At 63.5% G+C, this 115,343-nt stretch carries 84 protein-coding genes and 4 pseudogenes (2 of these 88 only partly in view); 49 read left to right on the top strand and 39 right to left on the bottom strand.

What is annotated here, in order from left to right; genetic code table 11:
• The 3 genes from CCOS864_RS12105 to CCOS864_RS12095 form a co-directional block, all read right to left on the bottom strand.
• Positions 1-972, bottom strand: partial view of a dermonecrotic toxin domain-containing protein gene (locus tag CCOS864_RS12105; protein WP_115086527.1) — the 5' portion only. It extends 4,128 nt beyond the left edge of the window; the window shows 972 of its 5,100 coding nt (coding positions 1-972); its start codon is at positions 970-972; the stop codon falls past the left edge of the window.
• 75 nt (positions 973-1,047) lie between these two features.
• The gene (locus CCOS864_RS12100; RefSeq protein WP_115086526.1) at positions 1,048-6,234 is read right to left on the bottom strand and encodes a dermonecrotic toxin domain-containing protein; all 5,187 of its coding nucleotides are present in this window, start codon (positions 6,232-6,234) and stop codon (positions 1,048-1,050) included.
• 340 nt (positions 6,235-6,574) lie between these two features.
• The gene (locus CCOS864_RS12095; RefSeq protein ID WP_115086525.1) at positions 6,575-8,284 is read right to left on the bottom strand and encodes a sulfatase-like hydrolase/transferase; all 1,710 of its coding nucleotides are present in this window, start codon (positions 8,282-8,284) and stop codon (positions 6,575-6,577) included.
• Positions 8,285-8,687: 403 nt separating this feature from the next.
• On the opposite strand from CCOS864_RS12095, the gene CCOS864_RS12090 reads away from it, so the two are divergent.
• From CCOS864_RS12090 to CCOS864_RS12015, 16 genes are read left to right on the top strand one after another with little or no spacing between them, the layout of a single operon-like run.
• Positions 8,688-10,040: a UDP-glucose dehydrogenase family protein gene (locus CCOS864_RS12090; protein WP_115086524.1), complete on the top strand. Its 1,353-nt coding sequence runs from the start codon at positions 8,688-8,690 to the stop codon at positions 10,038-10,040.
• Positions 10,037-11,107, top strand: coding sequence for an NAD-dependent epimerase (locus tag CCOS864_RS12085; RefSeq protein WP_115086523.1), 1,071 nt, complete (start codon positions 10,037-10,039; stop codon positions 11,105-11,107). The genes CCOS864_RS12090 and CCOS864_RS12085 overlap by 4 nt, the downstream gene beginning before the upstream one ends.
• On the top strand, positions 11,104-11,850 hold the full coding sequence (locus CCOS864_RS12080) for a sugar transferase (protein WP_115086522.1): 747 nt from the start codon (positions 11,104-11,106) through the stop codon (positions 11,848-11,850). The genes CCOS864_RS12085 and CCOS864_RS12080 overlap by 4 nt, the downstream gene beginning before the upstream one ends.
• Positions 11,851-12,498 carry a CpsD/CapB family tyrosine-protein kinase gene (locus CCOS864_RS12075; protein WP_115086521.1) on the top strand — a complete coding sequence of 216 codons (648 nt, stop codon included), beginning with the start codon at positions 11,851-11,853 and terminating at the stop codon, positions 12,496-12,498. It begins immediately after the preceding gene.
• Between the two features lie 22 nt (positions 12,499-12,520).
• Positions 12,521-13,543 (top strand): polysaccharide biosynthesis/export family protein, encoded by a 1,023-nt coding sequence (locus tag CCOS864_RS12070; protein WP_115086520.1) that lies wholly within the window; start codon positions 12,521-12,523, stop codon positions 13,541-13,543.
• Positions 13,544-13,563: 20 nt separating this feature from the next.
• The gene (locus CCOS864_RS12065) at positions 13,564-15,153 is read left to right on the top strand and encodes a GumC family protein (RefSeq protein WP_115086519.1); all 1,590 of its coding nucleotides are present in this window, start codon (positions 13,564-13,566) and stop codon (positions 15,151-15,153) included.
• On the top strand, positions 15,150-16,238 hold the full coding sequence (locus tag CCOS864_RS12060) for a glycosyltransferase family 4 protein (RefSeq protein WP_115086518.1): 1,089 nt from the start codon (positions 15,150-15,152) through the stop codon (positions 16,236-16,238). Before CCOS864_RS12065 ends, CCOS864_RS12060 begins: the two co-directional genes overlap by 4 nt.
• Complete coding sequence (locus tag CCOS864_RS12055; protein WP_115086517.1) at positions 16,235-17,605, top strand: O-antigen ligase family protein; 1,371 nt, start codon at positions 16,235-16,237, stop codon at positions 17,603-17,605. Before CCOS864_RS12060 ends, CCOS864_RS12055 begins: the two co-directional genes overlap by 4 nt.
• On the top strand, positions 17,602-18,567 hold the full coding sequence (locus tag CCOS864_RS12050) for a glycosyltransferase family 2 protein (protein WP_115086516.1): 966 nt from the start codon (positions 17,602-17,604) through the stop codon (positions 18,565-18,567). The genes CCOS864_RS12055 and CCOS864_RS12050 overlap by 4 nt, the downstream gene beginning before the upstream one ends.
• On the top strand, positions 18,560-19,696 hold the full coding sequence (locus CCOS864_RS12045; protein WP_115086515.1) for a glycosyltransferase family 2 protein: 1,137 nt from the start codon (positions 18,560-18,562) through the stop codon (positions 19,694-19,696). Before CCOS864_RS12050 ends, CCOS864_RS12045 begins: the two co-directional genes overlap by 8 nt.
• A gap of 9 nt (positions 19,697-19,705) precedes the next feature.
• On the top strand, positions 19,706-20,716 hold the full coding sequence (locus CCOS864_RS12040) for a polysaccharide deacetylase family protein (RefSeq protein ID WP_115086514.1): 1,011 nt from the start codon (positions 19,706-19,708) through the stop codon (positions 20,714-20,716).
• Entirely contained in the window at positions 20,713-22,017 is a 1,305-nt protein-coding gene (locus CCOS864_RS12035; protein WP_115086513.1) for a lipopolysaccharide biosynthesis protein, read from the top strand. The genes CCOS864_RS12040 and CCOS864_RS12035 overlap by 4 nt, the downstream gene beginning before the upstream one ends.
• Positions 22,014-23,933, top strand: a complete 1,920-nt coding sequence (locus CCOS864_RS12030; protein WP_115086512.1) for a hypothetical protein — start codon at positions 22,014-22,016, stop codon at positions 23,931-23,933. Before CCOS864_RS12035 ends, CCOS864_RS12030 begins: the two co-directional genes overlap by 4 nt.
• A 34-nt stretch (positions 23,934-23,967) precedes the next feature.
• Complete coding sequence (locus tag CCOS864_RS12025; RefSeq protein ID WP_115086511.1) at positions 23,968-24,657, top strand: GNAT family N-acetyltransferase; 690 nt, start codon at positions 23,968-23,970, stop codon at positions 24,655-24,657.
• Positions 24,658-24,661: 4 nt separating this feature from the next.
• The gene (locus CCOS864_RS12020; protein ID WP_115086510.1) at positions 24,662-25,834 is read left to right on the top strand and encodes a GNAT family N-acetyltransferase; all 1,173 of its coding nucleotides are present in this window, start codon (positions 24,662-24,664) and stop codon (positions 25,832-25,834) included.
• Positions 25,806-26,594, top strand: a complete 789-nt coding sequence (locus tag CCOS864_RS12015; protein WP_115086509.1) for a carbohydrate deacetylase — start codon at positions 25,806-25,808, stop codon at positions 26,592-26,594. Before CCOS864_RS12020 ends, CCOS864_RS12015 begins: the two co-directional genes overlap by 29 nt.
• A gap of 141 nt (positions 26,595-26,735) precedes the next feature.
• Here CCOS864_RS12015 and CCOS864_RS12010 read toward each other — a convergent pair whose 3' ends face one another.
• Positions 26,736-27,038, bottom strand: coding sequence for a DUF6124 family protein (locus tag CCOS864_RS12010; RefSeq protein WP_115086508.1), 303 nt, complete (start codon positions 27,036-27,038; stop codon positions 26,736-26,738).
• A 770-nt stretch (positions 27,039-27,808) separates the two neighbouring features.
• On the bottom strand, positions 27,809-30,049 hold the full coding sequence (locus tag CCOS864_RS12005; RefSeq protein ID WP_115086507.1) for a putative bifunctional diguanylate cyclase/phosphodiesterase: 2,241 nt from the start codon (positions 30,047-30,049) through the stop codon (positions 27,809-27,811).
• 139 nt (positions 30,050-30,188) lie between these two features.
• Between CCOS864_RS12005 and CCOS864_RS12000 the strand changes: the two genes are divergently transcribed.
• The 3 genes from CCOS864_RS12000 to CCOS864_RS11990 all read left to right on the top strand — a co-directional run bounded on the left by CCOS864_RS12000 (position 30,189) and on the right by CCOS864_RS11990 (position 33,665).
• Entirely contained in the window at positions 30,189-31,808 is a 1,620-nt protein-coding gene (locus CCOS864_RS12000) for an NADP-dependent glyceraldehyde-3-phosphate dehydrogenase (RefSeq protein ID WP_115086506.1), read from the top strand.
• Between the two features lie 108 nt (positions 31,809-31,916).
• Positions 31,917-32,384, top strand: a complete 468-nt coding sequence (locus CCOS864_RS11995; protein ID WP_115086505.1) for a VOC family protein — start codon at positions 31,917-31,919, stop codon at positions 32,382-32,384.
• A gap of 87 nt (positions 32,385-32,471) precedes the next feature.
• On the top strand, positions 32,472-33,665 hold the full coding sequence (locus tag CCOS864_RS11990) for a hypothetical protein (protein WP_115086504.1): 1,194 nt from the start codon (positions 32,472-32,474) through the stop codon (positions 33,663-33,665).
• 140 nt (positions 33,666-33,805) lie between these two features.
• Here CCOS864_RS11990 and CCOS864_RS11985 read toward each other — a convergent pair whose 3' ends face one another.
• The 4 genes from CCOS864_RS11985 to CCOS864_RS11970 all read right to left on the bottom strand — a co-directional run bounded on the left by CCOS864_RS11985 (position 33,806) and on the right by CCOS864_RS11970 (position 38,896).
• Positions 33,806-34,261: an REP-associated tyrosine transposase gene (locus CCOS864_RS11985; RefSeq protein WP_115086503.1), complete on the bottom strand. Its 456-nt coding sequence runs from the start codon at positions 34,259-34,261 to the stop codon at positions 33,806-33,808.
• 143 nt (positions 34,262-34,404) lie between these two features.
• Positions 34,405-35,832 (bottom strand): sigma-54-dependent transcriptional regulator, encoded by a 1,428-nt coding sequence (locus CCOS864_RS11980; protein ID WP_115086502.1) that lies wholly within the window; start codon positions 35,830-35,832, stop codon positions 34,405-34,407.
• A complete protein-coding gene (locus tag CCOS864_RS11975) occupies positions 35,801-37,297 on the bottom strand; it encodes a sensor histidine kinase (RefSeq protein WP_115086501.1) in 1,497 nt (498 codons plus the stop codon). The genes CCOS864_RS11980 and CCOS864_RS11975 overlap by 32 nt, the downstream gene beginning before the upstream one ends.
• A gap of 126 nt (positions 37,298-37,423) precedes the next feature.
• A complete protein-coding gene (locus tag CCOS864_RS11970) occupies positions 37,424-38,896 on the bottom strand; it encodes a sensor histidine kinase (protein WP_115086500.1) in 1,473 nt (490 codons plus the stop codon).
• 249 nt (positions 38,897-39,145) lie between these two features.
• On the opposite strand from CCOS864_RS11970, the gene CCOS864_RS11965 reads away from it, so the two are divergent.
• From CCOS864_RS11965 to CCOS864_RS11920, 10 genes are all read left to right on the top strand, one after another.
• On the top strand, positions 39,146-40,492 hold the full coding sequence (locus tag CCOS864_RS11965) for a hypothetical protein (RefSeq protein WP_115086499.1): 1,347 nt from the start codon (positions 39,146-39,148) through the stop codon (positions 40,490-40,492).
• Positions 40,493-40,527: 35 nt separating this feature from the next.
• Entirely contained in the window at positions 40,528-42,759 is a 2,232-nt protein-coding gene (locus CCOS864_RS11960) for an Ig-like domain-containing protein (RefSeq protein ID WP_115086498.1), read from the top strand.
• Positions 42,760-42,775: 16 nt separating this feature from the next.
• Positions 42,776-43,246, top strand: a complete 471-nt coding sequence (locus CCOS864_RS11955) for a curlin (protein WP_115086497.1) — start codon at positions 42,776-42,778, stop codon at positions 43,244-43,246.
• A 16-nt stretch (positions 43,247-43,262) separates the two neighbouring features.
• Positions 43,263-44,642 carry a curlin gene (locus CCOS864_RS11950; protein WP_115086496.1) on the top strand — a complete coding sequence of 460 codons (1,380 nt, stop codon included), beginning with the start codon at positions 43,263-43,265 and terminating at the stop codon, positions 44,640-44,642.
• A 216-nt stretch (positions 44,643-44,858) separates the two neighbouring features.
• Positions 44,859-45,371 (top strand): sigma-70 family RNA polymerase sigma factor, encoded by a 513-nt coding sequence (locus CCOS864_RS11945; RefSeq protein WP_233673436.1) that lies wholly within the window; start codon positions 44,859-44,861, stop codon positions 45,369-45,371.
• Positions 45,368-46,312 carry a FecR domain-containing protein gene (locus tag CCOS864_RS11940; RefSeq protein ID WP_115086494.1) on the top strand — a complete coding sequence of 315 codons (945 nt, stop codon included), beginning with the start codon at positions 45,368-45,370 and terminating at the stop codon, positions 46,310-46,312. The genes CCOS864_RS11945 and CCOS864_RS11940 overlap by 4 nt, the downstream gene beginning before the upstream one ends.
• Before the next feature lie 115 nt (positions 46,313-46,427).
• Positions 46,428-49,352, top strand: a complete 2,925-nt coding sequence (locus CCOS864_RS11935; protein WP_115086493.1) for a TonB-dependent receptor — start codon at positions 46,428-46,430, stop codon at positions 49,350-49,352.
• Positions 49,353-49,535: 183 nt separating this feature from the next.
• The gene (locus tag CCOS864_RS11930; RefSeq protein ID WP_115086492.1) at positions 49,536-51,782 is read left to right on the top strand and encodes a TonB-dependent siderophore receptor; all 2,247 of its coding nucleotides are present in this window, start codon (positions 49,536-49,538) and stop codon (positions 51,780-51,782) included.
• 240 nt (positions 51,783-52,022) lie between these two features.
• Entirely contained in the window at positions 52,023-52,637 is a 615-nt protein-coding gene (locus tag CCOS864_RS11925; protein WP_115086491.1) for a response regulator, read from the top strand.
• Between the two features lie 7 nt (positions 52,638-52,644).
• Positions 52,645-55,956: a transporter substrate-binding domain-containing protein gene (locus CCOS864_RS11920; protein ID WP_115086490.1), complete on the top strand. Its 3,312-nt coding sequence runs from the start codon at positions 52,645-52,647 to the stop codon at positions 55,954-55,956.
• Here CCOS864_RS11920 and CCOS864_RS28750 read toward each other — a convergent pair.
• The 3 genes and pseudogenes from CCOS864_RS28750 to gntR form a co-directional block, all read right to left on the bottom strand.
• Positions 55,931-56,362: pseudogene (locus tag CCOS864_RS28750) on the bottom strand (methyl-accepting chemotaxis protein); the annotation flags it as partial. The gene CCOS864_RS11920 and the pseudogene CCOS864_RS28750 sit on opposite strands and share 26 nt — an antisense overlap.
• A 105-nt stretch (positions 56,363-56,467) precedes the next feature.
• Positions 56,468-57,151, bottom strand: a pseudogene (locus tag CCOS864_RS28745) (PAS domain-containing protein); the annotation flags it as partial.
• Between the two features lie 198 nt (positions 57,152-57,349).
• Positions 57,350-58,369 (bottom strand): HTH-type transcriptional regulator GntR, encoded by a 1,020-nt coding sequence (gene gntR, locus CCOS864_RS11910; RefSeq protein WP_115086488.1) that lies wholly within the window; start codon positions 58,367-58,369, stop codon positions 57,350-57,352.
• A 206-nt stretch (positions 58,370-58,575) separates the two neighbouring features.
• On the opposite strand from gntR, the gene CCOS864_RS11905 reads away from it, so the two are divergent.
• Both CCOS864_RS11905 and CCOS864_RS11900 read left to right on the top strand, forming a co-directional pair.
• A complete protein-coding gene (locus CCOS864_RS11905) occupies positions 58,576-59,115 on the top strand; it encodes a gluconokinase (protein WP_115086487.1) in 540 nt (179 codons plus the stop codon).
• A gap of 99 nt (positions 59,116-59,214) precedes the next feature.
• The gene (locus CCOS864_RS11900; protein ID WP_038995015.1) at positions 59,215-60,567 is read left to right on the top strand and encodes a GntP family permease; all 1,353 of its coding nucleotides are present in this window, start codon (positions 59,215-59,217) and stop codon (positions 60,565-60,567) included.
• Positions 60,568-60,676: 109 nt separating this feature from the next.
• Here the strand turns inward: CCOS864_RS11900 and yiaY are convergent, their stop codons facing one another.
• From yiaY to CCOS864_RS11885, 3 genes are all read right to left on the bottom strand, one after another.
• Positions 60,677-61,825: an L-threonine dehydrogenase gene (yiaY, locus tag CCOS864_RS11895; RefSeq protein WP_115086486.1), complete on the bottom strand. Its 1,149-nt coding sequence runs from the start codon at positions 61,823-61,825 to the stop codon at positions 60,677-60,679.
• 71 nt (positions 61,826-61,896) lie between these two features.
• Positions 61,897-63,459 (bottom strand): threonine ammonia-lyase, biosynthetic, encoded by a 1,563-nt coding sequence (gene ilvA, locus CCOS864_RS11890; protein WP_115086485.1) that lies wholly within the window; start codon positions 63,457-63,459, stop codon positions 61,897-61,899.
• 178 nt (positions 63,460-63,637) lie between these two features.
• Entirely contained in the window at positions 63,638-64,066 is a 429-nt protein-coding gene (locus tag CCOS864_RS11885; RefSeq protein ID WP_115086484.1) for a PACE efflux transporter, read from the bottom strand.
• Positions 64,067-64,164: 98 nt separating this feature from the next.
• Between CCOS864_RS11885 and CCOS864_RS11880 the strand changes: the two genes are divergently transcribed.
• The 3 genes and pseudogenes from CCOS864_RS11880 (at position 64,165) to CCOS864_RS11870 (ending at position 67,687) form a co-directional block, all read left to right on the top strand.
• Positions 64,165-65,058 (top strand): LysR substrate-binding domain-containing protein, encoded by an 894-nt coding sequence (locus CCOS864_RS11880; RefSeq protein ID WP_167458884.1) that lies wholly within the window; start codon positions 64,165-64,167, stop codon positions 65,056-65,058.
• Positions 65,059-65,291: 233 nt separating this feature from the next.
• Positions 65,292-66,965 (top strand): annotated as a pseudogene (locus CCOS864_RS11875) (NfrA family protein); the annotation flags it as partial.
• Positions 66,965-67,687, top strand: coding sequence for a DUF4434 domain-containing protein (locus CCOS864_RS11870; protein WP_115086481.1), 723 nt, complete (start codon positions 66,965-66,967; stop codon positions 67,685-67,687). The pseudogene CCOS864_RS11875 and the gene CCOS864_RS11870, both read left to right, overlap by 1 nt.
• A gap of 15 nt (positions 67,688-67,702) precedes the next feature.
• Here the strand turns inward: CCOS864_RS11870 and CCOS864_RS11865 are convergent, their stop codons facing one another.
• Entirely contained in the window at positions 67,703-69,001 is a 1,299-nt protein-coding gene (locus CCOS864_RS11865) for an ATP-binding protein (protein WP_115086480.1), read from the bottom strand.
• Positions 69,002-69,007: 6 nt separating this feature from the next.
• Positions 69,008-69,709, bottom strand: coding sequence for a response regulator (locus CCOS864_RS11860; RefSeq protein WP_115086479.1), 702 nt, complete (start codon positions 69,707-69,709; stop codon positions 69,008-69,010).
• A 156-nt stretch (positions 69,710-69,865) separates the two neighbouring features.
• Here CCOS864_RS11860 and CCOS864_RS11855 point away from each other — a divergent pair, with 156 nt between their 5' ends.
• From CCOS864_RS11855 to mobA, 3 genes are all read left to right on the top strand, one after another.
• Positions 69,866-71,044, top strand: a complete 1,179-nt coding sequence (locus CCOS864_RS11855) for an efflux RND transporter periplasmic adaptor subunit (RefSeq protein ID WP_115086478.1) — start codon at positions 69,866-69,868, stop codon at positions 71,042-71,044.
• 11 nt (positions 71,045-71,055) lie between these two features.
• On the top strand, positions 71,056-74,184 hold the full coding sequence (locus tag CCOS864_RS11850; protein ID WP_115086477.1) for an efflux RND transporter permease subunit: 3,129 nt from the start codon (positions 71,056-71,058) through the stop codon (positions 74,182-74,184).
• Positions 74,185-74,245: 61 nt separating this feature from the next.
• Positions 74,246-74,821, top strand: coding sequence for a molybdenum cofactor guanylyltransferase MobA (gene mobA, locus CCOS864_RS11845; RefSeq protein WP_115086476.1), 576 nt, complete (start codon positions 74,246-74,248; stop codon positions 74,819-74,821).
• A gap of 77 nt (positions 74,822-74,898) precedes the next feature.
• Here mobA and CCOS864_RS11840 read toward each other — a convergent pair whose 3' ends face one another.
• Genes CCOS864_RS11840 through CCOS864_RS11815 form a run of 6 tightly spaced genes read right to left on the bottom strand, consistent with a single transcriptional unit; the run spans position 74,899 to position 81,270 of the window.
• A complete protein-coding gene (locus CCOS864_RS11840; RefSeq protein WP_115086475.1) occupies positions 74,899-75,327 on the bottom strand; it encodes a MarR family winged helix-turn-helix transcriptional regulator in 429 nt (142 codons plus the stop codon).
• Positions 75,320-76,396: a uroporphyrinogen decarboxylase gene (hemE, locus tag CCOS864_RS11835; protein WP_115087102.1), complete on the bottom strand. Its 1,077-nt coding sequence runs from the start codon at positions 76,394-76,396 to the stop codon at positions 75,320-75,322. Before hemE ends, CCOS864_RS11840 begins: the two co-directional genes overlap by 8 nt.
• 44 nt (positions 76,397-76,440) lie before the next feature.
• The gene (rpe, locus tag CCOS864_RS11830; RefSeq protein WP_115086474.1) at positions 76,441-77,124 is read right to left on the bottom strand and encodes a ribulose-phosphate 3-epimerase; all 684 of its coding nucleotides are present in this window, start codon (positions 77,122-77,124) and stop codon (positions 76,441-76,443) included.
• 12 nt (positions 77,125-77,136) lie between these two features.
• Positions 77,137-78,063, bottom strand: coding sequence for an alpha/beta fold hydrolase (locus CCOS864_RS11825; protein WP_115086473.1), 927 nt, complete (start codon positions 78,061-78,063; stop codon positions 77,137-77,139).
• Between the two features lie 44 nt (positions 78,064-78,107).
• Positions 78,108-79,685, bottom strand: a complete 1,578-nt coding sequence (locus tag CCOS864_RS11820) for a class I adenylate-forming enzyme family protein (protein ID WP_115086472.1) — start codon at positions 79,683-79,685, stop codon at positions 78,108-78,110.
• Positions 79,672-81,270 (bottom strand): phosphopantetheine-binding protein, encoded by a 1,599-nt coding sequence (locus tag CCOS864_RS11815; RefSeq protein ID WP_115086471.1) that lies wholly within the window; start codon positions 81,268-81,270, stop codon positions 79,672-79,674. Before CCOS864_RS11815 ends, CCOS864_RS11820 begins: the two co-directional genes overlap by 14 nt.
• 452 nt (positions 81,271-81,722) lie before the next feature.
• On the opposite strand from CCOS864_RS11815, the gene ccoN reads away from it, so the two are divergent.
• Both ccoN and CCOS864_RS11805 read left to right on the top strand, forming a co-directional pair.
• On the top strand, positions 81,723-83,150 hold the full coding sequence (ccoN, locus tag CCOS864_RS11810) for a cytochrome-c oxidase, cbb3-type subunit I (RefSeq protein ID WP_115086470.1): 1,428 nt from the start codon (positions 81,723-81,725) through the stop codon (positions 83,148-83,150).
• A gap of 11 nt (positions 83,151-83,161) precedes the next feature.
• Positions 83,162-83,374, top strand: coding sequence for a cbb3-type cytochrome c oxidase subunit 3 (locus tag CCOS864_RS11805; protein ID WP_233673448.1), 213 nt, complete (start codon positions 83,162-83,164; stop codon positions 83,372-83,374).
• A 118-nt stretch (positions 83,375-83,492) separates the two neighbouring features.
• Here CCOS864_RS11805 and CCOS864_RS11800 read toward each other — a convergent pair whose 3' ends face one another.
• Positions 83,493-86,003, bottom strand: coding sequence for a UvrD-helicase domain-containing protein (locus CCOS864_RS11800; RefSeq protein WP_115086469.1), 2,511 nt, complete (start codon positions 86,001-86,003; stop codon positions 83,493-83,495).
• A 189-nt stretch (positions 86,004-86,192) separates the two neighbouring features.
• Here CCOS864_RS11800 and CCOS864_RS11795 point away from each other — a divergent pair, with 189 nt between their 5' ends.
• Complete coding sequence (locus CCOS864_RS11795; protein WP_115086468.1) at positions 86,193-86,891, top strand: pirin family protein; 699 nt, start codon at positions 86,193-86,195, stop codon at positions 86,889-86,891.
• Between the two features lie 110 nt (positions 86,892-87,001).
• On the opposite strand, the gene pgm is transcribed toward CCOS864_RS11795, so the two are convergent.
• From pgm to CCOS864_RS11760, 7 genes are all read right to left on the bottom strand, one after another.
• Complete coding sequence (gene pgm / locus CCOS864_RS11790; RefSeq protein ID WP_115086467.1) at positions 87,002-88,639, bottom strand: phosphoglucomutase (alpha-D-glucose-1,6-bisphosphate-dependent); 1,638 nt, start codon at positions 88,637-88,639, stop codon at positions 87,002-87,004.
• A gap of 95 nt (positions 88,640-88,734) precedes the next feature.
• Positions 88,735-90,996 (bottom strand): ATP-dependent DNA helicase, encoded by a 2,262-nt coding sequence (locus tag CCOS864_RS11785; protein WP_115087100.1) that lies wholly within the window; start codon positions 90,994-90,996, stop codon positions 88,735-88,737.
• Positions 90,993-92,636 carry a VRR-NUC domain-containing protein gene (locus CCOS864_RS11780; protein ID WP_115086466.1) on the bottom strand — a complete coding sequence of 548 codons (1,644 nt, stop codon included), beginning with the start codon at positions 92,634-92,636 and terminating at the stop codon, positions 90,993-90,995. Before CCOS864_RS11780 ends, CCOS864_RS11785 begins: the two co-directional genes overlap by 4 nt.
• Before the next feature lie 84 nt (positions 92,637-92,720).
• Positions 92,721-94,124 (bottom strand): aminotransferase-like domain-containing protein, encoded by a 1,404-nt coding sequence (locus CCOS864_RS11775; RefSeq protein ID WP_115086465.1) that lies wholly within the window; start codon positions 94,122-94,124, stop codon positions 92,721-92,723.
• Complete coding sequence (locus CCOS864_RS11770) at positions 94,124-95,281, bottom strand: hypothetical protein (RefSeq protein ID WP_148708534.1); 1,158 nt, start codon at positions 95,279-95,281, stop codon at positions 94,124-94,126. The genes CCOS864_RS11775 and CCOS864_RS11770 overlap by 1 nt, the downstream gene beginning before the upstream one ends.
• Complete coding sequence (locus tag CCOS864_RS11765; protein WP_148708533.1) at positions 95,245-95,592, bottom strand: hypothetical protein; 348 nt, start codon at positions 95,590-95,592, stop codon at positions 95,245-95,247. Before CCOS864_RS11765 ends, CCOS864_RS11770 begins: the two co-directional genes overlap by 37 nt.
• Before the next feature lie 518 nt (positions 95,593-96,110).
• The gene (locus CCOS864_RS11760) at positions 96,111-97,136 is read right to left on the bottom strand and encodes a zinc-dependent alcohol dehydrogenase family protein (protein WP_115086462.1); all 1,026 of its coding nucleotides are present in this window, start codon (positions 97,134-97,136) and stop codon (positions 96,111-96,113) included.
• A gap of 199 nt (positions 97,137-97,335) precedes the next feature.
• On the opposite strand from CCOS864_RS11760, the gene CCOS864_RS11755 reads away from it, so the two are divergent.
• Positions 97,336-98,250 (top strand): LysR family transcriptional regulator, encoded by a 915-nt coding sequence (locus CCOS864_RS11755; RefSeq protein WP_115086461.1) that lies wholly within the window; start codon positions 97,336-97,338, stop codon positions 98,248-98,250.
• Between the two features lie 573 nt (positions 98,251-98,823).
• Here CCOS864_RS11755 and CCOS864_RS11750 read toward each other — a convergent pair.
• Entirely contained in the window at positions 98,824-99,600 is a 777-nt protein-coding gene (locus CCOS864_RS11750; RefSeq protein ID WP_115086460.1) for a WYL domain-containing protein, read from the bottom strand.
• On the opposite strand from CCOS864_RS11750, the gene CCOS864_RS11745 reads away from it, so the two are divergent.
• Positions 99,484-100,029 carry a cytosine permease gene (locus tag CCOS864_RS11745; protein WP_244211922.1) on the top strand — a complete coding sequence of 182 codons (546 nt, stop codon included), beginning with the start codon at positions 99,484-99,486 and terminating at the stop codon, positions 100,027-100,029. The genes CCOS864_RS11750 and CCOS864_RS11745 overlap by 117 nt on opposite strands.
• Before the next feature lie 184 nt (positions 100,030-100,213).
• On the opposite strand, the gene CCOS864_RS11740 is transcribed toward CCOS864_RS11745, so the two are convergent.
• Positions 100,214-100,894, bottom strand: coding sequence for a phytanoyl-CoA dioxygenase family protein (locus CCOS864_RS11740; protein WP_115086459.1), 681 nt, complete (start codon positions 100,892-100,894; stop codon positions 100,214-100,216).
• 208 nt (positions 100,895-101,102) lie between these two features.
• Between CCOS864_RS11740 and CCOS864_RS11735 the strand changes: the two genes are divergently transcribed.
• Positions 101,103-101,393: a hypothetical protein gene (locus CCOS864_RS11735; protein WP_148708532.1), complete on the top strand. Its 291-nt coding sequence runs from the start codon at positions 101,103-101,105 to the stop codon at positions 101,391-101,393.
• 70 nt (positions 101,394-101,463) lie between these two features.
• On the opposite strand, the gene CCOS864_RS11730 is transcribed toward CCOS864_RS11735, so the two are convergent.
• The 3 genes from CCOS864_RS11730 to CCOS864_RS11720 are packed head-to-tail and all read right to left on the bottom strand — an operon-like array spanning position 101,464 to position 105,570.
• A complete protein-coding gene (locus CCOS864_RS11730; RefSeq protein WP_115086457.1) occupies positions 101,464-102,804 on the bottom strand; it encodes an MFS transporter in 1,341 nt (446 codons plus the stop codon).
• 43 nt (positions 102,805-102,847) lie between these two features.
• A complete protein-coding gene (locus CCOS864_RS11725; protein ID WP_115086456.1) occupies positions 102,848-104,389 on the bottom strand; it encodes a class I adenylate-forming enzyme family protein in 1,542 nt (513 codons plus the stop codon).
• A 2-nt stretch (positions 104,390-104,391) separates the two neighbouring features.
• Positions 104,392-105,570 (bottom strand): acetyl-CoA acetyltransferase, encoded by a 1,179-nt coding sequence (locus CCOS864_RS11720; protein ID WP_115086455.1) that lies wholly within the window; start codon positions 105,568-105,570, stop codon positions 104,392-104,394.
• 137 nt (positions 105,571-105,707) lie between these two features.
• Between CCOS864_RS11720 and CCOS864_RS11715 the strand changes: the two genes are divergently transcribed.
• The 3 genes and pseudogenes from CCOS864_RS11715 to CCOS864_RS28740 form a co-directional block, all read left to right on the top strand.
• On the top strand, positions 105,708-106,280 hold the full coding sequence (locus CCOS864_RS11715) for a LuxR C-terminal-related transcriptional regulator (RefSeq protein WP_010223563.1): 573 nt from the start codon (positions 105,708-105,710) through the stop codon (positions 106,278-106,280).
• Between the two features lie 55 nt (positions 106,281-106,335).
• Positions 106,336-107,724, top strand: a complete 1,389-nt coding sequence (locus CCOS864_RS11710) for a hypothetical protein (protein ID WP_115086454.1) — start codon at positions 106,336-106,338, stop codon at positions 107,722-107,724.
• 90 nt (positions 107,725-107,814) lie between these two features.
• Positions 107,815-107,977, top strand: a pseudogene (locus CCOS864_RS28740) (ANT(3'') family aminoglycoside nucleotidyltransferase); the annotation flags it as partial.
• Positions 107,978-108,160: 183 nt separating this feature from the next.
• On the opposite strand, the gene CCOS864_RS11700 reads toward CCOS864_RS28740, so the two are convergent.
• A complete protein-coding gene (locus CCOS864_RS11700; protein ID WP_115086453.1) occupies positions 108,161-108,715 on the bottom strand; it encodes a YdeI/OmpD-associated family protein in 555 nt (184 codons plus the stop codon).
• Positions 108,716-108,857: 142 nt separating this feature from the next.
• Entirely contained in the window at positions 108,858-109,571 is a 714-nt protein-coding gene (locus tag CCOS864_RS11695) for a tellurite resistance TerB family protein (protein WP_115086452.1), read from the bottom strand.
• 171 nt (positions 109,572-109,742) lie between these two features.
• Between CCOS864_RS11695 and CCOS864_RS11690 the strand changes: the two genes are divergently transcribed.
• Together CCOS864_RS11690 and CCOS864_RS11685 are read left to right on the top strand one after the other, a co-directional pair.
• Positions 109,743-110,363 (top strand): DcrB/PsbP domain-containing protein, encoded by a 621-nt coding sequence (locus tag CCOS864_RS11690; protein ID WP_115086451.1) that lies wholly within the window; start codon positions 109,743-109,745, stop codon positions 110,361-110,363.
• A 236-nt stretch (positions 110,364-110,599) separates the two neighbouring features.
• Positions 110,600-111,064, top strand: a complete 465-nt coding sequence (locus CCOS864_RS11685; protein WP_115086450.1) for a hypothetical protein — start codon at positions 110,600-110,602, stop codon at positions 111,062-111,064.
• A 187-nt stretch (positions 111,065-111,251) separates the two neighbouring features.
• Here the strand turns inward: CCOS864_RS11685 and CCOS864_RS11680 are convergent, their stop codons facing one another.
• Complete coding sequence (locus CCOS864_RS11680; protein ID WP_115086449.1) at positions 111,252-113,963, bottom strand: AAA domain-containing protein; 2,712 nt, start codon at positions 113,961-113,963, stop codon at positions 111,252-111,254.
• 234 nt (positions 113,964-114,197) lie between these two features.
• Between CCOS864_RS11680 and CCOS864_RS11675 the strand changes: the two genes are divergently transcribed.
• On the top strand, positions 114,198-115,343 hold the 5' portion of the coding sequence (locus tag CCOS864_RS11675; protein ID WP_115086448.1) for an IS30 family transposase. It continues 15 nt past the right edge of the window; only the first 1,146 of its 1,161 coding nucleotides appear in the window; its start codon is at positions 114,198-114,200; its stop codon lies off the right edge, out of view.

Genomic DNA, 115,343 nt, shown 5'->3' with positions numbered 1-115,343 from the left:
AGCGTCCAGGGCGCGTGTGAATACCGGGCGCTCAGCCTGGGGGACGCAGTTGAGGATCGCCTGGCGATAACCGTCGCTTTGCAGGCTGGTGGCCAGGTCGTGGGCAAAGGTGCGGGTCGATGAGTACTCCTTGATCGGGTACAACGGCGCACCGGCAATCCAGGCCACGCAGCGCTCGGTCACGTTGCTCGCCGCCGGATCCGGCCCGATCAACAGCACGCCCTGCAGTACACTGCCCAGCACACTGACCTGGCGACACACCACAGGTTTGCCGTCGAAGGTGGGCACGGCACCCGGCGTACCGTTGGCCAGCGCCAGCAACAGGGCGTGAACCTGCCCGGTGATTTCGCCGTTGCCGCGTGCGCGGTGCACCTGCTCGACAAAATCGGCCCGGGCCGCCTCCATCATGCCGGCGTCCGTACCAGGGCTCTCCAGCACCTGCAGCAGATGGTCCTGGTAGTGCCGGCCAAGGTCGAGCTCGCGGCACAGCGCGACGAATTGGCCGCAGGTCAGGTTCAGAGGTTGATTCTGCCCGTCAGTCAGGTAGCTGAAGGGGCCCAGGTCTTCGTTGTCGCTGAAATTCTGCAGGGCCGCCTCAAGCAGGCTGCTGCTGCGGGTACGGCCCTTGGGAAAGGTGCGCCCGCCACTGGTTTCAAAACCGACGTAGTGCAGTTGCGCCGTCAGCACATCAAGGTCGAGCCTGTAGGTCTCGCGCAACGTGCGGGCCAGCAACGGTGCACAGAACGCGCTGATGCCCTTGAGCCCGGCAAGCTGCCCGGCAAGCGCCTGACGCGCTGACTGCGAGGCCATGATCGCGGCCCGCAGTTGCGGCTCGGTCGAGGACGGCAATTGCTGGCTATGCAGCAGGGCCTGAAAATCCTTGGCCGCCAGATGGCCGACCCAGGCGGGAATGGCCGCGCCGATCAAGGCGCGATGATAGATCAGTGGCGAGGTTTGCGTTACAGGTGTCATCGGGAAAGCTCCTGACAGTGGGGGCTGTCAGGAGACCAGCACCGTCAGTCGCGACGGTGCTAGATAAGTAGTGCATCAACCAGACTGGCGCGTGAGCTGCAACAACAGTGCGCGTTCGGCGGCTGCCTGCCCCCTGGCCAGCACGTTGAGGAACACCGTGTACTGGTGGTCATTGAACGCCTGCCGGTGCAAAGCACCCGCCTCATCAGGGCTGAGGGCCGTGATCTGGGCCCCGATGAAGTCCGCTTCAGCGGCCTGCGTATTCAGAAAGCTGGTCAGGCTGACATCGAGCATCGGTACGGAGGGGTTGCTCGGGTCAAGGCAATGCTCGGCGTACTCCGCACCCTGATACCAACGATCGGTCAACGCATCGAACTGCGGCTTGAAGCGTTGCTTGAGAAACCTTGCCCAGCCCGGCTGCTCGAGCATCCATTGCTGACGGTTGGCGGCACTGTCGAGGCTGCGCACTTCTTGCGCGACCCGGTTGGCCAGGCTATCGCTGACATAGGCCAGGTGGCGGTAGAGCATTCCGGCCGAAGGCTCGGGAAAGTCCAGGCGGGTCGCCAGGGTTCGGCGCAATGCCAGGCGAACTTCAATGTCGTCGACCGTGAACCCCAGGTCGGCGTCGCTGATGTCGTCCAGCGGATCCAGCGCCGGCAATGCCTCGCCGCTGTCCAGCGCATTTTTGCGCAGTTGGCGCAAACTGGAGATGCGGTCGGCAATTCGCTCCACCTCATGGCGGCGATACAGCCGCTGGTAAAGCCCCAGCAACTCACCGCTACGCCCCTGGTCATCCAGCACCTGCCCGGCAAGACGGTTGGCCATGACCTCGACCTCCAGCGCGGCAAACACATCCGCCCCGGCATCGCCGCAGGTGTCGGGAAAACTGCCCGCAATGTCATTGAGGTCGTTGCGCAGCACTTCATCCTGCGCTGCCAGTTCGAGCAAGTTCCACACCCGTCGGGTCAGGTGCGCGGCATCGATCTGCGCCGCTTGCGAGCGCTCCAGGGTGCTCAGGGCGATGAACAGTGGGCGGTTACGCTCACTGTCGAACAGGTCCTGCCATAAACCCTGTTGCGCCTCGCTGCTACCTTCGAGCCACAGCCGGTTGCCGATAGCGTCACCATAGAACACATGGCTAAGGCCCAGCGCCTGCAGGCGCAAGATACCCTGGACATTGAGCGGGTTGTTGGTCAGGCGCAGCGCCAGATCACCACGAGGCCCTATGCGACGCAGGGTCTGGCCGAAGCGGGTTTGCGCCAGGTGCGGTAGCTGTTCAATCTGGTTGTCGGCCAGGTTGATCGAACTCAGTTGGAACTGGTGTTGATTCATCAGCCCGGTGAGCCCGCTTGGCCATTCGCGCAGCTGGCAGGAGCTCAGATCGACGGCTTGCAGCCAGGGCATGATAATCAGGTCGGGGGCACGCATCAGCGGGTTTACGCTCAGGTCCAGATTGCACAGGTAAATAAGGCGCTGAAACGCCGCCGCCCCGGCTTCATCAAGGGTAATCCGGTTGTGCGCCAGGTTCAGATTGCTCAGTCTAAGGTTGGCCAACTGCTCCAGGTGGCGGGTTTCAAGCACCAGGCTGTTGCTGCTCATGTCCAGGTACGTCAACGCAGTCAGCCCCGACAGCGCGTCGATTGCGGCATCGGGCAATTGCCCGAGTTGATTGTTGGCCAGGGTCAGGATTCGTAGCCTGGGCAGGGCCTGGAGCGGCTGGAACATGGTGTCTGTGACCTGCAGCCTGTTGAGGCCCAGGGCCAGTTCTTCCAGTTCTCCACAGTGCCTGATCGACAGCGGAATCTCCGGTAAGTGGTTACCCACCAGGCCCAGGGCCAGCAACTTCGGAAAGCTGCTGAACAGATGTGCCGGAATTTCACCGCCACGCACGCCAGTAGGCCCGACCACGCCGCGCAGGTTAAGTTCGGTGATGTGTTTGAACTGCACCTCCAGCGTCGGCAGGCCGGTGATATCCAGTTCCTGGAGTTCAAGCCTGTGGCTTTCCGAGCCCCCTCCCCGCTGCCAGGCCCGTTTCAGCCGGGAAGCCGCCAGGCGCCGGGTCGGGCTGCCGGGCACCGACCGCTGCCAGTAGTCGAGCTTGAGCTGCAACTGGCGGTACTCTGTCTCCAGCCCCTCGACGATCTCGGCCAGGTCGCGGCCACTCTGGCGCAACTCAGCGACCAGGCGGGTGATCTGGTCCCGGTTCAACTCCGGGTACAGTACGCCAAGGCGTCGGTGGGTTTCCGGCCGCAAGGTACTGGAGGCACCACCCAGGGTATAACCGCTGCGCCCATCTGCCAGGCGCAGCGGTGCGCGGTGCCAGGATTTACGCGGTTGCTGGCCGAGCAGACGCGAGGCCCGGGCGCGATCTTCGATCGCCAGCTGCCGCAGCCTCGCGCGCAACGGCTCAGCATCAAAAATATCCACCCTCAATGCCTGGCGCTCGGCGTCCGGTAAGGCCCTGAGGATGGCGGCAACGTAATCCTCACCACTGAACAACTCGTTACCCAGACCATCATAGGCACGATAGCGCTCGGCGCTGGCGACCAGGATCTTGAGCTCGCCATCGGCGCGGCCGATGCTAGCCAGCAGGCGACCGCTAGCGACCTCCTCACGCAGCTCGATACGCACCTCACCCGTCCAGCCCGGCACCGACTCCAGCAGCCCCAGGGCCAGGCGCTGGCTGTCCGGGTTGTGCGGGGCCGACCACTGCAGCCCTTCCAGGGCACGGCTCAGGCGCACTTGTTGCTGATACAGGCGCGCCTCTTCAGCCAGGCGCAATGGCAGGCGGGCCTCGGCCTGATTGAGCTGGGCATGTTCCGCCAGGCTGGCCTGGCTCTCGATCTCCCGGGCGATGCTTTCGGGCAGCTCGGGGAAGTCCCTGAGCAGCAGCGCAACACCCGGTGAAGGCTGCCCTGCTGTACTTTGCCGCAAGCTGTCGAAGATGGCGGCGCGGCGTTTGTGTACTTGCTTGGCCAGGGCCTCGCGCAAGGCCTGCAGGCGATCACCGGTTGCCACGCTGCTGCCCAGCAGCGAGTTGATTTCGTCCTCGCCGAGCGCCGCCAGGACCTTCTCCGGCAATCGGCCTTGACGGAGCTCGTGGGCCAGCAGCTTGATCGGGCGCCCTTGCGGCCAGCGCTCCAGGCCGTAGGTGGATGAAGCGCCCCAGAGCTCAGCCCCCTTGAACACCTCCAGCACCCGGTTGGCGGGCCAGTTCGGCAAATCGACCAGCAAGGCTACCGGGTAGGTCATGCCTGACTGCGGCGCCAGGCCGGCGCGCACATCGCTGATCAACCGGGTGATGCGCTGTTCGAACTGCATGCGCTGCAGGGTATCGGCCAGCAGCGCAGGTATTGGCGACTGGTGAACGTGGGCACTGCGCAGCGCCTGTTCCTCGACGCCACTGATGTGCAGCGCCTGCTCGAGCTGTGCGTCATCCAGGCCGTCGGCCAGTGCACCGATGCGCCTGAGCAACTGGCCGCGTGGCCAGTGCAGCGGTTGCTCGCCCTGATACTGCCAGGCGCCCTGGCCGTTGTGGCTGAGCACAGGCTCATAGGCCGCCGGGTCAGTCGGGTGCACCAGGCGCCACTGCCCGCTGTCGACGTGCAGGCGCTGCTCGTACCAGTGCTCCTGCAGACGCAGGTAGTAGCGCCCCTCGTGCAGGTACTGGCCGAGGTCGTTGACCTGGACGCTGTCGGGGATCTGCACCTTGCAGGCATAGCCGCCGAGGTCGGCTTTCCACAGACGTGTCTGGCCGTCGGCCAGTTCGACCCTGCGCAGGCTGTCGACGAAGGCCGATGGCTGCAAGGCGCCAGCCGCGGCGCCCAGGCCGGCGAACAGCCCCAGGTTGAGGGCCAGCGACTCCAGTTGCGCGAGCGCCTCGGCGGTTTCATGCACTTCCCAGGCGTGGACGCCATGGAACAGGTTGCCCATCAACTGCGCGCCAGTAACCGCCAGCATCACCTCATTCAGGCCGGGCACCACGAACGCGGCGGCGTTGAGTACATCCAGGGCAATTCCCAGCCAGCTGTCCAGGCGCCGCAGCCGTGCCTGGTAGTCTTCATCACTGGTCGGCACTGCCAGCACCCGGGCATTGGCCTGGAGCCTGCTTACCTGCAAGGTTTGCAGCTTCGCCCACAGCGGCCCTTGAAGAATGCGCTCGCTGACCTCCAGGCGCGGCTGGGCAATGGCCTGGCGAATCTGTTCGTTGCCGTGGAAACGCACCTCGAACAGGGTGCGCTCCAGGCGGCGGAGGAATTGCCCCTTGAGCGCCTGCGGCACCTTGGCCGCCAGGGCACGGCTGTACTCGGTGGATTGCAGACTGATCGCCAGGTCCTTGGCGAAGGCGCTGGCCGAGCTGTACTCCTTCAACGGTGCCAGGGGCGCACCGGCGATCCAGGCCACACAACGTTCTGTCGATTCGCTGCCGGCCGTTTGTGGCCCGATCAACAGCACGTCGGCCAGCTCGCAGCCGAGGATGGCCAGGCGACGGCAGACTACCGGCCTGCCGTCGAGCATGGCCGGGATCCCCTTGAGCAGCGCCTGCAGCATTGCATGGGCCGAGGCACTGATTTCGCGTTTCATCCTGGCCCGTTGCACCAGCAGCTGGAAATCGGCGCGGGTGGCTTCGCTCATCTGCTCACGCAGTTGCTGCGTATTGCCCGCCTCGTCAAAGACCTGTTGCAAGTGCTGCTGATAACGCTGGCCCAGATCGAGGTCACGGCACAGGGCGGCGAAATCCTCGCCGGCCAAGGCCAGCGTATCGGCCACCTGGCCCTCGCGGGTGAGATAGCTGAAGTGGAAGTCCTCATTGGCTGCGAAGTTCTGCAACGCGGCTTCCAGCAGGCTGGCGCGTCGCTCCGGCCCCTTGATCACTGGCCGTCCGTCCACCAATTCGCGGGCCCAACGGTGCAGCTGGGCACGGGTCACGTCCAATTGCAGGCCGTGCTGGTCAAGCAATGCCCGGGTCAGCAAGGGGGTGGCGAACTTGGTGATGCTCTGCAGCCCGGACAATGTCCCGGCCAGGCGCCAGCGCGCGTCTTGTTGCGCCTTCGCTGCATCGAGCAGGGCCTTGCGCTGCTGTGGCTCGCTGTCATTGAACCAGGCATGGGGCTGGCCCTGGCGGTCAGCATGAATCGCCTGCTGGCTGTGCAGCAGCGCTTGAAGGTTGTTGCGATTGAAATGCTCGAGCCTGGGGCGCAAGCCAGCGGCCAGGCGCTTGTGGTGAAAGAGGACGGCGGATGGTTCAGGGGTATCGGACATGGCCAGGTTACCTGCGGATGGAATGGATCCGCAGGTAACCCGATTCGATGGGTTCCCAGGCGTTACATAACTACTGCCCGCGTTTTAATCGGGTCTTCACGCAATCCCGGGGGCTATGAGCCTTGGGTTGGGTTGGGATGTTGAGGCTACGGCTGTGGGCTTATCCATTCGATGTGGCGCCGCTACCGGCCCCTTCCGCCCTTACGGCGGGTCCCTTTTGTCTTACGCCGTAAAGGCGGAAGGGGCCAGCAGCAGCCCCACACTGAATGGATAAGCCCGCAGCCTCAACATCCCAACCCAACCCAAGGCTCATAGTCCCCGGGATTCCGCGAAGAGCCTTTTAATCAGCCTTGCCCACCGGCATCTGGGACGGCGGCAAGCCCTGGCCCGGCGTGACCACCTCGCTCAGGTCGATATGCTTGAACACCGGCTTCGCCCCCAGCCGCGCATTGAAGCGGGTATTGAAGCTGAACGGGTCATCGGTCGGCACCGCCAGCGAGCGCCCGTACACCGCGGCGATCCCGGCCGGGTCGTAACCAAGCAGCTGCAACAGGGTCGGGAAGATGTTGTAGTGGCTGGAGCGGTCTTTGTTGGCCGCCAGTTGCGCCTGCCAATCGAGGGTCTGCAAACCCTGGCCCTGGATCACCACCAGCGGCACCAGGCCCTCCTCTTCCACCGGGTTGCTGTCGCAGTGCGTATTCAGGCCGGGGTTGCCGCGTTCGTGCAGGTCCTGGCCGTGGTCGGAGGTGTAGATGAGTACCGCCTGGCTAAGATCAGCTTGGGCGAACAGGCGATTGAAGAACTCGCCGACATTCCACAACAGGCTGTTCATGTACGAATTGCGGTACAGCACCCAGTCTTCGGGCTGACCGGAAAACCCATCGCGCCGGCCGGTATCGGTGATGTCGGTGTACTGCCCGCGCGGCAAGGCCGGGCGGTAGGTCATGAAGTCGTCCGGGTACTTGTCGTGCACGGGGAAATGCACGCCAACCTTGTTGATCACGATCAGCTGCGCCTTTTCATCGCCCAACAGTTCAGTGAGCTTGGCCGCTGCGGCCATGTCGCGGTCGCGCACCGGGGTGCTGTCGAACTGGATGAACTGGTCGATGTCGCGTTTTTCCGCCGCATTCATCAGGTTCTGCAGGTTGCCGCCCGTGCGCTGGGCATCGATGTACACGGTGCCAAGCCCTGCGACCTTGGCGTATTGCCAGATCGACGGCAGGGTCGAGTTGATGCGCAGGTAGTCGTCGCGGGTGCCGCCATAGCGCAGGGTGACGTTGGTGTCGGAGCTGCAATTGGCAATCGAGGCGGCGTAGCCATAGTTGAAGATACTGACCCCGGGGCGCGCCTGGTTGAGCTGGCTGCGTACGCCATGGGCGGTGTTCAGGTCCAGGTAATTGCCCGAGACGCTTTCGTCGATGATCAGCACGATGTCGCGGGCCAGGGCCGGGCCGCTGCGGGCCAGGGTCACCGGTTCGCGCGGGCCGACGCTGTCGTGCAGCGATTCGTAGAGCATCAGGTTGGCGTAGGCCAGTGGCGTGTACATGATCGGCAGGCCACGGGCCCCCTCGCCAGCGCGCACGAACAGGATCGCGGTGAGCAAGGCGATGCCCAGCAGCGGCGCGGCCCACGGCAGTGCCCTGGGCCCTGGCACCCTGTGCCGTGGTGCGAGCCCCAGGCCCAGCAGCAACAGCAACGACCTGCCCAGCACCTGCAGGATCACGCTGTGGTACTGCTCGATGGCTTCACCGACAAAACCACCGGAATACACCATCGAGATAAAGCCGCTGTAGGTCAGGTAGTCGGCGGTAATGCGCGTGTAGGCATCGAAAAACACCGCGCTGGCGCTGAACACCAGGGCCAGGCCCCAGCGCAGCCAGGCCTGGCGGATGTTGGCGCACAGCAGCAAGGCCAGCACCAGCAGCACCAGTACACCGACATACAACAGCAACGCCGGGCTCAGGCCGATGGCCTGAAAGCGCTCGATGTAGTACGGGTAGTTGCTCAGCAGGTACAGCGCGAGCAGCAGTTCCTTGAAATATCTGTGCATCTCTCCCTCGCCAGCAACGCTTGCAACTGCCCCGGACACTGACACGTTAGCAGTGCCTCGACAAAGCGCAAACCGGAACAACGTCAATTTTATGACTCAACTTGGCGGCGCCAATTCTGACAGTTCAAAAATGCGAAAACGTTGCATTCGTGAAACAGTGATATCCGTTAAGCCCTTGTTTACCGGGGGCTGCGACCGTTCATCGTTTTGCTATGCGGCAATTGGCCAGTGCTTACTCAAGCTAACTCACGGATTTAGAACGGCTTGATGGCAAAAAGCCTAAAACTTAGCCTGTGTAAATCAGACGAAACATGCCATTTCATTGACACGACTTCCTACGGGTGGGCTATACCGAAATCACACCACTGTTTCATCCTCATTACTCCATACGAGGCACGCCGACATGGACGTGAGCGTATTTGGCACCGGCTATGTCGGTCTTGTACAAGCTGCAGCCCTCGCAGACGTAGGACACCGGGTTCTGTGCATCGATATTGATGCGCACAAGATCAGTCAACTGCGTCAGGGCGTACCGCCAATCAGCGAACCCGGCCTTTCGAGCATGCTCGAAGAAAACATCAAGGAAGGCCGCCTGCTGTTCAGTACCCAGGCCAGTGACGCCGTCAACCACGCCGAACTGATCTTCATTGCCGTCGGCACGCCGCCGGACGAAGACGGCTCGGCCGACCTCTCCCATGTCCTCGGGGTAACCCGGCAGATCGCCGGGCTGATGGACGCCGACCGCACCCTGATCATCAAGTCCACCGTGCCGGTCGGCACCGCCGACAAGGTCGCCGCCTTGGCCCGCGACGAACTGGAGCGCCTGGGCAAAGGTGCGCTGAAGGTACGGGTGGTGTCCAACCCCGAGTTCCTTAAAGAAGGCAGCGCGTTGGCCGACTGCATGCGCCCGGACCGGATCATCGTCGGCACCGCCGACAGCCAGGCCCATGACCAGCTTGCCGAGCTCTACGCGCCCTTCTGCCGCAATCATGAAAAGCTCATGTTCATGGACAACCGCAGCGCCGAGCTGACCAAGTACGCGGCCAACGCCATGCTCGCCACGCGCATCAGCTTCATGAACGAGCTGGCCAACCTCACCGAGCACCTGGGCGCCGACATCGAAGCCGTGCGCAAGGGCATCGGCTCCGACCCGCGCATCGGCTATCACTTTATCTACCCGGGTTGCGGCTTTGGCGGTTCGTGCTTTCCCAAGGACCTGCGCGCCCTGCTGCACACTGCCGAGCATAGCGGCATGCCGCTGCGCTTGCTGCAAAGTGTCAGCGAGGTCAACGACGCGCAACGGCAGATCCTCTTCGCCAAGCTCAAGCAACGCTTCCCCGGCAGCCTGGCGGGCAAGTCGATTGCCGTCTGGGGCCTGGCCTTCAAGCCCAACACCGACGACATGCGCGAAGCGCCCAGCCGCTACCTGATGGAAGCGCTGTGGGCCGAAGGCGCCACCGTGTGCGCCTTCGATCCGGAGGCGATGTCCGAATGCCGGCGCCTCTACGGCTACCGCAAAGACCTGCAACTGTGCGCCACCCGCGACGACACCCTGGAAGACGCCGATGCCCTGGTGATCTGCACCGAGTGGAAGACCTTTCGTGTGGTCGACTTCGCCCTGCTGGCCAAGAAGCTGCGCAGCCGCCTGATCATCGACGGGCGCAACCTGTACAACCCCGATCAGGTCGCCACCTTCGGCCTGAGCTACATTGGCATCGGCCTGCGCCAGGTCCAGCCGGAGGTGCCGGCGCCATGAAGATCCTGGTCACCGGCGCTGCCGGTTTCATTGGCGCTCATTGCAGCCTGCGACTGTTGCGCGACGGCCATCAGGTGATCGGCCTGGACAACTTCAACGACTACTACGACCCGGCGCTCAAAGAAGCACGGGTGCGCTGGGTCGAAGCCGAAGCGGGTCCGTTGACCCTGTACCGCCTGGACCTCAACGATGCCGCCGGCATGGCCGAACTGTTCGCCAGCGAGCAACCCGACGTGGTGATTCACCTGGCCGCGCAAGCCGGGGTGCGCTACTCGCTGGAGAACCCGCGGGCCTATATCGACAGCAACCTCTGCGGCTTTCTCAACATTCTCGAAGGCTGCCGCCGCCATCCCGTGCAGCACCTGCTGTATGCCTCGTCGAGCTCGGTGTACGGCGCCAACCAGCACACCCCGTACCGGGTCGAGGATGCCGTCGACCATCCGTTGTCGCTGTACGCCGCGACCAAAAAGGCCAACGAGGCCATGGCCCACAGCTACAGCCACCTGTTCGGCATTCCCGCCAGCGGCTTGCGTTTCTTTACCGTGTACGGCCCCTGGGGCCGTCCGGACATGTCGCCGATCCAGTTTGCCCGGGCGATTGCCGAGGGCCGGCCGATCCCGCTGTTCAACTATGGCCAGCACCAGCGCGACTTCACCTACATCGACGACATCGTCGAAAGCCTGGTGCGCCTGATTCCCCTGGCGCCACAGGCCAACCCGGGCTGGGACCGCGATCAACCGGACGCGGCCAGCAGCCATGCACCGTGGCGCTTGTTCAACATCGGCGGCCAGCGCCCGGTGGAGCTCACCGACTACGTCGCGCTGCTGGAAAAACACCTGCAGCGCAAGGCAGCCATCGAACTGCTGCCGCTGCAACCGGGCGATGTGCTAGCCACCTGTGCCGATGGCAGCGCCCTGGAACGGATCACCGGCTTCACCCCCCAGGTTTCGCTGGATGAAGGGCTCGGGCGCTTTATTGCCTGGTTTCATCAGTACTACTCGCACACTGGCAAGGACGCCAAACGCGATAACGGGCAGGCGCCCGAGCATCAACGGAGGGCGGTATGACAGGACAACCTAAAAGTGCGCAACTGCAGGCACTGTACCAAGACAAGCGCATGGACCCTGCGCATCGCCAACGCATCGACGCGGCCATTCACATGCAAGGCCGTGGCTGGCTGACCGGCCGCGCTGGCGGGCGTCCCTGGACCCTGTCGCGGACCAACCGGGTGCTGGCCTGTTTCGGCGCCCTGTGCATCCTGGTGCTGATTTCGCCGCTGCTGGTGCCACTGGCCGTACTGGTCAAGCTCAGCAGCCCCGGCCCGGTGTTCTTCGTGCAAAAGCGCACCGGCTACCGCGGCCGCACCTTTGGCATGTACAAGTTCCGCACCATGGTCGCCAACGCCGAAGCCTTGAAGGATTCGGTGCGCCACCTGAACAAGCACGGCGCCGATGCCATCGATTTCAAGATCGACAAGGACCCGCGCGTCACCCCGATCGGCCGCTGGCTGCGGCGCAGCAGCCTGGACGAGTTACCCAACCTGTTCAACGTGGTGCGCGGTGACATGCGCCTGGTCGGCCCCCGCCCCACCTCGTTCAACGCCTATCGCTACAAAGACAACCACCTCGCCCGCCTGAGCATCCACCCCGGCATGACCGGCCTGTGGCAGATCTCCGGACGCAGCGACATAGACTTCGACCAGCGAGTCGAACTGGACCTGAGCTACATCAACGAACAGAGCTTGATGCTGGATCTGAAAATCCTCTTCAAGACTCCTTTCAAAGTCTTCAGCGGCCACGGAGCAAGTTGAATGGACGGTTCTACTTCTAGAAGTCTGACGATCGCCACCCCGAGCGAAACCAACCTGACCTCCACGGTGCTCGATGAAGACCAGCGCATCCTGCTGCTAACCGCCGCCAACACCGGCAGCGGTACCAGCACCAGCGCCCTGGCCTTTGCCAGCCAGTTGGCGTTGATGAGCGGCGGCCCGGTATTGCTGGTCGACAGCAGCCCCAGCAACAACAACCTCAGCCAGCAGTTGAGCCTGCACAAACTGCGCGGTTTCAACGACCTGATGTTCAACCAGGACACCCCGCCGTTGATGCAGGACTGCATCGTGCGCCTGTCCGACCAGCCGTTCGACGTGCTGCCGGCCGGCACCTACAAGCGCGGCAAGGAGCGCCTGAACCCCGACCTGCTGCGCGTGCTGCTCAAGCACATGGGCGAGCACTACCGCTTTGTGGTGGTCGACGGCGAGGCGGTGTACGCCAGCGCCGACAGCCTGATCATCGGCACCCTGGTCGATGGCGTGGTGCTGGTGGTGTGCGCCGAGGAAACCCGGTGGGAAGTGGCCCAGGCAGCCGCCCAGCGCCTGACCCAGGCCGGCGCCAGGCTGATCGGCAGCGTGTTCAACCGGCGCAAGTACTACATGCCCAAGTGGCTGTACAACAACCTTTAGGCCAGCAGCCCAGGAGCCTCACATGAAATACACGACGTTCGCGCTGTGCCTGCTGACCCTGGCCGGCTGCGCCAATCAGGACACCCGGCAGATGCCGGTACAGATCATGACCGCCGCCCCGGCCAACGCCCAGGATGCCGAGTTGCCGCGCAGCGAGCAGGTGCTGCGCCCGCAGGACGTGCTCGATGTGATCTTCCACATCAGCACCAGCGGATCGGCGTCGTACCGCATCCAGTCCGGCGACACCGTCGGCCTGGCCTTCCCCGCCGCCAGTTCGCTCAATGGTAACCAGCTGGTGCTGCCCGACGGCACCATCGAGCTGCCACGGGCCAACACCTCGGTGAACATCGCCGGGCAAACCCCGGATGAAGCCCGGCGCACCATCCAGCAGGCGTACCGCAACAAACGCCTGTTCCAGCCGGGGCGTGACAACGTCACCGTGCAGGTGATCAGCCCGCTGACCAACGAGCAGAACCTCAAGAGCGCCCTCAACCACCCGGCCACCGGCATGAGCCGCGAGATCACCGTGGGCAGCGATGGCCAGGCCAGCTTTCCGGAAATCGGCTCGGTACCGCTGCAGGGCATGACCGTCACGCAACTGCAGACCTACCTGAACAAACGCTACGCCGACCTGCCCGGGCGGATGACCGTGGACGTGATGCTCAAGTCCACTGCGGTCAACGAGATCTACGTGCTGGGTGAAGTCGGCCAGCCCGGCGCCTACCCGATCCGCCGCCCGGTATCGGTGCTCGAAGCCCTGACCCTGGCCCGTGGCCCGAACGTCAAGGCCCGGCTCGATTCGGTGGTGATCATGCGCCGCAACGGCAACCAGGTGCAGGCCGTGCCGTACAACGTCGACAAGGCCCTGGATGCCAGCGCGGCGCAAGTGGCTTATCTGCAGCCGGACGACATGCTTTACGTGCCCAAGACCAAGCTCGCCAGCGCCGGCGACCTGGCCCGGCAACTGGCTGACGTGGTGCTGTTCCAGGGAGTGGGCTTCAGCTTCGGTTATCGCGTTGACAACAAAGACAGCGACAACAACTAATCCCAGGCGGGTATCCGAGCATGAATACAAAAGAAAACTACCTGCATGAATTCTTCAGGATCTTCTTCGCCAACCGCCAATTGGTGAAACGAGTCTTCCTGGTGTTCGCAGTGATCGCCTTGCTGTTGCCCCTGGTGCTCAAACAGAGCTTCGATATCACTGCGGAAGTGATCGTGCAGTCGAAGAAACTGTCCCAGAGCGATACCAACACCGCCCTGGCCCAGGAGACCGACAAGTTCATCCCGCCGTCGCTGGCCGACATGGAAACCGAGAGCAACATCCTGCGCTCGCCGACCCTGATCCGCGAAACCATCAGCCAGCTGCGCGAAGAAGGCAAGTATGAGGTGCCGCCAAGCCTGATGCAGCGTGTGGTGTTCGACCCGCTGCGCACGGCGGTGATCAACCCGCTGCGCGAGCACGTGATCAACCCGTTGCGGGCGCGGTTCGGCCTGGAAGTCGACCCGGTGCGCGACACCCAGCTCGATGCCCTCACCGATGACGCCATCAAGGACCTGAAGATCGAGACCCTGCCGGGCTCCAACGTGGTCTCGGTGACCTACAGCTTCCCCGAGCCGAAACTCGGCACGCTGTTCGTCAGCCGCCTGCTCGACAACTACCTGCGCAACCGCCAGAACCTGCAGTCCAACGAGCTGCCCGAGCAGTTCTACGAGCAGAAGAAACTGCAGTACCAGGTGCGCATGGATGACCTCGAAGGCAAGCGCCTGGGGATGCTCGAAAAGATCGGCTCCTCGGACCCCAAAGAAGAGATCACCTTCCGTCTCAACGCCATCAACACCGAAGAACAGGCGCTGAACCTGTACCGCGACCGCCTGCTGCAAAGCCAGCAGTGGCTGGAGTACCTGAAAACCAGCCTGGCCGCGGCCAGCAACGCCAACATGCGCGATTTCGCCTTCCCCTACACCTTCACCACCACGGTCGACAACGTGGCCTTCGAAGACCGCGAGATCAAGCAGCTCGGTGAACAGCTGACCACCCTGGTGCTGACCTACGTCAGCGACCTGGCGGTGTTCCAGCCCGGCAGCGAGCAGATGCTGCTGCAACGCGAGCAGATCGCCAAGACCCGCCAGCAGTTCCTCAAGATCGTCGCCAACCGCATCAAGGAGCGCGAAAAAGACCTGGCCGTGGTGCAGAACGTGATCGCCCAGAAGACCGCGCGCATTGCTGACTTCAAAGGCCGCGTGCACCAGTTGCAAGAGACCCAGAGCAAGGCGCGCCAGCTCGACACCGAGATCGACGCCCTGCACAAGGCCTACTTCACCTACACCCAGCGCTACGAAGAATCGCGCGGTGCCGACCTGCTGGACGGTCTGTCCAACGCGCGGATCCTCAGCGCCCCGTACGAGCCTGCCGAGGCGGCGTTTCCCAAGCCGCTGCTGATCGTACCGTTCGGCATGCTCACCGGCCTGCTGCTGGCGATTGCCCTGGTGTACGTCAAAGAGTTCTTTGACCGGCGCTTCAAGCACCCGGCGCAAATCAGCCATCAACTGGACCTGCCGGTACTGCTGGTGATCAACGACCAGACACCGGAAACCCCCAACCCCTACAAAGGCTGGTCGCTGCCGCGGCTGGTGCACTGGGTGCGCAATTGAACGCAGCCCTGACCCCGCCGCGGCCGATCCTGCACCTGCTCAGCAGTGGTGGTTTCTACGGCGCCGAGCGGATGCTGCTGGACCACTGCCAGGCCACCCCGGGGCAGCACCAAGTGCTGTTTCTCGGGGCCCCGGAGCAACTGGTGGCGCGCTTTCGCGCCGCCGGCGTGGCCTGCCAGACCTGCGACGGGGTGGGCGAGCTGCTCAGCGTACTGCGCCAGCGTCACGATCAGCAGCCGCTGATCAACAGCCACAACTTCAAGGGCCTGCTGTTCGGCTGGCTGGGCGCCAGGTTGTGGCGCCTGCCGATGGTCGCCACCCAGCATGGTTTTACCCCCACCAGCCGCAAACAGCGCCTGTACACCTGGATCAGCCTGCAACTGTGCCGCACCGCCACCATCGAACGGGTGGTCTGCGTGGCCGAGAGCATCAAGCGCATCCATCGCCAGGCAGGGGTTGCCGAAGCCAAGCTGCAGGTGATCCCCAACGGCTTGCCCGAGGCCGACGCCCTGCCCGCGCGCAATCATGGCGATGGCCGCTGGCTGGCCGGTTATGTCGGGCGATTGAGCAGTGAAAAAGGCCCGGACCTGTTTCTCGATACCCTGATCCCGCTGTGCCAGCGCCACCCGCAGCTCGATGCGGTGATGCTCGGCGACGGCCCGGAGCGCGACGCGCTGCAAGCGCGCATCGACGCCGCGGAGTTGAGCCAGCGCATCCGCCTGCCGGGGTTTCAGGCCGACATGCGCCAGTGGATGGCGCGCCTGGATACCCTGGTGATCAGCTCGCGTACCGAAGGCACGCCGATGATCCTGCTCGAAGCCATGCAGGATGGCGTGCCGGTGGTGGCCTTTGGCGTCGGTGGTATCCCCGATGTGATCGAACACGGGCATAGCGGCCTGCTGGCCCGGCCCCTGGCGGTGCAAGAGCTGGCGGCGCAGCTGGAGGCGCTGATGCTCGACCCGGCCCAGGCCGGCGAGCTGATCGCCCAGGCGCGGCGCACCCAACGCGAACGTTATCACCTGCCGACGCTGGCGCAACGCTGGGCCCGAGTGTACCTGGGCGCAGCCAAGGAGACCTGCGCATGATCATCCCCCTGTCGCTGATCGGCCTGCTGGCCATTGCCTGCCTGGCGCTGCTGGCCAGCCCCTACCCGTTCCTCGCCCCCGGCGCGGTCATCGGCCTGGCCGGTTTGCTGGCGCTGTACAAACGCCCGGCCTGGGGCCTGCTGGCGATCATCACCCTGGTACCGCTGGAAGGCCTGTTCAAGGACAGCCAACTGACCGCCACCAAACTGATCGGCGCGGCCCTGGCCCTGGTGCTGGTGCTGCAACTGGCAGTCAAGCACCTGCCCGCCGAGCGCCTGCGCAGCCCCATGTGGCGGCTGTTGCTGGGTTTTCTGGCGCTGTACCTGCTGAGTTTGTGGGCCAGCGACAGCAGCGAGATGTCCCTGGGGCATTTTCGTGAACTGGCGGTGGGCCTGCTGCTGTTCGGCATCACCCTGCTGATCGGCCGCGACCTCAACCTGCCGATGATGTACCGGCTGGTGACCTTAAGCGTCGGCCTGACCTGCATCATGGCCATGGTCTCGGCCAAGTACCAGGACGAAGGCCGCGCCGCCGGCCTTTTGGAAGACCCCAACCTATTCGCCATGCTCATCGCCATTGCCGTACCGATGGCCCTGTGGCTGGTGTTCAACAGCCCCCGACGGCTGCACAAGCTGTTCTGGATCGCCTGCTGCATCCTCCTGCTGGCGGGCATGACCAAGACCAACTCACGCTCCGGCCTGGTGGTGCTGTTGATCAGCCTGGGGATCGTCCTGGTGCACTACCGCACCCAGGTCGCCCACCTGCGCCCGCGGCACCTGGGCTTCGCCATGCTCGGCCTGGCGATCCTGCTGCCGACCCTGGTGGCGCTGATGCCGGAAAGCTACGTGGCGCGCATCCAGTCGCTGGCACTGCTCAAGTCCGGGGTCAATGCCTTCAAGGATGACTCCCTGGGCCGGCGCTCCTCCTACATCGTGGTCGGCAGCAAGATGATCCGCGAGCATCCAGTGCTGGGCACCGGCCCGGGTACCTTCCCCCTGCACTACGCCACCACCGGTTATGCCAAGGCCTTCTCGGCCAACCGCAAGGTCGGCGACCTGTACCGCCGGGCACACAACACCTACCTGGAGATTTTCAGCGAAGTCGGCATACCGGCCGGCATCCTCTTCGTCGGCCTGGTGCTGATGGCGCTGTACAACGTCTGGTACGCCCGGCGCCTGTGGCTGCGCCAGGGTGATCACGCCCAGGCGGATCTATTGACGCACCTGTGCATGAGCATGCTCGCCATCAGTCTGTTCCTGATGTTCCTCAGTGCGCCCAACCACAAATACCTGTGGATCATGCTGGCGCTGTCCAGCGTGCTGCGCCTGAAGGCTGAACAGGCACAACTGGCGCAGGTGAAAGCATGAAAGTCAGCGTCGTGGTGCCGATGTTCAACGAGGCGCGGCACATTGCCCGGACCCTGCAGTCGGCCATGCAAGCCGCCGCCGATGCCGGCCTCGAATGCGAGTTGGTGGTGGTCGACAACGGCTCCAGCGATGACGGCCCGCAGATCGCCCGCAGCCTCGGTGCCCAGGTGCTGAGCCTGCCGGGGCTGACCATCGGCGCCCTGCGCAACCGTGGCGTGCAGGCCAGCAGCGGTGAGTGGCTGGCGTTCCTCGATGCCGATATCGAAGTGCCGGAGCACTGGCTGAGCCTGCTGCTCGACCTGCATGCCGAAGGCCGTGGCGATGTGTTTGCCCTGGACTGCGACACCCCGCGCCTGGCGCCCTGGTTCGCCCGCGCCTGGCAACGGCGCACCCTGCGCGCAGGCTTGCCGGCGCTGCACCGCATGCAATGGCTGCCGACGCCCAACCTGCTGATGCAGCGCCACTGGTTCGACCAGGTCGGCGGCTTTAGCGAAACCCTGCGCACCGGCGAAGACAAGGACTTTACCTGGCACCTGAACAAGGCCGGCGCACGCCTGCTGGCCCTGCGCGACCCGGTGGTGCTGCACTGGGGTTTCGAGGGCAGCTGGAGCGAGTGGCTGGGCAAGGAGCTGTGGCGCCAGGGCAGCAACCTGCAACTGCTGCGCTGCAATGGCTTGAGCCTGCGCCTGCTGCGCTTCCCGCTGTTGTCACTGGCTGCCTGGTTGCTCGATGCCCTGGCCTTGTTGGCGCTGCTCGATGGTTACCCGCACGTGGCGCTATTCATGCTATTCGTCACCAGTGTCCCGGCGCTGGTGCTGAGCCTGCGCCAGAGCCTGAAACACCGCGACCTGCTGTTCGCCCTGCAGCTCTGGGGCCTGCACTGGATCCGCCTGCACCTGGCCGGCGCGGCCTTCGTGCTCAGCCTGTTCAACTGGAGCGCAAGGAGGCCCGCCCGTGGCTGAATTCATTTTTTGGTTGTGCCTGTTGCTGCCGTTTTATGCCTGGCTAGGCTACCCCCTGCTGCTCACCGTGCTGGGGCCGTTGTTCCCGCGCCACACACCGGCAGCGCTGCCACCGCAACGGGTTAGCGTGGTGGTGGCAGCGCACAACGAGGAACGCAACATCGACAACAAGCTGCGCAACCTGCTGGCCCAGGATTATCACGCTGAAAGCCTGCAGATCGTCGTCGCCAGCGATGGCTCCAGCGACCGCACCGTGGCCCTGGCACGCAGCTTCGACGACCCGCGCATTCGGGTCCTGGACCTGCCGCGGATGGGCAAGAACAGCGTGCTCAACGTCGCCGTCACCCAGTGCACGGGCGACATCGTGGTGTTCACCGATGCCGATGTGCACTGGATCGACGGCACCCTGGCGGCGTTGCTGGCGCCCTTTGCCGACCCGCAGGTCGGCGGCACGGTGGGCAAGATGATCATCCCGGTGGCCGGCAAGGGCCTGAGCCTGGGCGAAAGCCTGTACCGCCACTACGAAGCCTGGCTGCGGCGGGTGGAAAGCCGCACCGGTTGCACGGTGTCCGCCGACGGCGCCCTGCAGGCCGTGCGCCGCGAGCTGTACCAGCCGATCCCGGCGCGGGTCAACGACGACTTCTACATCAATACCTGTGCGCCGGTCGCCGGCAAGCGCGTGGTGTATGTCGACGAGGCCCAGGTCCTCGACCAGGGCGTGGACGAAGCCGACCGCCAGTTCAGCCGTCGCCAGCGGGTCACCGTCGGCGGCCTGATCAGCCTGGCCGCCCGCCGCGAACTGCTCAACCCGCTGCGCCATGGCTTGTACGCCATTGCCCTGATCAGCCACAAGCTGATCCGCCGCCTGGCGCCGGTGCTGTTGCTGCCCTTGCTGCTGGCCAACCTGTGGTTGTTCGACGGCCACGGCTTTTACCAACTGACCCTGGCCGCGCAACTGCTTGGCTATGCCATTGCCATCGCCGGCCTGCTGGATGTGCGCCAACGCCTGCCCAAACCGTTTCGCCTGGCGGCCTTCGTGCTGGTGACCCTGGCCGGCATGAGCGTCGGCCTGTGGCAGTTCTTGCGCGGGCACAGCTACAACCAATGGAACCCCGACCAGACTCGATGAGCACCTGACATGCCGATAAAAACCAGTATCAAGCGTGCCAGCGGTTGGTTTTACCTCAACTCGCCCAAGGGTCGCAGCCAGTTGCGCGGCGCCGGCGTAATCCTCATGTTGCACCGGGTGCTGGCCGACGACAGCAGCGCCGCCCTGCCCCATCGCAACGAACTGTGCGTCGGCCCCCAGGCCTTCGAGCGTTTGCTGCGCTGGCTGCAACGCCACTTTGACTGCGTGCACCTGATGGACCTGCTGAAAACCCACGAGCAGCCGCGCAACGGCGGCCGGCCCAAGGTCGCCCTGACCTTCGACGACGGCTGGCGCGACAATGCCCTCAATGCCTTCCCGCTGCTGCAGCAATACCAGGTGCCGGCGAGCATCTTTTTGTCCACCGACTACATCGGCAGCCGCCAGCGCTTCTGGTGGGAAAGCCTGGGCGAAACCCTCTGGGGCAGCCACGGCGAAACATCGCGCCGGGCGTTGATCGAGCAATTGCGCAAGATCGGCCGGCCGCTGCCGGCCGCCTACTTCATGAGCGATCGGTCCCATGCCCGCAGCCAGGCCCTGGGCAAATACCTGCAAAGCCTGAAAACCCTGAGCCCCATGGCCCTGCATCACCTCACCGATGCCTGCCCGGCCGAATCCCTGCCCCAGGCCCTGGACTGGAACCAGGTGCGTCACCTGGAGAATTCCGGCTTGATCAGCTTCGGCCCCCACGGCGCCAGCCACGCACTGCTGCCTGGCCTGGACGACCAGCGCCTGGAAGAAGAACTGAGCCGCAGCCACTACGCCCTGCAACAAGGCTGCAAACAACCGCTGCCGGTGTACTGCTACCCCAATGGCGACCACGATGCGCGGGTGCGCGAACGCCTGGCCGCGCACCGGTACCCGTTTGCCCTGAGCACCCGCGCCGGGATCTGCCAGGGCCATGACGACCCCCTGGCCCTGCCGCGCATCAGCGTCAGCCAGCGCACCGCCAGCCGGCCTTCCTTGCTGGCCTGGCGCATCAGCCGCGGGGGCCGCCCATGAGCCGCAGCCACTATGTTCGCCACCTGCTGCTGAGCATGGGCACGCGCCTGGCGATGATCGCCCTGCGGCTGATGCGCAACGTGCTGCTGGCGCGCATTCTCGGCCCTAGCGAGCGTGGCCTGTTCGCCCTGCTCAGCACCCTGCCCGACCTGATCAGCGCCGCCACCAGCGGCGGCCTCAATACAGCCGTCGGTTACCAGGCGGCCAAGCAGCGCAGCATGGGCCTGCTACTGAGCCAGGTGCTGATCTACGGCTGCCTGGTGGCCGGCGCCCTGACCCTGATCTGCGTGGCCCTGGCCCGGGCGTTCGGCAACGAACTTGAAGTGACCACCCAGCTCGGCCTGCTGGCCTGGCTGTTGCTGCTGGCGGTGCCGCTGACGGTGCTCAAAAGCGGCCTGCTGACCCTGCACAACGCCACCGGCGGCGTTGGCGCCTTCAACGCCTTGCGCCTGACCGAGTCGCTGGTGCCGCTGCTGCTGTTTGTCGGGATGTTCTGGATGTGGCAGAACGCGGCGCTGGAAGCGGCGCTGATCAGCTGGCTGCTGGGCCTGAGCCTGGTGGTGCTGCTGGGCCTGTACTGGCTCGGCCGGCAACATGCAATCCGCCTGTGCTGGGACCGCAGCGGCCAGCGCGAGCTGCTCTCCTACAGTGCCAAGAGCCATCCGGACCTGTTGTTCCAGCAAGTGATCCTGCGTTCGGACTACCTGTTCATCAGCGCCATGCTCGGCAGTGCGGCGCTGGGCCATTACGCCATGGCCAGCGCTGCCGCCGAACTGTTGCTGATCGTCCCCGAAGCGGTGACCACGCCCTTGATGAAACGCCTGCTGCAGCAGGACGCCGGCATGGACAAACTGACCCCGCTGGCCCTGCGCCTGACCGCCACGGTGATGCTCGGCGCCTGCCTGAGCATGGCGCTGATCGGCGAGTGGCTGATCGTCACCCTGTTCGGCGCCGAATACCAGCCGGCCTACCCGGCCTTGCTGGCCTTGCTGCCCGGGCTGTTCGGCCTGTGCTACGCGAGCATCCTGCGCCTCGACCTGCTGGGCAAGAACCGCCCCGGCACGGTATCGCTGCTGATGGGCCTGGGTGCGGCATTGAACCTGGTGCTCAACGTGCTGCTGATTCCCGTCTACGGCATCGTCGGCGCCGCCATGGCCTCGTCCATTGCCTACCTGGCGGTGACCCTGGCGATGTTGCTGCTGTACTGCAAACTTAGCGGCGTGCCGTTCTGGCAAACCTTGCTGGTACTGCCCAGCGACCTGGCGCCCCTGCGGCAGATGCTGCAACGGCGGCCGGCATGAAACGCGCCGGCCTGGTGTTCGCCACCCTGGTGCTCAGTGCCACGCTGCAGGCTGCGCCCTTGCAATGGGGCGACATTCGCGACGGCAGCCTGTACTTGCAGGCGGCCAAGGCCGACACCGTGACGGTCAGTTGGCAACCGGCCTGGCAGGCCGACGCCAACCCCGAACACATCTTCCTGCTCAATGGCCAGGGCCAGTTGCAGACCGATCGCCCGATCAAGGCCGATGAACCCCGTGGCCGGGTGCAGTGGCCACTGGCGGCGAGCAACAGCGACTACCAACTGGAAATCCCCGGCTACAGCTTCCGGCGTTACCGCATCGAGCACGCCGACAGCACCCGCGCCCTGTTCGCCCCGGCCAAGGTGCATTTCAGCGCCGAGGTTGGGCCCAACGTCGAGCTGTACTTCAAAGTGCCCGCGGGCGAGAAAGCCAGCCTGGCCGGCAAGTACCACGGCGGCGTGCGCGGCCTGCAGGTGCAGCGCCTGGGCGATGCTCAACAGCTGAGCCTGGCGCTCAAGCCCTACCCCGCCTACTGGCAGTTCGATCGCCTGGCGCTACCGCAGTCGAGTAAAGAGCAGACCTTCCGCCTGCAACTGCAAGGGCGCGGCAAGGTGGCGTTCTGGCTCGACGGCAGCGCCAACCTGTTCGCCCAGCAGCCCGGGCAACTGCGGCCGCTGCACAACAGCGACGGCAAGGTCGCGCTAACCCTCGGCCACACGGTGCTGGGCCGCACCCCGGACCTGGGCGTCAACCTGCCCTATGTGCTGCCGCCGCCGTCCAGCTACGCCGTGCTCGATGCATTGCAGCCGCAAGCCGCCGGCTACTACAGCTTTGCCGACCTGCTCGCGCGCAAGCCGGGGTACGAAACGGCATTCCGCAGCTTTTACCAGCAACGCTACACCATCAAACAGGACATCACCCTGCTGGCCGGCACCGGCCGCGAATCGGTACTGGCCGCCGACCGCACCAGCCACGACGGCCTCGACGACTGGCTGAACACCACCCGCAAGCTGGGCGGCAGCACCCTGCACTACCTGGCCTTCGCCGACGAGCCCAACCTCAACTACAGCGACTACCCGACCTTCAGCCGCTACTTCCAGGCCATGGCCGAGCGCGTGCAACGCAGCCCCGGCGCCCGCGAAGCCGGGGTGCGCATCGCCATGCCGGCCAGCTCCCGGCTGGTCAATGGCCCCCTGCACGGCAGCAGCGAAAAACGCATCGGCCTGGACTGGGCGCGGCGCCTGCTCAAGGAGCATGGCAGCCAGATCGACGCCCTGGCCTGGCACGAATGGATGGTCCGCGACCTGCTGGCCACCCGCAGCTACCGCGATTCGGTGCGCCAGGCGGCCAACCTGGTCGGCCTCAACGCCCAGGGCCGGCCAAACAAGGCCCTGCTGCTCGACCAGACCAACCTTTCCAGCGGTTCGAGCCTGAGCCCCTACGACCAGGAAACCCACTTCACCGCCCTGTGGTGGACCTCGGTGGTGATCAACGCCTCCCAGGACGGCCTGCTCGACATGCTCAACTGGTTCCATGTCGCCGACGAACCCGAGTGGCCCAAAGGCATGGTCCGGGTGCTCGGCGAGAACCGCTTTGAGCTCAAGCCGGTGGGCCTGGCCCAGCAGTTCATCCAGCAGCACTGGCTCGACCAGGTGCTGGCCCTGGACAACGACGCCTTCGAGGTCGACGCCCTGGCCATGGCCCGCGGCAAGCAGCGCAGCCTGCTGGGGGTGAACAAGGGCGAGCGCCTGCAGCAGGTAAGCCTGGCCACCGAGCAAGCCTGCCCGCAAGGCGCGCTGAGCTTCTTCGGCCCGGACAACAAGACCCGCAGCGCGCCGTTCGCCTGCGAGCAAGGCCGCATCCACTTTCAATTGCCGGGGCAAACCCTGTTCGCCCTGACCTGGAGCGCGTCATGAGCGCGCACCTCACCTGCTGGAAACAGGAGGCACCATGAGTGCTTTGAGCAAAATCCAGGACCGTATAAAGCGCAAAGGACTGCGCAATACCCTTAACGCCGGGGTCAAGCGTTACCTGTTCTACCACTGGGAACTGCTGTGGATGGAACGCGACCTGGTCAGCCCCGTGCCACCGCACAAACTCAGACCCTACCCGGCGCTGCGCATCGAAACCATCACCGTGCACAACGTGCGGGCCTTTGCCAAACACTTCGGCGACCGGATCGAGACCATGCGCGAACTGGCCGTCGAAGGCCACACCGGGTTGATGTTTCTCGATGACGCCGGCGACACCGTGGCCTTTATCTGGGGCAGCCAGCGCCATTACCACGACCGCCACTTCTACGGCTGCTGGTTCCCGGTGGAACCCGGGCAGTTTTTCGAATTTGGTGGCGAGCTGACGCGCAAATACTGGGGCACCCTGCTCTCGGTCGATTTGCAGCTGGAACTGTGGAAGGCCATGGCCGCCCAGGGTTGCGACACCGTGGTCGACGTGTGCGAGAGCCACAACATCCCGGCGCTGAAACTGCACCTGCGCATGGGCTATCAGGAACAGGGGCGGATCATGCACGTGTACTGCCTGTTCGGGCGCTGGAAGTTCTTCCGCGAAACGCGCTACAGCGAGTCGCGCCTGGAGCCCCTGCGCAAACCTGAAGCCAGCCCGGCCCCGGCCACGGTGACCTGAGCCCATGAGCCTTGAATTGCAGTGGTACCCGTCGTTGGCGGCGGCGGACTTCCCCGCCGCCGAGTACGAGCAGCTGCGCCAGCGACTGGCCGACAGCACACCGTTCAACCACCTGGGCTGGATGCAGGCGGCCGAAGCGGCGCTGGCAGTCGGGCAACAGTTGCAGGTACTGGTTGGCCGCGATCAGGGCCGGCTGTGCCTGTGCCTGCCGCTGATCCGCAGCAACGAGCGCTTCGGCCCACTGACGGTACCGGTGGTACGCCACCTGGGGTATCCGCTCAGTGACCGCATCGCCCTGCTCTGCGACCTGCCCGCCAAGGCTGCCGCGCCGGTGCTGCGGGCGATCCGCACACACCTGCCCCACGCCCTGCTGCAACTGGACGAAGTGCCCGACGGCTCGGCGGCCCACACGCTGCTGCGCCGTTGGGCACGGCGCAGCTCCACCCATCAACAGCGCCTGAGCTGCCGGGTACCGGTGCACCGCATCGCCCCTGAAGACCGCCAGGAAATCAGCGGCGACCCGCGCTACAAACTGCGCCGCGCACGCAAGCGCATTGCCGCCTGCGGCGCCCAGGTACGCCGGGTGACGCCCGACGCCGAGACCATCAGCGCACTGCTCGATGCCGTCAGCGCCGTGGAACACCTCAGCTGGAAAGGCGACGACGACGTCGGCATCTTTTCCGGGCGCCTGCGCCGTCAATGGATGTACCAGGCCTTCACCGCCCTGGCGGCCCAGGGCCTGGTGCGCGTGGTGCTGCTGGAGCTCGATGGCCGCTGCATCAGCTACCGCCTGGGCGTGTTCGAGCGCGGCCGGGTGTACGACTACAACCTCGCCTTCGTCCCCGCCCATGCCGAACTTGGCAGTGGCCGCGTGCTGCTGGAGGAATGGATTCACTGGGGCCTGGACGAGGGTTGGGAATGGGTCGACGCCTCGCGGGTGAGCCTGAACAACTCCAGCCACCAACTGCACGAACGCATGACCGGCACCCTCGAACACCACCGCCAAAGCTTCTACAGCTGGCGCCCCAGCGGCCTGGCCCTGGGCCTGGCCTTGCGCCTGTGGCAACGCTTCAAGCCGCAGCTGCAGCGCCTGCGCCGCCCACCCTCGGTAACGACTGCCGAGCCCGACTCGCCACAGGAGAACCCGGATGCCCTCACAGGTCATAGTCAACGCTGACGACTTCGGCCTCAGCGCCCACACCAACGCGGTCATCCTGCATGCCTTCCAGGCCGGGCTGATCAGCTCGGCCACGGCCATGGCCAACATGCCGGCGTTCAGCGCGGCGTGCAGCCTGGCGCAGTTGCCGGCCTTGCGCGGGCGCATCGGCCTGCACTTCAACCTCACCTATGGCCGGCCGTTGAGCGAAGCCATCGCCAAGCAGCCGCGCTTCTGCGCGCCCAATGGCGAATTCGACCTGCGCCTGAAACAGCGCACCCTGCGCCTGAGCCGGGCCGAGCGCGAAGCCGTCGAACAGGAATTGCAGGCGCAGTGGCAGCACTGCCTGAACCAGGGCCTGACGCCCAGCCACCTGGACTCGCACCAGCATGTGCACAACATCTGGCCCATTGGCGTCATCGTCGCCCGGTTTGCGGCGCGTGAAGGCGTGGCGGTGAGGTTGGCGCGCAACCTTGGGCATAACATCGGGCCGCTGAAGCGGGTGTTCAAGACGTTGCTTAATCGAAGGTTGAAGCAGTTGGCGGGGGCGACGGCGGATTATGTGTGTACGCCTGCTGATCTAAGGGCGGGGTTGGCGCCGGCTGAAGGGTTGCTGGAGGTGGTGGCGCACCCGAGTGCGTTGGGGGGGCATGATTTTGGTGATGCGTATTTGGGGAGTGGGGAGTCGTTGAAGGCGTTGGTGGAGCAGCGGTTGGGGGGGGTGCCGCGGGTTGGGTATAGTGTGCTTACTGTGGAAAGAAATATGCTGGCACCATCTTAGGATGCTTGAGTGTAAGCAGTCAGCGCATAGCCGTTGCGCTGACTGGGCTGTCGATTCCCCTGTCAATAGGTCCGGTTACTGAAAGCGAGTGATTTTATCCAATAGAGCAGGATCTAATTCGTACCCGCTTTCAGCTATGGCTCAGACCTGGAGCTGTCGAGCTTCGACTCCATCTAGCAAGGCGTCCATGAGCGCGCTGGCCATTTCAACAGAGTGCTGCGAAGACCATACAAAAGCACGCCCTGCCTCACCGGTATGCTGAGCAGCCTGCGAGATTGTCGCGCTTGCACATTTCAGGTAAAGGAGCGCATGAACTAATGCATCCTCTGCACACACACCAGCTCGAACATTGAAAAGTGGTGGATGATCTGGACAACTATTGACACTGGTTTCTATGGTTTCGACAAGATGAAGTGATGGTGGGTCGGGTACTGGCTTTTTCATCGATAGGCTCCTGGTTGAGTGGAGCTACCACGAACTCGTCGCCAAACGAGATTAGGTGGCAGCTGTACGCGGGTTGGCGAACCGGATCAACGCAGGAAACCCCGGCAGGGCCTAAGCCCTCCCGCGTACAGCCACCATAAAAGACATACGGGCATGAAAACGCCCGCCTTTCTTCAGGGACATATCTGCATATAGATCCCGGGTCGCCAAACCCGATCACCAAAAATTTAGTGACCGAGCGAGCCTAGTTTGAACATTTAGCCCAAGCAAGCGACTGAAGGCGACAGAGCGCGTAGGATAAATCCTAGGAACCATTTGAACTAGCTTAAAAAGGCTTGACGGGCGAATTTTCAAGTAAATCTAGGAAGTCCTCTATCTACTAACAGCAGTAACGCCGTCACCTGTGAGCACAGACATTTCAGCCAAATTAGGCGCCACGAAGCGAGTCAATGACGAACGAAAGCGTATCCGCCCAATTTTCTTAGGTAGAACTCTTGCAACCTAGCGAATTGCAACTCGGCTTCAACACGAAGAATCTCGACCTCTTGCTCAGAGAGCTTCCCTTTCGAATCGTTATATCTACATAAAGAACTTATAGCGCTTAGGCATAAGCCTTGGTCATTCAATATTTGAATCGCATCGTAAGAATTTAGGGTTGATGTTCCGTCGCGTCGCATTTTTTTACTCCACCCCAGTGGCATGTTCACCGAGTATAGGAAAAGCCAAGCGATCTGCTATCACATCTCAGCCGAAATTCGACAATCTTAAATTCACCGAGTCAAAATGCCTTTATCCGCTACTTTTGTTTCCAGCCAGCTGTCGAATTCAGCCACCGGCATCGGCCGGCCCATCCAGAAACCCTGGCCCTGGTCGCAGCCAGCGTTGCGCAAAAAGGCATATTGCTCGGCGGTCTCGATGCCCTCCGCGGTGATCTTGAAGCCCAGGGCATGGCCCAGGTCGATGATCGCCCGGGTAATCGCCGCGCCATCGTCGTCTTCGGGCAAATCCTTGATGAAGGCGCGGTCGATCTTCAGGTGGTCGATCGGCAGCATCTTCAGGTAGGCCAGTGACGAGTAACCGGTGCCGAAGTCGTCCACCGCCGTGGTCACGCCCAGTTCCTGCAACTGCGCCAGCACCGCGCAGGCATGCTGCTGGCTTTCCATCAGCAGGCTTTCGGTAATTTCCACCTCCAGCAGGGTTGGCGCCAGGTCGTAGCGTTTGAGGCTGCGCTTGAGGCTGGCGACATAGTCGCTGCGCTCGATCTGCAGGGCCGCGACGTTGATTGCCACCGGCCCGGGCAGGCGCTCGGCGGCGCGCCAGGCGGCGATCTGCGCGCAGGCCAGATCCAGCACCTTCTCCCCCAAGGGGATGATCAGCCCCGTGCGTTCGGCCAGGGGGATGAACTGCGCTGGCGATACCAGCCCGTGCTCTGGATCACGCCAGCGCAGCAGCGCTTCGGCGCCTTCGACGCGGCCACTGAACAGGTCGATCTTGGGTTGGTACCAGAGCTCGAATTCGTTGTGCTTCAGCGCACGGCGCAGGTTGTGTTCCAGGTCCAGGCGCTGCTGCAGGCGCTGGGTCATCTCCGGCTGGTACAGGCGGTAGGCGTTGCGCCCGCTCTCCTTGGCCGCGTACATCGCGGTGTCGGCATGGCGCAGCAGGCGGTCGGCGCTCTGGCCGTGTTCCGGGCACCAGGCCAGGCCAATGCTGCCGGTGACCAGGGCAGCGTTGCCCTTGAGGTCGAAGGGCAACTGCAGGGTTTGCAGCAACGCCTGGATGCGCTCGATGCACCGGCCATCCGGCCCTTTGAAAACAAAGGCAAATTCATCGCCGCCCAGCCGGCACAGGCAATCCTGCGGTTCGATGATCTGCATGAAGCGCGCCGTGGCCTGCTGCAGCAGCAGGTCGCCCATGGCATGGCCGAGGCTGTCATTGACCTGCTTGAAGCCGTCGATATCCAGCACCAGCACCGCCAGGCGCTGGCCCTGGTTGATTTCATCGAGCAGTTGCTGATGAAAGCGCAGGCGGTTGGGCAAGCCGGTGATCGCATCGAAATGCGCCAGGCGCTCCAGTTGCGCCTGGGACAGCTTGAGTTCACGGTTACGCAGGTTGATCAGGTGGTTGCTGCGGTTGAGCTGGGCGACGAACACGCTGAACAGGCCGGTGCAGGTCAGGGCAAACAGGAACAACGGCGAGGCAAACAGGCTCATCGATGGCCAGCCGCCCAGGGGGCTGGCCGCCAGTTGCCAGAGCCCGCCGGGGACGTCGACGTTGACGGTGACCGGGTGCTGCTCGAACAGCTTCGGGTCGCCCCAGATCATGCCGCCGATCGAACCCTGGCCGTCGGCGCCGCGCAGGGCCAGCTCGAAGCCCGGGTCGAGGTCGAGCCCGGCGGTACTGAGCAAACGGTCGATATCGGCGACGATCGAGACATTGCCCCAGTACAGCTGCACGCCCTTGTGGCCCTTGAGGAACACCGGGCGCCGGTAGATCAGCCCGCGCCCGCCCTGGAACAGTTGCACCGGGCCGGCCAGCACCGGGCTGTAGTTGTCGCGGGCGCGCTGCAGCAGCGGGTATTGGTCCGGCAACTGACGGTAGTCCATGCCCAGCACGCTCTGGTTGCCGTGCAGCGGGTAGACGTCGGCGATCACATCGCCCGGGGCCAGGGAGATATGCCGGATGTGCGGCACCGAGGCGATGGCCTGGCGGGCCATGTCGTGAAAATGCTCGGGGCTGATTTCGCCGTCGGCGCTCAGCAGTTGGGCAATGCCCTCGGTCTCACCGAACGCCGAGCGCAATTGCGCTTCGATACTGGCGCGCACACCGGACAGGCGCGCGCTGGCATTGGCGATCACTTCGGCTTCCTGGCGCTGCACGTCCAGACGCCCGAGCACCACCGACAGGCCGATACCGATCAGGGCAAAACCTACCGGCAGCAGGCGATTGAGGGTGGTGCGCAGGTTCTTTGGCAGGACCAGATTGTCATCAAGGGCGAGGGTTCTTGTGCTCATAGGTCCGTTATTCGCATCGGATTACTGCTTTATCGGCGCCTTGGGCGCAATGTTGAGCGAGGCTGGCTTTTTTTAGCGCCCTGGCGTTATGCTCGGACTGAAACGTTTCACCCATTACAGAAAAAGAGGTGCTGCGCCCATGGACCGTCTGCTCGATTCGCTGTTTCCCACTGCCAACGAGATCCCCGAGGCGTACCGCCTGGGTGAACCGCTGGTGCAACGCGAGTACCTGGTCAACGGCCAGTTGCAGCAATGGGACGGGCCCCTGGCCACGGTGCGCAGCCCGGTGTGGCTCAAGGAAGGTAACGAAGAGCGCCAGGTGACCCTCGGCAATACGCCGCTGCTGGACGCCGATACCGCCCTCACCGCCCTGGACGCCGCCGTACATGCCTACGACAAAGGCCGTGGCGCCTGGCCGACGATGCGGGTGGCCGAACGCATCCAGCATGTCGAGACCTTCCTGGGCAAGATGCGCGAACAGCGCGAGGCGGTGGTCAAGCTGCTGATGTGGGAAATCGGCAAGAACCTCAAGGATTCGGAAAAAGAGTTCGACCGCACCTGTGACTACATCGTCGACACCATCGGTGCGCTCAAGGAGCTGGACCGCCGTTCCAGCCGCTTCGAACTGGAGCAGGACACCCTCGGCCAGATCCGCCGCGCGCCGCTGGGCGTGGCCTTGTGCATGGGCCCCTACAACTACCCGCTGAACGAAACCTTCACCACCCTGATCCCGGCGCTGATCATGGGCAACACCGTGGTGTTCAAGCCGGCCAAGTTCGGCGTGCTGCTGATCCGTCCGCTGCTTGAGGCCTTTCGCGACAGTTTCCCGGCCGGGGTGATCAACGTCATCTATGGCCGTGGCCGCGAGACCGTCAGTGCGCTGATGGCCAGCGGCAAGATCGATGTGTTCGCCTTCATCGGCACCAACAAGGCCGCCAGCGACCTGAAAAAACTCCACCCGCGCCCGCACCGCCTGCGCGCCGCCCTCGGCCTGGATGCCAAGAACCCGGGGATCGTGCTGCCCGAGGTCGACCTCGACAACGCGGTGAACGAGGCGGTCACCGGCGCCCTGTCGTTCAACGGCCAGCGCTGCACGGCGCTGAAGATTCTCTTCGTCCATGAAGACGTGGTCGCAAGCTTTCTCGACAAGTTCCAGCGCAAGCTGGCCGCGCTCAAGCCGGGCATGCCCTGGGAGCCGGGCGTGGCCCTGACGCCGCTGCCGGAAGCGGGCAAGATCGACTACCTCAACGGCCTGGTGGCCGATGCCGTCGACAAGGGTGCAAAAGTCATCAATGAAGGCGGTGGCGCCAGCCGTGGCTCGTTCTTCTACCCCGCCCTGCTGTACCCGGTGAATGCGCAGATGCGCGTGTACCATGAAGAGCAGTTCGGCCCGCTGGTGCCGGTGGTGCCTTATCGCGACCTGCAGACGGTGATCGACTATGTGCTCGATTCCGACTTCGGCCAGCAGCTGAGCATCTTCGGCAGCAACTCGGCTGAAGTCGGCATGCTGGTCGATACCTTCGCCAACCAGGTCGGCCGTATCAACCTCAATGCCCAGTGCCAGCGCGGCCCGGACACCTACCCGTTCAACGGGCGCAAGAACTCGGCCGAAGGCACCCTGTCGGTGCACGACGCACTGCGCGTGTTCTCCATTCGCACGCTGGTGGCGACCAGGTTCCAGGAGAGCAACAAGCAGCTGATCAGCGACATCATCCGCAACCGCGAGTCGAGCTTCCTGACCACCGATTACATTTTCTGACGACCTTCTGTCCAGCGCTGTGAATTTTGATTTGCCGAATCGCCGAAACTGTATAAATATACAGTTTCGCGCCATTCCCCTGCGGCGCTTTAAAGGAGGATCAATAAAATGGCAGTCAAACCAATCCCCGAAGGACAACACAGCATTACCCCCTACCTGGGCATCAAGGATGCCGCCAAGGCCATCGATTTCTACAAGAAGGCCTTCGGTGCGATCGAGATGTTCCGCCTCGACAGCCCCGACGGGCGCGTCGGCCATGCCGAGCTTAAAATCGGCGACTCCTCGCTGATGCTCGCCGACCCGTGCGAGCAGTCTGGCGGGCTGACCAGCAGCCAATCGCTCAATGGCACCGCCATCGGCCTGCACCTGTATGTCGAAAATGCCGATGCCACCTATGCCCAGGCCCTCGCCGCCGGTGCCACCCAGGTCACTGAAGTCAAAGACCAGTTCTACGGCGACCGTAGCGGCACCTTGAAAGACCCGTTCGGCAACCTGTGGTTCGTCTCCACCCACCAGGAAGACCTCTCCGTGGAAGAGATCCGCGCCCGCGCCGCCAAGCTGTTTAGCGGCCAGTAAGCAGCGCTTGGTTCGGCTGGCGGGCATGTTCGCCAGCCGGGCTTTGCATTAAGGTGGCAGGCAAAGGAAGGCTGGCCAGGATTGTCCATGCGAATCATCGAAAAAAACATCGCGCTGGTGCGCACCCTCACCCCTGCTGAAGACGAGCTGTTGCGTGGCTTTGTCCAGGGTAGTCTTGAGGGCCCGCGCCTGTTGCAGGCCAACCAGCTGTTGATGAAGGTGCGCGCCGCCGGCCACTGGCTGGCCTGCGATTGCCAGCCCAGGGCAATGCCGGTGCTCAACGTCAACCTCAATGGCAACACCGGCACCCTGTTCCTCAAGAACAACCCGGGCACGGCCGAGCACGCGCCAGACTGCGCGTTCATCAAGGATGAGCGTGAAAGTGGCAGCCGCGACAGCGACAACGATTCGCCACCGGCGGCCTGGCTCGCGCCCGACGCGCCGTTGCGCCTGATCGGCGATTTCAAGCGTGCCAGCGATGGCGCAGGCGAATCCGCAGGCAGTGGCGACAAACGCGAACAGCACCGGCTGCTGTCGCTGCTGCTGACCCTGATCGAGGCCAGTGGCCTGAACGTCTACGCCACTCACCTGAAAAAAGACCTCACCGGGCAGTTCGCCGAATTGCGCGGGGTGGCCAGCCGTTACCCCTTGATCGAGCGGGTGCCGGCCAGCAACTACCTGGAAACCCGCCTGGACATGAAGCACATGATGATGCTCAAGGGGCGCTTGCGTGAGTCCACGGCCTTTGGCAACCATCGCCGGCATGGCCTGCTGCTCGACTGTGTCAGCCAGGTCAAGGCGCGCAAGGTGTTCAACGACCGCAGTGAAGACGGCTTCGACTTCCAGGGCCATCACCTGCTCTGGGGCGGCAGCAAAACCCCGGGGCCGTTGCTGGCCCTGGCGATCTACTCGCCGGCCAGTGCCGGCAGTCATTTCTATGAGCTGATTCATGTCGCCAGCGTGCCGGTGTTGTCCCGCGGGCAGCTGTTTCCGGTGTATCGCGATGAAGAGCGAGAGCCGTTGAAGATGCTCATCTCGCTGATTGACTGGATGGCCAGCAAGGGCGTCAAGGTGATCATGCGCCGGCCGGTGCTGGGTGGTCAGGGCATGGATGCACTGGTGCTCAGCTCCGACCAGGACCGGGTGCTGTCGGTGTCGCTGACCGAGCAGCCGCTGGGGCCGGAGCCAGAGGGTGAAACGTTCAAGCGTTATGCCGACTTCAAGAGCCTGGATACCTTCCGCAAGTACGTGGCGGGGTTCTTCATGCGCGGGCGCGAGTAGCGCCGTTGGTCGAGTGCAAACAGCCTGATCAAGACAGTTGCTCCCACAATGGACCTGTGGGAGCTGGCGTTGCCAGCGATCGAGCGCGCAGCGGTCGCCATTCCCCACAGGGTTGTGCATGCTCCGATCACCCCAGGGGTCTAGAGCCAGATGGCATCCCAATGCGGGTAGTCGCCAATGCGGGACACCAATCCCGCTCTCAATGGGTTCGCAACGATGTAACGTGCCACCGCCTGAATATCCTCTTCCCGGCGCAACGCCCGGTCATGGAAGCCTTGTTGCCATAAGCGCCCCGTGCGCCGGCTGGCCTTGTTGATCAGGCAGGTACTGCGGGATTTGACCCGACGTACCAAGGATGCAAGGGTTCCCTGCTGCAGCTCGATCAACCAGTGCAGATGATCGGGCATGATCACCCAGGCCAGGGATTTCGCCAGGGCTTGTTGCTGTGCATATTGCAGCTGTTCAACCATCAGCCGAGCCAGGTGAAAATCAGTAAAAACCGGTTGGCGGTTTTCAGTGATGCTGGTCAGCAGGTACAAGCCGCCAGGTGTCGATACTCGCCCACGTCTCAGGCGGTGGGAGGCTGGGCTGTCCATGTCGGGTCTCCTGAAGATGAACTTTCAGGCTAGCCCGGTCATTACATTGGGGTATCAGTACAGTTAAACCTGATGTGTCTGGGGTATGCACAACCCTGTGGGAGCCAGCGTTGCCGGCGAAGGGCTGCGCAGCAGCCCCAACGCTACCACTGGCGCTTGTCAGGCCGGGTCAGTCCAAGTTTCTCGATCCGGTAACGCAACATATCCCGGCTCAAACCCAGCAGCCGCGCCGACTTGGTGACGTTCCAGTCGGTGCGATCAAGCATCTTGCGCACCATGTCGCGCTCCACTTCCGGCAGGCTCGCCGATGCCTGGGCATCGCCATTGCCGTACGCCTCGTGCACGGCAAGCGCCGGCATCTCCAGCGGCTCATCCACCAGGCTCATGCACACGTTGAGCTGGTGCGGGGCGATCAGCTCCTGGGGCGCCAGCAACACCGTCTGCTCAAGCATGTTGCGCAATTCGCGCACGTTGCCCGGCCAGCTGTAGTTGAGCATCAACTCCTCGGCCTCGTCGCTGAAGCGCAGGTTCGGCTTGCCATAGCGTTTGCCGTGCTGGGCAAGAAAGTGCCGAGCCAGCAACAGGATGTCTTCACCACGGGCATACAGCCTGGGCACCTTGATCGAGATGATGCGCAGGCGGAAAAACAGGTCACGACGAAACTTGCCCTGCTGGACCATCTGCTCCAGGTTGCAGTTGGTGGCGCTGATGATGCGCAGGTCGACCTTGCGTTCTTTCACCGCGCCAATGCGGCGGATGGTGCGGTCTTCCAGCAGCTTGAGCAGCTTGGCCTGCAACAGCAGGTCCATCTCGCCGATCTCGTCGAGAAACAAGGTACCGCCGTCCGCCGCCTCGACCAGGCCAACGCGGCGATCCTTGGCATCGGTAAACGCGCCCTTCTCATGGCCGAACAGCTCGGCTTCCAGCAGGTTGGCCGGGATCGACGCGCAGTTGAATTCGATAAACGGCCCCTTGCTGCGCACCCCGTCAAAATGCAGGGCGCGGGCTACCAGCTCCTTGCCGGTGCCGGTCTCGCCTTCTACCAGCACCGGCGGCAGGTCGCCGCTGGCCATGCGCCGCTCGGCGTCGAGCAACTGGCGGATGGTGTGCTTGAGGCCAAGCATGGCCGGTGACTCGCCAATCAGTGCCTGCCCACCGGATTTTTGCGCCTCGCGCTCCTGGTAAAACGACAAGGTGCGCTCCATGCGCTCGGTGGCCAGGGCCTTTTCCAGCATCAGCTTGAGTTCGGCCAGCACCACCGGTTTGGTCAGGTAGTGGAACGCGCCCTCTTTCATCGCCAGCACGGCATCTTCGACGTTGCCATAGCCGGTCATCATGATCACCTTGAGCTCCGGCTCGCGCTGGGCCAAGACCTTGAGCAGTTCGTGGCCGTTCATGCCGGGCAGCGAGTTGTCGGTCAACACCGCATCGGGCTGGCAGCGTGGCAATTGTTCCAGGGCCTCTTCTGCGCTATGGCAGACAGTGACCTCGAAGCCTTTGCGCTCAAGGTAGGTCTGGATGTTCTCGGCAAGGATTTCATCATCCTCGACTACCAGGATGCTCTGTTCCATGGTCCCCTCCCGCTGCAACATTGAAAATCAGGCAGACACGGGTTCCTTCCTCTTCACGGCTGGCCAGGCTCACCGAGCCGCCAAAACGTTCCATGATCCGCTTGACCAGCACCAGGCCGACCCCGAGGCCGCCCTGCTTGGTGGTGAAAAAAGGCTTGAAGACCATCCGTTCCTGCTGCTGGGTCATGCCCTTGCCGGTATCGCTCAGGGTCAGTTGCAGCTGCCGGCGGTCTTCCAGCACCTGCACCGCCACGTTCAAGCGCCCCCCCGTGGGCATGGCCTCCAGGGCGTTGGCGAACAGGCTGTTGAGGATCTGCGTCAGCAACACCGGCTGGCTGACCACCCAGGCCAGCGCCGGTGTGTCGATCTGTACCTGGACCTTGTTGCGATCCAGTTGCTGGGCGAATGCATGGCGGGTGTCGTCGATGGCTGCCACCAGTTCCACCGCTTCGGCATCGTCATTCATCGGCCGCAACGACACCAGCAGATCACGCACCCAGCGCGACATACGGTCAACCTGGCTGATGATGTCGCCGATGTTTTTCTGCGCCGGTGCGCTGGCGATGTCCTGGGCCAGTTCCGCGCTTGAGCGGATGTTGGCCAGCGGGTTGCGCAAGCTGTGGGCCACCGCCGAGGACATCTCGCCCAGGGCGGCAAAGGTCTCGCTGGCCACCAGTTGGGTTTCCTGGGTGCGCAGCATGCTCGCCGCGCGGCGCACGATCCAGAACAGGCCGAAGTAGATCAGCGCGCCGCCGAGGATGGTCGAGGTCCAGATCAGCACATACCCACGCTGGATGCGCCGCACCAGATCATGGGGCTCCTTGTAGATTTCCACCATCGACACCACCCGGGTGCCGGAAGCGTCGAACATCGGCAGGTAGTTCTCGATGAACAGGTACTCGGGCTCACGCTGGAATTTCTGCTCTTCGCGCTCTTCATCGGCCCGGTGGTAGCTGGCCGACACCGGCACTTTCGACGCGAACGACTCGTCCAGGTCCGCGTCCCCCTCGATCTGCTGCCCGATCAACTGCGGATTGGTCGACCAGACAATGGTCCGGTCCAGGGCGTAGACATTGGTCAGCAGGGTATCGGGCAGGCTGTCGACATGATCGAGGAACTCGGTGCGCGTCGCCGCCGCCACCTGCGCACTGACCTGGCTGTGCTGGCTGTCCTGGCGCGGGTCGAGCAGTTCGGCCATGGTCGTGCCCGGCGCAATACGCGAATGGCGCACTTCGGCCTGGGCCATGGCCTGGATGAACTGGGCGGTGAGCATGGCATCACGCTCGACGCTGTCATTGACGACAAACCGCGTCGACACGTAGCCAAGGCCCACGGCAACCGAGGCGATGATCAGCAGGCTGACCACGGAGAACCAGCGCAGCAGGTTGAACTGGCGCGGCGGTTTGTGTTGTGCAGCCTGGGATTGCTGGCCTTCATCGGCCAACTGGCGGTTGAGCATCTGCATCGGATGGTTTCCTTCCGGGATGCTTTTTTTCTTCAAATGTATAGCTCAGGCCATCCGGGGCGCCTGACATCAATACTAATGAGCGAAGATGCAGTGATAGTATTTAGCCATGCCTGTACGGCAGTATCAGCGCCGTTCACGGGCGGCCCTGGCCAGCCTGAAACTCAGCTGCACACAGGTGCCCTTGCCTTCACGACTGCTCAGGCGCACCGTGCCGCCAAAACTCTCCATGATCCGCCTGACCAGCACCAGGCCAACCCCCAGGCCACCTTGCTTGGTGCTGTAGAACGGTTTGAAGGCCATGCGCTGCTGCTGGTCGCTCATGCCCTTGCCGGTGTCGCACAGGCGCAGGATCAGGCTGTGGCGGTTGTGCCGCACAGGCTCGATGCGCAACGTACCGCCCTCGGGCATGGCTTCCAGGCCATTGGCGATCAGGCTGTTGAAAATCTGCCCGAGCAGTACCGGCTGGCTGAACACCTGCACCGCCGGCACGGCGTCGATCTGCACCTTGACCCCCTGGCGCAGCAGTTGTGGTTCGAATGCCTGCAGGCTGTCTTGCAGGATGCGCAGCAACTCCACAGGTTCGGCTGCATCACTGAGGGGACGCAATGATTGCAGGAGCTGGCGCACCCAATGCGACATGCGGTCGACCTGGCTGATGATGTCGCCGATGTTCTTCTGCGCCGGGCCCTCCTCGATCTCCTGGGCCAGCTCGGCGCTGGAGCGGATGCTGGCCAAGGGGTTGCGCAGGCTGTGGGCGACGGCCGAAGACATCTCGCCCAGGGCGACGAAGGTTTCATTGCTGATCAGTTGCTTTTGCTGGATGGCCAGTTGCCGGGCGGCGCGGTGCATGATCCAGAACAGGCCGAGGTACACCACCCCGGCGCCCACGGCAATCGCCAGCCAGATCAGCAGCAGGCCACGTTCGATGCGCACGATCAGGTCACGGGGTTCCTTGTAGATCTCGACCATGGCCGTGACATTCTCGCCGTCGGCGTCGAACAGCGGAATGTAGTTCTCGATGAACAGTTGCTCGGGCGGGGTGACGAACTTCTGCTCGCTGCGGGCTTGATCAACCGTGTGGTAGCTGGCCGATACCCGCCGCTTGTAGAGGAACGCCTGATCGAGGTCGTCATCAGCGTCGATCATCTTGCCGATCAGGGCCGGGTTGGTCGACCAGATCACCATGCGGTCCGGGGCGTAGATATTGGCCAGGAGCATGTCCGGCAAATGCGCGATGTGGTCGAGGAACTCGCCACGGGCAGCACGCCGGGCCTCGGGGCTGACATCGGCAAAGGCCTGGTCCAGGCGGGGGTCGAGCAGGTCGCCCATGGTCCGCACATTGGGGATGGCCACGCTGCGCACTTCGGCTGAAGCAATCGCCTGGATGAACTGGGCCGTGAGCAAGGCGTCGCGTTCGACACTTTCGTTGATGACAAAGCGGCTGGAGATCAGCCCCAGGCCGACCGCCACCGAAAGAATGATCGCCAGGCTGACGAAGGCGTACCAGCGCAGCAGGTCGAACGGTTTGCGCACGGCGGCGGGGGCCGGGCTTGCGACCTGCAAGGATGACGAATCGAGGCGTGGCTGGCTGCTCATCACTGACTCCCGAATGAACGCTCCATAGGTTATAGCCCAGCCCGGGGAATTCCCCCGCAGGCTTGCCCCACTTGCCCCCAACCCTGGGGCCCACGCCCCGTGACGGTGAACCCGCCCGGCACCCGTTGACCGCTCTCCAGGCCTTGCCGGCAGCGGCCTGCAGGCCGCTGACAAACTGTTGGTACGGATGTTGCCGATGCCTGTGCAGACGACCCAAGTCCATGGGCCCGATTGCAAGAGGGAAGACTCATGCACCGTCCAACGCCCCACCCACTGGCTTTGCTGATCCTGGCGAGCATTCTCCAGACGCCGGCCCAGGCCGCCCTGTTCGAAGTAGACCCCGGCCCTTACCTGCCGGCCACTGGCGGCTTTGCGGCCTGGTACCAGGACACCCACGGCCGGGTGCTCGATCTGTGCCTGTCCAAGGCGGTCAGTTCGCGGGTGCCCGGCGCCCCCGGTGCGCCGTCGTACATGTGCGTGCTCAACCCCGCCCCCGGGGTGTTCGATGACACTCAGCCGATCAGCTTCCCCAGCAACTACCCCGACGAGACCTTCTGGTTCACCGCCGATGCCGCGATTGTTGACGCTGCCCGTGGCATCGACCTGAGCTACGGCACCGCCATCGAGGCCGCCTTTGCCGCCGAGGAAGTGGTCGACGGCGACCAGGTCAGCTTTGCCCGGGTGCGTATCCGCGTCGACGTCCCCACCGCCGGTACCTACATCGTCACCCACCCTTACGGCGTCGAAGTGTTCGATGTACCCGCGGCCGGGGGACGGGCGATCAACATGACCCGCGACATCGGCATCGGCACGCCGAAGACCTACATGGGCGCGCTCAAAGGTGATGTCGGCCCGTTCCTGCGCGGCGTTGGCGGCCCTTACACCGAAACCAACCCGGCCACCGGCGCCAGCGAGCGCTTTATCGGCGACCCGAACCTGGAAGAAGCCGTGACCGGCAGCCCGTTCAATACCAACTTCGTGCGCATCGAAGGGCCCAACGGCCTGGACCTGCGCACCGAGCTGTTCTCGGTCTCGGGCAAGCTCTCCGACGTCGTCCGCCCAACCCCGGTAATCGCCCAGCGCAGCACCTACTCGCGCCACAGCGAGAACGGCGACCTGCGGGCCCAGCAGGACGTCTTCGTGCAGGCCCCGCCGCCACCGGCAAGCGCCACCCTGATCAGCCAGACCCCCAACCTCACCCTCACCGAGGCCAACACCACCGGCGCCTGGTACGCCCAGTCGGTGCTCAACCCGGCCCTGCCGATGAACCTGCAGGTGACCGCCGACAACCACCTGGCGATCCCCAGCAGCACGCCCACCACCCTGACCCTGCCGCTGACCGACCTGGTGGTGATCCAGCGCGCCGAGTACAGCCTGGCCTCCGGGCAGTTGACCCTGGTCGCCAGCACCAGCGACGAAACCAGCCCGCCGATGCTCAGCGCCCGCACCGGCAACGGCGCCACGATTGGCACCCTGAGCGGCAATGGCGCGGTCAAGACCCTCACCACCGGCCTGTCGCCGATTCCGCCCGCCAAGGTCACGGTGACCAGCGCCAACGGCGGTAGCGACAGCGAAGAAGTGGTGCTCGTGCCATGAACACTCTTACGCCACGTCCCGTAGCAGGAGGCAGCATGAACAACTGGCCACGCCTGGCGCTCTGCGCAGCCGGGCTTTCCCTCTCGCTGGCCGGCACTGCCTGGGCCGGCCTCAAGGCGGTCGATCCCGGCCCCTACACCCTGGCCACCGGGCGTTACCCGATGTGGTACCAGGACCACGGCAACCTGTCGCTGGAACTGTGCCAGTCGCGAGCGGCAAGTTCGCGGGTGCCGGCTTCGGTGCCACCGAACTACATGTGCACCCTGCTGCCCGAGCCTGGCGTCTACGACGACAGCCTGCCGCTGGTGTTCCCCGACAACTGGCCACCGGAGATGTTCTGGTACCTGGCCGAAACCGCGATCCCCGAGGTGGGCAACAGCGGTTACGAGCTGGAGGTCTATGTCGCCGGCATCGAAGCGGCGTTCGCCAGCGAGAACCCGGTGGACGGCGACCAGCAAAGCTTCGCGCGCATCCGCATTCGTGCCTCGGTGCCGCGTACCGGTACCTATGTGATCACCCACCCGTACGGGGTCGAGACGGTCAACGTCACCACCGCCGGGCGGCGCGCGATCAACATCACCCGTGACATCGGCATCGGTGCCCCGGGGGATTTCAGTGGCGTACTCAACGGTGCGGTCGGGCCGTTCCTGCGCGGTGTCGGCGGCCCCTACACCGAGATCAACCCCGATACCGGCGCCAGCGAAACCTACATCGGCGACCCGAACCTTACCGAAGCCGTGACCGGCAGCCCCAACAACACCAACTTCGTGCGAATGCAGGGCCCGGCCGGGACCCTCCAGACCAACCTGTTCACGGTCTCCGGCAAGGTCCTCGACCCGCGCAAGCAAACCCCTGCCGAGCTGCAGCGGGCCAGCTACCGGCGCACTGCGGCCGGCACCCGCGTCGAGGTGTTCGCCAAGGCGCCGAACAACGCCACGCTGTGCATGCGCGACACCCTGGCGCTGGTACCGGGCACCCCGCCCTCGCCCTGCCAGTTCAACCTGCTGGCCGACAATAACGGCCTGTTCTTCGCCCATCACCTGAGCAGCGCCGCACCGCCCGCGGTGATCGTGGTCACCGCCACCGACCCGACCGGCGCCACCCGCCCCACCGCGCTGTCGAGCAAGCTCAGCGATGTGGTCAAGGTCACCACCGCCCGTTATGACTGGGCCAACAAACGCCTGCGCATCGAGGCCAGCTCCAGCGATGAAGTGCAGGTGCCCGACCTGGTCGCCCAGGGTTACGGCCGGCTGTCGAAGTCCGGCACGCTGCAAACCCTGACGGTCAACGACCTGCCTCAGCCACCGGCAATCGTCACGGTGAAATCCGCCGCGGGCGGCAGTGACAGCGAGCCGGTGGTGGTGGTCGGCAATGCACCGGTCGAAGCCGATAACCAGGCACCGGTGGCGCAAGCCGATACCGGCAGTACCAGCTTCGGCGTGCCACTGACCCTGAGCCTGCTGGCCAACGACAGCGACCCGGACGACGACGTGCCGCTGAGCATCAGCGAGCTTACCCAGCCGGCCAGCGGCCAGGGCAGCGTGGTGCTCAACGGTAGCACCGCGGTCACCTACACCCCACCGGCCGTGGTCAACACGCCGCTGGTGGCCACCTTCACTTACCGAGCCCAGGACAACAAAGGGCTGCAATCGGCGGTAACCACAGTGACGGTCAACGTCGCCCCGAACCAGCTGCCAACTGCCGTCAACGACACGGCCGCGACCCTGGGCGTGGCCTTGCCGATCAACGTCCTGGGCAACGACAGCGATCCGGAAGGCAACGTGCCGTTGACGGTCGCCAGCGTCACCCAGCCTGCGACCGGACGCGGCACGGCGAGCACCGATGGCAGCCAGGTCACCTACACCCCACCGGCCACCGTGACCACGGCCTTTACCGCCACCTTCAGCTATGTCGCCCGCGACAGCCTCGGCGCGCTGTCGGCACCGGCCACGGTCACGGTGCAGGTGTCGCCACGGCCAGCGGCGGAAACCTTCGCGGTGACGGCGGCAACGGTCACCGCGCGCTCCAACAACCGCTTCAACTGGGACATCTCCGGCACTTCGTCGGTGACCACCGGCAACACCATCACCGTGCAGGTCACCACCCCGACCGGCCTGGTCACCCTCGGCAGCACCGCGGTGCCGCTGACCGGACGCTGGCGGCTGACGGTGAGCAACAGCACCACGGTGATCCCGACTGCGGCGCCGACGGCAACCGTGCGCAGCAGCCAGGGCACCGTGCGTACCGTGCCGGTCACCGTGCAGTAACAACAGGAGAACGACCATGGCGCGCCTGACCACCTTGCTGCTTTGCCTGACCCTGAGCGGTCAGGCCGCCCTGGCCGACGACCTGATGGACAACGCCGACCTGGCCGTGGGCAGTGACCTGGGCGAAATGTCGATGCAGGCGCTGGCGCCTTCGAGCGGCCAGCAGGCCCTGGTCGAACAGAACGGCCAGAGCAACCGCGCCGCCATCGGCCAGGACGGCCAGGCCCTGCTCGGGCGCATCGTCCAGCAAGGCGGGGCGCAGGAGGCGTTCATCCTGCAACAAGGCAACGACCTGATGGCCTCGATCAGCCAGCAGGGCTATGGCAACAGCGCCTCGATCAGCCAGAGCGGCAGCAACAACCGCGCGCAGATCGAGCAGTACGGCAACAGCAACAGCGCCAGCATCGAACAGGCCGGCAGCGGGCTTTCAAGCTCGGTGATCCAGGCCGGCAACGGTCAGCGCGTGCAGGTCAACCAATACCGTTAAACCTGGAGGCACCACCATGTTCAAGCTCGCTCCTTTAAGCGCCGCCATTGTCCTGGCCGTTGCCGGCCAGGCCATGGCCGACGACAGCCTGTCGACCCAGAACCAGTTCGGTACCGAGAACATCGCCGAGGTCAAACAGATCGCCGCGCCGCTCAGTATCACCACCCAGAACCAACTGGGCCAGGGCAACAACCACGCTGCCAAGCAGGAAGGCGGCAACAGCCAGATCCAGCAAAGCGGCGCCGGTGACTACAACGCCGGGTACGCCGAGCAATTGTTCGAGTTCGGCAGCCAGATCAACCAGCAGAACGCCGGGGCCCTGAACAACACCCACGCCAGCCAGTCGCTGGGCGTCGAGAACACCGCCCAGCAGACCCAGGAAGGCACCGGCAACTTCTCGTTCGTCTACCAGGACACCCAGACCGGCAGCCAGGGCACCACCCTGCAGTACGGTGACAACAACCGCGCCTTCGTCGAGCAGCAGTACGGTGGCGCCGGCAACAATGCCCTGAGCATCCAGGCCGGTAGCGGCAACTACAGCGCCGCCGAGCACCTCAACCACCTCAACGGGCAGATCGGCATCTTCCAGGCCGGCGACGACAACTGGGCCTATGGCGACCAGCGCGAGGGCCAGGGCGGCACGGTGACCATCAGCCAGAATGGCAGCGCCAACTCCAGTGAAGTCTGGCAGGACACCCAGCTTGGCAGCCAGGCCACGGTGACCCAGTACGGGCAAACCAACGAAAGTGTGATCGACCAGAGCTTCGGCGACGGCAACATCGCCAGCATCACCCAGCTCGGCGGCCTCAACGCCATCTACGCCGACCAGTACGAGTCGCTGCAGTCGACCACCACGCTGTTGCAGAACGGCCAAGGCAACGTCTACTACACCTACCAGAATGGCGACAATCATGTGCTGACGGTGACCTCCACCGGCGATGGCAACAAGATCCTCGCCAGCAACTGGAAGGGCGACAAGCCCGGTGGCCAGTTCGGCAGTGCCCAGCGCGCCGAGATCAACCAGACCGGCAACGGCAACAGCGCCAACCTGACCCAGGCCGACAGCAACAACGAGCTGTATTTCGAACAGAACGGCAGCGACAACCTGCTCATCGCCGACCAGCGCGGCACCGTCAACTACGCCACGGGCTTGAGCAACGGCGTTGGCAACAGTATCAAGGTCGAGCAGTCGGGTAGCGGCAACCAGAGCTACACCTGGCAGCTGTATGGCGACAACAACCAGGCCAGCATCAAGCAGGCCGATGGCGTCAACGTCGCCTACGTGACCCAGGGCGGCTCGGCCAACCAGGCGCTGGTCGACCAGAGCGGCGCCAACATGACCGCGAACATCCAGCAGTTTGGTGCGGGTAACCAGGCGACAGTGTTGCAGCAGTAACCATGTTGGGGCTGCTACGCAGCCTATCGCTGGCAAGCCAGCTCCCACAGAGACCGCATGCACCTTGTGGGAGCTGGCTTGCCAGCGATGCGGCCGCCGCAATCTGATTCTCCCCCCACTTGACCGTGACTCACCGACAGGGTGGTCACGGTTCCTTTTTTACCCCTATAATGCGAACAATTCGCAACTGCATCTTTCATGTTTCAGGATCTCCGGGTGCCTCCTACCTCCCTCGCCCCCCAGCAACAGCTCCATGGCCTCTATCGCGATCACCACGGCTGGCTGCAGGCCTGGCTGCGCAAGCGCCTGGGCGACCGTGAGCGCGCCGCCGACATTGCCCACGACACCTTTCTGCGCCTGTTGGTCAGCGGCCGCCTGCCCGGTCACGACGAGGGCCGCAGCTACCTGGTGCAACTGGCGCGCAACCTGGTGATCGACCAATGGCGCCGGCAACGTATCGAGCAGGCTTACCTGGCCAGCATCGCTCACCTGGACGAACCGCAGACGCCTTCGCTGGAGACCCGCGCGATGATCCTGCAGACCCTGCAACAGATCGACCAGATGCTCGACAGCATGCCGGCCAAAGTGCGCAGCGCCTTCCTGTTGTCGCGCTTCGAAGGCCTGGGCTACGCCGACATCGCCGAGCGCCTGGGGGTGACCGTCAGTTCGGTACAGAAGTACATGATCCGTGCCATCCAGGCCTGCTATCAGGTGCTCTACAGCGAATGAACCCGGCAAGCGATGCACCGATCGACGCGGCGATCGTCGAGCAAGCCAGCCACTGGCTGATGCTGCACTGGGACGGGCCGCTGGATGCGCAACAACGTCTGGCGTTTGCCCACTGGCAAGCGGCAGACCCGGAGCACCAGCGCGCCTGGCAACGCCTGCAAACCCTGCAGCAGACCCTCGCCGCGGTGCCCGCGCAAACCGCCCGCAGCGTGCTCGAAGAGCGCCAGAGCCGGCGCACCCTGCTCCGGCAGCTGTGCGTCTTGCTGCTGGTGGGCGGCAGTGGTTACCTGGGCCAGCGCCACCTGCCCTGGCGGGAGGCCATGGCCGATCAGCGTACCGCCGCCGGCGAAGTGCGCCGCCTGCAACTGGCCGATGGCAGCCAGTTGCTGCTCAACAGCCGCAGCAGCGTGAACATCCGGTTCAGCAACCACGAAAGACGCATCCGCCTGCTCGAAGGCGAACTGCTGCTGAGCAGCGCCAGGGACCCGAGGCCGCTCAAGGTCGATACCCCTGCCGGTGAAGTGCAGGCGCTGGGCACCCGCTTTGCCGTGCGCGAAGTGCAGGGCGGCAGCCGTGTCGAGCTGTTCGAAGGCGCGTTGATGATTCGCCCCAAGGCGGGCAATGAGCAGTTGCTCAAGGCCGGCAATGGCCTGTGGTTCAACGCGCAAGGCTGCGGCCCGCAGCATGCCGCCGACAGCAACAGCATCGCCTGGGAACACGGCCGGCTGATCGCCGAGCGCCAGCCGCTGGGACAATTCCTCGATGAGCTGAGCCGGCATCGGCGCGGGATCATCCGCTGCGAGCCGGCAATCGCCGAGCTGCCGATTACCGGCGTGTTTGCCCTGGCCGACAGCGAGCGCACCCTGACTGCCCTGCAGGACAGCCTGCCGATTCAGGTGCACTACCTGAGCCGCTACTGGGTGACCGTCAAGGCGCGTTGACCCTCCTCCCATCCGCTTTTGCAAAATTAATTGCGCTGACCTTTGTCGGTTTGCGGCGCTCGTTCGGGTTAGTCATCAAAGCTAACCAATAAGCATTCTCAAAGGAGCCTTCGGGATGCCGAACCTGCTGCCACCCTGCCCGTCCACCCTGAGCCTGGCGATCCGCACCGGATTGTTCGGCGGCCTGCTCAGCGCTGTACTCTGTACCCTGGCAACGCCGGTTCAGGCTGAACCTGCCCGCCAGGAGCAACGCCTGTACCAGATTCCGCCCGGCAACCTCGACCAGGCCCTGACCCAGTTTGCCGCCAGCGCCGGCCTGCTGCTGTCGGTGGATGCACGCCTGACCGCCGGCAAGCCGTCGCTGGGCCTGCAGGGCCATTATTCGCCCGCCCAGGCCCTGGGCAAACTGCTGGCCGGCAGCGGCTTGAGCGCGTACTTCAGTGACGATGGCCGGGTGCTGATCGAAAGGGCCGCGCAAGCCAGCGATGCCCTGGAGCTCGGCGCCACCCGGGTCAAGGGCCAGGCAGAGGACGACGCGCTCAAGGACTACGGCGTGCCGCGTTCGGTGGAAACCCGCGACCTGGAACAACTGGAGCGCTTTCGCGGCCGCTCCAATGCCGACATGCTCGCCGGCATCGCCGGTGTGCAGACCTCCGACGGGCGCAACGGTGGCGGTATCGAAGTGAACATCCGCGGTATCCAGGGCCAGGGCCGGGTGCCGGTCAAGGTCGACGGCAGCCAGCAATCGCTGGATGTCTATCGCGGTTACGCCGGCACTGCGCAGCGCGCCTACATCGACCCGGACCTGATCAGCAGCGTCACCGTCAACAAGGGCCCGAGCCTGGACGCCGGCGCTTCCGGTGCCATCGGCGGCTCGGTCGAGATGCAGACCCTGACCGTCGATGACATCCTCAAGCCTGGCCAAACCACCGGCTGGCGCCTGCGCGGCTCGCTGTCGGACAACAGCACAGCCGATGTCCCCAGCGATTACCGGGTACGCCCACGCACCGAGCGCAACGACCTGCTGCACCCGCACGACTGGTCGCGCAGCCTGGCCTTCGCTCACAAGGACGAAGCCTTCGACGTGGTCGCCGCCTACGCCGAGCGACGCAACAACAACTACTTCGCCGGCAAGCACGGCTACTCGCGCTACGACACCTCGGTGAGCAGCGGCGGCGCCCTGGTCGATGCCAACACCGTGGCGCGCAACTACTGGCCCGGCGAAGAGGTGCTCAACTCCAGCACCCACAACAAATCCTTCATGCTCAAGGGCACCCTGTACCGCGACAACGGCCTGGAACTGGGCCTGGGCTACCGCTACATGGATTCGAGCTTCGGCGAAATCATGCCCTCGCAGATTGGCCGGACCGGCCCGTCGATGACCTGGCCACTGGGCGACTTCAAAAAAGACATCGACCGCTACGACGAAGAATTCTGGATGCGCGCCAACCCCGAGTATTACCAGCAGTGCTCGGCCATCGATGCACCGGTGCCGGATGGCGACAACCGCTGGGACAGCACCGGTTGCTACGTGCGCGAGACGCTGGACCCGGTGTACGACTACACCGACGCCAACCAGATGATCCAGTTCAAGCCCGGCAACATGAAGCTGCACACCCTCACCAGCGAGTTGAAGTGGCGCCCCGAGGACGACAGCCTGGCGCGCTATATCGACCTCAACGGCCATGCCTGGGCGACCTTCGGCCGCAGCATCATGTACAACAATGTCGGCTTTACCGCGCCGCAACGGGGCCAGGGTTACCAGGACGAGCAAAGCGAGAACTACCGCAAATCGCTCAAGTCCGACCTGAGCAACCTCAAGGTCGGCACCGACATCAGCAACACCAGCCGCTTCGTTACCGGCACCGGCGACTACGCCCTGACCTATGGTGCCTCGTACCTCTATGAAACCATCGACCCGACCCGCAAGCCCTGGCAGGACGACCTGGAAAACAACCGCATCGAACGCAATGGCTACCGTCACGAATACAGCCTCAGCACCGCCCTGGAATACAAGCCGATCCCTGAACTGACCTTCACTGCGGGCGGACGCTACAGCGGTTATCGTATCCATGATCGCAACCGCCAGGCGCTGTTTGCCGCACCGGCTGGCGCCGACCCGGACGCACCGTGGTGGAACGCGGAGTTTGCCGGCTTTGCCGACAACGCCGAGCTGTCCGGCCACGGCTTCGCCCCGGCCTACAGCGTCAGTTATGCCTTTACCCCCAACGTCATGGCCTATGCCCTGTACAACCAGGGCATGCGCATGCCGTCGCTGTTCGAGACCACCCTCGGCAGCTGGTCGGCAGAACCCAACTACGACCTGCGCCCGGAGCGGATGAAAACCTTCGAGGTCGGTGCCTCGTTCAAGGGCAGCAACCTGCTGCTGGACAACGACCAGGCCGGCGTCAAGCTGGCCTACTTCCACAACACCATCGACGACATGGTCACCCGCAATTACCGCTACAACCCCAAAGGCCGCCCGGGGTTCAACGGCGAGCTGAAAATCCGCAACGTCGACAGCTTCACCACCCAGGGCGTCGAGCTGCAGAGCCACTACGACAGCCACTGGTGGTTCGCCGACGCTTCGTACGTCTACAACATCAAGGCCGAAACCTGCGACCGTGCCTTTGCCCAGGCCCTGCGCGAGGGTGGCAAGTCAGAGACGCCCAACTGCACGACCGGCGGCTTCCAGGGCTCTTACACCAACACCCAGAACCCACCGCGCTACAGCGTCAACCTGGTGCTGGGGGCCAAGGCCTTCGAGCAGAAACTGGCTACTGGCGTGCGCATGCGCTACACCAGCGGGCCGATGTATGTGCTGGACAAGAGCTGGCATGTGGGCACCACCACACCGCAGCAACATTACCTGGAAGCGCGTATTTACGACTTCTTCGCCGACTACCAGGTCAGCGACGAACTCAAGGTCAGTTTCAATGTTTACAACTTTACCGACCAGTACTACCTCGACCCAATGTCGCAAAGCATGATGCCGGCACCCGGCCGTACCTCAAGCCTGGCAGCATCCCTACAATTCTAAAGGCCTTTGGCCAGTAACTCGTCGCAACCTGCGTAGCAGGGTTTTACCGCCCTGCTTCGTTAATATTTTATTTTTCTTCTAAAGGGTTTACTCGCGAATGTTAATTCTTATCATTCTCGACTCCCGAGCGACTCTGGCCTTTCCGTCCAGCCCGTTCACCCTTTGTTTCAGGAGAAATCTGACATGGTGTCGCGCTTCAACCTCAGCCCCATGAGCATTGCCCTGCTGGCTGCCCTGGGTTCCACGGCGATTGCCGCAGCCCCGCTGGAACTTCAACCGGACGAAGTCCAGGTGCAGCCCACCGACCTGCCAGTGGACGGCAGCCGACAGGCGATCGAGCTGGAAAACACCCGCGTGCTGGGCACTGCCGAAGAGGAACTCAAGCAGGCGCCCGGCGTGTCGATCATTACCGCTGAAGACATCAAGAAGCGCCCGCCGGTCAACGACCTCTCCGATATCATTCGCCGCGAGCCCGGGGTCAACCTCACGGGCAACAGCAGCAGCGGCGCCCGCGGCAACAACCGCCAGATCGACCTGCGCGGCATGGGCCCGGAGAACACCCTGATCCTCATCGACGGCAAGCCGTCCACCTCGCGCAACGCCGTGCGCTACGGCTGGAGCGGCGACCGTGACACCCGTGGCGAAACCAACTGGGTACCGGCCGAAGAAGTCGAACGCATCGAGATCCTTCGCGGCCCGGCTGCCGCGCGCTACGGCTCTGGCGCCATGGGCGGTGTGGTGAACATCATCACCAAGCGCCCGACCCAGGACCTGCGCGGCTCGATGACCCTGTACACCATGCTCCCCGAGGACGATTCCGAAGGCACCGGCAAGCGGGTCAACTTCAGTTTGAGCGGGCCGCTCACCGACAGCCTGATCTTTCGCGTGTACGGCAACCTGAACAAGACCGACGCCGACGACATGAAGATCAACTCGGCGCACCAGGCCTATGCCGAATCCTTGATGGCCGGCCGCGAAGGCGTGCGCAACAAGGACATCAACGGCCTGCTGAGCTGGAAGATCGACCCGGCCAACACCGTCGACCTGGAGTCGAGCTACAGCCGCCAGGGCAACATCTTTGCCGGCGACACCATGCTCAACGCCGGCGGCGAGTTCGTCGAAAGCCAGGTGGGCAAGGAAACCAACGTCATGCAGCGCTCAAGCTTTGCCGTGACCCACCGCGGCGACTACGACTGGGGCACCTCGACCGCCTCGCTATCCTACGACCTGACCCGCAACGGCCGCCTCAATGAAGGCCTGGCCGGCTGGGGCGAAGGTGCGCCATCGGGCGGTGCCGGGCGCTTTGAATCACGTCTGCGCAACACCCGGGCCACCGGCGAGGTCAACCTGCCGTTGAGCATGGGCCTTGAGCAGGTGCTGACCCTGGGCGGCGAGTACCTGTACGAGTCGCTCAACGACCCGGGCTCGCTGCGCCCGCAAAGCTATGACCCGGGAGCCGAGCTGCCGAACTTCGACCGCACCCAGACCAAATCCACCGCACGCAGCTTTGCCCTGTACGCTGAGGACAACATCGAAGTCGGTGAGAACACCATCGTCACCCCCGGCCTGCGCCTGGATCATCACGAAGACTATGGCGACAACTGGAGCCCGAGCCTGAACGCCTCGCACCAGATCACCGACGCCCTGAGCATCAAGGGCGGCATCGCCCGCGCCTACAAGACCCCGAACCTGTACCAGGCCAACCCCAACTACCTGCTGTACAGCCGTGGCGGCGGCTGCAACTCCGGCGAGCTCAACGAAGGCGGCTGCTACCTGCTGGGCAACGCCAACCTCGACCCGGAAACCAGCGTCAACAAGGAGCTGGGCCTGGCCTACGACAAGGGCACCTGGCGCACCAGCGCTACCTACTTCCGTAACGACTACAAGAACAAGATCGAGGCAGGCAACCAGACCTTGTTCCGCCTGCCCAACGGCCGCCGTATCCTGCGCTGGGAAAACACCGGCAAGGCCGTCGTGCAAGGGGTCGAGGGCAACCTGTTCGTCGAGCTGACCCCGGCGCTGGACTGGAACACCAACTTCACCTACATGATCGAGTCCGAGGACAAGAAAACCGGCGAGCCGCTGAGCATCATCCCCGAGTACACGGTCAACTCGACCCTGGACTGGAATGCCACCGACAAGCTGTCGTTCCAGCTCAACGGCACCTACTACGGCAAGCAGGAAGCACCGACCTACAACGCCCGGGCCAATGAAACCCTGGACAAGAAGGTGCAGAAGGATGTCGATCCCTATGGCATTGTCGGCATCAGCAGTGGTTACGAGTTCACCAAGAACCTGAGCATGCGCGTGGGGGTGAACAACCTGTTCGACAAGCGCCTGTACCGCGAAGGCAACTCGGATGAAGCCGGGGCCTTGACCTACAACGAAGCTGGCCGGGCGTACTTCGCGTCGTTTACTACTTCGTTCTGAGTCAGCGGGCAGCTTCGCTGCCATCGCCGGCAAGGCCGGCGATAGGCCGCGCAGCGGCCTTTATCTAGCTGACGCGTAGGAATTTTCGACAATACCTACCACAATTTTCAACGCCTCTATACTTCCCATACTTTTGCAACCTGATTCGACGTATCGTTGGCGACTCGCCGGCTCCGGCCCGATTCGTCTTCCTGAATGATTCAGGAAACGGCTTACCCTCTTCGTCAAGGAGTTGCGCCAATGCCTACGGTACTGATCGTCGATGATCACCCCACGATTCGTCTTGCGGTGCGTATGTTGCTGGAGCGCGAACGCTATGAAGTCGTGGGGGAAACCGGCGACGGCGTGGCCGCCGTACAGATGGCCCGCGAGTTGCGCCCCGACGTGGTCATCCTCGATATCGGCCTGCCCGGCCTCGATGGCCTGAGCGTGATCAAACGCCTGCACCTGCTGGAAAACACCCCGAAAATCATGGTCCTCACGGGGCAACCGGCCGGCTTGTTCGCCCGTCGCTGCCTGGATGCCGGCAGCTCGGCCTTCGTGCACAAGGACGAAGACCTGGAGGCGCTGATCTTCGCCTTGAAAGCCATGGTCAAGGGCTACTCGACCTTCCCTGACATGTCGGCCAACCGCGGCCCGCTGGGCTCGGAAGAAGAACGCCTGAGCAGCCTGTCCCACCGCGAGATGGAAGTGCTGCGCATGCTTGCGGCCGGCCTGTCGAACAACGATATCGGTGAGCGCATGCTGCTGAGTCCCAAGACCATCAGCACCTACAAAAGTCGGATCATGGAGAAGCTACAGGTAGGATCTTTCGTTGATCTCATGGGTCTGGCCCATCGCAATCAGGTGATCTGAGCCGCCAATGAACATCCGCCCCGCTCTACCGGCCCTGGTGCTGGGCTTGCTGTCGGCGTTGTTGGTCAACAGCGCCATGGCCAATGAACCGGGTGAGCCACGCACGTTGCTGGCCCGTTCAGTCGTTGGCGGCGAAGGCGTAGCCCTGGCGCCGGCTGACAGGCGCTGGCTGAAGGAAAAAACCGTGCTGCGCCTGGGGACCTCCAGCCCGGATTACCCGCCCTTCGATATCAATGTCAGCCACAGCGAGTATGAAGGGCTGACCGCCGACTATGCCGGCCTGATCGGCGAACTGTTGAGCATCCCTATTGAAGTGCGCCGCTTCAGCAGCCGTAAAGAGGCGATCACCGCCCTGCACGCCGGGGCCATTGACCTGCTCGGCAGCTCCAACGGCTTTGAAGCCGCTGACGCCCAACTGGTGCTGAGCCAACCCTATGCCGATGATCTGCCGGTGATCGTCACGCCACAGGGCAAGACCCGCGCCGTCGATGATGAGCTGGATGGGCTGCGCCTGGCGATGGTCGATCACTATCTGCCGGACGAAGAAGTCCGGCACCTGTTCCCCAAGGCCCGCCTGCAGTTGTACACCTCGACCATGGCCGGCTTGTCGGCCGTCTCGCTGGGCCAGGCCGACGCCTTTCTCGGTGATGCGATCAGCAGTGATTACCTGATCGGCAAGAGCTTTCAGGACAGCGTGCAGATTTCCCACTTCGTCAAACACGAGCGGGAAACCTTCGCCTTTGCCCTGGCCCGCGGCAACGACAAGCTGTTGCACCTGCTCAACCGTTCACTGGGCGTCACCAGTGAAACCGAACGCCTGAACATCCTGCGCCGCTGGAGCAGCGGCAGCACCAGCATGTTGCTTGATCGCGGCGCCTTGACCCTGAGCCACGAGGAGCGGCGCTGGATCGAACAGCACCCGGTTACCCGTGTGCTGGTGAACAAATACTTTGCGCCGTTGAGTTTCTACGATGACCAGCAGCAGGTTCGCGGCATAACCGCCGACGTCCTGGAGCAGATCAGCCTGCGCACGGGGCTGAAGTTCGAGTTCATCGAGACCGATGCCGGTGCGACCATGATCGCGTTGCTGCAACAGGGCAAAGCCGACCTGGCCGGTACGCTGGTCTATAGCCCCGAGCGCGCCAGACGGGTCAACTTCAGTCGGCCATACCTGACCGATCCGTGGGTGCTGGTGTGCCGTACCGACAGCGAGTTCGGGCAAAACCCCGAACAGCTGGATGGCAAACGCGTGGCGGTCATTCGCGACTCCCCCTTGAAGGCGCAATTGCTGCAGCGTTACCCGACGCTGACGCTGATCGAGGTCGATAACCCGCTGGCATTGATGGAAGCCCTGGAGGATAAACAGGTCGACCTGGTGCTGAGCTCGCGCATCAACGCGGCCTATTTCATCAGCCGCCTGTTCAAGGATCGGTTGCGTATCGCCTCCCAGTATGGCGACCGGCCGATTACCGCCTCGTTTGCAACGCCCAAGGACGCCAGGGTGCTGCACTCGATCCTCGATAAGGCCTTGCTCAGCATCCCGCCCGACGAACTGGCGCAACTGACCAACCGCTGGCGCACCAACGCACTGATCAGCGACAGCCCCTGGTACAACTACCGCTCGCTGATCCTGCAGATCCTTATCGTCGCCAGTTTGCTGATCGCCGCCGTGGTGTTCTGGAACCGCTACCTGCGCAACCTGATCCGCCAGCGAAGCGAAGCCCAGCAAGCGCTGCAACACGAACTGGGGTTCAGCAAGCGCCTGCTCGAAGAACTGCGCCTGGCCAAGGACCAGGCCGACGACGCCAGCCGGGCCAAAAGCACCTTCCTGGCGACCATGAGCCATGAAATCCGCACGCCGATGAACGCGGTGATCGGCCTGCTTGAGCTTGCGCTCAAGGATGCCGAGCAGGGCCTTGCCGATCGCGCCTCGCTGCAGGTCGCCTTCGACTCGGCCAATGGCCTGTTGGCGCTGATCGGTGACATTCTCGACATCGCCCGTATCGAGTCCGGGCACATGGAGCTGAACGACGAAGCCACCAACCTGACCTCGCTGGTCGCCGCCACCGTCCGGGTGTTCGAGGGCAATGCACGGCTCAAGGGCCTGGCCCTGCAGACCGACCTGCAGGCCATGGCCGACGGCGTCATGGTCGACCCGCTGCGGCTCAAGCAAGTGCTGTCGAACCTGCTCGGCAATGCCCTCAAGTTCACCAAACAGGGCCAGGTGAAAGTGACCCTGCGCTATGGCCCGCAGCAGCCCGGGCAGCTACGGCGGGTACTGCTGAGCGTGGAAGACAGCGGCGTCGGCATCAGCGCCGAAGACCAGGCGCGGTTGTTCCGAAACTTCGCTCAGGTGGGCGACCAACCGGTGCGCCAGGGCACCGGCCTGGGCCTGGTGATCAGCCGCACCCTGTGCGAATTGATGGGTGGCCGCCTGGGCCTGACCAGCAAGCCGGGTAGCGGCACGCGGGTCGACATCGAACTGCAGTTGCCGGTGGCGGCCGTGCAGCAAGCCACCCTGCCGGCAAGCGAACCAGCAGCAGCCGGTCGGGCATTGAACATACTGGTGGTGGACGACTACCCCGCCAACCTGATGCTGCTGGAACGCCAGCTCCACGTCCTCGGCCACCAGGTCAGCCAGGCCGGTGATGGCCAGGCGGCGCTGGAGCTGTGGCTGCAAGGGCACTTCGATGTGGTCATCACCGATTGCCACATGCCCGGCATGGACGGCCACCAGCTGTCGCGCCGCCTGCGCAGCGAGGAGCAACAACAGCAACGCCCGGCCTGCCTGATTCTCGGCCTGACCGCCAACGCCCAGGTCGAGGCGCGCGAACGTTGCCTGGCCAGCGGTATGAACGATTGCCTGTTCAAGCCGATCGGCCTCAATGAACTGCGCCGTCACCTGGCCGGTTTCGACACCCCGGCCGCGCCGGCGCTGGCCAATGATGCCCTTGAAGCGCATGCCAGCGGCTTCGACGTCGACAACCTCAGGTACCTGACCCTGGGTGATCCACAGCTGGTCGAGCGCTTGCTACGGGAACTGGCCCTGAGCAACAGCGAAGACCTCAAGGCCCTGCGCGCCCTCGGCCCGGCACCTGCGCGCGATGCCTTGCGCAGCCTGGCCCACCGCATCAAGGGCGGTGCCAAGATGCTCAAGGCCCGTGGCGTGGTGCAGCGCTGCGAAGCGCTCGAGCAAGCCTGCATCGGCGACGCCGGCATCGAGCAACTGCAGGCACTGGCCAACGACCTGGAACTGAGCCTGCAGACCCTCGACGGCCAGCTCGTCCAGCGGGTCAGTGCAACTGCAAGGTCGAGTTGATCTGGCTGATCGCATCGACCACGTGCTGCGAGCCCTGCTGGATTTCCAGGATCACCTCGCCGGCTTCATTGGCCAGCTCCACGCCAAGGCCGGTGCGGCTCAGGCTCGACTGCATGCTGGCCACGGCGGTCAACGACAGGTCGTGGTTCTGCCGCACCACCTCGACAATCTCCAGGGTCGCCTTGCTGGTGCGCGCCGCGAGGTTACGCACCTCATCGGCCACCACCGCAAACCCGCGCCCGTGCTCGCCGGCCCGGGCTGCCTCGATGGCGGCGTTGAGCGCCAGCAGGTTGGTCTGATCGGCAATGCTGCGGATGGTCTGGACGATCTGCCCGATCAGCTCCGACTGCTTGCTCACCGCATCGATGCTGCGCGCTGCGGCGTTGAGGTCCTGGGAGATTTCCTCGATCACTTGCACGGTTTGCTGCACCACCTGCGAGCCTTTGCGTGCGCAGGCGTCGTTCTGCACCGAGGTGGCGTGGGCCGATTCGGCGGCGGTCTGCTGGGTGCTGACCTGGCGGGTGATATCGCTGGCGAACTTGACCACCTTGTACAGGCGCCCACGGGTGTCGAAGATCGGGTTGTAGGAAGCCTCCAGGTAGACCATCTGCCCCAGTTTGTTGATCCGTTCAAAACGGTGGGAATGGTACTCGCCACGGTTGAGCGACGCCCAGAATGCCTTGTAGGCCGCTGACTCGCTTTCGCTTTTGTGGCAGAACAGGCTGTGGTGCTTGCCGACCACTTCGTCGAGGCGGTAATGCATGGTGTCGAGGAAATTCTGGTTGGCTTCGATAACCTTGCCATCCGGAGTGAACGCGACCATCGCCATGGAGCGGCTGATCGCGTTGATCAGGCTTTCGGTCTCGTGCTCGTGCTGCACCCGCTGGGTGATATCGGAGGCGACCTTGATCACGCTGGTGACCTGTTGCTGGGCACCCAGCACCGGCATGTAGCTGGCCTCGAGCCAGACTTCGCGGCCCCGCTTGTCAACACGGGCAAAGGTGCCGCTGCGCGCTTCACCACGACCCAAATCGCGCCATAGCTGGCGGTACTCCTCGCTCTTGCTGAAGGCTTCGTCGCAGAACATCCGATGGTGCTTGCCGCGAATCTCTTCGACGCCGTAGCCCATGGTCTTGCAGAAGTGCTCGTTGGCGTCGAGGATGATCCCGTCGGGGCTGAACTCGATCATCGCCATCGAGCGGCTGATCGCCGCCAACTTGGCAGTCATATGGCCCAAGGCCTGGGTGCAACGCTCGATTTCAGCCAGATCGGACTTACGATGCAAATCAAACATTTTGCAACACTCCATGCTCGGGATTTGCTGAGCATAGATGGCGATTGGCGCCATGCAAGCACTATGACATCACCGTGCAACGCCCGCCGACTGGCGGTTTCAGCTGCTTTCGCGAACCATCAGCTCAAAGCCCAGGTCCTGGCTTTGCACTTGCCCACGTTTGCCATCGAGCAGGCCCAACAGCGCCTGCGCGGCGCAACGGCCAATGGCGGCGCGCGGGGTGCGAATCGAGGTCAGGCGCGGGACCATGTGCGCCGAGGCAGGCAAGTCGTTGAACCCGACCATCGCCACTTGCTGCGGCACTTTGATGCCCTGGCGCAGGGCTTCGAGAATGGCGCCCTGGGCCAGGTCGTCGTTGCAGAAGAAGATGCCGTCGACGTCGGCATGGCGCTGCAGCAACTGCGCGAACAGCTCACCACCCAGGCCGATTGACGAAGGCTGCGGCGCCAGCATTTCCCGGGCGTGGGCATCCATACCGGCCTCGGCAAGGGCCTGGCGAAAGCCCTCGGCGCGCTGCATTACCCGCGGATCAAGCTGCGCGGCGATGAAGCCCGGGCGCTTGCAGCCGCGCTCAAGCAGATGCCGCGCCGCCGCCCTGCCCGCTTCTTGCTGAGAGAAACCCACCGACATGGCCTGGGCCTCACCGCCCAGCTCCATCATGTGCACACAGGGCACGCCGCTGGCGGCCAGCATCTGCTTGGCCACGTCGCTGCGATCAAAACCGGTGAGCAGGATGCCACGCGGCTGGTAGGCCAGGTAGTTGCGGATCAGGTTCTCTTCTTCGGCGATATCGTAGTGATAGTTACCGATCAGCACCTCAAGCCCACGGGGCCGCATCACCTCGTGGATGGCCTCCAGGGTGTCGATGAACAGGTGGTTGGACAACGACGGGATCAATACCACGATCGATTGGCTTTGTGCCGAGGCCAGTGCCCGTGCTGCCGGGTTGGCCACGTAGCCAAGGCTGGCGGCGGCGACCTGGACCTTCTCGACCAGCTCCGGTGCCACCGTGCTGACCCCGCGCAACGCACGCGAAGCAGTAATCGGGGAAACCCCGGAAAGCCTGGCCACTTCAGCCAGGGTGGGACGACCGGTAGTACGGGAGCCGATGCGGGTCATGACAGGTTTTATTTTCGACTTGCAAAGAATGGGGAACGGGCACTAAGGTAGCGCTGTCTCAGACCACAGGCAATGCAAAACTGCATGAGCCCAGGAATGAGCATCCAGACTGCTTTTACAAGATCAATAACATCTGGGTGGGAAGCGCTCGAGACATTAGCCGTCTCGCTTCAAGATAGCGCTATCTTGCCCTGCAGGAGGTACCGATGAATCCCCCCTTGTCCGCAATCGTGGTAATGGGCGTAGCTGGCTGCGGCAAGAGCTGCGTCGGTGCCGCCATCGCCAGCCATAGCGGCGGCCGCCTGATCGAAGGCGATGCCTTTCACCCTGCTGCCAACATCCAGAAAATGAGCGCCGGCATTCCCCTGGACGACGACGACCGCGCTGGCTGGTTGATCCTCCTCGGTGAAGAACTGCAACGCACCCTCAAAAGCGGCGCACGGCCGATCCTCACGTGCTCGGCGCTGAAGAAGCGCTACCGCGATGCCCTGCGCCACGCCGTGCCGGACCTGGGCTTCGTGTTCCTCGAACTCACCCCGCAAGAAGCCGAACGCCGGGTACTGGCCCGCCCCGGCCACTTCATGCCCGCCAGCCTGATCGAAAGCCAGTTCGCCGCCCTCGAACCGCCTCATGGCGAGCCGCTGACCCTGCCCCTGGACGCCACCCTACCGGTGGACAAGCTGGCCATCGAGGTAGACCAGTGGCTAAAGCCCTGCGGTGAACCGCTGCTGGCGCGAACGGCCTGACCCTGGCTGTTTTCTCGGCTCACCCAAGATAGCGCTGTCTCGACCCGTAAACGCTGCAAATGTTCCGCCCACAAAAATGACAATACGAGGCACTGAACCATGTTTGGTTTGGCAACTGATACCTACCTGCTGCTCGATGCAGTCGTCACCATCATCGGCCTGGTGCTGCTGATTACCCACTTCAAGGTCCACCCTTTTGTCGCCCTGACCCTGGCCGCCGGCTTTCTCGGCCTGACCTCCGGCATGCCGGTGGCCAAGGTGATGAAATCGTTCCAGGACGGTTTCGGCGGCGTGCTCGGCTTTGTCGGCATCGTCCTGGCCCTGGGCACCATGCTCGGCAAGCTGATGGCCGACTCTGGCGGCGCCGACCAGATCGCCCAGACGCTGATCCGCGCTTTCGGCAAACAGAAAGTGCACTGGGCAATGATGTTCGCCGCCTTCCTGGTGGGCATTCCGCTGTTCTTCGAAATCGGCTTCGTATTGCTGATTCCATTGGTGTTCATCGTCGCCCGGCGTTCCGGGGTGTCGCTGATCAAGATCGGCATTCCGCTGCTGGCCGGGTTGTCGGTGGTCCACGGGCTGGTGCCGCCGCACCCGGGGCCGCTGCTGGCCATCGGCATCTTCAATGCCGACATCGGCAAGACCATTTTCTACGGGCTGATCGTCGCCCTGCCCACGGCGATCATCGCAGGTCCCCTGTACGGTAACTTCATCTCCAAGTACATCCCGGGCAATCCGAACAAGGAACTGATGGACCAGATCGCCCGCGAGTCCGACCAGCAGAACCTGCCAAGCTTCAGCATCACCCTGATCACCGTGCTGCTGCCGGTGTTCCTGATGCTGCTGAAAACCTTCGCCGACGTGGTACTGCCGGCCGAGCATATCGTCCGTCAGTGGATGGACCTGATCGGCCACCCGATCAGCGCCCTGCTTGCGGCCCTGCTGCTGGCGTTCTACACCTTTGGCGCGGCGCGCGGGTTTTCCCGGCAGCAGATCATGAAGCTGCTCGATCAAAGCCTTGCGCCCACCGCGGCGATTATCCTGATCGTCGGTGCCGGTGGTGGCTTCAAGCAGATGCTGGTGGATACCGGCGTGGGTAATGTGATCGGGCAGATGGCCGTGCAGGCCGAGATTTCACCGATCATGCTGGCCTGGCTGGTGGCGGCGGTGATTCGTATCGCCACGGGCTCGGCGACGGTGGCAACCATCACCGGGGCCGGGATCGTCGCGCCGGTGATCGGCATGATGCCGGGGGTCAACCGTGAGTTGCTGGTGCTGGCGACCGGCGCGGGATCGTTGATTCTGTCGCACGTCAACGATGCCGGCTTCTGGCTGGTGAAGCAGTACTTCAACATGACCGTGGCCGAGACCTTCAAGACCTGGAGCATGATGGAGACCATCCTGTCGGTGGTCGGGATCATCTTTATCATGCTGCTGTCGTTGGTGGTCTGAATATCTGCGGGCTGCTGCGCAGCCCATCGCTGGCAAGCCAGCTCCCACAGGTTCGGTGTGGGAGCTGGCTTGCCAGCGATGCAAGGCAACGCCTTGCTAGTACATCAGATCAAAAAGCTGCCTTGAAGATCGCCTCGATCTCCCCCTGACTGGCCACCCGCGGGTTGGTCAGGCCGCAGGCGTCCTTCAGGGCATTGCTGGCCAACGTCGGAATGTCCGCCTCCTTCGCCCCCAGCACCGCCAACCCCGCCGGGATATCAATGGCCCGCGACAGGTTCTCGATCGCCGCCAAGGCCGCAGCGCTGCCCTGCTCGGCATTCATGGCGCCGACCTCCACGCCCATGGCCTTGGCCACATCACGCAAGCGCGCCGCACTGACGCTGGCGTTGAAGCGTTGCACATGGGGCAACAGCACCGCATTGCAGACACCATGGGGCAAGTCATAGAAACCGCCCAACTGGTGGGCCATGGCATGCACGTAACCCAGGGAGGCATTGTTGAAGGCCATGCCGGCGAGGAACTGGGCGTAGGCCATGTTCTCCCGGGCCTTGAGGTCGCTGCCGTCGGCCACGGCCTGGCGCAGGTTGGCGCTGATCAGCTCGATGGCCTTGATGGCGCAGGCATCGGTGATCGGCGTGGCGGCCGTCGAGACGTAGGCTTCAATGGCGTGGGTCAGCGCATCCATGCCGGTGGCCGCCGTCAGGCCCTTGGGCATGCCGACCATCAGGGCCGGGTCGTTGACCGACAGCAGTGGCGTGACGTTGCGGTCGACGATGGCCATTTTCACGTGGCGCGCTTCGTCGGTGATGATGCAGAAACGGGTCATTTCGCTGGCCGTACCGGCCGTGGTGTTGATGGCAATCAACGGCAACTGCGGCTTGGCCGACTGATCAACCCCTTCGTAGTCACGGATATGCCCGCCGTTGGTGGCGCACAGGGCAATGCCCTTGGCGCAGTCATGGGGCGAGCCACCGCCCAGGGAGATCACGCAGTCGCAACGCTCGCGTTGCAACAGCGCCAGGCCCTGCTCGACGTTGGCGATGCTCGGGTTGGGCTTGGCGCCATCGAAGATCGCCGAGTCGATGTCGCGCATCGCCAGCATTTCGGCAATGCGCTCGGCAATCCCGGCCTTGGCCAGGCCCGCGTCGGTGACGATCAGGGCCTTGCGCAGGCCGTATCCGGCAATGGCAGCCATCGCCTCTTCGAGGCAATCGATGCCCATGATGTTGACGGCGGGGATGAAAAACGTGCTGCTCATGGCGAGATCCTCATGCAATGTACCTTTGCCTTGAGGATCCGCCTGTCTGCCCTGCTCCGTGTTGATCTGAGTCAGCCGAGGAACAGCCGGTAGGCCGGGTTGTCGCTTTCGTCCCAGTAGCGGTAGCCCATGGCGTCCAGCGCCTCGGGCAGGCTGGCCTGTTCGTCCTGCGGCACTTCCAGGGCGGCAAACACCCGCGCCTCGGCGGCGCCGTGGTTGCGATAGTGGAACAGGCTGATGTTCCAGCGTTTGCCCAGGCGCTCGAGAAAGCCCAGCAAAGCCCCCGGACGCTCGGGGAATTCAAAGCGCAGCACGCGCTCGTCCGCCCCCGGCCCGGCATGCCCGCCCACGGTGTGGCGCACATGCAGCTTGGCCAGTTCGTTGTCGGTCAGATCGAGCACCGTGTAGCCCTGCTCGCGCAGGCTGGCCAGCAGCTTGTCGCGCGGGTCGGTTTGCGGATGGGTCTGCACGCCAACGAACAGCCGCGCCTCTTTGCCCGGGTAGTAGCGGTAGTTGAACTCGGTGATCTGGCGCTTGCCCAGGGCCTGGCAAAAGGCGCGAAAGCTGCCCGGCTGCTCGGGGATGGTCACGGCGATGATCGCTTCGCGCTGCTCGCCAAGTTCCGCCCGCTCGGCCACATGACGCAGGCGGTCGAAGTTGACATTGGCACCGGAGTCGATGGCCACCAGGGTCTGGCCCTGCACGCCTTCGCGGGCCACGTACTTCTTGATCCCGGCCACCGCCAGGGCACCGGACGGCTCGGTGATCGAACGGGTGTCGTCGTAGATGTCCTTGATTGCCGCGCACAGCTCATCGCTGCTGACGGTGATGACCTCGTCGACATAGTGGCGGCACAGCTCAAAGCAATGCGCGCCGATCTGCGCCACCGCCACGCCCTCGGCAAAGCTGCCGACCTGGGCCAGCACCACCCGCTCGCCGGCGGCCATAGCGGCCTGCAGACAGTTGGAATCATGCGGCTCGACGCCGATCACCTTGACCTCGGGGCGCAGGTATTTGACGTAGGCAGCGATGCCGGCGATCAAGCCGCCGCCACCGACCGGCACGAAGATCGCATCCAGCTCGCCCGGTTGCTGGCGGAGGATCTCCATGGCCACGGTGCCTTGGCCGGCGATCACGTCCGGGTCGTCGAACGGCGGCACGAAGGTCGCGCCTTCGCTGTCGGCCAGCTTCAGGGCATGGGCCAGGGCGTGGGGGAAGCTTTCGCCGTGCAACACCACCTGGCCACCGCGCGAACGCACGCCTTCAACCTTGAGTTCAGGGGTGGTGGTCGGCATAACGATGGTGGCGCGCATGCCCAGCTCGCGAGCCGCCAGGGCGACACCCTGGGCATGGTTGCCGGCCGAAGCGGTGATCACCCCGCGCTGGCGCTGGGCCGGGCTCAGGCGACTGAGGCGGGTATAGGCACCGCGGATCTTGAAGGAAAAGGTCGGTTGCAGGTCTTCCCGCTTGAGCAGCACCTGGTTGCCCAGGCTGCGCGACAGGGCCGGCGCCGCTTGCAGGGGCGTTTCGATCGCCAGGTCGTAAACCGGGGCCGCAAGAATGCGCCGCACGTAGTCGGACAGCAGGCTCAGCGGCGCGGACGGTGTACGGGGGCTAACGGCAAGGCTGGTCATCGGTGACTCCTGGTTTTTTTAAGTGCCCAGGAGAGAGAGAAAGAACCCGCCTCCAGGGCGGGTTCGGTGCAAGTGTCAGCTAGCCCGCCAAAACGATAATGGCGGTAATAATGCTGTGCTGAGACGACTGCAGGAATGTGTTCATGCCCACGAAACTAGCGCAGCCGCCCGGGCAAAGTCAAGCCGGCTCACGCGCAGAATCGGGCACATCGAACACCCGGTCGAAGGCCCACTGGAAGACAAAGGCATAGCCGAAGAAGAACACGAACAGCGCCAGGTTGGTCAACAGCGCCGCCCACAGGCTTATCTGCAGCCAGCCGGCCACCACCGGCAAGAGGATCAGCACCAGCCCGCCTTCAAAGCCCAGCGCGTGGAGAAAACGCCGCCACAGCGTGCGCTGGCGTTGGGCCTGGCGCGCCTCCCAGTACTCGAACGCCCAGTTGTAGAACATGTTCCAGGCCAGGGCCACCGCCGAGAGAATCAGCGACAGCACCGTGGAGTGGGCCATGCCGGCATCGAAGGCCCAGGACAAGACCGGCGCCACGCACAGCACGGCGATGGTTTCGTAGAGAATGGCCTGGACGATCTTGCGCGCCTTGCCTTGCATGTCCGGCTCCCTGAGCGTCAATGAAGCCCCACCCTAGCCGCGTTGAGGCGCCGGTTCAATTGAGCTAAATTGAGCCTCCCTCAATTGGCTTGAGCACCGTGTTCGCCAAACTGCCCCTGACTGCCCTGCGCACCTTCGAATCGGCGGCCCGCCTGGGCGGCTTCAAGGCTGCCAGCGACGAACTGGCGGTCACCCCGGCGGCGGTGTCGCACCAGATCAAACGCCTGGAGTCGCACCTCGGCCTGCTGCTGTTCGAGCGCAGCAGCCAAGGTGTCAGGCTCAGCGAAGCCGGCGAGCGTCTGTACCTGCAGGTGCACCAGGGCCTGGCCAACCTGCAGCGCAGCGTCGATGCCCTGCAACCGCCGTGCGATCGCCAGCAACTGACCTTGACCACTACCGCGGCCTTTGCCAGCGCGTGGCTGATCCCGCGGCTGGGTGATTTCCATCGCCGCCACGCTGACATTCAAGTGCGGGTGCTGACCGGCAGCGAGGTGGTCGACCTGCAGCGCGAGCACCGTTTCGACCTGGCCTTGCGTGCCGAATTCAATCCTGACCCGACGTTGCAGCGGTTGCCGTTGCTGGCCGAGCATTTCTCGGTATACACCCCGCCCGGCTGGCAGCCGCTGCCTGCCAATCTGCCCCTGTCGTTGATCGAGGTGCCGTGGGTTTCGGTCAGTGGCGTGGTCATCGACTGGGCCCGCTGGTGTGCATTGGCCGGGTGTGAAGACTGGCTGCAGCGGGCGCGTTTTCATCACTATGACGATGAGCACCATGCCCTGCAGGCGGCCGCTGCCGGCTATGGGTTGGTGCTGGCCAGCAACGTGCTGGTGGCCGACAGCGTGCGCCAGGGTTTGCTGCAACCGTGGCGCGCGGAGGTGCGCTTGCCGGCCGCGCAGTACAGCGCGGTGTGGTTGCCGGGCCGCGAGCGCGAGCCTGCGCTGCGGGCGTTTCTGGATTGGCTGGGCAGCGCTATTTGCTCCGCACCGAATTAAATCCGTTCAAACTCGCGCACAAATTGATTACCCTGCTGCGCCTCTCGGCTTGCAACCCCCCTATCCCAGCCCCTTGGCAGAAGGAGGAGACCCGGCTCATGCTCGCGGTTCTCGACATGCATCAGGACGATGCCGCGCTACCTAAGCGGGTCAGTCATCACTCTATCAACCAGCACCTGCGTGGGCCGATGCAACTGGCCAGCGTCCTGCTGTGGTTTTACGCCGCTCCCAGCCTGGCCGACAGCGGCCCGTGCGAGCAACTGCGTCAGACAACGCCCGCTTACCCTGTCGACGTCAGTCAGTTGCGCGCCCTGGGCGACTGCGCCATGCCCGAGCGCCCCGGTGAAGCGGTGGTCTACTACCAGGCCGCCGAAGACCTCGGCGACAGCGGCAGCCGCCTGCCGCTGGCCCAAGCCCTGGAAGCCTCGGGTGATTCCATTGCCGCCTTGGCGATCTGGAAAAGCCTGGCCGACAGCGAGTGGACCGCCAGCGCCCGCCTTACTGCCGCGCGCAGTGCGCTGAATGCCGACAATTCTTACCTGGCGCACACCTATTGGAAACAGGCAACGCCTGTAACGGCCGATGACTGGGCGCTAGGCGCCGCCATCGCCCAGCGCGAACTCCAGGAGCAGGATGCCATGGACTACCAGCGCCAGGTCCTCAAGCAGCAGCCCCGCGCCGATCGTTACTACGCCGCAGCGGTAACCGCAGCGCAATCTGGCCACCTGCAGCAAAGCACCGCCTGGCTCGCCGAAGCCGTGCGCCTGGCACCGCAGCAGCCGCGCTACAGCGCCGACTACGGCATGCGCCTGGCAGGCGCCGAAGATCAAGCGACCCGAGCCCGCTCGATCCCCTACCTTGAGCGCGCCACCCGCGCCCTTCCCGAGGACTACCGGATCGGCGAAGCCCTGGCCTGGCGTTATGTCGAAGTGGAAAACAACCGCGCTGCACGCAAGGCGCTGCGCCGGGTACTGGATGTCGAACAGGAACTGGTCGACGGTGACCAGGTGTTCGGCAGCCTGGCCGCGCGCACGTACCATCAGCGCCGGGTTCACGAGGCATTGTCGCGGCGCGACAGTATTACCCTGGCAAGCACCTGGGCACCCGCCGGGATGCCGACCAACGACAACGTTCGCGATGACCGCAAAGAGCGCCGTGGCACCTCGCAGAACGTGCAAATGGCGATGTGGGATCACGCTCTGGGCGACGAGCCGAGTCGCAACGGCAGGACGCTTTCGGTCTATGGCCGGGTGCTGTTCGCAGGCACTGGCCGCACCGACTACGCGCACAGCATGGGCACCGGTGTCGGCCTGCGCTACAAGCCCTTCGGTACCCGCAACATCAACCTGTACAGCGAGCTTTATCACCAGCGCCAGATCGACGATGCCCAGTACGGCGGCCTGACCCTCGGCCAGTTGATCAGCCCGAGCAAGGTCGGCGACAACTATGGCGACCTGCGCGGCCACGCCGAAACGAGTAACGACCTGCTGCTGCGCGCGACCGCCTCGTTCCTTGACCAGGGCAAATGGCGCAACGACTGGCGGGCTGACGAGGACGAGTGGGACGAGCGCTTCCTTTACCACGACGCCGCCTGGTGGACCCGCGCAGGCGATCACCAATGGCTGTCGCGCTACCAGCGCGGGCACACCTGGAAGCTGCCCAGCGACACGGCGCAAACCCTGATGCCGTACGGTTTTCTCGAGTTCTCAAGCCAGGACCCGAGCAACGACTGGCGACAGGACCTGCGCACGGGTCTGGGCCTGCGCTGGCAGTGGTGGTTCGACGATGACCGCTACAACGCCTATCGCGGCTCGCTGAAAGTACGCGCCGAATACCAGCAATCGCTGGGCGGCAATCTTTATGAACATGCCAACGGCCTGTTGCTGGGTGCGGAGTTGACCATTTGATGCGCCGCTTGATCGCTGTGCTGCTGTTCGCCCTGAGCCTGTCGGCAACGGCTGACGAACACCTGTTCTACCAACCGCTGGAGCGCGACGCGCAGCTGAGCCAGGCGCAATGGCGCACACTGTGGAAAGCCGCCGCGGCCCAGGGCGGCAAGACCCTGATCGTGCAATGGAGCGCCTACGGCGCCAACGACTTCGGGGGCGCCCAGGGATGGCTGGCCAACACCTTGCGCCTGGCCCACGAACAAGGCCTGCAGTTGGTGCTGGGGCTGTACCGGGACGCGGCCTACGATCAGCACATCGACGAACTGGACGGTGTCGGCCTGATGGCTTACTGGCAAACCCAGCTGGGCAAGTCCCTGGCCCAGCAACGCAAAGTGCGCGAACAGTGGCAACTGCCTGTTACAGGCTGGTACCTACCGATGACGGTAGACGACCTGCACTTTCACAGTGCTGATCGCCGCCAGGCGCTATACACCCAGTTGCAGGCCTTCAACCGCCGCCTCGATGCGCCCCTGCATATCAGCGCTTTCAGTGCCGGACGCCTGAGCCCGGCAGTCAACGCCCGCTGGCTCGAGCAACTGGCCAGCCTCAAGCTGCGGGTCTGGTGGCAGGATGGCCTCGGCAGCTCACGCCTGGCTCCATTGGTACGCCAGGGTTACCTGGACGCCCTGCCCGCGAGCATCGATATCGTCACTGCGCAAGCAACCCTTGTTCCACACTGAGGCCAGGACATCCCATCAACCGCGTGGCAGCCTGATCTTGAACTGCGCGCCACCCAGCGCCGACTGCCCCACCGTCAGCGTGCCACCCTGGCCTTCAATGGCCCGGCGGCTGATCGCCAGGCCCAGGCCGAAGCCGCCGGTGGTGCGGTCGCGGCTGCGGTCCAGGCGGTAGAACGGCTGGAAGATCAGCTCGCGCTGGTCGTGGGGGATGCCGATGCCGTTATCCTCCACGGTCAGCAGGCAATGGCCCTGGGGGTCGAGGCTCAGGCGCAGGAGGATCTGCCCGTCGCAGTAGCGCATGGCGTTGCGCACCAGGTTCTGTAAAGCGCGGGCGGTCAGGCGCGGGTCGAGGATGAAACGCGGCAGGTTGTCGTCGGCGCGCACCTGCCACTCGATGCCGCGGCCATCGAGTTCCTCGGCAAAGCTGCCGAGGATGCTGTCGACCAGTTCCAGCAGCGACACCTCGACCCGCTCGCGGGCCTGATCGACGTTCTGCAGGCGGCTGTAGGACAGCAGTTCAAGCACCAGTTCATCCAGCTCGCGCACATGCCCGACCAGTTCCAGCAGGCGCTTGCGGCAGTTCGGCGGCACCTCGTCGAACAGCAGCACCAGGCCGAAGTCCAGGCGGGTCAGTGGCGTGCGCAGTTCATGGGACACGGCATTGAGCAGCTCGCGCTGCTGGGTCAGCAGGCGCTCGACGTCCTGGGCCATGGTGTCGAACACCTGGGCCAGTTCGCCGATGTTCGAGCGCGGCGGAATATGGGTGCGCTCCGACAACTGGCCCTGGCCCAGGCGTCGGGCGGTTTCCTTGAGCCGTTCGAGGTCGCGCCAGTGCGGCCAGACCCAGAACAGCAGGCAACCGAGCAGGGCGGCGCCAATCAGGACGGTCACTACCCAGGACAGCAGGCTGATGTCCAGCGGGTCGGGCGGGTTGCTCAGCTCCACCAGCCAGGTGTCGTCCAGCGGCGCCAGGGCGGTTTCGTAATAGCCCCAATCCCCCAGGCGCACGACGTTCTGGCCGGCGTTGAGACGGTCACGCTCCTCGTACGACAGGCCGATCTGATCCTGGCGGCGCAACTCGATCTGCAGCGGCGCGAAATCCGCCGCCAGCTCCCTGGCCTTGGCCGGCCATTCACTGGGCGGCACCTGCTCGAACTGCTTGACGATCAACCGCTGCACGCCCCGCGCCTGGTCGAGGTTGTAGGCGATGAAGCGCTGGTGAAAGGCGCCGACGATGGCATCCGGGATCAGGAAGATCGCCCCGGCATAGGCAACGATGGTGATCAGGTACAGGCGGATGAGGATCTTCAGCATGGGCCGCTAGAACTCCCACTCGACGCGGCTGAACAAGTAGCCCTTGCCCCACACGGTCTTGATCTTGCGCGCTTCGCCGGCGCTGTCGTCAAACTTGCGCCGCAACTTGGAAATCGCCACGTCCACCGAGCGGTCGGTGCCGTTGAACTCGATGCCGCGCAATTGCTGGAGGATGCGGTCGCGGCTGAGCACCACGCCGGCATTGCGCGCCAGCACCACCAGCAGGTTGAACTCGCCGCTGGACAGCTCCACCGGCTGTTCGCGCCAGAACACGTTGCGCTCGGCCAGGTCGATGCGCAGGCCTCCGACCACGATCAGGTCGCTCTCAAGTCGCGGTTCGTTGATGCAACTGCGGCGCAGCAAGGTGCGCACCCGGGCCAGCAGCACCCGCGGCTCGCAAGGTTTGGTCACGTAGTCGTCGGCGCCCATTTCCAGGCCCAGCACCTGGTCGTGGCTGTCATCGCGGGCGGTCAGCATCAGGATCGGCAGGGCCTGGGACTCAGCGCGCAGCAAGCGGCATACCTGCAGGCCATCGAGGCCCGGCAGCATCAGGTCGAGGATCACCAGGTCCGGCTTGTTGCGCCGGGCTTCGGCCAGGACATGATCGCCACGGGCAATCACGCTGACGCTGAAGTCGTTGCGCTGCAGGTAGCTGGCGATCAGTTCGGACAGGGCGCAGTCATCTTCGACCAGGAGAATATTGGGCATGGGTAGTTTGACAGGCTGGGAAAGTCAGGCAGGATATAAGAGCTCAAGCGCTCGCTGGGTAAAGCTTCACACTTTTTTACATATGGCCTACACAGCTTAACTGTTGCCCGTCGGTCGCCTGCCTTAGCATTGCCGGGTCATTTTCGGAAGATCCGCATGTCCAGTACAAGTCCCGTCCGTCTGCGCGCCCTGGTGCCGCTGTTGTTGATCACCTTCGCCCTGAGCGCCTGCGACGATAAATCGCCTGCCGAAGAAAAGGCCCCGCCAAGCGCAGTCAAGGTCGAGACCGTGCGCGTCCAGCCGCTGGCGATCACCACCGAGCTCAATGGCCGCATCCTGGCCCCACGGACCGCCGAGGTGCGCGCGCGGGTCGCAGGCGTGGTGCTCAAGCGCGTGTACCGTGAAGGCAGCGACATCAAACAGGGCGATGTGCTGTTTCGCATCGACCCGGCGCCGTTCCAGGCCGACTTCGACAGCGCCCGCGCAAGCCTGGCCCGCGCCGAAGCCACGCTGTTCCAGGCCCGCTTGCAGGACCAGCGCTATCGCGAACTGATCGGTATCAATGCGATCAGCCGCCAGGAGCATGACAACGCCCGCGCCGCCTTCCTGCAGGCCGACGCCGATGTCGCCGCAGCCAAGGCCGCCCTGGAGCGGGCCAAGCTCAACCTGGGCTACGCCACCGTCACCGCGCCGATTTCCGGACGCATCGGCCGTGCCCTGGTCACCGAAGGCGCCCTGGTGGGACAGAACGAAACCACGCCGCTGGCAACCATCCAGCAACTGGACCCGATCCATGCCGACGTTACCCAGTCGACCCGCGAGCTCAATGCCCTGCGCCGCGCCTTGCGTGCAGGTGAGCTGCAGCAGGTGGGCCAGGACCAGGCCAGCGCAACGCTGATCCAGGACGACGGCACCCCCTACCCGCTGCCGGGCAAGCTGTTGTTCTCGGACATCAGCGTCGACCCGAGCACCGGGCAGATCACCCTGCGCAGCGAGTTCCCCAACCCGGACCTCGACCTGTTGCCGGGCAGCTTCATCCGCGTGCGCCTGGAGCAGGCGGTCAAGCAGCTAGGCATCAGTGTGCCGCAGCGGGCCATCCTGCGTGACAGCGCCGGCAATCCGAAGGTAATGCTGGTGGATGCCGAACAACGCATCAGCGAGCGTTCGGTGGTCCTGGGCAGCGTGCAGGAAGACCGCTGGATCGTCAGCGACGGCCTGGCCCCCGGTGACCGGGTGGTGGTCGAAGGCCTGCAGCACATCAGCGCCGGCGACCAGGTAGAGGTCGATAACGCGGGCAAGGACGCCCTCCCCATCGTTCAGTCCAACGGCCAGTGAGGGCCTGATTCATGCCGCAGTTTTTCATTGACCGCCCGGTCTTCGCCTGGGTGGTCGCCTTGTTCATCCTGCTTGCCGGCGCCCTGGCCATCCCGCAGTTGCCGGTGGCCCAGTACCCCGACGTGGCGCCGCCGCAGGTGGAAATCTACGCCGTGTACCCGGGCGCCTCGGCGCAGACCATCGACGACAGCGTGGTCAGCCTGATCGAGGAAGAGCTCAACGGTGCCGACAACCTGCTCTACTTCAGCTCGCAAAGCAGCCTGGGCAGCGCCACCATCACCGCCACCTTCGAGCCGGGCACCAACCCGGACCTGGCCCAGGTCGACGTGCAGAACCGCCTGAAAGTGGTCGAGTCGCGCCTGCCGCGCCCGGTCACCCAGCAAGGCCTGCAGGTGGAGAAAGTCTCCACCGGCTTCCTGCTGATGGTGACCCTCACCGCCATGGACGGCAGCCTCGACGAAGTGACCCTGAGCGACTTTCTCGCCCGGAACGTGATGAACGAGATCCGCCGCCTCAAGGGTGTCGGCAAGGCGCAGCTGTATGGTTCGGAACGGGCCATGCGCATCTGGATCGACCCGGCCAAGCTGATTGGCTTCAACCTGACCCCGGATGACGTCAACGACGCGATCGCGGCGCAGAACGCCCAGGTGGCGCCAGGCAGCATTGGCGATCTGCCGGGTACCGGCACTCAGGAAATCACCGCCAACGTGGTGATCAAGGGCCAGTTGAGCACCGTGCAGGAGTTCAAGGACATCGTCCTGCGCGCCAACCCGGATGGCTCGACCGTGACCATCGGCGATGTCGCCCGGGTCGAGATCGGCAGCCAGGAATACCAGTACGGCACCCGCCTCAACGGCAAGCCGACCAGCGCCTTCAGCGTGCAGCTGTCGCCCGGTGCCAACGCCATGGAAACCGCGACCCTGGTGCAAGCCAAGCTCAACGAGCTGTCGCGCTACCTGCCGCCGGGGGCCAAGTTCGACATCCCCTACGACACCTCGCCGTTCGTCAAGGTCTCGATCCAGCAGGTCATCACCACCCTGCTCGAAGCCATGGCCCTGGTGTTCGCGGTGATGTTCCTGTTCCTGCAGAACATCCGCTACACCCTGATCCCGACCCTGGTGGTGCCGGTGGCGCTGATGGGGACCTTCGCGGTGATGCTCTCGCTGGGCTTCTCGGTCAACGTGCTGACCCTGTTCGGCATGGTCCTGGCCATCGGTATCCTGGTCGACGACGCCATCGTCGTGGTGGAGAACGTCGAGCGGATCATGAGCGAGGAAGGCCTGGCGCCGCGCGAGGCGACGAAAAAGGCCATGAGCCAGATCAGCGGCGCCATCGTCGGCATCACCCTGGTGCTGGTGGCGGTGTTCCTGCCGATGGCCTTCATGAAAGGCTCGGTGGGGGTGATCTACCAGCAGTTCTCGGTGTCGATGGCGGTGTCGATCCTGTTCTCGGCGTTCCTCGCCCTGAGCCTGACCCCGGCCCTGTGCGCGACCCTGCTCAAGCCGATCGCCAAGGGCTCGCACCACGAGAAAACCGGCTTCTTCGGCTGGTTCAACCGCCGCTTCGAAAGCCTGACCAATGGCTACCAGCGCTGGGTCATCCAGGCGCTCAAGCGCAGCGGCCGCTATCTGCTGGTGTACGTGGTGCTGGTAGCCGGGCTGGTGTACGGCTTCAGCCAACTGCCCTCCTCGTTCCTGCCCACCGAAGACCAGGGTTACACCATTACCGACATCCAGCTGCCGCCGGGGGCCAGCCGTGCCCGCACCGAACAGGTGGCAGCGCAGATCGAGGCGCATAACGCTACGGAACCTGGCGTCGGCAACAGCACCCTGATTCTCGGTTTCAGCTTCTCTGGCAACGGCCAGAACGCGGCGCTGGCGTTCACCACCCTCAAGGACTGGTCCGAGCGCGGTAGCGATGACAGCGCCCAGTCCATTGCCGACCGCGCCAACGCCGCCTTCAGCCAGCTCAAGGACGCCATCGCCTACTCGGTGCTGCCACCGCCGGTGGATGGCCTGGGTACCTCCAGCGGTTTCGAGTTCCGCCTGCAGGACCGTGGTGGCCTCGGCCACGCCGGCCTGATGGCTGCGCGTGACCAGTTGCTCGCCGCCGCCGAAAAGAGCCCGGTGCTGGTCAACGTACGCGAAAGCGCCCTGGCCGAAAGCCCGCAGGTGCAGCTGGAAGTCGACCGCAAACAGGCCAACGCCCTGGGCGTATCGTTTGCCGATATCGGCAACGTGCTCAACACCGCGGTAGGCTCCAACTACGTCAACGACTTCCCCAACCAGGGGCGCATGCAGCGCGTGGTGGTGCAGGCCGAAGGCGACCAGCGCAGCCAGGTCGACGACCTGTTGAAGATTCACGTGCGCAACAGCAACGGCAAGATGGTGCCCCTGTCGGCGTTCGTCCAGGCCAAGTGGATCACCGGCCCCGTGCAACTGACCCGCTATAACGGCTACCCGGCCATTGCCGTGTCGGGCGAGCCGGCACCGGGCCACAGCTCCGGTGAGGCGATGAACGAGATCCAGCGCCTGGTCGATCAACTGCCTCAGGGCATGGGCCTGGAATGGACCGGATTGTCGCTGCAGGAGCGCCTGTCCGGGGCTCAGGCGCCGATCCTCATGGGCCTGTCGCTGCTGGTGGTGTTCCTGTGCCTCGCGGCGCTGTACGAGAGCTGGTCGATCCCGACCTCGGTACTGCTGGTGGTGCCGCTGGGCGTGCTTGGCGCGGTGATTGCGGTCAGCCTGCGCGGGATGCCCAATGATGTGTTCTTCAAGGTCGGCCTGATCACCCTGATCGGTCTGTCGGCGAAGAACGCCATCCTCATCATCGAGTTCGCCAAGAGCCTGGTCGATGAAGGCCACGACCTGGTCGACGCCACCGTGAAGGCCGCGCGTTTGCGCTTGCGGCCGATCGTCATGACCTCGCTGGCGTTCATTCTCGGCGTGGTGCCCCTGGCGATAGCCAGCGGTGCCAGCTCGGCCAGCCAGCAGGCAATCGGTACCGGGGTGATCGGCGGCATGCTCAGCGCCACCCTGGCGGTGGTGTTCGTGCCGGTGTTCTTTGTCGTGGTGATGCGCCTGACCGGCAAGCGCCGGGCCAGGGGCCAGACGCCTGCGCCAGTGGCCAGCGACAGCTGATCTGGACAGACCGCGGCGTGCATGGGAAGGTGATCGGCTGATACCGCCAGGAACCCTGACCATGCCCGCCGCCCCTCCCCCCTGCTCCATCCTCATCCTTGCCGGTGGCCGCGGCCAGCGCATGGGCGGCCAGGACAAGGGCCTGCTCGACTGGCAGGGCCAACCGCTGATCGCCCACATCCACGCCGTGGTGCGGCCCCTGACCGACGACCTGATCATTTCCTGCAACCGCAACCAGGACCGCTACCGGCCCTATGCCGACCAGTTGGTGGGGGATGCCGAAGCGGACTTTCCCGGGCCCCTGGCCGGGGTATTGGCGGGGCTGGCGGTGGCACGGCATGACTGGCTGCTGGTGCTGGCCTGTGACGCGCCGTTGATCGACAGTGCGTTGATACTCGAGCTGATGAGCCTGGCCAATGACCAGCAGCAACCGGCGATGGTTCGCCAGGGTGGTTACTGGCAGCCGATGTTCAGCCTGATTCCCCGTGCCTTGCGCGCTGATTTTCAGCAGGCCTGGGCTGATGGGGATCGGGGCGTGCAGCGCACCTTGCGCCAGCATCCGGTGCGGGCGCTGGAGTGCGCCGAGGGAGACCCGCGCCTGAGCAATTTCAATACTCCGGAGTTTTTGCGCAACTAGTCATCGCGGGGCAAGCCCGCTCCCACAGAGGTTGTGTGGTCCTGTGGGAGCGGGCTTGCCCCGCGATGAGGCCAGCTTCAGCGCAACCGCGACCGGATCCGGTGGCACACATCCAGCACCTGTTCCACCTCCCCCTCGCCCAGGTCGATCTTGCAGGCCATGTTGCTGAACACCTGTGCGGCCTCGGCCTTGAGCTCGCGGCCCTTGTCGGTCAGCAGCAGGTTGCGCCGGCGGCGGTCATTGGGGTCGAGGTAGACGGTGAGGAAGCCGTTGTCGGCCAGGCGCTTGACGATCGGCGTCAGGGTGCCGAGGTCGAACAGCGTCAGCTCGCTCAGGGCGCTGATCGAGACATCGTCCTGGCCCCATAACCCGGCCATCACCAGCAGTTGCGGGTAGGTCACGCCGCGCTTCTTCAGCGGCTCGGCGTAGTCACGGACCATGGCGTTGGCCGTCGAGTACAACGAGAAGCACAACATCCGGTCGAAGTCGAAGGTCGGGTCAAGCATAGGCACCTCCGCGCACACGGCTGAATTCATGCACGGCATTCACCAGCGTTGCCACCGCCTCTGGCGAGGTGGCCGGCGAGATCCCGTGGCCCAGGTTGAACACATGGCCAAAGCCCGCGGCCGGCGGCCCGAAGGCCTGCAAGGTACGCTGCACTTCACGGCGGATACAGGCTTCATCGCCCAGCAAGACGCTGGGGTCGAGATTACCCTGCAAAGCCACGCTGTTGCCCACCAGCTGCCGGGCCATGCCCAGGTCGCAGGTCCAGTCCAGGCTCAGGGCGTCGGCGCCGCTGTCGGCCATCTCGGCCAGCCACGGGCTGCCGCCCTTGGTGTAGAGGATCGACGGCACCCGCTGGCCGTGGTGGGTCTTGTGCAGGCGCGCCAGCACCTCGCGCAGATAGAACAGCGAAAAACGCTGGTAGGCGCCATCGGCCAGGGCCCCGCCCCAGGTGTCGAAGATCATCACTGCCTGTGCGCCGGACTCGATCTGCGCATTGAGGCTGCTCGCCACTGCCTGGCTGGTGACCTGGAGTATGCGCTGGAGCAGTTCCGGGCGGCGGTAGAGCATCTTCTTGATCAATTGGAAATCACCCGGCGGACCGCCTTCGACCATGTAACAGGCCAGGGTCCAGGGGCTGCCGGCAAAGCCGATCAGCGCCACCTTGGGGTCCAGCGCCCGGCGGGCCTGGGCGACAGTCTGGTACAGGTAGTCCAGTGCTTCGGGCTCGGGCACGCGCAGGCGCTTGATGGCCTGCTCGTCACGCAATGGATGACGAAAACGCGGGCCTTCGCCCGCGCCGAAGTACAGGCCCAGGCCCATGGCATCGGGCACGGTGAGGATGTCGGAGAACACGATTGCCGCGTCCAGGTTGAAGCGGCGCAACGGTTGCAGGGTGGCTTCGGTAGCGAAGTCCGGGGTTTTCGCCAGGCTCAGGAATGACCCGGCGCGGGCCCGCAGCTCACGGTACTCGGGCAGGTAGCGCCCGGCCTGGCGCATCAGCCAGACCGGCGTATGCGCTGTCGGCTGACGCAGCAAGGCCTTGATTAAGGTTGTAGTGTGCAAGGACAGGTAACTCGTACTGGATTCGCGAGAATCGTTGGAAAGACCGCCTATCAGTGGCGGTTGGGCAAAGCGTGGGCAATCTCGCGGCGCAAGGCCTCGATGGTAGCGCGATAATCGCTCTGGGCAAAAATCGCTGTTCCGGCGACGAACATGTCGGCCCCGGCGGCAGCCACCTGGCCGATGGTTTCTAGGTTGACGCCGCCGTCCACCTCCAGACGGATCGCCCGGCCACTGTCGTCGATCAGCTTGCGCGCTGCGGCAATCTTGGGCAATACCGAAGGGATGAACTTCTGCCCGCCAAAGCCCGGATTGACCGACATCAGCAGGATCAGGTCGAGCTTGTCGAGCACGTATTTCGCGGCGTCCAGGGTACTGGCCGGGTTGAACACCAGGCCCGCCTTGCACCCCAGGTCCTTGATCAGCTGCAGCGAGCGGTCCAGATGCAGGGTGGCCTCGGGATGGATCGAGATGTAGTCGGCGCCGGCCTCGGCGAAGGCCTGGATCATCGCGTCCACCGGGGTGACCATCAGGTGCACATCGATCGGCGCGGTAATCCCGTGGCTGCGCAGTGCCTTGCAGAACTGCGGCCCCATGGTCAGGTTGGGCACATAGTGGTTATCCATCACATCGATATGGATGACATCGGCACCGGCGGCCAGTACCTGCTCGGCTTCAGCGCCAAGGCGGGCAAAATCGGCTGCCAGAATCGACGGTGCAATCCAGAACTCTTTCACGGGTGTACTCCATTACTCATTGACTAATCGTTGCCGCGGCCCCGCTTCACGTTGAAGCAGCGCGGCGTTGATCTGCTCGATCAAGGCCGTGGTGGGCTCCTCCAGGTGAAAATGATGACCGCCATCGTGCCAGTGCACCTGGGTGGCCCAGGGCAAGGCGTTTTTTCGTTTATCGAACGGGGTACCGGCAAACAGCCCCTGGCGCCCGAGCAGCAGGTGCAGCGGGCATGTGATCTGGCGCAGGAAATCGCAGGCCTGGCGCTCGGTCAGTGGCATGGCTTCGGGCAGCACCAGGCGCGGGTCATGGCGCCAGCGGTAACCGTCGCCGACGCTGAGCAGATCGCGCATGGCCAACAGTCGCGCGCCCTCGGCGCAGAGGGCGCCGTCGATGCTGTTGCGCCGCTCGCTGATTGCCGCTTCAAGGCTTGCGAACTGCGCCGTCTGCGGCGCCGAAAAACCATGCAGGCGGGTGCGCAAGGCCAGGCGCAGCAGGCGCTGGGACTTTTTCAGGTGCTCGACGGTGTCTTCCTCGGCGATGGTAAAAGGCGCGCCCATTCCATCGATGAACACCATGCAATCGATCGACTTGTTCATCGCCGCCAGAATCGACGCCACGCCGGTACCCATGGAGTGGCCCAACACCGAAAAGCGCTTCCAGCCCAGGCTTTCGACCAGGGCGTTCATGTCGTCGGCGTGCTCCCACAGGTAGTAGCCGCTGTCACCGCGGCGATGCTCGGAACGCCCATGGCCGGCCAGGTCCGGGGCCACCACGAAGCATTCCTCGAGCAGCGGCGCGATCCGCTCGAACGATGCCGCGTTGTCCAGCCAGCCATGCACGGCGAGCACCGGGTGGCCGCTTTCATTGCCCCAGATGCGCAAGGCGAAATGGTTGCCGTTGACGTCCAACGATTGATCGCGACCTCTGTTGCCCAGACTCATATCCGTACATCCTGTATGACTGAATCACCCATGAAAGGCGCCGCTCAACCGGCCAGGGCCAGTTGCGCAGCGCGCGCCGTCTGCTGCAGTTGCCGCAGGTCGAACTTGCCGTTGGCGGTGCGCGGCAAGTTGCCTTCAACGCTGATCGACAGGGGTACCTTGTGTGGTTCAAGGCCCTGTCGGCAACGTTCGAGCAACTGTTCCACGCTCAGGGTCACACCTTGGCCCAAGGTCACGAATGCCCATAGCCCCTCGCCGACCGATGCATGTTCGATACCGACCACAGCCGCCGCTTCGACGCCATCGATGGCGTAGAGGAAGCTCTCGACCTCGCTGGGGCTGACCTTCATCCCGCGCGACTTGATCACATGGTCCATGCGCCCCTGGAAGTACAGGTAGCCATCCTGATCGAGGCTGCAATAGTCGCCGGTGTAGAGCACGCTTTCCCCCGGGTACGGGCCTGGCTTGAGCTTCTGCGCCGTGGCCTGGGGGTTGCGCCAGTAACCGGCCATGACCGTGGCGCCGCGAATCACCAGCTGGCCGACCTGGTGGGGCTGATTGATGCGCCTGCCCTCGTCGTCCACCAGCCACAGTTCGGTGTTGGGGATGGCGATGCCGACACTGCCGGGCTTGTCGTCGATGTCTTCCGGTGGCAGGTAGGTGCAGCGCTTGCACTCGGTCAGGCCGTACATCGAGAAGATCAGCGCCTGGGGGAACAGGCCCTTCATCTGCGCGATGTGGGTCGGCTTCAATGCCGCGCCGGTGTTGGTCACCATGCGCACCTGGGGGAAGGTCGCCTCGCGCTTGTGCGCATACTCGTGCAGGAGCATGAGCATGGTCGGCACGAACGGGATCACGGTGATCTGGTACTGGCGAATCTTCTTGATCAGGAAGATTGGCCAGGTGAACTCCTTCTCCAGCACCAGGGTGGCACCGGTGCTCAGGGCCATGATCATCTGGTAAAGGCCGTAGTCGAACGACAGCGGCAGCGAGCACAGCACATTGTCGCTGGCCTGGTAACCCAGGTAGGTGTGCAGCGAATTGAGCGCCGCGAGCATGTTGCGGTGGGTGAGCATCACGCCCTTGGGCGCGCCGGTGGAGCCGGAGGTATAGATGATCGCCGCCAGGTCCAGGTCGAGGTTGCCACACGGCAGCGGCACACCGGCGCCCTGCCCTAGCAGGCTTTCGACCGTGAGGGTATCGGGTGAGTCGGCCTCGCCGTCGAGCAGCACGATGGCTTTGAGGTAACTCAGCTCGGCGGTGCTGGCGGGCAGGCTGGCGAATTTCTCCGAGGTGGTGATCAGCACCGAGGCTTCGGCATCGCGAATGATGTAATCGAGGCTGTCGGCCGGCGTTTCCAGGCCGACGTTGACCATCACCCCGCCAGCCCTGAGCACGCCCCAGAAGGCACAGACGGTTTCTACCCGGTTGCCCAGGCACACCACCACCCGCTCCTGGCGTTGCAGGCCATTGACCTGCAGGCCGGCGGCCAGGCGCCCACTGGCTTCGTCAAGCTGCGCATAGGTATAGGTTTCATCGGCGTAGATGACCGCCGCCTTGTCCGGGTGCAAGCCGTTGGGGCCGTCCAGCACGTGCTGCAAAAGGACGTCAGACGCCTTCATGCTGCACCTCGAGACGTGCCCGACGCACAGCCGCCGGTTGACGATGGGCATCGATATAACCGGCCAGGGTCGCCACGGTATTGAAGTGGCCCGGAGCGATGGTGTCGGGGTTGACGAAGAAGCCTTCGATGTCGTCTTCGAGGTTGACCAGCAGCTCCATGGAGGTCAGCGAGTCCAGGCCCAAGTCATCGCGCAGGTGCGAATCGGCACTGATCACGGTGTTCTCCGGCAGCTTGAGCACCACCCGCAGGATCTCGCCGAGCTGGCGCTGGGTGGCGGCCTGGGCGATCGGCGTTGGTTCGGCAACCGCCGGTGCGCCAGCGAGCATGGCCGCCAGCGGCACGTCGGCATGGCTGTCGCGGATGTCCAGGGCGGTTTGCCGGGCGCGGGCGAGGAACAACTGACCGTTGCTGACGATCACCTCGGCCGGGTGGCCATGGCTGTGGAACAGGGTTGGCGAGGCGGACGGGCCGTAGGCGCCGGAGGCGGTGACGGCGAGGATGTCGCCTTCGTGCAGGGTTTCGATCTGCAGGTCACGGGCCAGCAGGTCGTCGGGACTACAGAGCGGCCCGGAGATATGGTACTCGCGCAGCGGTGCGCCGGTGCTGCCGGTGGCATGCACAATGCGGAAGTTGCGCTTGAGCACCTGGCCACTGCCTGCGGCGGCGCCATGGCAGTTGGTGCCGCCATCGGTGACGGCAAAGGTCTTGCCGTGGTTTTCCTTGATGTTGTCGACCGTCACCAGCATGGCGCCGCACTTGCCGGCGACGAAGCGCCCGGATTCGACAATGATGCGGGTCTGCGGGAACTGCTGGTTGAAGGCTTCGAACAGCGGCGCCAGCAGTTGCTTGAGCTGGCGGGTGTCGAGCTCGCTCTCGTTCTCGTAGTACTTGATGCCCAGGCCGCCACCGACATCGACCATGGTCATGTCCAGGTTGTAGCGCCGGGTCAGGCTGCGGTACAGGCCAAGGATGTACTTGGCGTTGTCGTATACCGACTGGGCGTCGAGGATCTTGGTGCCGTTATAGACGTGGATGCCCTTGATCTTCAGGTTCGCCAGGGCGGCGTAGTCGCCGAAGTTGGCTACTGCGGTGTCTTCTTCGATACCGAAGTGGGTCGGCCGCCCGCCCATCTTCCACGGCGAGCCGGAGGCGGAGAAGTTCGGGTTGATGCGGATTGCCACCGGTGCCACGCAGTTCAGTTCGCCCGCCAGGGCCGAGAGCTTGCGCAGTTCGGTCTCGGACTCGACGACGATGGCAAACACCCCGACTTCCAGGGCTCGCCGATGTTCTTCGGGCTTCTTGTAAGGACCGAGGAAAATGATGTCCTGGGGATCGACGCCGGCCTTGAGGGCAATTTCCAGTTCGCCCAGCGAACACACTTCGGTGTTACCGCCATAAGAGCGGATCAGTTTCACCAGGGACAGGTTCGGGTTGACCTTCAGTGCATAGAAGATGTCCACGCAGTCCGGCAATGCATCGCGCAACTCGTTGAAACTGCTGCGCAGCACGGCTTCATCGTAGAGGTAGGTCGGTGTCCCGAACGTCGCTTTTGCCTGGAGGACCAGTTCCTTGGAAAGCTTCATCTGTTGCTCCCTTCGTTCTTATAGTGTGCCGCCGCTGCGCGCGTACCCCGTCCCGGCTTGAGAGCACCGTCACGGGGGGCGTATAGCGGGATGGCGTCAAGGTTGGTTGCGCACCACTGCCGGGCTCGTGCTGTCGCCCGACACAAAACTTTGCGCGCAAAGTTTGTGAAATTCTGCGGCCGCATTTAAGGTGATGTCAAGATAATTCCACGGGGTTTTGTGTGCGACACAGCGACACGCTTTTGCCGGCACGATCAATGCAGAACAGAGGTAAATCGCCACACCATGCCCATAACAGGTGCTGTATCAGCCAATGAATACGGGGGTTTAATCTGATCCGGTGTTAACGCTGGTTTCTGAGTCTGTTTTGTATGCCGGCAGCTTCCTAGAGTCTGCGCCTGTGCCCCTGCCCCACGGCAGGGCGAGCCATACAGGAACTGTGGAAACTAGCCATGAGCACACATCAACAGGCGCAGGCCTATAACTACAAGGTGGTCCGGCAATTCGTCATCATGACGGTGGTCTGGGGTATCGTCGGCATGGCCATGGGCGTCTGGATCGCCTCGCAACTGGTCTGGCCCGAGCTTAACCTCGACCTGCCGTGGACCTCGTTCGGTCGCCTGCGCCCCTTGCACACCAGCCTGGTGATCTTCGGCTTTGCCGGTAGCGCGCAATTTGCCGCCAGCTATTACGCCGTGCAGCGTACCTGCCAGGTGCGGCTGTTCAGCGACAAGCTCGCCGCCTTCACCTTCTGGGGCTGGCAGGCGACCATCGTGATCATGCTGGTGAGCCTGCCCCTGGGCTTGACCACCACCAAGGAATACGCCGAGATCGAATTTACCGGCGCGGTGTGGATGGCCATCGTCTGGGTCGCCTATGGGATCGTCTTCTTCGCCACCCTGATGCGCCGCAAGGCCAAGCATATCTACGTCGGCAACTGGTTCTTCGGTGCCTTCATCGTGGTGATCGCCATGCTTCACGTGGTCAACCACCTGTCTATTCCGGTGAGCTGGTTCAAGTCGTACCCGGTGTACTCCGGTGCCACTGACGCCATGGTGCAATGGTGGTACGGCCACAACGCCGTGGGCTTCTTCCTGACCACGGGTTTCCTGGGGATGATGTACTACTTCGTGCCCAAGCAAGTGGGCCGGCCGGTGTACAGCTATCGCCTGTCGATCGTGCACTTCTGGGCGCTGATCACCCTGTACATCTGGGCCGGCCCGCACCACCTGCACTACACCGCCCTGCCCGACTGGGCACAATCGCTGGGCATGGCCATGTCGCTGATCCTCCTGGCGCCAAGCTGGGGCGGCATGATCAACGGCATGATGACCCTCTCCGGCGCCTGGCATAAGCTGCGCAGCGACCCGATCCTGCGCTTTCTGGTGCTGTCGCTGGCGTTCTACGGCATGTCGACCTTCGAAGGGCCGATGATGGCGATCAAGACCGTCAACGCCCTGTCGCACTACACCGACTGGACCATCGGCCACGTCCACGCCGGTGCCCTGGGCTGGGTGGCGATGATCACCTTCGGCTCGCTGTACCACATGATCCCGAAAGTGTTTGGCCGCGAGCAGATGTACAGCGTCGGCCTGATCAACCTGCACTTCTGGCTGGCGACCATCGGCACCGTGCTGTACATCGCCTCGATGTGGGTCAACGGTATCGCCCAGGGCCTGATGTGGCGCGCCACCAACGACGACGGCACCCTCACCTACTCGTTCGTCGAAGCACTGGTGGCCAGCCATCCGGGCTTTATCGTGCGCTTTGTCGGTGGCGTGTGCTTCTTGAGCGGCATGCTGCTGATGGCCTATAACACCTGGCGCACCGTGCGGGTGGCCGATGAAAGACTGGCGCTGAACAACGCCAGCCTGGCCTAGGAGGCACGGACATGGATGACTGGTTGTATGCGCTTTACTGCCTGAGCGGCGTACTGTTCTTCTACCTGGTCACCAGCGCCTGCCTGCAGCGGCACACCGGCGAAGTGGACGATCAGGCCAGCCTGATCCCCTTCGCCGACGACCCGGCAGTAGCGCGTCGCGTCGAGGCCGCCACCGGCAAGCCGGTGCCGGCGGTGGCGCCGGATGCGGCACTGAAGGCCTGATTCACGCCTCATCGCTGGCAAGCCAGCTCCCACATTGGATCTGTGTCTGCACAACCTGTGGGAGCTGGCCTTGCCAGCGATCGAGCGCGCAGCGGTCGTAATCCAGGCAGCGCCAGAATCAGCTGCCGGCCATTTCCCGCCCATCCTCGAAGAACACCTTGCGCCCATCCACCTGGCTCGACGCCCGTGGCAGGTTGGCCGCCTCTGCCGTCGGCTTCTCGACATACCAGTAACAATGCTTCGCCGCCCGGGTAATGGCGACGTAAGCCAGACGCAACACTTCATCCTTCTGCGCGTTGTCGAACGCCTGGGCATCGCCGTTGCGGCCTAGACCTGCCTGGCGATACACCTGGTTCTTGTAGGGTGAGTTGGTCAGGTGCTGACAATCGCCGAGCATGAACACCGCATCGGCCTGTAGCCCCTTGGCGCTGTGATAAGTCAGCTGGCGCAGGCGCCGTTGTGCCGCCGGCAACCCGGCCTCGTGGTTGACCAATGCCTGCAAATGGTCGGCAATCGCCGCCTTGTCGCTGCTCTTGCGGTACAGCAGCATCACCGACTCGCCGTTGCGGTAGTGCTCAAGCAGGGTCTCGGCGAGACTGGCCTCGTCGCGCTCGAGCACCTTGACCGGCAGCGGTGTCTCGGCCGCCGGGCCACAGGCCCTGGCCTTCTTGCCGCTGATGGCCGGCGCCGATTTCACAATGTGCTCGGCGGCATCGATGATGTGCTGGTGGCTGCGGTAGTTGTCGGCGAGCATCACCCGGGTGCTGCTCGGTGCCGGGAATTCCTTGGCGAACTCCATGAAGTACTTGGGCGAACTGCCGCGCCAGCCGTAGATCGACTGCCAGTCGTCGCCCACGCACAGCAACGACGAATGCTGCGCCACCCGCCCGACCTGCATGGCCGGGCCACGACGGCGGATCTCGCGCAGGCAGGCGCGCAGCCAGGAAACGATCTGCGGTGATACATCCTGGAACTCGTCGATCATCAGGTGCGCGAGCGGGCGCAGCAGCGGGTCGGGCAACAGCTGCAGGTTCTCCGGATTGTTTTCGCCGAACAGGGCGAACATGCGGTTGTAGCTCATGATCGGTGGCGACTGGCCCAGCAGGTGCGCTTCCAGGGCTTTCCAGTACAGGCCCAGGGCTTCGAAGAACAGCGCATCGCTGTCACCCGCCGGGAAGCTCATGGCGCCGACCGCCTTGTTGACCTCAAGCCCGAGGTTCTCGATAAAGCCGGCGGCGCCGACAAAGGCATCCAGCAGCGGCGCGGCGGCCAGCTCGCCCTTGACCTTGTAATCGAAGCCGGGGCCGGCCACGGCATCACCCGCCAGGGAGGAAGTCAGGCGCTTGGCAGCGGAGTAATTTTCTAGCCAAATCACAGGCTTATCGCAGAAAGCTTGAAACAGGGTGCGCTTTATCACCCACTCCGCCCACACCGGCAGCTTGGCCCCTGGGCGCTTGTACTGCTGGTTTTCCTTGGGGTCGAAGCCGAGCACCACGTACGCGTCCAGCTCGGCGATATGGCCGTGGAAGTGAAAACGGCTGCCGTTGATCTCGACCGTTTCGCGGCTCGGCTCGATGCCCTTGATCGGCCAGGCGCCCGCGGCAAACCACAGGTCTTCGATCGTGTCGCAGAGCTCTTCGTCGCGACTGGCAGACAGCTGGGTCACCGCCACGCGCTTTTGCACGTCGGGGTGATCGCGGTCCAGCGCCTTGAGCTGCAGGGCTTCGCGGCGCAGGCTGGCAATCAGCTCGGCAAAGCGCGGGCTGCTGCCCAGCAGGTCGCGGTAGCAGAGGTTGAGCTGCTGGCGCTGGGCGTCGTTGATGCGCAGGTCGAACGGGTTGCTCTCGGCGTTGGCTTCACTGCCGCCGGGCATTTCGCTGCCCAGGGTCTCGAACGCGCGCACCTGGCTGAAACCCGGCAGGCTGCGCACCAGCGGCAGGATGCGTGAATGGAAGGTGCGCACCAGCTCGCGGGCCTGAACCTGGCTGAGGTCGAGCTGCCACAAGGCAAACACCTGCAGCAGGCGGCTGATGAAGTCCTTGCGCGATTCGCGGGTGAAGGTCACCACGGTCATGGCGTCCAGCTCGTAGCCCAGGTAATGGCGCAGCAACAGGATACGCAGCACCAGCGAGGTGGACTTGCCGGCACCGGCACCGGCGATCACGCAGGTCGACGGCGTGTCGCTGAAGATCATCTTCCACTGCGCCGCGCTTGGCTGGGCATGGGCCGGCAGGCGCTGGGCGACGTCGGCCTTGAAACGCTTTTTAAGCTCGGCGCTCAGCGGCAGGCGCCAGTCGTCGAACAGGGCGTCGTCCAGCCCGGGAACGCCGTGGCCGTCGGGGCGAGTGTCGCGGATCACCAGGACCTGGCGCCCGGCCTCGTAGCCGTCGATCCGCCCTTCTTCGTAGCCTTCGCGCAGGCCATCGGCGTGACCGGTGCGCTGACCGCTGGCATGGCCCTGGAACCAGGAATCGCGATGCTGCGCCTGCAAGCGGCTCAGGCTGCGCCCGAGCAGGCGAGCGGTGAGGCGACGCAGCCACGGCAACTGCGCAGGCGCAATCAACTCCAGGGGTAGCTTGGGACGCTCTTCAGACACACCGACTCCAACAGAATAAAAACCAGCGGCCATGTTCGCTCCATCGGGCAAAAATCACCAGCCGATTGCTTGCAGATCAGTGAATTAGGCGATGAAGCGCACAAATCACCGTAGCTCTATATATCGACAGATATGATGATAATCAGCCGAAATTTACGCTTATTTTCGATCATTGTTTGATGGATCATCTGCCCCATCCACTCCCTTTCGAGGACAGCCAACATGCTGCAACTGCGCCCGTTCAAGAGCCTTGGCCATGCCAACCATGGTTGGCTCGACGCCCATCACCACTTCTCGTTCGCCGAATACCACAACCCGGCGCGCATGCACTGGGGCAACCTGCGGGTCTGGAACGACGACCTGATCGCCGCCGGCAGTGGCTTCCCGCCGCACCCGCACCGCGACATGGAAATCATCACCTATGTGCGTGAAGGCGCCATCAGCCACCAGGACAACCTTGGCAACAAGGGCCGTACCGAGGCCGGTGACGTGCAAGTGATGAGTGCCGGTACCGGCATCACCCACAGCGAGTACAACCTGGAGAAGGTCGATACGCGGATTTTCCAGATCTGGATCATCCCTGAGCGCGTTGGCCAGCCGCCGTCCTGGGGTACCCGGCCGTTCCCCAAGGGCGAGCGCGGCGAAGGCTTCGTGACCCTGGCCAGTGGCCGTGAGGGCGATGAGCAGGCCTTGCAGATCCGCGCCGATGCTCGTCTGCTGGCGGCGACCTTGCAGGCTGGGGAGACCGCCGAATACCGCTTCGAGGCGGGGCGCCGTGGCTATCTGGTGCCGGCCAAGGGCCTGGTTGAAGTCAACGGTGTGCGCGCCGAAGCCCGTGACGGCGTGGCGATCGAGGATGAGCAGGTGCTCAGGGTGATGGCGGTGCAGGACAGTGAGATTGTGCTGGTCGATGTAGCCTAGGGCCGCTATGCGGCCCATCGCTGGCAAGACCAGCTCCCACAGGTCAGGTGATATCTCTCAGATATTTGCAACACCTGTGGGAGCTGGCTTGCCAGCGATGCTGTCAGCGGTCAGGCAATCGCCGCATCCACCAGCTCCTGGGCTTCAGCCACCAGGCGCTGCAAATGCGCTTCATCGATGAAGCTCTCGGCGTAGATCTTGTAGATATCCTCGGTACCCGACGGCCGCGCGGCGAACCAGCCGTTGGCAGTCATCACCTTGAGGCCGCCAATGGCCTGGTTGTTGCCCGGTGCATGGCTGAGGATCTGCTCGATCGGCTCGCCGGCCAGCATCGTCGACTTGACCTGCTCGGGCGCCAGCTTGCTCAGCAGGGCCTTTTGCTGTGGGTTGGCCTTGGCCTCGACGCGGGTGGCGAACGGCTCACCCAGCTTGGCGGTGAGCTCGGCGTAGGCCTGGCTCGGGTCGCGGCCGGTACGGGCGGTGATTTCTGCCGCCAGCAGCGCCGGGATCAGGCCGTCCTTGTCGGTGGTCCAGACGCTGCCGTCCTTGCGCAGGAACGAGGCACCGGCACTCTCCTCGCCACCAAAGCCGAGGGAGCCATCGAACAGGCCGTCGGCGAAGAACTTGAAGCCCACCGGCACCTCAAACAGGCGACGCCCCAGACGCGCGGTGACGCGGTCAATCAGGCCGCTGCTGACCACAGTCTTGCCCACTGCGGCGTCGTTGCGCCACTGCGGACGGTGCTGGAACAGGTAGTCGATGGCCACCGCCAGGTAGTTGTTCGGGGCCAGCAGGCCGTTCTGGGTAACGATGCCGTGGCGGTCGTGGTCCGGGTCGCAGGCGAAGGCCACGTCGAAGCGCTCGCGCAGGCCGATCAGGCCCTGCATGGCATACGGCGAAGACGGGTCCATGCGGATCTGTCCGTCCCAGTCGACGCACATGAAGCGGAAGGTCGGATCGACCTCGGTGTTGACCACTTCCAGGTTCAGCTTGTAGTGCTCGGCAATCGCCGACCAGTAGCGCACCCCTGCCCCACCCAGCGGGTCGACGCCCAGGCGCAGGTTGGCGCTGCGGATCACGTCGAAATCGATGACGTTTTCCAGATCGGCGACATAGCTGGCGACATAGTCATGACGATGGGTGGTGCTGGCTGCCAGCGCCTGTTCATGGGAGATGCGCTTGACGCCTTCCAGCCCCGCGGCCAGAAGGTCGTTGGCCTTGGCCTCGATCCACTTGGTGACATCGCTGTCGGCCGGGCCGCCATTGGGCGGGTTGTACTTGAAGCCACCGCTTTGCGGCGGGTTGTGCGACGGGGTGATGACGATACCGTCGGCCAGGCCGCTGCTGCGGCCGCGGTTGTAACAGATGATGGCGTGGGACACCGCCGGGGTCGGGGTGTACTCGTCATCCTTGGACAGCATTACCTCGACGCCATTGGCGGCCAGCACCTGCAGCGCGCTGGCCGCTGCCGGGGTCGACAGCGCATGGGTGTCGGCGCCGATGAACAACGGGCCGTCGATACCCTTGGCCTGACGGTACAGGCAGATCGCCTGACTGATCGCCAGCACGTGGTTTTCGTTGAAGCTCAGGTCCAGGGAGCTGCCACGGTGCCCGGAGGTGCCGAACGCAACGCGCTGGGTTGCGACGCTGGCATCGGGCTGGCCGGTGTAATAGGCGGTCAACAGTTGCGGGATATCCACCAGCACGGAGGCTGGGGCCGGTTTGCCCGCCAAAGGACTGAGCTTCATGCAAAACCTCAAGAAAGGATGTTCAGGGTGATAAAAACACGCAGTTTACTGGCACTTTGACCAGCAAGCGACCGTGGCTATCCCCAAGGCCGCGATTATTTCTGCTGCGGCGCCCACCAGGCCGGAAACATGCGCTGTACCCGGGCTTCGGCGAAGCGGTCATCGATCAGCAGCACTGTGCCGCGGTCTTCGGTGCCACGGATCACCCGGCCCGCCGCCTGGATGACCTTCTGCACCCCGGGATACAGGTAGGTGTAGTCGAACCCGGCGCTGAACAGCCGGGCCATGCGCTGCTTGATCTGTTCATTGACCGGGTTGACCTGGGGCAGCCCGAGGGTGGCGACAAAGGCGCCGATCAGGCGCGTACCCGGCAAGTCGACGCCTTCGGCAAAGGCGCCGCCCAGCACAGCGAAACCGACGCCCTGGCCCTCGGGAGCAAAACGTTCGAGAAAGCCCTGGCGCTGCAACTCATCCATGCCCGGTGCCTGGCTCCATTGGCGGATGGCCGGATAACGCGCGGCCAACAGGGTCGAGACCTGCTGCAGGTATTCAAAACTGCTGAAAAACGCCAGGTAATTGCCCGGTGCGCGGCCATACTGCCCGGCAATCAGCTCGACGATCGGCGCCAGCGACGCTTCCCGGTGCTGGTAACGGGTCGAGACGCTGCTAATCACCTGCACCTGCAATTGCTCGGCGGCAAAGGGTGAGGCGACCTCGAGCCAGGCGCAGTCGGGCGGCATGCCGAGCAGGTCGGCGTAGTAGTGGCGCGGACTGAGGGTGGCGGAAAACAGCGTGGCACTGCGCGCCGCCGCCAGTCGCGGGCCGATCAGCGCTGCGGGCACCACATTGCGCAGGCACAGGGTCGACAAGGCGCGTTTGCCCGGGCCCGGGCGCTTGCTGATATCGAACAGAAAGTGTTCGTCGAACAACTCGCTGACGCGGGTGAACTGCAGCGCCTGAAAGAAGAACTGCAACACCGCCGGATCAATACCGCTCGGCGTCTGGTTGAGTTGCTCCTGGATCACCCCGACGCACTGCTGCAAGGCTTTGAGCAAGGCTTCAGGCAGGCCGTCGACCACTCGGTAAGGCGCCAGCTGTTCCTTGTGCAGGGCATTCCATTGACGGTTGAGGCGGTCCAGGGCGTTGCTCAGCCCCGCGGGTTTCAGTTTGCGCAGGGCCAGCAGCTGGCCTTGGTCGAGGCTGGCGCTGTACATCTGTCGGGCCCGCTCGACCAGGTTGTGCGCCTCGTCCACCAACAGCGCCAGGCGCCACTGGTTGACCTGCGCCAGGCCGAACAGCAAGGCGCTCTGGTCGAAGTAGTAGTTGTAGTCGGCCACCAGCACGTCGACCCAACGAGCCATCTCCTGGCCCAGGTAATACGGGCAGACCTGATGGGCCAGGGCCACCTCGCGCAGGGCCGCTTTGTCCAGCACCGCCACGGCGTGCGCCGCCTGGCGCGCCGCTGGCAGGCGGTCGTAAAAACCCTTGGCCAGCGGACAGGCATCGCCATGACAGGCCGCACCAGGGTATTCACAGGCTTTGTCGCGAGCCACCAGTTCCAGGCTGCGCAGCGCGGGCTGGGTGCCGCTGGCCATCACCTGCTGCAGCGCCTCCAGTCCCAGGGCGCGGCCGGGGGTCTTGGCGGTGAGGAAGAGAATCTTGTCCAGTTGCTGCGGGACCATGGCCTTGAGCAGCGGGAACAAGGTGCCGAGGGTCTTGCCGATGCCGGTGGTGGCCTGGGCCATCAGGCAGCGGCCGGTGCTGACCGCCTTGTACACGGTTTCGGCCAGTTCGCGCTGTCCGTGGCGAAACTGCCCGTGGGGGAATGCCAGGGCCTGCAAGCCCTCATTGCGCAAGGCCTGGCGCTGCAACTGCTGCTCGGCCCAGTGCAGGAAGATCGCGCATTGGGCATTGAAAAACTGCTCGAGCTCCTGAGCGCTGCGCTGCTCCTCGACCAGGGTCTGTTCATCGCTGTCGACATTCAAGTAGACCAGCGCCAGGCGCAGCGCCGGCAACTGGCGCTGCTGGCACAGCAACCAGCCGTAAACCCGGGCCTGGGCCCAGTGCAGCTGGCGGTGGTTGTCGGGCTGGCGCGCCAGGTCGCCACGGTAGGTCTTGATTTCTTCGAGACGGTTGAGCCGCGGGTCGTAACCGTCGGCGCGGCCGCGCACCTGCAATGCCGCATACTGGCCTTCGAGACTGACTTCGGCCTCATAGCCCTGGCCGCGCCCGGCCACCACCCGACGGTGCCCGCTGATGCCCTCCTGGGCCGTGGGCGACGGGGTGAAACGCAGGTCGAGATCGCCGACCTTGGCGCTGAATTCGCACAGCGCCCGCACCGCCACACTGTAGCTCATGGCGCCCATTGCACGTGGCAGACTTCCACCGGCAGGCCGTGCCCGGCGCAGAACTCGATCCAGCGCAGCTGGCTGTCCTGCAGGCGGTCGCCCGGGCCCTTGACCTCGATCATGCGGTAGCGCTGCTGCTCGGGCCAGAACTGGATCAGGTCGGGCATGCCCGAACGGTTGGCCTGGATGTCTTCGAGCAGGCGCTCGAAGCAGCTTTTCAGGTGCGCTGCTGGCAGGCAGGCCAGGGCTTGTTCAAGCAGCTCTTCGCTGAGCACCTGCCAATAAACGAAAGGCGACTGCAGCCCCTGCTTGCTGATGAAATGGCGGCGGATGGTCTGCCGGTAGCTGCCGTCGTCCAGTTGCCCCAGGCACCGGGCGAACAGCGCGCTGCGCCGGCCATGAAACTCGGCGTCATGCAGATCCTGCGGTGCGCTCTGGAACGGGTGGAAAAACGCGCCGGGCAACGGCGCGAATATCGCCTCCCAGCACAACAGGCCGAACAAGCTGTTAAACAGGCTGTTCTCGACATAATGCACCTGCCCGCCGCCCTGCCCCAGGTGCAACTGCACGGCCTGCTCGACACCCAGGGCGGCCAGTTCGGCCGGCAACTGCAGCTCGACCAGGCAGACCTGCGGCTTGGCTCGCCGTGGCTGCGGCGGCCCGCCCAGCTTGCGCTGCAAACGCGGCAACATCCGCGCCAGGGCCTGGACCTCAAGGCCATTGGCCGGTTGCCGGGCAATCTGTGAGGCCAGCTCGAACGCCGCCGACCACTGCTCGCTACGCTCCAGCACCCGCACATGACGGATGCGCGCCTGCGGATGCTGGCTACGCGGGTAGATGCGCAAGGCCAGTTGCCAGTCGGCCAGGCGCTCGCTGTGCTGGCCGAGCTGATACAGCAGCCGTGAGCGTCGGCGCAGCAACCAGGGGTTGTCGCTGTCCAGGCACTCGATGTGTTCGACCACCTGCTCAAGGGCCACGCCCTGCTCCAGCAGCTCGGCGCACTGGTGCAAGGCCAGCGCCACATCGATATCGCTGCGCTTGCGCAAGGCCCGCGAGTCGTCGCTGAAGGCCACTTGTTCGTAGCGCAGCAAACCAAGGTCGGCCAGCACGAACTCCGACCAGTCCTGGTACAGGTTGCCGAAAAACAGCAGGCGCAGGCGGTCGCACAAGGCCTGCAGGCGCAGTTCGATGATCGGTTCGGCGAAGCCCGGCAGCCATTCCTGCAACGGCCGCGGTTGCAGCTCAAGCGACTGCAACTGGGCCAGCAGTTCACCCTTGGCCGCCCGTGGCCGCTCGAGCTGGTCGGCAAAGCCGCTGGCCAGCTCGTCCTTGCGCAACAGCTGGAACAGTTGCTCAAGGCTCAGCGGGCTGTCATCGACCACCCAGCCCTCGGTCAGCAATGGCGCCAGGGCGGTCGGCGTCGAGCCGATTTCGGCGTAGTCGAGCTTGCTTGGGCGAAACAGCAGGCCCTTGCGCATCACCATGCGCACCAGCAAGGCCCGGGCGGCCTGCGGCTGCTGACGGAACCGGCTGATGAAGGCCTGCTCCTGATCGTCGAGCAGGTCGGCATAGCGCAGCTCGATCCAGTCGAGCACTTGCTGGAAGTTGTGCAGGTAATAGAACGGGTCGTCGACGGAATGGGCGATCACAGCAGGCTACGGGCAGAGGGCTGAAACACTGGTTATACATACAGATCGCTTTGCTTGGCAAGCCTGCTCGCGACCGCTGATCGTTTAGGAGGCGCTCTGCATGCGCTGCAGTTCGTCGCTGAGCACACTCAGGCCATATTGCAGGTCACCCTGGGGCCCTGCCGGACAGCCCAGGCGCAGGTGCTGGCGGAAGTCGCCAGACAAACTGAACAGTTCCCCCGGAGCGATCACCAGGCCTTGTTGCAACAAGCGGTGGAACAATGGCCGGGTATCCACCGGTGCCCGCACCCGCGCCCAGATACAGGCGCCCCCGGCCGGCATCCGGAAATCGAGCTGGCTGCCCAGGTGCAGCTGCATTTGCCGGTACAGGTGGCTCAAACGCTCGTGCAGACGCTGGCGCAGTTGCTCCAGGTGCAGGTCGATGCGCCCCTTGTTGAACAAACGTGCCACCGCTTGCTGGCGCAATGGCGGCAGGCGAAAACCGCGCAGCAGGAAGTGCCGGTGCAGGGAGCCCTGCCATTGCCGGGACAGCAGATAGGCATACGGCGCCTCGGCACCGACACTGCGCTCCAGCGATGAAAACACCAGCAACCGCTGCGGGTCGACCAGCTCGCGCAGGTAGCCTGCAGCGGCTGGCCGATAGCACAGCTCGGCATCCAGGTCGTTCTCCAGCAGCCACACCCCATGCTGATCAAGCAGCCGTGCCACGGCCTGCCGATCGGCTTCGGGCATCAGGCTGCCGTGCGGCACGCTCAAGCGTGAAGCCAGCATGGCCAGACGCACCGGCTCGTCGCGCAACAGCCGGGCGAAACGCTCCAGGTCCAGCCCGCCCTCAGGCCCCAGGGGCAGCTCGATGACCCGTATGCGCGCGGCCTGGAACACTCGCAACAACCGCCAGGAACAGGGCGTGGTCACCAGTACCGCGCTGTTGTGCAGCTCCAGGGCCGCCAGGGTGGTTTCCAGCAGCGAGCGCACATCCAGCGCCAGGTAGACGTCCTCGGCACTCCAGTACAACTGCGCCGAACGGGTGTAACGTGCTGCCAGCGCGGTGCGCAGCTCCAGCTCGCCACAGGGCTGCGGCGCACCGGCCAGGCGCGGATATTGACGCAGCAATTGACGCTCGATGCCCAACAGAGCGGATTCAAGCGATTGCAAGGCTTGCGCCTGGCTGCCACTGAGCACCAGCATCCGCGGTGAGTTGCCATGCTGCTGCAGGTCCTGAAGCAAATCACCGCCACTGCGTGGCTGAATGTCCGAATTGGGCACTTTGGCGAAATAGCCCGACTTGGGCACCGGCTGCACCCGTCCTTCGTGCTCAAGCAACGAATAGGCGTACTGCACCGTGGAAATCGACACATCCAGGCGCTGGGCCAGGTCGCGCAACGACGGCAACCTGCTGTAGCTACCTGGTGCCATCTGCTCAATCAATTCGACCAGGTAGCGATACACCGCCCGATAGGCGAACTCGCCATTGTCCGAGGTTTTCATCAGCGCCAGCCAGGCTGCTCGGCCATGAGCCACGACCACGCCGTGGGCGGCAGGCGCAGGTGTCGCAGATCCGCCCCGCGGCCCTGGATTCGCGCCAGCAGCGAGCGTGGCCGGGCACAGATTTGCGGCTCTCGCTGGTACAGCATCTGCAGCAGCGGCAGGCTCAGGCCACTGATATCGACCATCCACTGCACCACAGGCTCGGGGGCCGGCAATTGCTGCAATGCCTTGTGCAGATAGGGCAAGGCCACCAGCATGCCCGGATGACAGCGGCGCAGAAAGATTTCCAGGCGCATGCCGCGGGAGACGAACGGCGCAAACAGCTGGCACACCAGCTGCGCTTCGCTCAGGCCATAGGCCTGCAAGGCAAATTCATCCGCCTGGGTGCGCCGCTGCTGCAACTGCTCGGCATTCTGCCAGCGCCCCAGCACGCGATTTTGCAGGGCCCGTGGCAGCCCCTTGCGCTGCATCTGCTGGCGCGCCTGACGCAGGTGGGCATCAACGCCCTCACGGTAGTCACTGTTTTCGATGAACTGCGCGTGCAGCCCGCGCAAATGCGCCAGCAACAGCGGGTTTGCCGTGCCCGAGCGGTCGCAGGCGAAGTACTGCTCGTCAAAGCGACAACCCAGAAAGCGGTTCAGGCGCTCGTCATGGGGGACCTCGGGGTCGTGTACCAGGTCATCGATGGTGATGAAACGCATCGCCGGCGCGCAGTAATCGCCGATCGGCGTTGAGCTGACGCCTTGCACCTGCCCGTACAACTGCTCAAGGTAGCGCCGGCGCAGTTCGCTCAGCCCTTCGCACAGCGAGGCGGCGCAGCTGTGAATAGGCCGGATGCTGAACAGGTCCTCCTCACGCAGGGCCCTGCGGCTCCAGGCCAGGTAACGCCTGCGTTCAGGCAGCGGCTGGGCACTGATGATCGCATCGACGCCGCCGCGCCAGCCCAGCGCCTGGCGGCACAGATCGGCCAGGCGCAGGTAGCCATGGCTGCCAAAGCCGGCGCGCGGCAATCCGGCCAGCAAGTGACCGAACAACAGCAGCTCGTGACGCTCGGCTTGTTGCTGGTTCGGCGAAGGGCTGTGACGGCTGTCGAAGGGCAGCAACTGCTGGTCATCGAGCATCAGCAGTTCAACCCGCGGATCATCATGCAGGAACAACGCGGAAAACCCGTATTGAGGTTGCTCAGCGCCGTGGTGCTCATGCCGGGCTGGCGCACCACCGCGACACGCAGCTGAAAAGTGCCCGGTGTACGGGCGGCGATGCTCAGTTGTGCCGCCCGCAAGCAAGCCAGTGCATGGCTGGCGTTCTGGCTACCATCATGGGCGAACATCAACTTGAAACCGTTGATGCGTTCGATACCGCCGGCGGCGACTATCAAGCGCTGTATCAGCAACTGCAAGGACGCCTTTTGGGCTTGTGACAAGTGATCCAGCAAGCGTTGCAGGACTTGCTGATAAATGTATTGCATGGCTTGGTCGTGAATGCTGCTCATAACGCGTACCCGATATTCAGAAACGGCCACCTGAAAGAAAAATATTCCTTTGAAGAACTTTCAATCAGCAAAGTAAGGACAAACAGAGTTAATCCTAAGAAACTTCCTACAACTTCCTACGAAAAACCACTTCAGAAGCTTTTGCTGATCATCGTCCTTCCCTCCTCCAGCCTGGCAGCACGACACCTTTAACCCCTGGCTTGCGACCCATCTTGCCTCGCTCCGTGAGACGACAGTTGACGAACTATTATCGGGCGTTGCCCAGCGAATAAAAGATACAGATCAGGGTAAAAAAACCATTCAGGTTCGACCAACATAAAGTCGCTAATCAGACAGGCAGTTCTTGTTTTTCCTATTGCACAAACATAGCGCAAGCATGCCGGACGCATCGGGAAAAGTTACCCCGGAAACATCCTAAACAGGCCTGGGAAATACCCACAAAAAAGCCCGAGTCAATGCTCGGGCTTGGCGGCTGTGGCTTATTTGGCCAGGCGTTACGCCGGCAGCGACAGGTCCAGTACCAGCCTGCCGCCGCAAGGGCATTCGTCCATGTAGCGGTGCGCCTCGACCACCTTCTCGAACGGATAGGTCTTGATGATCAGCGGGGTCAGCAGCTTGTCGGCGGTGAACTGGTTGATATCACGCAAGGCACGCTGCAGCGCCACCTGGTCCTGGCTGATACCCAGCTCCGGCTTGCCGGTGAAGTTGCCGATGCAATGGACGAAGAACTGGATGTTCTTCTGGAACGCCGCGCAGGCCGGGAACGGCGTTTGGTTGCCGCCTTGCAGGCCATACAGCACCAGGCTGCCACGCGGCGCCAGGGCATCACCGAGCAGGGCCATTTGCGGGCCGCCGAGGCCGTCGAGGACCATGTCGACACCACGGTTGTCGGTGTACTTGTTGATCTGCATGAGCAGGTCCTGCTCTTCGGTGACGATCACCCGGTCGGCGCCGAGCTTGATCAGGTAGTCGCGCTGATCGGCCTCTTTGGTCGCGGCAATGACCTTCAGGCCCAGGGCTTTACCCAGCTGCACGAAGGCGGGGCCGGCGCAATGGCTGGCGTCGGTGATCAGCGCCGTTTGCCCGGCCTTGGCCCGCGCCAGGTCGACGAAGGCGAAATAGGCGATCAGCAGCGGCGTGTAGTGCACACTGGCCTCGACCGGCGAGAGAATCTCCGGGTAACGGGTCAGGGCGTTGCGCGGCATGACGATGACTTCACCGTAGACTGGGTGCTCATTGGCACTGCTGGCCGGGAAGCTGGCGACCTTGTCACCGACTGCAAGATCGTCGACACCCTCGCCCACGGCCGTGACCACGCCCGCCATCTCGTGTCCGATACCGGCAGGCAGGCGTGCCTGTGACGGTGCCAGGTTCTGCCGCCAGAGCACGTCGTACCAGCTGATGCCGATCGCTTCAACGCGAATCTGCACCTCGCCAGCCGCCGGTTGCGCCTGGGCCTGCTCTTCGATCTTGAGCACCTCGGCCGGGCCGAACTTGTGGAAACGGATCATGCGGGACATCGCAAACCTCGCCAATTGAACCTCTAATGCCCTGAACTCTATCCGGGCTTTGATGGTTAGACCATCAGTGGCCATTAATAGTCAACATGCCTGTCATTGATTGATGGTAATGAAGCCTCCATCAATTTATGCGGTGCAGGGTACCAGCCTTTACCCGTAAGATTCACCCCTGCCCCAACCGCCTTGTGAAGCCGAGCCGATGAACCGTAACGACTTGCGTCGCGTCGACCTGAACCTGCTGATCGTCTTCGAGACCCTGATGCACGAGCGTAGCGTGACCCGTGCGGCGGAGAAACTGTTTCTTGGCCAGCCGGCCATCAGCGCCGCCCTGTCGCGCCTGCGCAACCTGTTCGACGACCCGTTGTTCGTGCGTACCGGGCGCAGCATGGAACCGTCGGCGCGGGCGGTGGAGATCTTCGCCCTGCTCTCGCCAGCGCTGGATTCGATCTCCACCGCGGTCAGCCGCGCTGCCGACTTCGATCCAGCCACCAGCACCGCGGTGTTTCGCATCGGCCTGTCGGACGACGCCGAATTCGCCCTGCTGCCGCAATTGCTCAAGCGCGTGCGCGCCGAAGCCCCGGGCATCGTCCTGGTGGTGCGCCGGGTCAACTACCTGCTGATGCCGGCGCTGCTGGCCTCGGGGGAAATCTCCGTCGGCGTGAGCTGGACCAACGACCTGCCGGCCAACGCCAAGCGCAAGGTGCTGCGGCGTAGCAAACCCAAGGTGCTGCGTGCCGACAGCATGCCGGGGAGCCTGAGCCTGGACGACTTCTGCGCCCGCCCCCACGCGCTGGTATCGTTTGCCGGCGACCTGGGCGGGTTCATGGACGAGATCCTGGAAAAGGTCGGGCGCAAGCGCCATGTGGTCCTGGCCGTGCCGCAATTCAACGGCCTGGGCAGCCTGCTGACCGGCACCGACATCATCGCCACCGTGCCCGACTATACCGCCGAGGTCCTGACCGCCGCCGGCGGCCTGCGCGCCGAGGATCCGCCGCTGGAGGTGCAGACCTTCGAGCTGCACATGGCCTGGCGCGGGTCGCAGGATAATGATCCGGGGGAGCGCTGGTTGCGGTCGCGGATTCAGATGTTTTTTGGGGATCCTGAGAGTCTTTAGGCGTCGTCGGGCAGGCTGTTCAACTGATCACTTCTGTCTTTTCATAGACCGTGAAGCTCCATTCACTTCCAGTGGATTGCTACATTTGGGGCACATCTGAGGGTATGCTTTGGATGGTTTGAAAATGATACCCCCAGTCTAAGGTCCAACTGTAAGGGGCCGGCGACCACACCTTCCCGACTCCGCCGCCGAAAGCCATGGTGTTCACTTAATACGCGGGCACCATCGCCCTTAATGCAGGAGTTCGGAAGGTGACTTTGCCGAACGAATGCGCCACATCCTCCATCAGCTCCTTCGCTATCCCACTCAGGTAATAGCTGCCCACACCAAGGTCACCTTCCTGCCCTGTAACTGCCTACTACATCCAGGCCCTTGTAGTGCTCGTAGTTAACTCACACTTTCGCCCTTCAGCCTGCATTTTTCACCCCGTCCGGCGGGCAGGCCAGCGATAACTCGCATGCACCGCCTAGCAACATAAGGGTTCAGGCTAGTGCCAAGAAGGGTCTTTGCTGGTCGCTACGTTCGGGTGCAGCGAGGCAGCCGCGCTCGCCTTGATAGGGCTCGGCAAGACTGTCAGTTGGGACTTTTATAGCCTGGGGCAAGCTTGGCGCTTTTAACACCATAAAGAGCTAGAGGGTCGCTCAACCAGAGTCGATATGCCTCGTCTGCAATGCTGTGATCAGTCGAGCAGTCTACGTGGTACTGCTGCAGTACATACCCAGCCATTGCTGCACGCACACGCAGCTTGAGCACACCATCAGGCATGTCGTAGTCCCGCATCATGATCTGAGAGCAATTTTTATCCGGGTGTGGGACCAGGGGTAGATCCAGCATCCGATTCCACTGGTCGTCATTTCTTAGATTTTCGTTCTCCAGAGGCTTCTGCCCCTGCTGAATCTGAGCAGCACCGATTCTGGCTAGAACAAAGTCCACAAAATCTTTGCGCTTTCTATCGTAAGCCCGAACATGCCAGCGCAGGCCATCACAGCTAATGGCGAAGGGCACAATTTCACGCTCAGATTCACCCGATGCCGACGTGTAGCTGATTCTCACTACCTGATTCAGGCTAATCGCGCGCGCGATCGGCGCCAGGATCTCCACCTTAGGCTGGCTGAGCAGCGAAACGGACTCGTTGAGAATGAGCGGCTTCTCACCATCCAGGCTGTATCCGTATCCCTGCGTTAGAGCAGTGAGTACTCGCTCAGGCGGATGCTCTACCAGCGGAGAGAATGTATCTCGGATTACATAAAGCTTGCTGACGGTGTCGAGCTCAGTGTTGGTCGGAGCTATCTCACGATACTGAGCAAAATCTCGAGTAGCAGCCGCAGCGCCCAAACCAAATCGATCCATCAGGTCATTATGCTGCTGGCCTACGTGGCCGATGAAAATTTCGTTAAGGAGTTTGGCGACTTCCTTGCGGTACTGCTTTATCTCTTCACGCCCTGGACGGCGATTAACCTGGTTGATTTCTACGCTGTTCGGCACGGTAAATATTCGATCAGCGAAATATTCAACCCAAACGGTATTTATGGGCGATGGAATTGGAGAGGGATTGGCTCGTACATCGTTGGTTTCGCAGTGATGCTGCCATTCTCGAATACGGGGTTGTACACCGGTTATTTCGCAGAGCAGTTGGGAGGCGCTGATATCAGTATGCCAATAGGTCTTGCCGTCTCGGCCCTGGTGTATCTGTGGCTTTGTCGCTCACAGAATATCCAGTCTGAGCTTACTCAGGTGCGAGCCTTGGACATCAACCTGGAAAATGGCACTGCTCACTGATAATCGAATGTCCCTCGCAGGCCTTGTGCTTGGCTGACGAACCCGCTTTTGATGCGCTAGAGCGGTTGAGGTCGACTTCAGCCGCTCCTGATGCTTCGACGCCAGGTTGGCTGGAGCAATAGCCAAGCGCATCGGGCCGACTGTGTTGCCAGGGATAACCGGCTTTTGCGTCAGGTAGGTCGGGTTATATAGCCCCAAAGGCAAAAACCGAGGGATCGAACCGATCGGTCGTGTCCATCCGAACACTTCGCAGGCCCACTGTTTCCAGGTGTGACGCGTATAGAGACTCAGAAAAGTAGCTAATCAGAAGGGAGCGACGGCGTGCGCCGATTGAGTTCAGACTGCCCGCATGCACTAAATCGACATCAAACACCAAGATGTCGCCAGCGGAGCCTGAAAGCTGCACAGACCGGGACTCGTCACTGAAGTCGAATGGCGGCTGTCCCTGCTCAGGGCGATGGCTGCCGGGGACGATACGTGTCGCGCCGTTCTCGGGACCATAATCGTCGAAATAAGCCAGAGCGCTCACCATGTCGCCCGGCCGTTGGGCCGACAAGTCGCGGTGCAGCTGCTGATGACCGCCACCTGCAAGGGGTTCGCGCCCCTCCACCTGCGAGAGAAAGAACCGTTCTCCGATCAGCTCACCAACCGCCGCCAGCACCTCCGGCAGACGACACACAGCCTGAACCCTCGAATCAGAGTCCAACAGCGAATAGCGCCAGCCCATGCCGCGCGGCACTGGCCATTGGCCCGATGGTTTCACCCCCGCATCGAACACGGCACGAAGGTCACCCAGCCACTCGGCCGGGATAGCTCGACGGAGCAGCACATAGCCCTCTCGATGGAGTTGTTCGCGGTCAGTCATAGCGTCCTCAATTCCCTTACCACCCATGCGTCTTGCAGAAGTGCGGCTGTCGCGACATTGTAGCGATCAACGGATCGGAGAATGTTGTGGAGCTGTTCAAGGGCGTCGCCACGCGCTGCGCAAATACTTTATTTCCGGGTCAGGCCATTGATACCCAATTGCAGGCCGAGCATTATGCGCGCCGAATTGCCTACACAAGGACCGTCCCGTGCATTCCTCCGCGCCCACCTACCCAACACCCTCCACGCCCACCGCTGCGCCCTACAATATCTTCAAGCGCGTCGGCATGCTGCTCCTGGCCCTGCTCATCGTCAGCCTGGGTATCATGGTCATCGTGCTCCAGTCCTTTCCCAACATGCCCACCAACCAACAGAACATCAACTCCCTGGGCCTGGCCGGCAGCCGCGTACTCAGTGGCGGGTTGATCGTGCCGGTACTACTGCACGCGTCGACCGAGGTTATCGCGTTGATCCTCAACTACATCCAGATTCCTGGTTGAAGCCCAACAACGCAATGAAAAGGCCGCCTTGCTTGGGCAAGGCGGCCTGGGCCGACCTCGCCTGGCAGACTCAAGACCGCGGATCAACCAACCGCAGCCCAGGCGCACTCTCCTCCCGCCTGACCTCATGCCCACAGGCAACAAAATCCTCCTTGCGCAACACCACCAACGCCACCAGCGAGGCAACCCCGGTCGCCACATAGAAATACCAGGGCGCAGTAATGTCCCCGGTCACCTTGATCAGCCAGGTGGAGATCAGCGGCGCGCTGCCGCCAAACACCGCCACCGGGATGTTGTAGGCCACGGCGATGCCGGTGGAGCGGATGCGAGTGGGCAGCAGCTCGCTCATCAGCGCGTAGGTCGAGGATGCGTACAGCCCGAACAGGATCGCCACGGCCATCAACGGCCAGAACAAGGTGGCCGGGGTGGCGCCGGGCGCGGTCTTGAAGAACCAGTACATAGCCAGGGTCGCCAGGGTGCCGATGACCATCAGGAACGGCTTGCGCCCGTAACGATCGGTGAAGGCGCCGCCCAGGGGCATGACCAGCGCCGCCGAGAGGCTGGCGACGAATACGTAGAGCAAGGTGGTGCCGCTGTCGAACTTGAGGGTGTTGGACATGTAGGTCGAGGCGAAGGTCAGCACCAGGTAGAAGATCGAGCTGTGCAGGGTAATGATGAAGAACACCAGGGCGATCGAGCGCTTCCACTGCCAGACCTCGCGCAGCGGCGCTTTGGAGGTCTGCCCGGCCTCGACCAGGGCGAGGAACTCTGGGCTGTCTTCAAGCTTCAGGCGGATGTACATCGAGATGAAGCCCAGGGGCCCGGCGATCAGGAACGGAATGCGCCAGCCCCACTCCTGCATCAGCTCGGCGCCCAGGGCCCAGGTCATGCCGTTGGCCACGGCGCCGCCCAGCAGCAGGCCGAGCACGGCGGTAACCATCAGCCAACAGGTAGCAAAGCCCCGACGCCCGGGCCCGGCGTATTCAGAAATGAAGCTGGTGATGGTGCCGATCTCGCCGCCGGCGGAGAAGCCCTGCACACAGCGGATCAGCACCAGGATCACCGGCGCGGCGATGCCGATGCTGGCGTAGGTTGGCAGCAGCCCCAGCAGGAAGGTGGAGCCGGCCATCATCACCAGCACGGTGATCAGGGTTTTGCGCCGGCCGATCTTGTCGGCCAGGGGGCCGAAGAACAGGCCGCCCAGGGGCCGGATGAAGAAGCTCAGGGCAAAGGCCGCGAAGCTCGCCAGCAGGCTGCTGGTGGGATCGTCAGAGACGAAAAAGGCCTTGCCGATGTACACGGCCAAAAAGCCGTAGACGCCATAGTCGTACCACTCGATCAAGTGGCCGGAAGTGGCGCCGATGAAGGCCCGGCGCCGCTGGCGCTGGGAGTTGGAAGGTGACACGCCCATAGTGGGGACTCCTGTCGTGGTGCTATCCATGTAATGCAGCGCTTCAGAGGTTGTTCAAGGGCCCGGTGGGATCCTGCAACCACTGGCGCAGCCGGGTCTTGAGAATCTTGCCATAGCTGTTCTTCGGCAGCTCGGCGCAAAACAGGTATTTTTTCGGTTTCTTGAACGAGGCCATGCGCGCCAGGAACCAGTGGTTGAGCGCCTGCGCATCGAGGCTGTGGGGCGTGCGCAAGACCACGAAGGCCACCACCGACTCGCCCCACTCAGCGTCAGCCTCCCCCACCACGCACACTTCGAATACCTCGGGGTGCTGCATCAGCACTTCCTCGACTTCGCGCGGGTAGATATTGCTGCCGCCGGAGATGATCACATCCTTGCTGCGATCGGTAAGGGTCAGGTAGCCCCGCTCGTTGAGGAAACCGATGTCGCCGGTAAGCAGCCAGCCGTCCACCAGGGCCTCCCGGGTGGCTTGCGGGTTGTCCCAGTAGCCCTGCATCACCGCCGCCCCGCGCACGGCGATCTGCCCAGGTTCGCCAGGGGTCAGGGGCTGGCCTTGCGCATCCACCACGCGCACCTCGACGCAGGCGTGGGCACGCCCGACCGACGCGGCGATCAGCGGCCAGTCGGGATGCCCACGGTCGGCGATGGCCTCCCGCGACAGCGCGCTGATGGTCATCGGGCATTCGCCCTGGCCGTAGATTTGCACCAGGCGCGGGCCGAAGGTGTCCAGGGCCTGGGTGAGGTCAGCCAGGTACATCGGCGCCCCGCCGTAGACGATGGTCTTGATCCCTTCGCCGCCATAGCCCTGCTGCCGGGCCTGGTCGACCATGCGCTTGACCATGGTCGGCGCGGCAAACAGGCTGACCTGGCCCAGCGCCTGCGCCAGCTCGAACAGCTCCGCCGCCTGGAAGCCCCGCGACGCCGGCACCACGTGGCGGGCGCCACAGCGCACATGGATGAAATTGTACAGGCCGGCACCGTGAGACATCGGCGCGGCATAAACCACCGCGTCTTCAGCGGTCACCGGGTCCACGTCCAGTGGATAGCACAAAGACATGGCGATCAGGTTGCCATGGGACAGCATCACGCCCTTCGAACGCCCGGTGGTACCGGAGGTGTAGAACAACCAGGCCAGGTCGCTGTCTTGCCGCGGATGCGGCTCCAGCAGTTCATCGCCCGGCACCGGGCCTTGATCGGCCGCCCCGGGTGCGGTCAGTTCGCGGCAGCCGACCGGCAGCGACGCGCCGTCGAACACCCGGCCCTCATCGGTATAGACCAGCCGGGCCCCGGCGTTGTCAGCAATCCAGGCGGCTTCCAGTGCGTGCAGCTTGCTGTTGATCGGCACCGCCACCGCCCCGCTCCACCAGATGGCGTACAACAATTCGAGATAAGCGCAGCTGTTCTTCATCAGCAGCGCCACCCGGTCGCCCGGCACGATGCCGTATTCGTCGCGCAGTTGCAGGGCGCGTGCCCGCGCCTGCGCGGCGAACGCCTGGTAGTCGGCGACCTGGCGGCACCCCTCGAACAGCGCCGGCCGCCGCGGCCAGCGCTGGGCCGCATCGCGCAGCCAATGGGCGATGTTCATCCTCAGGCCTTGACCGCTTGCAGGACGCTGGCGTAGTTGGCCACGGCCATGCCGCCCATGTTGAACAGCAAGCCGAATTCGGCACCGGGCACGCCCAGGCCAATGGGTTCACCGACCAGTTGGGCAAAGCCCAGGGCATGCATCGAGACCCCGGTGGCCCCCACCGGATGCCCCTTGGCCTTGAGCCCGCCGGACAGGTTCACCGGCAGGCGCCCGCCCTGGCGCACGATGCCCTCGTCCAGGGCCCGGTGCCCCTCGCCCCTGGGCGCCAGGCCCATGGCTTCGTAGATCAGCAGTTCGGCGATGGTGAAGCAGTCGTGGACCTCGGCAAAACTCAGGTCGCCCAGGGTCACGCCGGCCTCGCGCAGGGCGCCCTGGATGGCCCGTTGCGGTCCCTCGAAGGCCAGCACGTCGCGGCGCGACAAGGGCAGGAAGTCGTTCACCTGGGTCATGGCGCGGATCGCCACCTGGCGCCGCATCGAACGGGCGCGCTGCGGCGAGGCCAGAATGATCGCCGCCGCCCCGTCACTGATCAGCGAGCAGTCGGTCAGGCGCAGTGGCGGTGCGATCAGCGGGTTGCCCTGGGACACGTTGTTGCAGTGCTCGAAGTCCATCACCCGGTGCATCTGCGCCAGGGGGTTGGCCATGGCGTTGGCGTGGTTCTTCACCGCGATCGCGGCCATCGAGGCCAAGGGGCTGTGGTAGCGCTCGGCGTACTGTTGCGCCACCTGGCCGAACAGCTGGGCGAAGCTCAGGCCGGCCTCCTGCATGGCGTTCTGGTAGCCGGCGCCGGCCAGGGCGCGGGTGACTTCGACGGTGCTGTTGCCGGTCATTTTCTCCGCGCCGACCACCAGTACCAGCTCGGCGGCACCGCTGCGGATCGCGTTGATCCCGGCCTGGATCGCCGCAGATCCCGAGGCGCAGGCATTCTCACAGCGCGTGGCAGGCTTGAAGCGCAGTTGCGGGTCGGCCTGGAGCATCAGCGAGGCGGGGAAACCATCGGCCACCAGGCCGGAGTTGAAGTGACCGAGAAACAGCGCGTCGATTTGTGCGGCGTCGATCTCAGCGTCCGCCAGGACCTCGCGGGTAACCTTGACGATCAGGTCCTCGAGGTTCAGGCCGTCCAGGCGACCGAAAGGGCTGTGGGCGGCAGCGACGATGGATACGGAGTCGTGAGTCATGGTGATTTTCTTCTGTCCTTGAAGCGCGTATTCCATACAATGATTCAGCGCCCGAATCACACGCTAGTTGGGGCAACTACTTACGCCAGTAAGTAGTACCCAGGGGGCGCGCCGATAAATCCGAGGCAGGATGCCTGATGACCGTAGATGCCCAGCACTTCCAGGACCTCGAGCGCCTGGCCTTCCAGGTTTCCCCCGCGCCGCAGATGATCACCGGCCATCGGCGGATGCTCGACTGCAACCAGGCGTTCGTCCGCCTGTTCGGCTACGAGCGCGAGCATTTGCAGGGCCACCTGACCCTGCTGCTGTACCCCTCCCAAGCCGACTACCAGAGCATCGGCGAGCGCAGCGAGCACTGGCTGCGCAACGGCCCCGGCGCCTTCTACTCCGACGAGCGCTTCATGCAGCATCGCAACGGCGAGGTGTTCTGGGCCCGGGCCCACGGGTTTTCCCTGACGGTGGAAGACCCGTTCAAACTGATGGTCTGGCATTTCGAGCGCCTGGATCGCCAGCCGGCGCCGACCATCCAGCTGACTCCGCGCGAACGGGAGATTTCGCTGCATATCGTCAATGGCCTGACCTGCAAGGAAGTGGCGCGCAAGCTGGGCATTTCCCACCGCACCGTGGAGGTCCACCGCGCCCGCCTGATGAAGAAGCTTCAGGCCAAGAACAGCGCAGAGCTGGTGTCGAAAATTATCTTCATCAGTTGAGCACCAGTGCAGGTCAGGTAAAATCGCGTTTTTTTTTGACCAAGAGCTTTTTTGCATGGATGCCCGTTTCTCGCTTTCATTAGCCCTGCCGCTCGCCCTCGCCGCCTGCAGCACCCCGCCCAAGCTGCAACCACCGGCCAAGCACCCTGGCCTTGAAGTGTTCGAGAAAGTGATCGACGAACCGGCCGCGCCCGATTCGATCATCCGTCAAGGCGACCAGATCACCTACATGATCGCGCCCTCCGCGAGCAACCCCTGGGTCGCCCGCTTTGACGCCTCCTGCAGCCAGCCCAGCGGCAGCATGTTCTATCCCACCAAACGGGGCATGCAGGCGTTTTCTGACAACGACGATTCCAGCAACCTTCCGCAACCACAGTTGCAGGTGCTGCAGCGCAGCGAACAACTCAAAAATGCCTGCGCCTATCGCGCCGTGCCTGACTGGCGAGCGCTGGACACCGCGCCAGTTCAAGACTGGCTGGTGTTGGACCGTAACAGCGCGATTCACGAGGATGGCGTACTCAAGATCTGGACGAGCATTCAACTTGCCAACTATCAAGCAGTCAAAGGGTACGGCCAGATTGCACAACTGCATGAGCGCCTGGCCATCGACTGCAAGCAGCGCACTTTCAAGCCGTTGAGCGACTTCAAGGTGGACGACAATGGCCGGGTGTACAACGGCAAGGTCAATCTGGACACCCCAATGATGCCGCAGGCACAGGCCGACAGCGGACAACAACGCCTGATCGAAGCTGCCTGCCAGCCCGCTGCCACCTGGGCCCAGATGGCGATGCCCCCTGTGCGCACGCCACTGCCGCCGCAGCTCGATACACCCAAGACGGCGCCAGCCGTGCTGGCGGCGATCAATACCCTGCAACTGCCCGAACCGCGCTTGACGCTACAGGCTTTGCACTATCGCTACGACGCCTTGGTGCTCAACGGCATGAAGATCACCGGCGTGCAGCGCAAGGACATCTTCAGCCGTGACCCGCAGAGCGGCCAGCTGCTGCTGCAGCCAGTGGATTCGGTGCTGGGCACCAAGCTGCTGCTGACTTTCCGCGGCCTGATCGAGCTGGCCAACCGCTCGTTCGACCGCAACAACGGCAACCAGGTAGAAGACTCCTTGCACGTCATCGGCTTGAGCTTCACAGGCGACTGGCAACGCCTGCCGGAACACAGCGAAGTGGCCTATGACCTGGTCCAGGCCACCACCACGGGGCCTTTCACCACTACCGTCACCTGCAAGGTCGGCGCCGCGCTGCCAGCCAGTCAGATAAACCCCGCCTTGCAAGGCATGGCCAAGCCGCTGAGCTGCTCCAAGCACAAAACGGCTACTTCTGAATGGACCGAGGGCTACCACTATCTCGAAGACTACGGGGTGTTTGTGCAGGCGGCGCAGAACAGCCCGTTGGGGCGCTGGACATGGCGAGTGGAGTCGGTCCGCTAGGACAGCTGTCGGTCAAAAGCGCCTACCAGTGCCTGTGATAGAGTGCGGACTATTCCATTTAGGGAGTCCTCACTCCTCAGCGAACTCAGGCCTTGGCGCTACCCCCCGAAGCGCGAAATGCAGTTTGGGGAATGGCTGCGCAACGACATAGAGGCCGGCCGCTTTGAATCGGCCATGGTCGCCCCCGACCTCGCTATCCTGATGAGCAAGCTTCGGCTTCACAGCACGCCCTTGCACGGCCCCGAAGCCGTGTGCCTTTTCGAGGCCGTGCCAGCGGCCGACTTCGTGACGGCATTGACCGACACCTTTGCTCAGTGGAAAGCGCAGTCAGACTGGAATGGGGACGAGAAAAACGTCCTATTGGCTTTGACTTTGCGCCAAGCGAGAGGCCGCCTCGGGTCGATAGTTGTCAGGCATATTCAACGGAATGTTCCATTTACAAACTTTCTGCCTCGGGCGCACAGAAGGCCTTACTGTAGTAGCCGGACGGGTCGAAACAGCAAACCTGCTTCTTGCCGGAGGCAAGCATATCGCAGGCACTGCCAATTCGTTTTGCGCGCGTCTTCAGTTGCTTGGCTGAAGTAATCCAGTGTATCCAGTCTACTCGTGCGAGGGTCGTCGTATTGTTCCAGGCTATACGAGCCTCAGGAGTGGCTACCAGTGCCTCCTGAAAATCTGCCGGGATGTCAGGCTCGGGTTCACTCTTCACTGGGGTCAGCGCTAGTGTAACGATATCCCCAACGGCCACACCTGCGGCTTCGAGTAACTCTGTACTTACCTGCAACCAATGGCTCAGCTGACCATCCGGTTCAAGGGTTGCCTGAAAGTGGTGTCCATTGATTGTGCCTTCAACTGTCGTCCTTCCTCGCCTCGGAAGCTGTTCACTCGCGTCTCTTGGCAGTACTACGAACGCCCACGACGTATCATTACCAGGCTTTGCCGGACGAAGAAGCTTTGCTTCGAATCGGGATTTCACATCGATTGTTGTCATTGCAACGTTCTTCGTGAGTCGGTGGGAACGGGCTTGTCCCGCGATAGGGTCATGGCAGCATGACAGACAATTTTCATGGTCAGAATCGCGGGGCAAGCCCGCTCCCACCTGATTGATGAAGAGCGCAGGCATCTCAGCCCGGTCAGGCGACGCCCTTGGCCTGCTGTTCCAGGTGCACCTGCAATGTCGGATCGATTTGCAGTGCGCCGGCCAGTTCATCAAGGTAGGCCCGCTCTGCGTCCTGCTGGTCATCCACCAGCATCACGCTGGCCAGGTACATTTCCGCAGCCATGGCCGGGTCCTGGGCCGACTGAGCCACCTGGGCAGCATCGAGTGGCTTGCTGACTTCCTCATCCAGCCATTGCTGCAGTTGCGGGTCGCTGGTGTGACGTTTGATTTCAGCGTAAATCAAAGTTTCTTCTTGCTTGTCGATGCGACCGTCAGCCTTGGCTGCCGCAATCAGCGCGCGCAAGATTGCATGGCTGTGATCCTCGGCCTCGGGGCCGGACAATTGATCGACAGTACGCAGCGCCTGTTGCGGGGCTGCCGCCTGGCTGCGCTGCCAGCTTTGATAAGCCTGGAACGCCATCATGCCCAACGACGCCAGGGCCGCGTAATTGGTGCCACCAGCGGAGCGCCCCTGGGTGGAGCCACCCGCGCTGCCACCCAACAGGCCGCCCAGTAAACCACCCAGGCCATTACCGCCACCCGTTGCACTGCCGCCGCCAAGCAGACCGCCCAGCAAGCCGCCCAAACCGCCCAGGCCGTCTTGCGCTGACATGCCGCCGCGCCCTTGTTGCGCTTGCGAGCCCTGCCCGGCCCGAAGTAACTGCTCGAGTAAATCACTGGTGTTCATGGCACCGCCCTCGGTCGGTAGTTGTTGCCCAGACAAGCAACGATAGCCCCCTCAAGGCGATCCGCCATGACCGTCTGGCCGACGGGGACCCCGGGGCTTACCGAGCAGGCAGGTTTATGTGAGCATATCCACCCCGCCCTGCCCCATGCCCCATGCCCCACGAGAGGCTGTATGTCGATTTTCAACAAAACAACCCTGACGCTGACCCTGGCCGTCGTCGGCCTGTTGGGCCTGTCGAATCTGCATGCCGCCAGCAAACCCAGCACCCAGCCGAAACCTGAAATAAAGGTCGCGGTGCTCGGCGGCAAGTTCAGCTTCAACCTGCCGGCAGGCTTCATCGCCAGCCCCCTGAGCGCTGACGAACAGAACAGCGAAGGCGCCGGCGCCGTGGGTACCCTGTATGCCAATGCGCAGGAAAAGCGTGTGGTCATGGTGATCGAGAAACCCCTCCCCGAAGCGTCTCGCACTGGCGACAACGACGATGCCTTCCTCGACGGCGCCGTCAGTGGTTTCGTCGACCGCCAGAGCGCCGGGCTGCCGGACTTTCGACAAACCGGCGAATCGCGCCTTAACCGCAACGGCCTGGGTGTGCGACAAATCGACAGTACGGCGACCCTGGGCGGCGGCAAAACGTTGAACAGCACCTTTATCGCAGGCTCCGGCGATCGCATGGCCGTCATCCAGGTCATTTCCCGCAGCGACGAAGCCAGCGGTCATGCTGCGCTGGTCAAGCGAATCGCGGGTGAATCCTCGATGCCAGTTTCGGAATCTCGCAAAAATCAGGGTAAATAGCATGCAAGCGCCCTAAGGCTTGCAATGCTTAGGCAGCGCTCGGAACCAAGGCCTCTCGGCACGGAGAATCGCCCCAGGTTTCGAAGGGCTCTGGGGTTGAATCCACCGGTTGAATCCACAGCCAAAAGCGGCCTTCGGAATAATGTGCTGAACGCTGCACCACCCAGACTACGAATGCGAGAAATGCTTTGGACCCTATTTCAACGCCTGACCCGGTCGAAACAGCTGGACAACTGATGTCCCGTCAAGAGGCGATGCAGGCTGAGGCGGCATCGTTACTCGGACAGATGCTCTTCGCATTCTCTTCCATGGATATGAATCTAGGGCTCTGTTTAGTGTGGTTGGACAACGGCAACAAATTGGAAATAACATCGAATTCGATCGAAGGACAGAATATCCATACGAAACTCGAAACGCTTTCGAAGCGAGTCACAGAGAGGTTACCGGCCGGCTCCGAACATCGTGCGGCCTATGAACGCTGGATTGAGCGTGTGCATGCAGCTCGGCTGCAGCGCAATCAGATGGTCCACGGCCGATGGGGTGTCGAGGCCCACCGTCACAAGATCGTCAATGTCATTGGACTTCCCTCCGGTGTGCAGCAATGCTTTGAATACAGCCTTGCGGAGTTGGCCGCGTTCAACAAAGAGTTGTGTGCATTAGGGCGAGAGCTAGCCAGACTACGAACACACTGGCCCCTCTAGACAGCTCGCCTGAAAGAGGCGGAATCACCGACTTGAGTGTCTAGCGAAAACTGGGATCCGGTACCCGCACGGACGCGTTAGCCGCCGCGTCGACAGGCTTTCTCAACGTCTGCTCTCGGGATACAGCTACTTCCGCTTTGGGTCGATTGCTGCCATTAGCGACTGTCGGCTTCTGACCCGTTGCTGCTTATGTGCCAGGGGTAGGGCTAGCCCACTGGTGGATAAAGTCGCCGACTCTCTGAACAATGTCACTCTCGACTGTCCGCAGCCGCAGGATGGGAATGCCACTTCTAGCCAAAATATCATTCTTCAAGGCGTCCCGAGCCGCCTGCTCAGGTCGGTCGTGGTACCCGCCATCGACCTCAATCACCCCTAGCGGGGTCTTGCCCACTTTGAAATAGATCACGAAATCGCAACTGGCGCGCCTCATGAAAGCCCGCTGGCGCTCCGTCCATTCGGGGTTACCTGGCGATGCGAGCTGACCCAGCTTGATCTGAGCGTGGTACTTCAATGCCAGGAACGCCGGGGCGGACAGTGCCTCGCGCAGCAGTTGCGCCACGATCTGCTCGGACTTGTAGCGCGAATCCTCGGGCCGCAGGCGGGCATTCAAGCGCGCCAGGGACTGGTCGTACTCGCGGTACAGCAAATCGAATGCCGACACTACCGGCGCGCGTACGATCTGCTCGTCCTGCGTGTAATAGCTGATGTAGCGGATCAGGGCGGCGATGTGGCCATTGTTGTCGGTGAACACCTCATCGCCGGTCACCAGGGTGAAGCGATGTTTGGCCCGCGACACTGCCACATTGATCATGCGTGGATCGTCGACGAAATCCAGACGTCTTCGCGCTTGGTTGTAGCGCTTCTTGTCCAGCACGGTGGAGAAGACGATCTCGTCGCACTCCCGCCCCTGAAACTTGTGCACGGTGTCCTTGACGAAATCCGCCGGTAGGCGCGTGCCGGAGAGGTTGACCTGTGCCCGGAACGGGGCGATGTAACCGCGGCCTTCGCCGTCCATTCCGAAGGGCTGCCCCTCGTCCTCAAGCACCTTGAGCAGGGAGTCCAACTCCCGAAGGTTGGTGTTCTGCCGTGCGTGGTTGCCCTTGGCCGTCACCACCAGACGCAGGGGAGCTTCGCCCTTGTCCTCGGTCATCGGCACCAGTGTGTTGTCGTAGAACTGCTGGTTGCAGAACTGGATGATCCTGGGGTGGCAACGGTAATGCTCTTTCAGCAGGGTCCTGGGCAGCGCGTCCTGGAAAACGGCGATGCACGAATCCAGTAGGCTGTAATGCTCGCAATCGTAGGCCTCGGCAGGCGCCTGAAGTCCCAGTGTCACGGGGATGTGCGGTAACTGGCGGTTGTCTCCAACAACGATCAGGTTCTTTGCGCAGCCCAGTGGCAGGATGCCCGGCACGATGTCCTGCAAAGAGGCTTCGTCGATGATCACGTAGTCGAGGATCGCCCCCGGCGCGATCGAATTGACGATGGAGTGCGTGCCGCTGCCCAGGATAGGGAAGCGCTGCACGAAGGCATCGAAATGCCTGCAGTAAGTTTTGACATCAAAGCTGTCCGACGGCGGTACCTGAAGATGCAGATGCTGCTTCAGATGGTGCATCGACGCTGTTGTCAGTTCTTTCAGCAGAGCCGTGAAATTCGCGCGCGCCAACGATTCACGGCACGCCCGCAGCTCCGCTTCCTTGTCCCGTAGCGACTTGTCGTAGTAATGCATCTGCAGTGCATGGAAAACGGCCATGCGCGCCTCGCCCTCGGCGAATGGCTTGGTGCGAAAGATTCTGAATTTTAACAGTAGCTCGATGCGGTCTTTGAGATGAATGCGCTGCTCGCCGAGGTAAGCCAGATAGGCCATGAGATCCGCAGTCTTGTGCGGTGTCAGCCCGTACTTATCGAGCGAGCCTGTGGCCTGCACATCGCTTTCTGCCTGCCACTGCTGCAGGTAGCGCCGCTCGATGACCAGCTCGTCCAGCTCGATTTGCAGTTGTGCCGCCCTGTTGTGGTCTTGCAGGTGCTGCTTCAAACGGGTCAGCAAGGCCTGGATCTCATCCAGGGAGGGTGCCGGCTCGGGCGCGCTTGATGGCCACGCAGGCAGGTCGGCGAAGAAGGCCTTACGTTTGTCCTGGTTGCCAAGCTTGGCGACCAAGTGGCCCAAGCCATATTTCTCCAGCTTTTCGTAGACGTTTTCCACGGCAGCATTGTTGTTGGACAGCACCGCTACCGTCTGCCCACGTAACAGAATATTGGCGAGGATGTTGAGGATCGTCTGGGTTTTGCCGGTCCCTGGCGGGCCTTCGATCACGCTGATTTGCGCGCTGAACGCCCGCTCCACCGCCTGAAGCTGACTCTCGTTAAGCCCGAACGGATAGATGAGCCCCTGACCCAGCGCCAGCGTGCCGTTGCGCCCCGTACAATAGGCTTGCAAGGCAGTGCCAGCAATGGCGGGCAGTTTTCCGAGCTGGCGCACCACATTGTCGGCAATTTCACGATCAGTCTTCGACTCAGCGTGATCCTGTCGGGCATTCGCCACGGTAGTGAAATAGCGGAAGACCGGCGTGTCCTTCATCGATGTCGGGGCGGTAAAGCCGATGCCGTCCATCTTGTAGACATAGGGCTTTTCGGCGCCCGGGTAGTGCACGACGGCATATCGCTCGCCGTAAATCGTAGCTTTGGCAATGGGCGTGGCGATCGTGCTGCCGGGCTTGTGCAGCAATACATTGGTCAACTCGCGGGTGGGCGAAACTTGGCAGTTACTGAGCGGGCGGATGTATTTTTTCTTGGAGGGGAAGTGACAGGTCAGTTCCAGGGTTTCGTACTTGTCGCTCCAGCGAATCGCCCAGTCGCTGATTTTTGCGGTCTTGTCCTCACCATCCACCTGAACCGAAACCATATTCCTTATCCCTATGCACATGACATCCGGCTTCGCCTCGCGCCGAATGCTACTTTCTCCAAGAGGAGTCATATTGCCATCATTACGTGCAGGGTCGATAGCCGGTTCATGCGTTTAGTCATCTTCCGTGCTTCTCGTCGAGAGCAGCTCATCGCAAACGGCAGCAATCGACTGTGAATTCAACCGGTCGATGCAACACAACTAAATTCTGTGTAAGCAGAAGGAGTGTTGCAGATGAAGCAGAGACCTCGGATCTATTACACCGAAAGCCAGAAAAAACTGATGTGGGATCACTGGCAAAAAGGCGACTCTCTTCAGCACATCGCCCAACTATTTGATCGAAACCACTCATCGATACAGCGCATCTTGGCGGAGACCGGGGGCATCAGACCCGCTGTACGGCGCAGGTCCAGATTGGCCCTGACGTTGGCTGAACGCGAAGATATTTCGCGTGCAGTGGTGGCAGGTAACTCGATCCGTTCCATAGCCGCGCTTCTAGGGCGAGCAGCCTCTACGATCAGTCGTGAGATCAGACGCAACGGTGGCCAAGGCAGCTATCGGGCTAATCGAGCTGATCAGTCTGCCTGGGATCGCGCCCATCGACCCAAGGTCTGCAAGCTTGTTGAGAACCGAGCGGTGGCGCAAATTGTTGCAGACAAGCTTCAACTGCAGTGGTCACCGGAACAAATTGCCGGCTGGCTGAAACGCACCTACCCGGACGATACGAGCTATCAGGTGTCACACGAGACGATCTATCGCACCCTCTTCATACAGGCTCGCGGGGCTCTGAAGAAGGAGTTGCTTGAGCATTTACGGCGAACGCGAGCCATGCGTCGCTCGCGCCATCACACGCAGAAGAAAGAAAATCACGGTGGAATCACAGACGCGGTATCGATCCGCGAACGCCCGGCCGCGGCTCAGGATCGGGCGGTACCAGGTCAATGGGAAGGTGACCTGCTGTGCGGTAGCAGGAACATCCAAATTGCCACTCTTGTGGAGCGTCATACACGTTACGTAATGCTGGTGAAGTTGGCTGGTAAGGATACCGAGACGGTCATCAGCGCCCTGATCGAAAACGCCCGCGAACTTCCCGAGGGACTCTACCAATCGCTGACGTGGGATCGCGGCAAAGAGATGGCTGACCATAAGCGCTTTACGGTGGCTACCGACATCAAGGTCTACTTCTGCGACCCTCATCGCCCCTGGCAACGGGGATCGAATGAGAACACCAACGGGTTGTTAAGGCAGTACTTCCCGAAAGGGACCGACCTTGCGGAGCACTCGCAAGCCACGCTCAATGAAGTGGCAAGGCAGCTGAACAGCCGCCCCCGGAAAACACTAAACTACGAAACGCCCACTGAACGATTTAGCCAATCTGTT

The sequence above is a fragment of the Pseudomonas wadenswilerensis genome, from assembly GCF_900497695.1.
GTDB lineage: Bacteria > Pseudomonadota > Gammaproteobacteria > Pseudomonadales > Pseudomonadaceae > Aquipseudomonas > Aquipseudomonas wadenswilerensis.
The sequence above is the reverse complement of the archived record's forward strand: the minus strand, read 5'-3'. Positions and strand labels throughout refer to the sequence as shown.

Excerpts from the sequence above, each read along its gene's own strand:
- CCOS864_RS11930 (WP_115086492.1), top strand. The coding sequence starts at position 49,536 with ATGGTGTCGCGCTTCAACCTCAGCCCCATGAGCATTGCCCTGCTGGCT.
- CCOS864_RS11940 (WP_115086494.1), top strand. The coding sequence starts at position 45,368 with ATGAACCCGGCAAGCGATGCACCGATCGACGCGGCGATCGTCGAGCAA.
- CCOS864_RS11720 (WP_115086455.1), bottom strand. The coding sequence starts at position 105,570 with ATGACTCACGACTCCGTATCCATCGTCGCTGCCGCCCACAGCCCTTTC.
- CCOS864_RS11760 (WP_115086462.1), bottom strand. The coding sequence starts at position 97,136 with ATGTCCCGCATGATCCGTTTCCACAAGTTCGGCCCGGCCGAGGTGCTC.
- CCOS864_RS11855 (WP_115086478.1), top strand. The coding sequence starts at position 69,866 with ATGTCCAGTACAAGTCCCGTCCGTCTGCGCGCCCTGGTGCCGCTGTTG.
- CCOS864_RS12050 (WP_115086516.1), top strand. The coding sequence starts at position 17,602 with ATGAAAGTCAGCGTCGTGGTGCCGATGTTCAACGAGGCGCGGCACATT.
- CCOS864_RS12065 (WP_115086519.1), top strand. The coding sequence starts at position 13,564 with ATGAATACAAAAGAAAACTACCTGCATGAATTCTTCAGGATCTTCTTC.
- CCOS864_RS11825 (WP_115086473.1), bottom strand. The coding sequence starts at position 78,063 with ATGAGTCTGGGCAACAGAGGTCGCGATCAATCGTTGGACGTCAACGGC.
- CCOS864_RS12090 (WP_115086524.1), top strand. The coding sequence starts at position 8,688 with ATGGACGTGAGCGTATTTGGCACCGGCTATGTCGGTCTTGTACAAGCT.
- ilvA (WP_115086485.1), bottom strand. The coding sequence starts at position 63,459 with ATGACCAGCCTTGCCGTTAGCCCCCGTACACCGTCCGCGCCGCTGAGC.
- CCOS864_RS11970 (WP_115086500.1), bottom strand. The coding sequence starts at position 38,896 with ATGAGCAGCCAGCCACGCCTCGATTCGTCATCCTTGCAGGTCGCAAGC.
- CCOS864_RS12095 (WP_115086525.1), bottom strand. The coding sequence starts at position 8,284 with ATGCACAGATATTTCAAGGAACTGCTGCTCGCGCTGTACCTGCTGAGC.
- CCOS864_RS11805 (WP_233673448.1), top strand. The coding sequence starts at position 83,162 with ATGGATGACTGGTTGTATGCGCTTTACTGCCTGAGCGGCGTACTGTTC.
- CCOS864_RS12020 (WP_115086510.1), top strand. The coding sequence starts at position 24,662 with ATGAGCCTTGAATTGCAGTGGTACCCGTCGTTGGCGGCGGCGGACTTC.
- CCOS864_RS12000 (WP_115086506.1), top strand. The coding sequence starts at position 30,189 with ATGGACCGTCTGCTCGATTCGCTGTTTCCCACTGCCAACGAGATCCCC.
- CCOS864_RS12035 (WP_115086513.1), top strand. The coding sequence starts at position 20,713 with ATGAGCCGCAGCCACTATGTTCGCCACCTGCTGCTGAGCATGGGCACG.
- CCOS864_RS11905 (WP_115086487.1), top strand. The coding sequence starts at position 58,576 with ATGAATCCCCCCTTGTCCGCAATCGTGGTAATGGGCGTAGCTGGCTGC.
- CCOS864_RS11715 (WP_010223563.1), top strand. The coding sequence starts at position 105,708 with ATGACCGTAGATGCCCAGCACTTCCAGGACCTCGAGCGCCTGGCCTTC.
- CCOS864_RS12010 (WP_115086508.1), bottom strand. The coding sequence starts at position 27,038 with ATGAAAAAGCCAGTACCCGACCCACCATCACTTCATCTTGTCGAAACC.
- CCOS864_RS11685 (WP_115086450.1), top strand. The coding sequence starts at position 110,600 with ATGTCCCGTCAAGAGGCGATGCAGGCTGAGGCGGCATCGTTACTCGGA.
- CCOS864_RS12030 (WP_115086512.1), top strand. The coding sequence starts at position 22,014 with ATGAAACGCGCCGGCCTGGTGTTCGCCACCCTGGTGCTCAGTGCCACG.
- CCOS864_RS11950 (WP_115086496.1), top strand. The coding sequence starts at position 43,263 with ATGTTCAAGCTCGCTCCTTTAAGCGCCGCCATTGTCCTGGCCGTTGCC.
- CCOS864_RS11690 (WP_115086451.1), top strand. The coding sequence starts at position 109,743 with ATGTCGATTTTCAACAAAACAACCCTGACGCTGACCCTGGCCGTCGTC.
- CCOS864_RS11695 (WP_115086452.1), bottom strand. The coding sequence starts at position 109,571 with ATGAACACCAGTGATTTACTCGAGCAGTTACTTCGGGCCGGGCAGGGC.
- gntR (WP_115086488.1), bottom strand. The coding sequence starts at position 58,369 with ATGACCCGCATCGGCTCCCGTACTACCGGTCGTCCCACCCTGGCTGAA.
- CCOS864_RS12055 (WP_115086517.1), top strand. The coding sequence starts at position 16,235 with ATGATCATCCCCCTGTCGCTGATCGGCCTGCTGGCCATTGCCTGCCTG.
- CCOS864_RS11710 (WP_115086454.1), top strand. The coding sequence starts at position 106,336 with ATGGATGCCCGTTTCTCGCTTTCATTAGCCCTGCCGCTCGCCCTCGCC.
- CCOS864_RS11775 (WP_115086465.1), bottom strand. The coding sequence starts at position 94,124 with ATGAAAACCTCGGACAATGGCGAGTTCGCCTATCGGGCGGTGTATCGC.
- CCOS864_RS11820 (WP_115086472.1), bottom strand. The coding sequence starts at position 79,685 with ATGAAGGCGTCTGACGTCCTTTTGCAGCACGTGCTGGACGGCCCCAAC.
- CCOS864_RS11840 (WP_115086475.1), bottom strand. The coding sequence starts at position 75,327 with ATGCTTGACCCGACCTTCGACTTCGACCGGATGTTGTGCTTCTCGTTG.
- CCOS864_RS12005 (WP_115086507.1), bottom strand. The coding sequence starts at position 30,049 with ATGAGCACAAGAACCCTCGCCCTTGATGACAATCTGGTCCTGCCAAAG.
- CCOS864_RS12100 (WP_115086526.1), bottom strand. The coding sequence starts at position 6,234 with ATGTCCGATACCCCTGAACCATCCGCCGTCCTCTTTCACCACAAGCGC.
- CCOS864_RS11955 (WP_115086497.1), top strand. The coding sequence starts at position 42,776 with ATGGCGCGCCTGACCACCTTGCTGCTTTGCCTGACCCTGAGCGGTCAG.
- CCOS864_RS11925 (WP_115086491.1), top strand. The coding sequence starts at position 52,023 with ATGCCTACGGTACTGATCGTCGATGATCACCCCACGATTCGTCTTGCG.
- CCOS864_RS11740 (WP_115086459.1), bottom strand. The coding sequence starts at position 100,894 with ATGACTGACCGCGAACAACTCCATCGAGAGGGCTATGTGCTGCTCCGT.
- CCOS864_RS11885 (WP_115086484.1), bottom strand. The coding sequence starts at position 64,066 with ATGCAAGGCAAGGCGCGCAAGATCGTCCAGGCCATTCTCTACGAAACC.
- CCOS864_RS11785 (WP_115087100.1), bottom strand. The coding sequence starts at position 90,996 with ATGAGCTACAGTGTGGCGGTGCGGGCGCTGTGCGAATTCAGCGCCAAG.
- CCOS864_RS11860 (WP_115086479.1), bottom strand. The coding sequence starts at position 69,709 with ATGCCCAATATTCTCCTGGTCGAAGATGACTGCGCCCTGTCCGAACTG.
- CCOS864_RS11755 (WP_115086461.1), top strand. The coding sequence starts at position 97,336 with ATGAACCGTAACGACTTGCGTCGCGTCGACCTGAACCTGCTGATCGTC.
- CCOS864_RS11920 (WP_115086490.1), top strand. The coding sequence starts at position 52,645 with ATGAACATCCGCCCCGCTCTACCGGCCCTGGTGCTGGGCTTGCTGTCG.
- CCOS864_RS11865 (WP_115086480.1), bottom strand. The coding sequence starts at position 69,001 with ATGCTGAAGATCCTCATCCGCCTGTACCTGATCACCATCGTTGCCTAT.
- CCOS864_RS11870 (WP_115086481.1), top strand. The coding sequence starts at position 66,965 with ATGCGCCGCTTGATCGCTGTGCTGCTGTTCGCCCTGAGCCTGTCGGCA.
- CCOS864_RS11900 (WP_038995015.1), top strand. The coding sequence starts at position 59,215 with ATGTTTGGTTTGGCAACTGATACCTACCTGCTGCTCGATGCAGTCGTC.
- pgm (WP_115086467.1), bottom strand. The coding sequence starts at position 88,639 with ATGAAGCTCAGTCCTTTGGCGGGCAAACCGGCCCCAGCCTCCGTGCTG.
- yiaY (WP_115086486.1), bottom strand. The coding sequence starts at position 61,825 with ATGAGCAGCACGTTTTTCATCCCCGCCGTCAACATCATGGGCATCGAT.
- CCOS864_RS11850 (WP_115086477.1), top strand. The coding sequence starts at position 71,056 with ATGCCGCAGTTTTTCATTGACCGCCCGGTCTTCGCCTGGGTGGTCGCC.
- CCOS864_RS11995 (WP_115086505.1), top strand. The coding sequence starts at position 31,917 with ATGGCAGTCAAACCAATCCCCGAAGGACAACACAGCATTACCCCCTAC.
- CCOS864_RS11765 (WP_148708533.1), bottom strand. The coding sequence starts at position 95,592 with ATGCAATACATTTATCAGCAAGTCCTGCAACGCTTGCTGGATCACTTG.
- CCOS864_RS11680 (WP_115086449.1), bottom strand. The coding sequence starts at position 113,963 with ATGGTTTCGGTTCAGGTGGATGGTGAGGACAAGACCGCAAAAATCAGC.
- CCOS864_RS11990 (WP_115086504.1), top strand. The coding sequence starts at position 32,472 with ATGCGAATCATCGAAAAAAACATCGCGCTGGTGCGCACCCTCACCCCT.
- CCOS864_RS11795 (WP_115086468.1), top strand. The coding sequence starts at position 86,193 with ATGCTGCAACTGCGCCCGTTCAAGAGCCTTGGCCATGCCAACCATGGT.
- CCOS864_RS11800 (WP_115086469.1), bottom strand. The coding sequence starts at position 86,003 with ATGGCCGCTGGTTTTTATTCTGTTGGAGTCGGTGTGTCTGAAGAGCGT.
- CCOS864_RS12040 (WP_115086514.1), top strand. The coding sequence starts at position 19,706 with ATGCCGATAAAAACCAGTATCAAGCGTGCCAGCGGTTGGTTTTACCTC.
- CCOS864_RS11730 (WP_115086457.1), bottom strand. The coding sequence starts at position 102,804 with ATGGGCGTGTCACCTTCCAACTCCCAGCGCCAGCGGCGCCGGGCCTTC.
- CCOS864_RS11700 (WP_115086453.1), bottom strand. The coding sequence starts at position 108,715 with ATGACAACAATCGATGTGAAATCCCGATTCGAAGCAAAGCTTCTTCGT.
- CCOS864_RS11725 (WP_115086456.1), bottom strand. The coding sequence starts at position 104,389 with ATGAACATCGCCCATTGGCTGCGCGATGCGGCCCAGCGCTGGCCGCGG.
- CCOS864_RS12070 (WP_115086520.1), top strand. The coding sequence starts at position 12,521 with ATGAAATACACGACGTTCGCGCTGTGCCTGCTGACCCTGGCCGGCTGC.
- CCOS864_RS11965 (WP_115086499.1), top strand. The coding sequence starts at position 39,146 with ATGCACCGTCCAACGCCCCACCCACTGGCTTTGCTGATCCTGGCGAGC.
- CCOS864_RS11980 (WP_115086502.1), bottom strand. The coding sequence starts at position 35,832 with ATGGAACAGAGCATCCTGGTAGTCGAGGATGATGAAATCCTTGCCGAG.
- CCOS864_RS11935 (WP_115086493.1), top strand. The coding sequence starts at position 46,428 with ATGCCGAACCTGCTGCCACCCTGCCCGTCCACCCTGAGCCTGGCGATC.
- CCOS864_RS11985 (WP_115086503.1), bottom strand. The coding sequence starts at position 34,261 with ATGGACAGCCCAGCCTCCCACCGCCTGAGACGTGGGCGAGTATCGACA.
- CCOS864_RS12075 (WP_115086521.1), top strand. The coding sequence starts at position 11,851 with ATGGACGGTTCTACTTCTAGAAGTCTGACGATCGCCACCCCGAGCGAA.
- ccoN (WP_115086470.1), top strand. The coding sequence starts at position 81,723 with ATGAGCACACATCAACAGGCGCAGGCCTATAACTACAAGGTGGTCCGG.
- CCOS864_RS11750 (WP_115086460.1), bottom strand. The coding sequence starts at position 99,600 with ATGGATCGATTTGGTTTGGGCGCTGCGGCTGCTACTCGAGATTTTGCT.
- CCOS864_RS12025 (WP_115086511.1), top strand. The coding sequence starts at position 23,968 with ATGAGTGCTTTGAGCAAAATCCAGGACCGTATAAAGCGCAAAGGACTG.
- CCOS864_RS11960 (WP_115086498.1), top strand. The coding sequence starts at position 40,528 with ATGAACAACTGGCCACGCCTGGCGCTCTGCGCAGCCGGGCTTTCCCTC.
- mobA (WP_115086476.1), top strand. The coding sequence starts at position 74,246 with ATGCCCGCCGCCCCTCCCCCCTGCTCCATCCTCATCCTTGCCGGTGGC.
- CCOS864_RS12085 (WP_115086523.1), top strand. The coding sequence starts at position 10,037 with ATGAAGATCCTGGTCACCGGCGCTGCCGGTTTCATTGGCGCTCATTGC.
- CCOS864_RS11975 (WP_115086501.1), bottom strand. The coding sequence starts at position 37,297 with ATGCAGATGCTCAACCGCCAGTTGGCCGATGAAGGCCAGCAATCCCAG.
- CCOS864_RS12015 (WP_115086509.1), top strand. The coding sequence starts at position 25,806 with ATGCCCTCACAGGTCATAGTCAACGCTGACGACTTCGGCCTCAGCGCC.
- CCOS864_RS12080 (WP_115086522.1), top strand. The coding sequence starts at position 11,104 with ATGACAGGACAACCTAAAAGTGCGCAACTGCAGGCACTGTACCAAGAC.
- CCOS864_RS11815 (WP_115086471.1), bottom strand. The coding sequence starts at position 81,270 with ATGAAGCTTTCCAAGGAACTGGTCCTCCAGGCAAAAGCGACGTTCGGG.